The following is an 84,737-nucleotide window of genomic DNA, read 5'->3' as shown; positions in this document are numbered from 1 at the left end:
TATCAGCTCCCTCTCCCTGCGAGGGTTGGAGGTAAATCTGTTGAGATTATCTATTTACCTCCAACAGGGTACGGGCTATCAGCTCCCTCTCCCTGCGAGGGTTGGAGGTAAATCTGTTGAGATTATCTATTTACCTCCAACAGGGTACGGGCTATCAGCTCCCTCTCCCTGTGGGAGAGGGTTGGGGTGAGGGTTCAGCAGCTCATCCGCCGCCGCCACAATATGCGCCGCCGTCAAACCATATTCCTGCTGCAAGAACTCCTGCGTACCCACTTGCCCATAGCGGCCATTTACCCCTACCCGCCGCATCGGTACCGGGCACTCTTCCACCAGCACTTCCGCCACCGCCGAGCCAAGTCCGTTATGAATGCTGTGGTTCTCGCAGGTAACGATCCGGCCGGTTTTCGCCGCAAAGGTTTTGATGATTTCACGATCGATAGGCTTGAGCGTAAACATATCGATTACCGCCGCACTGATGCCACGCTGTTGCAGTTCCTGCGCCGCCTGCAACGCTTCAGCCACCATAATGCCGTTGGCGATCAGCGTAATATCGCTGCCGTCACGCAGCAGATTAGCCTTGCCGATGGTGAAACGATAGCCTGCGGGATAAATGCGTGTCGCCTGCTTACGGATGGTTCGCACCCAGTAGAAGCCTTGCAACTTAACCAACTGCTGCAAAATAGCCTGGAACATGGTGGCGTCGGTCACTTCCAGCACCACCGAATGCGCCAGACCACGCACGATCCCCATGTCTTCAAACGACATATGCGTGCCCCCGTTATGGCAGGCGCTGACCCCGGCATCGGAAGCGATCACCTTGACGTTGTTGCGCTGATAGTCCAGCGACATAAACAGCTGATCGAAACAGCGGCGGCTGGCAAAGGCGGTGAAAGTGTGGACAAAAGGCACCCGCCCGGTCAGCGACAAACCGGCGGCGACGCCAATCACATTGGCCTCCATGATGCCGCAGTTAATAACCCACTCTGGGTGATCCTTATGTACGCCATCCATCGCCATCGAACTCATCAGATCGGCTTCCAGTGCGATCACCGGCGTATCGGCTTCGGCCTGTTGGCGGATCACGCTGGCGTATACCTTGCGCATTTCTACGGCGTCTTTTTCCAACGGCATTTCCAGATTAAACATAGGCGGCCTCCAGTTCGGCAATGGCCTTTTCGATTTCGCGACGAACATCTGGTGTTAAACGCAGATGGTGTGAGTTTTTCAGGTTCTCCAGATACGCTACGCCCTGCCCCTTGAGGCTATCGAGGATCACCACCAATGGTCGCTGCTCGCCACTGCGTTCCGGCAACACGGCATCAAGGATCGCCGCAATGTCATCCCCACGAACGGTTTGCACCTCAAAACCGAAGGCGCGGAATTTAGCGGCCAGATCGAAGGGCTTGATCACCTCATCCAGCGTGCCGTCCAGCTGCTGTTTGTTGTAATCAATAAACAGCGTCAGATTATGCAGGTTGTGGTGGGCGATAAACTGCAAGGCTTCCCAGCATTGGCCTTCGTTCAGTTCCCCATCCCCCAGGATGCAGAATACCCGGTTGCTGCGCTTTGCCAGTTGGTGTGAAAGCGCCATACCGGCAGCGATAGAGACCCCTTGCCCGAGCGATCCGGTAGTGGCATCCACCCCACGGGTCAGCAGGCGATCAGGATGGCTCGGCAACCGGGTGCCATTCTGGTTAAGCGTTTGCAGCTGTTCCAACGGGAAGTAGCCTTTGAGCGCCAGCACGCTGTACAGCGCCGGGCCAGCATGGCCCTTCGACAGCACGAAATAATCACGCTCTGGCCAATCCGGATCACCCGGATCGATACGCATCACTTCGCCGTACAGCACTGCCAGCGTTTCAACCACCGACATACAGCCGCCGTAATGGCCAAACCCCAGCCCAGTTAACGCCTTCAGCGTTTCCAGCCGGATCGCCCCGGCCAATTGCGTCAAATCAGTCACGGTGTTGCTCATGAACTTTCCTCCTTGTTTCTGGCTGGGGCATCTTTGCGTTTCCCCAGGAAGTTATGCGCGACCAGCAGGCCAAAGATGGCGACAATCGCGACCATGATCATTTCTTTGGTCAGGAAGCGCGCCATATTGCCCAACACGATCCCCACCACGCCGAAGTCCGCATCGGAGAAAGTGGTATTGGCAAAACCCAGCGCGCCCAGCACCGGTAACAACAGCACCGGCAGGAAGGTAATCAACAGGCCGTTGGCAAATGCCCCCAGCATGGCACCGCGCCGCCCGCCGGTCGCATTGCCGAACACCCCGGCAGTGGCTCCGGTGAAGAAGTGCGGCACCACGCCCGGCAGGATCAGCACCATCTTCATTTGGCCGAGCAGGAACAGACCTGCCAGGCCACCCAGGAAGCTGAACAGGAAGCCAATCAACACCGCATTGGGGGCGTAGGGATAGACCACCGGGCAGTCCAGTGCCGGGCGGGCATTTGGCACCAGTTTTTCCGAAAAACCGGTAAAGGCCGGGACGATCTCGGCCAGGATCAGGCGTACCCCTTGCAGAATGATAAATACCCCGGCGGCAAAGGTGATCGCCTGAATAATCGAGTACACCAGATAGTTTTGCCCGCCGCTCAATTGGCTTTCGACGTAGTCCTGACCCGCACAGATAGCCAGGATCAGGTAGATCACGATCATGGTCATCGAGATGGAAATCGAACTGTCACGCAGGAAGCTGAGGTTTTTCGGTAAGTTCATCTCCTCGGTAGAACGCGAGTTTTTCCCCACCTTGGAACCGAGCCAACCGGAAAGGACATAGCCCAGGGTGCCGAAATGGCCAAAGGCAATGTCGTCGTTGCCGGTAATGCGACGCATATAGCGCTGGGCGATCGCCGGGAAGAACGCCATCACCAACCCCAGCGTCAGCGCTCCGGTGAACACCAGCTGTACGCCCTCAAAACCGGCCACGGTAAGGATGATGCCGATCATACAGGCCATGTAGAAGGTGTGGTGCCCGGTCAGGAAGATGTATTTCAAGCGGGTAAAGCGAGCCACGACGATGTTGGCCACCATACCAAACGCCATGATCAGCGCAGTGGAGGCACCGTATTTCTCTAGTGCAATAGAGACAATGGCTTCATTATTGGGAATGATCCCCTGAATATTGAACGCATGCTCAAACATGCCGCCTAATGGATTCAGCGAGCCGACTAATACCGTCGCCCCACCGCCCAACACAATAAAGCCCAGAATGGTTTTAACCGTACCTTTGACCACGTCGGAAAAAGATTTCTTTTGTGCCAGCAAACCAATCAAGGCAATCACCCCAACCAATACCGCCGGGACCTTTAATATATCAACCACAAACTTGAGCGTTTCCTGGATAAACATATCCACCTCGCCAACGGGTCAGATTAAATAATGGAGTGGGCTGCGAAGTAAGCACGCAGCTTGGCTTCAAGCTCATTAATATCAATGATATTGCTGATCACTACCAACTGGTCAGCCGGCACGCTGGCGCTAGCGGCAATATCTTTCGCCATCACGAAGATGTCTGCCGCACCCGGCGTTGCCGAGGAAAGATCGGAGTGTTCAACCTCCGCCTCAATATTCATTTTCTTCAGCACTTTCTTGATGTTCATTTCCACCATAAAGCTGCTGCCCAATCCTGAGCCACAAATAGCCATGATTTTCATTATGCGTACCTGTTAAATTTTATTTGTAGGGAAGCCTCACCCGATATTCATCGGATGCTGAGTATTAAAATAAACTGTGGGTATTACCTATCAGGAATTAATAATTGGCGATAACGTCCTCAATTTGCCGTTTGGTTTTTGCCCGGAAAATCTTGTCCATAGCCTCGCTATCAGAAAATAACTCGGCCAGTTGCGAGATCATTGCAATATGGCTACTGCTATCCGGAGCGGAAAGCATCACCACGACGAAGACCGGGTCGTTATCTGCGGATTGAAAATGCACGCCCTGATTGATCTTCAACAGTGAAAGACCGAGCGCGGTGGCCCCCTCTTCCGGCCTGGCATGGGGCATGGCGATACCGGGTGCCAACACGAAATAGGGCCCCAGCGCCTGATGTTGGCGAAATATCGCCGTCAGGTAGTCGGCGGTGATCACACCGCGCTGCAGCAGCGGCTGGGCGCTCAGCGTGACCGCCTCTTGCCAGTCGGTAACCTGGTCACACAGTTGAATGTGATCGGCGTTCAGCCAGTCGTTGAGCACATCTCCTCCTTATGGGTTTTCGCCCTTAAGCCACCAGTATTTCCGAACCCTAGCGGGGCGAAATCTGTTGGCTATGGAACGCTTGATGGCGCGTGGCCGTCATGGAATAGCCCGGCGACGGTAAAACTTTAATCAACGAGCTGGGGTTAAACCGTGACCAACCGCACAAAGATAGCGCTACCAAAAATCGAGCATGCAGATCTGTGATAGCGCTATCAAAACCATGGCGGCTGAAACCCGACGGCTCAGTTTTTTTATCGATCACCCAAGGAACGGGGTAGAATGAGCACAGAAGCGGGAACGTTGAACCCCAATAATGGGTTTCACCCCATGAGCTCATTTATGCGTTATGCGCGCATTTCAGTCAGGATCAGCAATGTCGATCGGTAAAAAACGACGCAGTACCGGCCGGGTTACCCTGGCCGACGTAGCCCAATTGGCAGGCGTGGGCACCATGACCGTCTCGCGGGCGCTACGCACGCCGGAACAGGTTTCAGATAAGCTGAGAGAAAAAATTGAGGCGGCGGTCAGTGAGTTGGGTTACCTCCCCAACCTGGCGGCCAGTTCGTTAGCTTCGGCGTCTTCTTATACCATCGCCATGGTGGTGCCGAGTTTTTCCGAGTCCGGCTGTGCGGATATGTTTGCCGGGCTACAGCGGGTACTGCAACCGGCGGGTTATCAGATCATGTTGGCCGAGTCCCAACATCATATCGAGCGTGAAGAAACGTTGCTGGAAACCCTGCTCTCTTACAACCTGGCTGCGGCCGTGCTGTTAAGCATTGAGCATTCTGAAAGTACCCGTCAGGCATTAACCGCAGCCAATATTCCGGTGGTGGAAATTGGGGCAATCCGCACCGACCCAATCGACATAAATATCGGCATCGATTACGTCGCCGCGATGTATCAGCTCACTCAAACCGTGATCGCCAGCGGGTATCAGAATGTTGGCCTGTTGTGCGCCAATCAGGAACAGTGGATTTTCCAACAGCATCTGCAAGGCTGGCACAAAGCGCTACTGCAAAACCACATGTCCCCCCATCGGGTGATTAATGCCGCACAACCCGCCAGCTTCAGCCTCGGCGCCCAGCAATTGCCGGAGTTTTTACTGGCCTGGCCGGAGTTGGATGCCTTGGTCTGTGCGTCTGATGAACTGGCCTGCGGTGCGCTGTATGAATGCCAGCGGCGGCGGATCAAGGTGCCGGAGCAGTTGGCTATCGTGGGGTTTGGCAACAGCGAGGTCAGCCAGGTCTGTCAGCCACCGCTGACGACCATGACCGTGCCGCATAAGGAGATTGGTATCCAGGCAGGTAAGGCATTGTTGGCACGCTTGAACGATCAGCCCTGGCAGCCCGAAGGTTCGATCCCTTCGACCCTGTGCCGTCGTAGCAGCTGTTAACGATGACGATACCGGGAACCCGCCGATAAGTCGGTATTCCCGGTATCTTAACAACGCTTACCAGCTGTAGTTTATCCCGACACGGTAGCGCGTCTGGCGGTTATCGTGTTGGCTATCTTGCTTCACGTTCCCCACCTCAACATAAGGCTTCCAGTTTTTATCCCATTTGTAAGCCAGCTTGACGTTATGTTCGTAATCGGTTTTGCCATCGTCAAAAATAACCTTGTTGCTGCTCTTATACACGTAGTTATATTCGGCCGACCAGTCCTTGTAGAAGTTATAACCTAACCAAAAATCGCCACGGTTGGTTTTCTCATCCCCCTCTGAACCTTTTGAGGTGGTGCGCTTATATTCGTAGCGATATCTGCCTGCCACATAAATGTCTTTGGTAAAGTTATACTGCGCACGCAGATAAGGACGATAACCGTTATTATTACTGTTGGACTCTAACGAGAACCCAGGTTGCAGAGTGATCGCATCAAATTTGTGCTGATAGCTGACGACGGCTTCTGTCCCATTACTGACCTGCTCGTGGAAAGGTTTATCAGGCGTCGAGTCTGAAGAGTCCTGACGCCATTTTGCTTCCAGAGAGAATCCCAGACCGTTATCGAAACGATGCGAGACCAGCATACGATCCTTATGGTCGCCCTTGGCGGTATCCTGCCACTCATGGCGCAAATCAAGCGACATGGCCATTGCACTAAAGTTGGCTACGGAGGCTAACACCAGAGTCAATAATTTAAATTTCATTATTACTAGCCTTATTATTTAATTATAAGAAGATGGCTCCCTTGTTATCAAGGGAGGCTATATAACCATTGAAAATAATCACCACTCAGAAATCGGCAAAGTAATAGCGCTCACTTTTAGAGTGTTGAGGCTGTCATTAATATTATTTAATACCCAGGTTCCCTATCATTTTAAACAAGAAAAATATAGCGCTGCTATTATTTTTCATATCCCCACCGAGATGGGGATTAGTGTTATCTCATTGCGCGTTTCAGAATACGGTCGCCTTGGCGCTGGAAATCTGTCGCCACTTCCTGAACCGTTTTTTTACCGTAATCGAGAGACTGAATGGCATCCTGGAACAGCACCACGATCTGCGGATCGTCAAAGTAAGGTGAAGCGCTGATGGCATGCGGCAACGACAGGGCCAGCTTCAACCCGGAAACCGCCGGATCGCTATCCTGGATTGCGCCGCTTTCGCGCAACTGGCTGACGGCAACGTTACTCAGCGGTACGCCACGCTCCAGCTTCAGCACCTCAACGCCTTCCTTGCTGTTTAACAGGAAGTTAATCAACATTGCCGCTTCTTTTGGATGCTTGCTGCTTTTACCAATCGAGAACATTTGCGACGGTTTGAAGAACAATCCGGCATCCTTGGCCCCGGGCAACAGCGGGTATGGGCCCAGTTCAAGCTTGGCCGGTGCCTTCAGGTTGTCGGAATATTTGTTGATGGTGGAGTTCCACATATAGGTTCCGCCCCACTCCCCCGCAATCCAGGGTTTCATCTCATACATATTGCTTTTGCCGAACGAGGCATAGTATTTCGATGACGGCATGACGTGGCTATCCACCATGTCTTTATACATCTGGAAGAAATCGACCCATTGCGCTTCGGTGTAGGCAAATTTCTTCTGCGACTCGTCGATAATATCGACGTTATGTTTCTGGATCATATACGAGCGTAACAGCGCAAAGGTATCCTGGTGCTCCAACACCACCGGATAATATTTCTCGCCCAGTTTTTCTTTGAAGGTTTTACCGGTGGCGAGCAATTCATCCCAGTTATTGGGATATTGCACACCCGCGTCTTTCCAGGTGACATCGTTATAATAGAAAACGCGCGCGGTCACGGAAATCGGGATGCCGTTCAGCTTGCCGTCAATCGTGGTGGTTTGCAGCTCTTTGGCATCAAATTGGGTCAGATCCAGATACTCACTCACCTTGTTCAGGTCATAGAACCCGGTGCCGGTTTTTGAAAAGATCGGCAGCCAGTTCCAGTTGGTTTGCATCACATCCGGCTCGGTGCCCCCGGCGATTTGGGTGGTCAGGCGTGAAAGGTGACCGTCCCAGCCGGTATATTCCGATTTCACCTTGATATTCGGGTTCTGCTTCTCGAACGCTTCGATCGCTTTCAACGTAACCTGATGGCGGCCATTACCTCCCCACCAGGACATACGTAAGTCAACCTGTTCAGCAGCAAAGGCCTGATGGGCAAATATCGCCATGGATGAGGCTACCAGGGTACGTAAGACTATTTTTTTCATTATTGACCACTCCTGTTAAAGAGAAATATTCTTTTCTGTTTTCGCATCAAAAATGTGGCATTTATCCATATCGAATTTGAAGTAAACCGGACGATGCAGCCCATTTTTCAGGATCGGTTTGACGTCATCGGAAGGAATACGGCAGGTCAGTTCAAAATCATTCACCTTCAGGTAAACAAAGAACTCATGGCCCATATTCTCGACGCGGACCAATTCCCCTTCGGAGTGGTTGCCCTCAAACGGCGACTCTGAAATCGACACAAACTCGGGCCGCACGCCAAAGAACACGTCCTGCCCGACAAAGCTGGCGACCTTATCCTGCTGATGCTGGCTGAGGGTCAAGGTGTAATTACCGACGGTGAGGCCGATTTTGCCGTCCTGCTCGACCAGTTTACTCGGCTTGATATTCATTTCTGGCGCACCGATAAAGCCGGCAACGAACATGTTTTTCGGGAAGTGGTACAGATTGTCTGGCGTATCCACCTGCATGATATGGCCCAGCTTCATCACGCAGATACGGTCGCCCATGGTCATGGCTTCGGTCTGATCGTGGGTGACGTAGACGGTGGTCGCCGGTTTGCCGCTCTTTTTCAGCTGCTTGTGCAAATCGGAAATACGGATACGCATGGAGGCACGCAGCTTGGCATCCAGGTTAGACAACGGTTCATCGAACAGGAACACGTCGGGCTTTTTCACAATCGCGCGGCCCACGGCAACACGCTGCGCCTGCCCACCGGAGAGTTGGCGTGGCAAACGATCCAATAGCTCTTCCAGCTCCAGGATCTTGGCGGCTTCGTTGACCTGCTCTTCAATCTGCTCTTTAGGCAGCTTGCTCAGCTTCAAACCAAACGCCAGGTTATCTTTTACCGTCATATGCGGATACAGCGCATAGTTCTGAAACACCATGGCAATGCCACGGGATTTAGGGGCCAGGTTATTCACCACGCGATCGCCAATGCGCACTTCGCCGCCGCTAATGGTTTCCAGCCCCGCCAACATCCGCAGCGTGGTCGATTTGGCGCAGCCGGAAGGGCCGACAATCACCATAAACTCGCCATCGGCAATGGTCAGATTGATGCCATGTACCGCCTTATAACCGTTGCTGTACACTTTCTGCAGATTGTTAAAAATGACTTCAGCCATGATAGATCCTCAATTAACCTTTAATGCCGCTGCTGGTAACGCCCTGCACAAAGTAGCGTTGGGCCAGGAAGAACACGATGATGGACGGCAGAATAGAGATGCTTGCCATAGCCAGGATTTCGTTCCACGGCGCACCTTCTGTCACGTCGATAGACATTTTCAACGCCAGCGCAATCGGGTATTTATCGACGCTGTAGACGTAGATCAACGGGCCAATAAAGTCATTCATCGACCACATAAACTGGAACAGGGCGACGGAGATAATCGCCGGTTTCAGGATCGGCACCACCACATACCACAGCACCTGGAACGAGTTGCAGCCATCAATCTGGGCCGCCTCTTCCATATCCCGTGGCACACCACGCAGGAACTGGATCAACATAAAGACGAAGAACCCTTGGGTCGCAAATGCCAGCGGCAAATAGAGCGGTAGGTAGCTGTCCAGCATGCCCATTTCACGGAACATGATGTATTGCGGGATCAGTAACACCGTGCTTGGCAGCAACATGGTGGTGATCAGCGTGGCAAACCAGAATTTCTTCCACGGGATCTCAAAACGGGCAAAGCCGTAGGCCACAATGGTCGAAGAGATAATGGTGAGTAACACCTTGGGGATCACAAACTTGAAAGTATTAAGCATGTAATGACCAAAGTTATATTCCGTGCCGGTTTTCCAACCGTTGACGAAACCGTCCGAGGTCGCATTTTCTGGCCACAGTCCCAGGGTAGTGAAGATCTCCTGGTTGGGTTTAAATGATGCTGAGAACATCCACACCAGCGGATAAAGCATCAACAACCCCACCAGCAGCAGCACGACGTAACGAATAGCGGCGCTGATCTTTTCCCGGCGCAAGGTGCGCTGAACTTCACGTTCGGCCATTTCCTGCGCACTGGACATGGGTAATTGGTTCTGTTGCATGTCAGTCATTTTTGCCACCCTTGTCTGCCGAGTAGAAGACCCAATACTTCGATGATTTAAAGGCGATTGAGGCGAACAGAGCCACCACCAGGAACAGGATCCACGCCAATGCGGCACCGTAACCCATATCAAAATATTTAAAGGCGGTATCGTAGATATACAGTGAGAACAGATAGGTATAATGGGTTGGCCCGCCACCGGTAATCACATACGGAGCCGTAAACTCCTGAAACGCCTGCGTGGTCTGCATAATAAAGTTGAAGAAAATCACCGGCGTGATCAGTGGTACCGTGACCTTCATAAACATCTGCCACTTGGAAGCGCCATCAATCATGGCCGCTTCATATTGTGACTGTGGCACGTTTTGCAACGCCGCCAGGAAGATCACCATCGCGGAGCCGAACTGCCATACACGCAGCAACGTGACCGACATTAATGCCAGTGAAGGCTCTCCCAACCAGTTGATCGGATCCATACCAAAGACACCGATAAAGCTGTTTAGCAGCCCGTCGATGGCAAACAGAGCGCGCCACAGCACGGCGATAGCCACGCTGCTGCCCAGAATAGAAGGAACGTAATACGCCGTACGGAAAAAACCGATGCCACGCAGTTTAAAATTAAGGACAAAAGCGATACCTAACGCAAATGCCAATTTTAACGGGATAGTCAGAAACACATATGCAAAGGTGACACCCATCGATTTCCAAAAAAGATGGTCTTCCATCAGCATATAACGATAGTTTTCCACCCCGTTAAATACCGGGGGATTCATCAGGTCATATTCCGTAAAGCTCAGCAAGAATGATGACACAAAGGGGAACGCCGTAAATATGATCAACCCTATTATATAAGGTGATATATAGGCTAACCCCAGCATTCTGTTTTCATTCATGGTTGTTACCCATAGCCATTTAAATAGAAAAAGAAAGGAAATTAGTTAAGTAAAATTTAAGCAAAATAAAACCATAGAAATGACAAGCCAGGCAGTCTGCCCAGGTTCAGCATCCCTCCCATAGTGATAAATCAATAAATTTTTTCAGACGATCGCCAGCCAATCTCAGCCAGTAATCGGCGACCAATGCTCGCATTGCCACTATGCCGTCGGGTTGCTTACTACAGCAGGCTAAGTCCATTTTTCGGTCTCCCAGATGATCCCGGCATCTACCACCCAACAAAATGAAACGCTATTTCAAATTATTATATCTGAAATTTTTCCAACGTCATTCAGCGGATGGCAAAAGTGTGACCAAAGTAGAAACGTTGTTTTGATTTTTTATTTAAAAATAAAAATTATCAAAACAAAGTATCAAGCAAAACCTAATACAATGAAAAATAAGGATATTTATTCTTGATGAATTTGTAACGCCAAGGATAGCAATGTTGATGAAATCGGTTAGTCAAATGTAGATAGGTAAATTCAGCGGAGTTGGGCCGAGAGGGGAGGTATGCATGTCATCATTGATGGTTACATTTGTCATTTCAGGTGATTGGCAAGGGGGAAGGTCTGGCTGAGGAGAAGAACAGACGGCCTGGCTGCTCTATGGGGCAGCAAGGCCGTGCGTTAAATCAGGCGTTTTCCTCGCCAGAGTTGGTTCTGCTTTCACGCGGCAATGGCTTACCGTAGTCCTGCCCGTTATTACGCGTCAGCCACAGCGATAATGCCTTCAGCGAGTCGGGTGTGAACTCGTCGCAGCGGGCGGTGATCTCCTCTGGCGTCAGCCAGGTCACTTCGGCCACTTCTTCTTCCTGCAGGGCAAACGGGCCATTGGCGACGCAGCTAAACAACGCCCCCCAGATACGGCACTGTTGCTCTTCAAAGTAGAACAGACCATGTTCAGCAAACGGGATCCCTGCGATCCCCAACTCTTCTTCTGCCTCACGGCGGGCAGAGTCCAGCACGTTTTCGCCGCTTTGTACCACGCCCCCTGCGGTGGCATCCATCCAACCTGGGTAAAAATCTTTGCTATCAGTGCGTCGCTGCACCAGAATTCTCCCCATGCCATCATGCACCACAATATAGGTCGCACGATGACGCAGCCGCTGGGCACGCATCTGTTGACGACTGGACTGAGCAATCACTTCGTTTTGCTCGTTGACGATATCAACCCACTCGGTATCTGCAGCCTGATCCTGTTCCGCCATCCTGTAAAACCTTCTATTTTGGGCGCGATGCATGCCGCGCACGGGTTATGCTTCAATTATTCTTGGTATATGCCCCTGCTCTGTCAAGCCACAGCCATGGCTGCCACTTTCGAGCTACCGGGTCTATAAAATTAGTGCGTTAACGCCACCTCTGCAACAACCTTGCCGTTGTGCAACTCGAGCACGCTCAAGACGTCGTCTGCCAGTATGCCATAGCTGGCCGGAAAACCCCCTTTCGGGATGCTGACCGAACCTGGATTAAAGCAGTAGATCTCCCCTTGCCTTTGTGCCTGGGGCAAATGCGTATGACCATACACCAGCACGTCCCCACCCGTTAAAGGCGGTAATGTATTGGGATGATAAAGGTGCCCATGGGTTAAAAACAATCGTCTTTTGGCCAATAGCACCTGTTGGTAAGGGGCCATCATCGGGAAGGAGAGCAGCATCTGATCGACTTCACTGTCACAATTACCGCGAACGGCAACGATCTTGTGACTAACTTGATTCAATCGTTCGGCTACTTGCGCGGGCTGATAGTTATCCGGCAGGGCATTGCGCGGACCGTGATTGAGCAAATCGCCCAACAGTATCAACCAATCGGCCTGGCTTCGGGTAAACAGTTCGAGGATTTTGTCGGTGGCGGAGAGCGAACCATGCAGATCCGAGGCGAACATCAGCTTCATAGTCTTTCCTTCGATGCGGAATATGAAACCATTTTAACGTAGCTGGGTTAGACAACAAGCGGTGGGGAAAACAGGTGGCCGACATTCGGCCACCTGAAGAACATCAGGCGCGGGCCAGCAGTTCTTTGACAAACGCCACAATCTCCGGCTTTTTACCGTTGGAGAACAGGCATTCCTGGAAGCGGGGGCCGCTAACGGCGGTCTTCACCAGTTCCGGATCGATGGCACGCAGCGTATCAAGGTAGTTGTCTTTGATCACCGCCTGCTTAACCTGATTGAGAATACCGGCGTTACGAACCTGAGGTTCCTTACGCTCTACCGGATAACCTTCACCTTTACGCCCGGTAAAGGCTTTCTCAAAGATATAGCGCACGTTCAGCTCTGCGCCCCAGCCAAAGCCTTTGGCAAACGGCAGGGACAGGGCATTACCGTTGTTGATCTGCGCGAACAGGAAGGCATCCGCAGGATCGATACAGTAGCCGCACACTACGCCAGGATGGATGTTCAGAGACATCAAGGCACCCTGCCCGGTACCGCAGCCGGTGACCACAAAGTCGACCGCCCCTGCGTTCAACAGAATGCTGGCCATAATCCCTAAATGGATATAGGTCAGATGGTGATCCTGCTCATCGCTCATACCCACGTTGAACACCGCATCATGGTTGCCAACCGCAACCGCCTGCAATTGTTCGAGAACCAGCGCATTTTTACCCGCCTGACTGTTTTCCATCATCAGTGCAATATTCATCTTTCGCTCTCCGCAAATAAAATCAATCGGTTATTCTTGGTCGAATTAGCGAGCCAGCCAGCCACCATCTACCGCTACGGTGTAGCCATTGATGTAATCGGAAGCCGGTGAAGCCAGGAATACCACCGGCCCCATCAAATCTTCTGGCAGGCCCCAACGGCCAGCCGGGATACGCTCGAGGATTTCCTCACTGCGAGCCTGATCGTCGCGCAGTTGGCGAGTATTGTTCGTCGCCATATAGCCTGGAGCCAACGCGTTCACGTTGATACCGTGGCTGGCCCATTCGTTGGCCAGCAGACGGGTGACACCCATCACGGCGCTCTTGGACGCGGTGTAAGACGGCACACGGATGCCCCCTTGATAAGACAGCATGGAGGCGATATTGATGATCTTGCCGCCGCTGCCTTGGGCAATAAACTGGCGGGCCACCGCCTGAGACATGAAGAACACCGTCTTGATGTTCAGGTTCATGACGTCATCCCAATCTTTTTCACTAAATTGCAGCGCATCCTGGCGGCGAATGATGCCCGCATTATTGACCAGAATGTCGATATGGCCGAATTCCGCCACCGCGCGCTCCAGCAGCTCAGGCAGCACTTCCAGCTTGCTCAGATCGGCTTTCAGGCTCAGGAAACGACGCCCCAGGGCGGTGACTTTAGCGATGGTTTCTTCCGGTTCAACCACGTTAACGCCAACAATATCACAGCCCGCTTGAGCCAGCCCGAGGGCCATCCCCTGTCCCAACCCGGTGTCACAACCGGTCACAATCGCCACTTTACCCTGTAATGAAAAATTATCGAGAATCATGCTCTTGTCCTTAGTACTCAGGGCATCAGCGGCCCTTGTCAAAAGTGGGGATAGCGTTGCGATCCCGCCAGTGTCCGCAGCTTGCTGCCATACAGGGGGAACGATATTGCCCCCCTGTCATCATGATGGCGCAAGTCTAACGCTTATTCCTGACGCAATCAATAAAATTGAAACAATGTTTTATTTTAAATGAAAATAATTTTTGATTGTGTGATGTATGCCGTTTTCACCAGGGCAAAAACGACGCCGCAGGTTCATCACATGCGGCGCCCCTACGAAGGGTCATTTCCCTGCTGACAACATAAAGGCATTGTTGTCGGCGATGTTCCCCACCACCGCATCGGCATATTCTCCCGGCTTGCTACGCAGCGAGACGTTGCCGCCGAATACGCCCTGCTTATCCTGCGTGGTATAAGGGCCCGGTCGGAAAATGTAGTTAAACCTCTGGTTATCAATCGCCGTATTGTTGGTGACTTGCAGTGCGCCAGGGTTGAAGTTGTCGGTAAACCCATCCATACCGTTTTCAATGGCGAGGCTGCTAGTCACCTGATGGGCCACTGGCAAGCCTTCTCCTCCCAGTTTGAAACCGTTATTGACGTTGCACAGCGCGACGCTGTTCTCAATGATCACCTTGCCGTTCGGGCCATCCTCGATCTTGTTAAACAGATCAAAACCGTCATCTACGTTGTCATGCGAGAAGCAGGCAACTAGCCGATTCCCCTCACCCACACGCATTTTGACGGCAAAGCCATCCGCATTGATCAGACCTGGATCCTTGTTGGCGTATGATTCGGAATGGGTGATCAGGTTGTGGCTGGCCCACAGTGGCCGATCGGCGTTGGCCGGGGAAGAAATGACAATTCCGGTATCATCCGCATGGTGTGCCACCACCCGGTCAAGGTGGTTATGGCTGCCCGTAATACGCAGGCTTTTTTCCGTTACCGTGATGCCCTGAATATCCCAATAGCTGGCTTTCAGCTCCATTCCGTGCAGCACCACGCCATCCCCAAGAGGCCGGAGTTTTTTGGCATGCGTGGCGGTGCCGCTGGCTACCGCAGGTATGACGGCCAGGGGGTAATCCCCCGCCGCCAACCAAAGTGTGCCGCCCGGCGTTAAAAGTTGCACTGCGCTGGCTAAATCCAGCGGATGCTGCTGGCTACCGTCATTTTCGGCTTTGCCCTGTGGCGCAGCATACAGATTAGCGGCGTCGGCATAACGCGCTTTGCGCACCAGCAGTTTGTCGCTCTGAGCGTTGCCTTTTGCCGCGGTGAAATGGTGAACCAGCGCGGTTTCCGCCTTCTTCAGCGCAACCTTCACCGCCAGCATCTCTCCGGCCTGGACCTTACGCTCTGCGGCAATGACCACGCCGTCCTGGCTCAGCGACAGAGTGCCACTCTCATTGCTGCGTAGCTGGAAGACGTAATCATCCGTGGCGGATATTGGCGCAGAACCGATCTCGATTTGCAGCGGCATCGCTTTGACCGCAAACTCTTGCGCCGCCGGAAGCTGGCTTTCGCTGAGCGTCAGGCTGGCCTGGTTGACGGTAATGCGTGCGTTACGGGAAGCAAAGAAGCCCACGTAGTAACCTTCAGGATCCAGCTTGGTAACACGGTGCGGATCGTTGGTGGTTTTACTGACCCAGTTGTCGCTGCCCAGCGGGGCATAGGCCGCGGTAAACCCCTGATCCGTGCGAGCCAAACGCAGGCGGAAGCTTGGCGTTTTCTGCAGATCGATTTCAGGCTGATAGCCTTCACGTTTGATCTCAACGCCCGCATTGCCCCAGGAGTTGAGCACGCCGTTGCGGGAAATCAGCGTCATTTTGACCCGCTGATGATCTTTTTTATCCTGCGTCATGATGGCATTCATCACCATGTTGGATGCCGCCGGAAACTCCTCATAACCCTGCTGGACCTTCTCCAATCTTGGTTTGCCGAGGATATCGCGGATCAGCAATCCCGCCCCCTCCTGCCCGGCGGGCAGAGCCATATTTTCCGGGCCAAACTGATCGACCGTCACCTCCGCCTCCAAAACCACATTGGCATTGGCGGGAACGCGCGTGTAGTAGAAGGTCAGGCCATCATGACTATTGCCGATTTTGCCCCCCCGGCTTTCGACGTGGAACGGCATTTTCAGCGGCCCGGCCTGCATCGGTTTACCATTGGCCCTCGTCACCTGATTGGTGCCCACTTTTTCCGGCAGCACGTTGGTAGCAAAGTTGACATCCGTTGACTGGCCGAAAGCGATGGCCTGCCAAACCAGTTCATTAGCGGCAGGCAGCGGTGCGGCGACACCGTTATGACACACGCTAGCCAAAGCAATTAATAACGACAGAGGTACGATCTTCATTTCCCTTTCCTTGTTTTTAATAGGTAGGGATCCCCCCGCCGTGTTGGCGAGAAGATCCAGTCATTGGGTTTTGGGGGAGATCAGGCCCGTTAGGCCGGTTTAAACACAGGGGTAGAGATTTCGGGAGTGAGATTCATCTTCTGGCAGATCTTGCTGTTACCCCAGCACTGCTCGTAGGGCAGCCCCACCAGTTTCTCAATCACTAGGCGAACTTCGGGTTTGATATCGCCGATCTTGCCGCCAGCCTTGATGCGGGCCACTTCGTATAGCACCACCTGGTGAGTCTGGCGGTTAAGCGTCATCTGGCTGCTGAAGACAATCGCCATCAGCGCCAACAAGATCACGCCAGCAAAGAACACCCAGGAGATCGCGGTAATGGCGGTTTCCGGCTGAGTGTGGGACTTGGACTGGAAGCCGTAGTAACTGAGGATCGCCCCCATGGTGAAGACGATAATCGAACGCATAATCTTGCCGGAGAAGGTCATCGCCCCCGCATAGATCCCTTCGCGACGGCGGCCGGTAAAGACTTCGTCCACGTCCGCCAGGAAGGTATACACCGTCCAGGGAATGTAATACACCCCACCAGTGCCCAGGCCAAAGATCACGGTGATGCCGATGATGGCAGCAGTGGCAATATGCGCAGGCAGGTTAAAGAAGTGCAGCAGGGAGTAGCAACAGACCGCAAACATCACGATACCGAGCGCCCAGCAATAAGGTTTACTGAAGCCTTTTTTCACGCACAGGCCAATAAAGATAGCGGTCGATATCAACTGTAGGATGGCATTCAGGCTGTTCAATCCGGCCAGAATGGCGGGATCGTATTGCAGCACAAAGATCACGAAATAGGTGAATACCGAGGCAAACAGCCATTCCGCACCGAAGCCGAACAGGTACATGCCCAGATGTTTGCGAAATACCCGCAGGTAGAAGGTCGATTGCATATCCCTGACCAATGAAGCCAACGTTTTGAGCAGCGATTTCTTATGCTTAACCTCCGCTATTGCTTCATCCTTGCGCTCCCAGGAGAACAGATACAACACGGTGATGGCAATAAACAGGATCACGCCGTAGGTGATGCCGGTATACAGAAAAGGCTGGGCCGACTCTTTGCCGTAGAGCAGAATAAATTGTCCAGGAATAAACGCCGCCAGGAAGTTGGCCATCTTGCCAAAAATCGCTTTATAGCCGGTCAGCTTGGAGCGCATGGCGAAATCATCGGTCATTTCGGTCGCCAGCGTCTCGTAAGGCACCATCACCGAGGTATAAATCAGTTCGAAAATCACGTAGGTGGCGAGGTAGTACCAAAAACCGAAGCCTTCCACCCACAGCAGTGGGTAAAAGACCATCAGTGGCGCACCAATCAGCAAGAAGAAACGCCGCCGACCAAAGCGCTTGCCGAGCCAGGTATTACCAAAATTATCGGTCAGATAACCCATGACCGGGTTACTGATAGCATCGATGACGCTCGCAACCGAGAAGATGAATGACGCTTCCAGCAGCGTCAGCCCACAAAACGTGGTGTAAAAATAGAGCAGCCAGGCACCGCTGATTGCCAGCGCACCACTGCCCAGCAGGTTACCCCCGCCATAAGCCAACTGATGCCCTAGCCTGACCGTTCTTCCCTTACCCAGAGCGTTAATACCGTTAGTTGTCATCGTTTTTTCTCGCAAACAAAATAATGAACCGCAATTTCATTTTTACAGGAATAATGTTTTATACTTTTGAGCGAGTTATAATGTTGTGATGAAAGTCACATAAAAAATAAGGATATTTTATTTGATCACCTTTAAAACGCGGGCAGCATCTGGCCGCTGTCCCAGCTTCAGGGATGGTTCGGGCGTTACCTTTCTATAATGGCGAGCATGCAACGGCGGCACGCGGATTGGCTATGAGCAAAACCGCTATCCGGCATCAATCGGGAAAAGAACAACGATTTATGCGATGTAGCTCCCATAAATCACCCGTTCGGGTTGGCCTGGTTCGTCACTTTGATATTATTTTTCTAAATTTATGAAACAATGTTTTATTTAATTAAAGGGTCGCCTGAACAGCGGCGGTTTATCGATAAGGCTAAGGGAGGCCATCGTGGCTAAAGGTTCAATCCACCAGTTCAATTTCCATCGTACAACCGATGCCGGTACCGGCGCGCAACTCACCCGCCTGACACCGCCCGAAGTGCTGTGCCACCGCAACTACTTCTACCAGAAATGTTTCACCAACGACGGCAGTAAGCTGTTGTTTGCGGGCGAATTTGACGGTAACCGCAACTACTACCTGCTGGATCTGCAACTGCAGCAAGCGGTGCAGTTGACCGAAGGCCCGGGCGACAATACCTTCGGCGGTTTTTTATCCCCAGACGATCGTTTCCTGTATTACGTGAAGAATGAGCGTGAGTTGCGACGGGTAGAGTTAAGCAACTGCCAAGAACAAACCGTGTATCGAGTTCCTGACGAGTGGGTTGGCTACGGCACCTGGGTTGCCAACAGCGAATGCACCAGCCTGGTGGGCATTGAGATCGATCGTGAGGATTGGCAACCTCTGACCGACTGGAAAATTTTCCACAGCTTCTTCACCAAAAACCCGCATTGCCGCCTGCTGCGCGTCGATCTGGCCAGCGGTGGATCACGCGTGATCTATGAAGACCGCCTCTGGTTAGGCCACCCAATCTATCGCCCATACCATAGCGACTGTGTCGCCTTCTGCCACGAAGGGCCGCACGATCTGGTAGATGCCCGCATGTGGCTGATCAACGAAGACGGTAGCAATATGCGTAAGGTAAAAGATCACGCGCCAGGCGAGAGCTGCACCCACGAATTCTGGGTACCGGACGGTTCGGCCCTGATGTACGTCTCTTATATGAAAGGACAGCAGCAGCGCAATATCTGCCGTTACGATCCGCAAACCGGCCAGGACGAGGTGGTAATGAGTATGCCTGCCTGTTCCCATCTGATGAGTAACTATGATGGCAGCCTGCTGGTTGGCGACGGCTCGGCTACCCCGGTCGATATCAAGGATGCACAAGGCTACACCATTGAGAACGACCCGTGGCTTTACGTGTTCGATACCAAACAGCAGCGTCAGGCACGCCTGGCTGCGCATAACAGCTCATGGCGCGTACTGAATGGCGACCGTCAGGTAACGCATCCGCATCCATCCTTTACCCCGGACAACCGGCAAGTGCTATTTACCTCAGATTTTGAGGGTGAACCTGCGCTGTATCTTGCCCGCTTGCCGGAAGATCTCTTTGCTTGATGCCACTATTTGATTGAGGAACAACCATGTTTATCTACAAACAGGATTGTGCGCCAGAAGATTTAGGGAACGGCGTGACACGCCGCATTCTCGCCCATGGCGGCACCATGATGGCGGTGGAGGTCAACTTTAGCCAAGGTGCTGTCGGCCCGTTGCACAGCCACCCGCACGAGCAACTGACCTACGTACTTTCCGGCCGCTTCAGCTTCACCATCGATGGCGTTACCAAAGAAGTAGCTGCCGGAGATACCTTGTACAAAAAGCCCGACGTGGTACATGGCTGCGTATGCCTGGAGGAAGGAACCTTACTGGATACCTTCACTCCACAGCGTGAAGATTTCCTGAAGTAATCTCAAGTGCTCCCAGCCATCATGCCGGGAGCGTTTGGCACCTGATAAGCTGTACCCCTCATCTTGCAGAAAATTACCCTGTCCACCTTGCCCATCCCCCTCAATATATCTGCCGCCAAACGGATCGCAGACGAGAAACAGATAAAATTCACACGCAAAATATTAAAACAAAATACATTATTAACGTGAATACATAAAAGTAATTGGGTACTGATAGGATCCAAACCCCATACAAATTTGATGCAGAATGCAAGAAGTGGTTACTGCTGTGGGGAAATAATTAAGATAATTTTGATACGTAGCACAGTATTGCATTTTTTCAAGAATTAAATGATTAGCACATTGAAAGTATAAGGACAATATTCTAGTATCATAACTCAACCTAAACAGGAAAGACTATGAGGCATTTATACTTTAGGTGCTATTTCTCAGCATGAAAAACAATCATTATATGGATGTATTATGGATATTGAGAGTTTAGTTAAAATTTCGGTTATTTGTTCTGCACTTAGTGCTATTGGAACATTAATCACAGCATGTTTATCTTATAAGTCCACAAATAAAAATTCTGAAGCACAGAGACAGTTAAGTCAGAGACAAATCATCTTACCCATTTGGGATTACATTTCTCAGTTGAGCAAAGTGGACTCAGTTAACCCTACATCTGTTGATGTTATAAAAAACATCAATGCATTAGAGTTGGTTGCTTTATGTTGCGAGGGTGGGATAGTTGATGAAGCTGTAATTATAAGAACATTTTCAGAGCAGTTCATTCAGCATTTTGAAGATATAAAAAATTGCAGAGATATTGGTGATGGACGAAGTGGTTCAAGTATAATTAAAGAAAATCGAGCTGCCGAGCAATTCTATGAACGTCTAGAACAAGAGCGTAAAAAACGAGGGAGTTTAAATAATGTCTAAGATTAATTTTGAAATAAGCAGTCACACCAATGAGTTACTGAGAGAATTCCTTAAGTCGTTGGCTCATGACAGTCCAAATGGATTTGAAGGTTTCTTCCAAATACATGTCAACACCGATTCATATTTATCAGTGACGGTGTCCAATTCTAGAACAGTGAGCATGGAGAAACTCGCCGAGTCAATTGGCTTTGAGTCTTTCAATATATCGGCTTTAGGACCTGGCAACCGTTGTCAAGCCTGTAATGGAACAGGTAAAGCTTAACTGGTTAACGACCTCTGAGAGATGAAAATCTCGTAGAGGTCGTTGATGTTATTTTTCAATAATCAATCAATTTTTTGCCTATTTTAAGCTAATTACATATAAAAAATGTAAATAAATACTCACATAAAAAAACAATTGTTTGATTCGCTGGCAGCTTAGCGCTGCGCTTCAAGTTTATAAGTCGTCATGGGAATTTGGCAGCGCCCCCTATTCTTCGTTTGCCTGGATAAATCTTTGCAGCGGTGATAGTTTCAAACGAGAAAAAGCATTGCAAACTCTATCAGGAGCCGCGCCAAATAGTTTTTTCTTTGGGTCCGGGGAGATAACATTGCGGATCACCAATTGTTGACTCTTTATACACATCCCTCCATCTGTAGTACTCCGCATGACCAAAGCCTGGATCGAACATCACGCTATCGTATAAGCTGTATCAGTACCCTCTGCATCCGCGATAGGGCCACCGATAGAGCCCATGCGGATGCTCGCATAGCCTCAAGCGTACCACCTGATCCATGCTCATCTTATCTTGATGTTTTATAAGGAGTATTATTATATGATTGATCTGTATTACGCACCGACTCCCAATGGGCACAAAATTACCCTTTTTTTGGAGGAGGTTGGTTTACCTTATCGTATCCATCGCGTAAATATCAGTGCTGGCGATCAATTCACACCAGCGTTTCTGGCCATCTCCCCCAACAACAAAATCCCGGCCATCGTCGATCGACAACCCGTTGACGGTGGTGCTCCCATCAGCCTGTTTGAATCAGGTGAGATCCTGCTCTATCTGGCAGAGAAAACCGGTAAACTGCTCAGCAAAGGGGTGCGCGAACGGGCAGCAACGCTACAATGGCTATTTTGGCAGGTCGCCGGATTTGGGCCGATGCTCGGGCAAAATCATCACTTCAATCACTATGCTCCACAGCCCGTTCCTTACGCGATAGAACGCTACCAGCAGGAAACCAAACGCCTGTATGGCGTGCTGGAAACCGAGTTGCAACGGCACCCTTATCTGGGTGGCGACAACTACAACATTGCCGATATTGCCACCTATCCCTGGGTAGTGTCTCATCCACGCCAGCGCATCGATCTGGCGGATTATCCTGCGGTGCGCAACTGGTTTGAACGCATCCGCAACCGCCCGGCGACGGAACGCGCCTACAAACTGGCAGATCAAGCCTAACGTTGCCTTCCTCCCCTCTCTCTTGCATCGTGTACATATCGGAGAGGGGAAACCGGTGTGATCTCCCCCACTTTGCTCTCTTTAAGCATCTGGCTACATTATCTTTTCTTCACTTTCCGTGTATTCTGAGTACAAACAATCAGACCTCCGGAGAATCTCTGATGCCATGCCAGCAACCCGATGCCATTATCCGTATTAAAAACCTGCGGTTACGCACCTTCATCGGTATCAAGGAAGAAGAAATCAACAACCGTCAGGACGTCCTGATCAACGTGGCAATTCACTACCCGGCAGACAAGGCGCGTAACAGTGAAGACCTTAGCGACGCCCTCAACTATCGCACCATCACCAAGGCGATCATTCGCCATATCGAAGACAACCGCTTCGCGCTGCTGGAAAAATTAACTCAGGATGTGCTCGACATAGTGAAACAACATCCATGGGTAACCTATGCTGAAGTAGAGATAGATAAATTGCTGGCCCTACGTTATGCCGACTCGGTTTCCATGACCATGAGTTACCGACGGGAAACCGCTTAGCACTCACCCCCTACCAGGGAGGCCGACCATGAAGATCCTGATTACCGGCGCAACTGGGTTGATCGGCAGTAGCCTGACCAGGCAACTGCTGCACCTTTCGCATGAACTCACCCTGTTGACGCGCAACGTCGCCAAGGCACGGGATAAGTTCGGCGATCGGCTCAGCTACTGGGCTTCGCTTGATGAGCAACGTTCTCTGGACGGCTTTGATGCCGTGATCAACCTGGCGGGTGAGCCCATTGCGGACAAGCGCTGGAACAAGGCGCAGAAAGAACTGCTGTGCCGCAGCCGTTGGGATTTGACCGAGCGGTTGGCCACGCTGATCGCCGCCAGCAATACGCCACCTTCGGTGCTGATTTCCGGCTCGGCGGTCGGTTATTATGGCGATCAGGGCCAGGCGGTGGTAACCGAAGAAGAACCCCCGCACGATGAATTTACCCATCAGCTGTGTCAACGCTGGGAGGCTCTGGCCCTACGGGCGCAAAGTAGCTACACGCGCGTCTGCCTGCTGCGTACCGGCGTTGTCTTGTCGCCCAAAGGGGGGGCGCTGGCGAAGATGCTGCCGCCATTCCGTATGGGGTTAGGTGGGCCGATCGGTAATGGTCGTCAGTATCTGCCCTGGATCCATATTGACGATATGGTCAATGCCATCATCTACCTATTGGATAATTCTCCGCTGCGTGGGCCATTCAATATGGTGGCACCTTATCCGGTGCATAATGAACAGTTTACCGCCACCCTGGCCAAGGTGCTGGATCGCCCGGCATTTTTGCGTGCGCCAGCCTTTGCCATGCGGCTACTGATGGGGGAAGCGGCGGTGTTGGTGCTGGGGGGGCAACGGGCGGTGCCGCGACGGTTGGAAGAGGCGGGGTTTGTTTTCCGTTTCTTTGAGCTGGAACAGGCGCTGGATGATGTGATCAATCAGCAGGCTTGAGACCACCCCTCACCCCAACCCTCTCCCACAGGGAGAGGGAGCTGTCAGCCCCTGCATTGTTGGAAGTAAAGAGGTCATCACAGCATACTCGATCGACCCCTTGTCCAAAATACATCTACCTTTTGACACCTCTTTTGTAGAGGGAAAATTTATCACCCTAAGTTGGTGCCCAAGATCATTAAGCCAAATCAATCACGGCATTTGCAGCCCACTCGATCGATCCCCTCTCCCTGTGGGAGAGGGTTAGGGTGAGGGGAAAAAGCTACTTAAGCGCCCCAGAAAGGAACTGCTGCAAACGCGGGCTCTTAGGATTGCCAAACAACTCCGCAGGTGGCCCCTGCTCTTCAATCAACCCCTGATGCAGGAAAATGACGTGGCTGGAGACATGGCGCGCAAACTCCATTTCGTGCGTCACCACCACCATGGTTTTCCCCTCTTCCGCCAATTTCTGCATAATGCGCAGCACTTCGCCCACCAGTTCAGGATCCAGCGCCGAAGTCGGTTCGTCAAACAGCAGCACTTCCGGCTCCATTGCCAACGCCCGGGCAATAGAAACGCGTTGCTGTTGCCCACCGGAGAGGTGCACCGGGTATTTGATTTGCGCCCGTGCATCAATGCCGACCTTATCCAGATAGCGCACCGCACGTTCGCGCGCCTCGGTCTTGCTCAGCCCCAATACCTGGATAGGGGCTTCCATCACGTTCTCCAACACCGTCATGTGGCTCCACAGGTTGAAATGCTGGAACACCATGGTCAGGCGGGTACGCAGCAGCTGCAGCTGTTTCTTGTCAAAGACTCTTAGCTGGCCATCCTTGTCGCGTACCATGCGAATATTTTCATTATTCAGGCTGATGGAGCCTTCGCTGGGCTTTTCCAGGAAGTTGATGCAACGCAGAAAGGTACTTTTACCGGAGCCGGAAGACCCGATAATGCTAATCACATCGCCCGCATTGGCCGCCAGGGAGACCCCTTTCAGTACTTCATGGTCACCATAACGCTTGTGCAGTTCGGTGACGGCTAATTTTTGTTCAGGCATGGTGGATCCCCGTCATTCATCGATGAGTTACGTGTGCCATCCAGCGTTTTTCCGCCCTGCGGAACAGGCTGATCAACGTATAGGAGATAATCAGGTACAGCACGGCCGCAATGCCAAAGGCATAAAACGGCTGGTAGGTCGCCGCGTTGATGTCGCGAGCCACCTTCAACAGGTCCGGCACCGTGGCGGTAAAGGCCAGCGCGGTCGAATGCAGCATCAGAATAACTTCATTGCTGTACGCCGGTAATGCCGAACGCAACGCCGAAGGCAAAATAATGCAGCGATACAGTTTAAAGCTGGAAAACCCATAGGCTCTGGCCGCTTCAATTTCCCCATGCGGCACCGAACGAATGGCCCCGGCGAAAATCTCTGTGGTATATGCACAAGTATTCAACGTTAGTGCCAAAATGGTGCAGTTTAAACCGCTGCGGAAAAACGCATTGAGCAGTTCGGTTCCCCGCACGATTTCCAGGCTGTACATCCCGGAATAAAACACCAACAGTTGAACATACAGCGGCGTACCGCGGAAAACATAGGTATACAGCCACACCGGGTAGCGTACCCATCGGGTGGAAGAAACCCGAGCGACCGCCATCGGGATGGCCAGCAGCCCGCCCATGACCACCGAGGAGATCAGCAGCCACAGCGTCACCGCCACACCGGTATAGCGATAGCCATCGCTCCACAGCAGTTGCTGCCAATACTGATGCAGGATATCGATCATAGTTCGGCCCTTTTGACGCCCAGTGAATAACGCCGCTCAAGCCACAGCAACACGCCGTTGGAAAGCGTGGTGAAAAGCAGATAGACCAAGCCTGCGACAATGGCGTAGAAGAAAGGCTGATAGGTGCCCTTTCCTGCCAGCTGCGTGGCCTTTACCAGATCGTTGAGTCCAAGAATGGAGACCAAGGCCGTCGCCTTGAGGATCACCTGCCAGTTGTTGCCGATGCCGGGTAACGCAAAACGCATCATGGCCGGGAACAGAATGCGGCGGAAAATCTGCCCGTTGGAAAAACCGAAGGCGGTAGCCGCCTCGATCTGACCACGAGGCACCGCCAGGTAGGCTCCCCGGAAGGTTTCGGTAAAATAGGCTCCGTAGATAAAGCCCAGGGTAATGATGCCAGCCCCCAGCGGATCGATATCAATCTGTGAGAAGCCAATAAACTCCGTCACATGGTTGAGGGCGATTTGCAGACCGTAGAAGATCAGCAGCATCAACACCAGGTCCGGCACGCCACGGATCAAGGTGGTATAGGCACCAAAGATCGTCGAAATAACAGGGTTTTGTGACAGTTTACCGCCAGCGCCGATCAAACCAATCACCACCGCCAGCAATACGGAGCTGAGAGCCAGCTCCAGCGTCACCAGAGCCCCCTCAAATATCAGTTGGGAGTAACCTTGTAGCATTTACGTCACCCTGTCGTCATTGAGCACGCCGTGAGACTCCAGCCAGAACAGGCCCGGAAACCGGGCCTGTAGCCATAGCGAGTAACCGACAGGAATTAGCCGCCGTAGACGTCAAAGTCGAAGTATTTTTTCGCGAACTTGTCGTAGGTGCCGTCTTTGCGCATTTCGGCAAAGGCTTTGTCCAGCGCCGCTTTCAGCTCGGTTTCATCCTTGCGCAGGCCCATACCGGTGCCGACACCAAAGAATTTATCGTCCTTCACCGACTCACCGGCAAACGCATACTCCTTGCCTGGAGGCTGTTTCAGGAACCCCTCGCTCGCGGCGACTTCATCCTGAAACGCTGCATCAATACGCCCAGAAGCCAGATCCGCATACACCAGATCCTGATTCTGGTAAGGCACCACGGTCACGCCTTTTGGCTGCCAGTTGGCGTTAGCAAAGGCTTCCTGGGTAGTCCCCTGCAATACGCCGATACTTTTGCCCTTCAGCGCATCGACGGTAGGCAGGATCTTGGAGCCTTTTGGTGCGATCAGGCGTGAGTTGGCCGCAAACAGCTTGTCGGTAAAGGCTATTTCCTGCTGACGTTTTTCGGTAATGGACAGAGAAGAGATGATAGCGTCGATTTTCTTCGCTTTCAGGGAAGGGATCAGCGCGTCAAAATCGCTTTCCACAAAGGTACACTGGGTATTTATGCGTTTGCACAGCTCGGTAGCCAGATCGATATCGAAGCCAACCAGTTGACCCTGCGCATTTTTCGACTCAAACGGCGCATAGGTGGGGTCGGTACCGATTTTAAGCGTGGAAGGTAATGCGGCAAATGCACTGCTAACCGCGCTCAAAGCCAAAACTAAAGGGAGAACTTTAACAAGCTTTTTCATAATTACCCTCAAATGGATATTTTTGCCGATGCCACTACGGGCATTACTTTCATCACACACAGGATCTGCAGTAATCATGCCACTTTGTCGTTAGCGAGCGCGGGGAACGGCCACGCTCTGTTCAAACCTCTTCCCAGAGACAATGAACCACAAAATGAACGGCAAACTAGGGCTTCGCCATGGAAAACCTACAAGATACTGAAACAGAGTGCATGGGGAAGCAGGATCATTATGATGCATCAATCGCACTAAATCAGTGCGATGTTGCACAAATGTATAAATTTGAGGGTGAATTAGTTAATTACCGCCTTGCCAACGCGTGAAGAGATCTTGCGGCAGTTCGACGTCAAACTGGTCGATAACCCGATTAACGGTCTGATCGATAATATCGTCAACGGTTTGCGGACGATGGTAGAAGGCCGGTACCGGCGGCATAATCACCGCCCCCATCTCCGCCGCCTGGGTCATCAGCCGCAGATGGCCCAGGTGCAACGGCGTTTCACGCACACAGAGCACCAGTGGCCGACGCTCTTTGAGCACCACATCGGCGGCGCGAGTCAGCAGCCCATCGCTGTAACTGTTGACGATGCCAGATAACGTTTTGATTGAGCACGGCAAAATCACCATCCCCATGGTTTTGAACGATCCGGAGGAAATGCTGGCGGCAATATCACGCGCATCGTGTACCACATCGGCCAGGGCCTGAACGTCACGCAGGTTCAGCGAGGTTTCCAACGCCAGCGTCTGGCGTGCCGCGTTGCTCATTACCAGATGGGTTTCCACCTCTTCTACGCCACGAAGTACCTGCAATAAGCGTACGCCGTAGATAGCGCCGCTGGCGCCTGAAATACCAATAATGAGTCTTTTCATCAAGTTGGCCTTTGTCGGGAAATATGCCGTAATGATAGCCGAAGAGGGGCAGGTTTGGCAGCAACCTTCGTAGATTGAATGCGGGAATAGGACAATGCACCGTAACCAACGCTACGGTGCACCGTTTTGGTGAGGCACGCGAGGGGGTCAGCCTTCGTTATGCATTTCCAGATTTTCTGCTTCCGTCTGGCCGCGCAACGCTTTGGCATCGTCATTACGCAGCGTTTCCAGATACTCCAGATAGCTCTGGTCAACATCTTTGGTCACGTAGATGCCGTTAAACACCGAGCATTCGAACTGGACGATGTCCGGGTTCTCTTCGCGTACTGCGGCGATCAGGTCGTCCAGATCCTGGAAAATCAGGCCGTCGGCGCCAATAATCTGACGGATTTCGTCCACTTCACGCCCATGGGCAATCAGCTCCGTCGCGCTCGGCATATCAATGCCGTACACGTTAGGGAAGCGGATCTCCGGGGCAGCAGAAGCCAGATAAACCCGTTTGGCCCCGGCGTCACGCGCCATCTCCACAATCTGCTCTGAAGTGGTACCACGGACGATGGAGTCATCAACCAGCAGCACGTTCTTATCGCGGAATTCGGCACGATTGGCGTTCAGCTTGCGGCGTACCGACTTACGGCGAGCCTGCTGGCCCGGCATGATAAAGGTGCGGCCAACATAGCGATTCTTGACAAAGCCCTGGCGATACGGCTTATCCAGAATACGGGCAATCTCCAGCGCGATATCGCAAGAGGTTTCCGGGATCGGGATCACCACGTCGATATCCAGATCTTCCCATTCGCGCGCAATCTTCTCACCCAATTTCTGCCCCATACGCACACGGGCGCTGTAGACGGAGATCTTGTCCATAAAGGAGTCAGGACGGGCAAAATAGACATACTCAAACAGGCAGGGATTGGTTTTAGGGTTCTCCGCGCACTGGCGAGTGAACAACTGGCCTTTTTCGGTGATATACACCGCTTCGCCCGGTGCCACATCGCGCAGGAAGTCAAAGCCCAAGGTATCCAGCGCCACGCTCTCAGAGGCTACCATGTACTCACAGCGGCCATCTTCCAGCTCACGTTTGCCGATCACCAGTGGGCGAATGCCATTGGGATCGCGGAACGCCACCAGACCGTGGCCGATGATCATGGCCACGCAGGCATAAGCGCCACGCAGCTGCTGATGCATCGCGGCAACGGCGGTAAAAATGTTGTCAGACTCCAGTGGATAATGCGGGAAACGGTCAAGCTCGGTGGCCAGCACGTTCAGCAGGATCTCGGAATCGGAGGTGGTATTGACATGACGGCGACCACGTTCAAACAGCTGTTGGCGCAGTTCGTGGGCGTTGGTCAGATTGCCGTTGTGTGCCAGCGTAATGCCGAACGGCGAGTTGACATAGAAAGGTTGAGCTTCTGAAGCGCTGGAGCTGCCAGCCGTTGGGTAACGCACATGGCCGATGCCCATGTTGCCCTGCAAACGCAGCATATGGCGGGCTTCAAATACATCTTTCACCAGACCATTTGCCTTGCGCAGGCGGAACCCATTATGAGCATCAATAGTGACGATGCCAGCGGCATCCTGTCCACGATGCTGGAGCACCATCAATGCATCATAAATCGACTGGTTTACCGGCATAAAACCGGCGATACCGACAATACCGCACATGTTGTCTTTTCCTCTAAGCCGCTACCGCCCCGGTAATTGGGTTGGTAAGAAACTCGACGTGCTTTGCAGATAGTCAAAGAACCATCTGATGATGTAACTGAACTGGGGGACCAGCTGTGACTGTTTCCAGTCCGCACTTTGCGACAGGCTGGTAAAGGTATCCAGGAAGAACAGTATCGCTGCCACGATCAACACGCCGCGCAGTGCGCCGAAACACACGCCCAGCACCCGATCGGTGCCCGATAATCCGGTTTTCTCTACCAGTGACCCAATCACATAGTTAACGATAGCGCCCACAATCAGCGTTGCGATAAACAAAATGGCAATCGCAATGCCGTTACGTACCAGCTCATCTTCAAAACGGGTGAAGTAGGCTGCAAGGTATGGGTAGAAATGGCTGGCGACAAAGAACGCACATCCCCATGTCACAAGTGACAATGCTTCGCGAACAAAACCTCGGATCAGGCTCACCAGAGCCGAAAATCCAATCAACGCTATAATGACGTAATCAATCCAGACCATGAACTATTCCAATGATGAATCGCCCCTGCATCCAATCGCGGCGAATTCTAACAGAAAAAGAAAACGTTTGCGTAGCGGATTTCCCACCACGTAACAAATAAAAAACGGCGATGTTAAAATTGCCAATCGCCGCACCTACATAGGATATCCGGCCCCTGAAAGGCACAATTTTAGTGGTGATTTGGCAATTCTCCTCCTTGAGCACAGTGACCCCTCACCCTAACCCTCTCCCACAGGGAGAGGGGATCGTCCGAGTCGCGGTTAGCTGCTGTGACACAATTCCAACTTCCCCGACCCTTGGATTAAGTGAGCAAGAATATTAGAATCCCTGCCCCTCTAAACACAGTGCCTGAGGGAACGCCCCCTCTCCCTGTGGGCTGAGGAATCCCCACTAATTTTTTGTTAGTGGTTTCAGAGAATTAGAACGAGTGTTTTACGAACAATCTGTTCCATTTTGTTCGTAAATTGGCAGTGAGAGAATGACGAACGACTTCTTCTCGTCTGCTTAAGGCTGTTTTTCACCCCACTTTTGTTTGAAAAACAGCCTATTTCTCGCCTCAATTTTTCTGGGGATTCCTCAGCCCACAGGGAGAGGGGATCGTCCGAGTCGCGGTTAGCTACTGTGACACAATTCCAACTTCCCCGACCCTTGGATTAAGTGAGCAAGAATATTAGAATCCCTGCCCCTCTAAACACAGTGCCTGAGGGAACGCCCCCTCTCCCTGTGGGAGAGGGTCGGGGTGAGGGGCATACGGCAGACCCAATGGATCAACGCGCGCTATACGCCTTCACCTGCCCGCTCAGCCCACTGATCCCATTCAGCTCCGCCAGCGAAGCCTGTAGCTTCTGCTTCGAGGCATCTGGGCCAACATAGATGCGGGTGATCTCACCCTGAACCGGTTTGGATGGCACAGTATAGGCCCGGTGCCCAGACAGACGCAGAGATGCGACGATCTCATTGACCTTGGCAGCATTCTTCAACGCCCCCAACTGCACCACGTAAGCCTGGCCAGCCGGTGCCTTTTCTGCAACCGCAGGCTTGGTTTCAGGCTTCGGCTCTGGTTTCACTTCCGGCTTTGGCTCTACCTTTGGCGGTGGTGGCACCGGCTTAGGTTTCACTTCCACTGGCTTCACCTCTACCGGTTTAGGTTCCACGGGCTTAGGTTTAGCTGGCTGAACCGGTTTGGTTTCGATTGGCGGCGGAGCAACGACCGCAGGCTGCTGCTGCGGTTGGGTAGTTTGATTAGCCGCCTGCTGGGCGGCGGCCTGCTGCTGTTCAACCAAAGCACCAGCCCCTTCCGGTGGAACCGAAGGTAGCGCCTGATTGGCCGGCGGGATCACGTCGATTTCATGAGCATCACCCGGTTTGGGCACCAACGGGATCGCCGCAAACTCATCCTCATAATGCTTTTTTTTGCCGTCAAGCAGCCCCGGTAGGACAATCACCCCCAGGGCAACCAAAATCACGGTACCAACCAGTCGATTCTGAAATTTACTTGCCACTCACACTCCCCGCCTCTCGTCTAACGCCGCCATCACGTGGGCAACAGTGTGGAAAGACCCACAGACGATCACAATATCCTGAATACCCGCGTCCTGCATAGCCTGACGCCAGGCAGTTTCGACATCGGCAAACTTGCGTGGTTCCGTTAAATGCTGTGCCAATAGTTCAACGCTAGCCCCGCGCGGGCCTTCCAGCGGCGCGCAGTACCACACGTCCACCTGTTCATTCAGGCAGGCCAGCGTACCGGCAATGTCTTTGTCCGACAGCATTCCCACCACCGCGCGTACCACACCGCCATTGCGGGGTAGCTTCGCCAGTTGCCGAGCTAGATAAGCTGCCGCATGCGGGTTATGGGCAACGTCCAGGATCAGCTGCGGGTTCTGCTGCACGGTCTGAAAACGCCCTGGCAAAGCGGCCTGCTGCAGACCGGCAAAAATCGCCTTCTCGTCGATTTCCAGCGCCGAATAGTGCAGCGCAGCCAATGCCGTCGCCGCGTTCGCCAAGGGGACGTTAGGCATAGGGAGATCGGTCAGGCGTGTACCGCCCCCTTCCCATTGCCAGCGTTCACCCTGTTCGCTGAACGACCAGGCTTCATCACGGCGGTACAGTTGAGCGTTGAGATCTTCCGCTACCTGCCGGATACTGTGTGGCATATCCGGCTCACCGACCACGGCAGGCTTGCCGCCACGGAATATCCCCGCCTTCTCGCGGCCAATGCTTCCACGATCGTGGCCTAGCCAGTCGGTGTGATCCAACGCAATGCTGGTTACCACGGCGACGCTTGGCTCAACGATATTGGTCGCGTCCAGACGCCCACCCAGGCCCACTTCCAGGATCACTACGTCGAGCCTGGCCTGTTTAAACAGCTGTAACGCCGACAGGGTGCCAAATTCGAAATAAGTCAGCGAAGTTTCCCCCCGGCCAGCTTCAATCGCGGCAAAGGAGCGGCTGTGTTCAGCCTCACTCAGCTCTTCGCCCTGAATGCGTACCCGTTCGGTATAACGCACCAGATGCGGTGAACTGTAAACTCCGACCCGCAGCCCGGCAGCCAGCAAAATGGCCTCTAACGTGCGGCAGGTGGTACCTTTGCCGTTAGTACCGGCAACGGTAAATACCGTAGGAGCAGGAGTGAGAAGGTCAAGATGCGCCGCAACGTGTTGCACACGCTCCAGGCCGAGTTCGATCGCCTGGCTATGCAGACGTTCCAGATAGTAAAGCCACGAGCTCAATGGCGACGTGGCTTGGGGAATTTGGTGGTTTTGCATGAGTCCCATCACTGACTTTGGGTTCATAAATCCGTAAGACACATCGCCCTGACGGCGTCAAAAGCGATGCTCTTCGTTTCCCGCCGTAACTTAGCCACAAAATGACGACGGAACCCGGCACGGGCTTGCACCTATACCGGGTCTCGGGCTGATCCTCAGGCGTTGGCCTGATTTTCCTGAGCGATGACCGACGCGGCCTCATCGAAATGCGGCTGCGGCTGGTTGGTCAGCTTGGAGAGAATGCTGGCCAGGGTCTGACGCATCATCGGACGGCGCACAATCATGTCGATGGCGCCCTTTTCAATCAGGAACTCACTGCGCTGGAAACCCGGCGGCAGTTTTTCACGTACGGTTTGCTCGATAACCCGTGGCCCGGCAAAGCCGATCAGCGCTTTTGGCTCGGCAATGTTGATATCGCCCAGCATCGCCAGGCTGGCGGATACACCACCCATGGTCGGATCGGTCAGAACCGAAATATACGGCAGGCCACGCTCTTGCAGCTTGGCCAAAGCGGCACTGGTTTTCGCCATCTGCATCAGCGACATCAGCGCTTCCTGCATACGCGCACCGCCACTGGCAGAGAAGCACACCAGCGGGCAGTTATCTTCCAGCGCCTGCTCAACCGCACGCACAAAGCGCGCGCCGACCACGGAAGACATCGAACCACCGATAAAGGCGAATTCGAAGGAGGCCGCGACGATCGGCATGCCATACAGCGTGCCCTTCATCACCACCAGCGCGTCTTTCTCGCCGGTCGCTTTCTGTGCGGCAACCAGGCGATCTTTGTACTTTTTGGAATCCTTGAACTTCAGAACGTCTTTCGGCTCCAGTTCGCTGCCCAGTTCCACTTCACTGCCTTCATCCAGCAAGGTATGCAGACGCATACGGGCTGACATGCGCATGTGGTGGTCGCACTTCGGGCATACCTCAAGGTTACGCTCCAGTTCGGCACGGTAAAGGACCTGACCACAGCTATCGCATTTGGTCCAGACCCCTTCAGGAATGCTCACCTTGCGGGTTTGCGTAACATTGCTTTTGTTGAGAATTCGTTCAATCCAGCTCATCGATGACCTTTCTGTTTGAACCTGGCAGACACCCGTCCGCTGTTCATGCCTTAACAATCCTCCCGAAACACACCCCATGCAAAAATGCCGAGCCAGGCGCAGCGAGTGCGCTACCAGGGCATTGGCTTCAGGGTCGTTCGCGGGAACAGACCATAAATGTCGCTCATTAAACCATATCGGCCCGATTGTGTGGACAAAAAACTGGTCGAACCGACGGGTTAAGCGGTGTTTTTACTGTTTTTGTTGGCGGGCAGCCGCGCGTTTATGGCGCCAGATTTCAATAATGCCCGGCAGAATTGAAACCAGGATGATGCCAACAATCAACAACTTCAAGTTTTCCTGCACGATCGGCAAGTCGCCAAACAGGTAGCCAGCATAAGTGAACAGCAGCACCCAAAGTAGCGCACCAATCACGTTATAGGCAGCAAAGTGGCGATAGGACATATGCCCCATACCAGCGACGAACGGCGCAAAGGTACGCACGATCGGCACAAATCGTGCCAGAATAATGGTTTTTCCGCCGTGTTTCTCGTAGAACTGGTGGGTTTTGTCCAGATAGCTACGACGGAAAATTTTCGACTCCGGGTTGCTGAACAGCTTTTCGCCGAACAGCCGACCAATAGTGTAGTTGACGGCATCGCCAATCACCGCCGCAATCACCATCAACGCCACCATGGTATGCACGTTGAGATCGTTGGAAGGTAACGCGGCCAGCGCACCGGCGACAAACAGCAGAGAATCCCCCGGCAGGAACGGCGTAACCACCAGCCCGGTTTCACAAAACAGGATCAGAAACAGAATACCGTAAACCCACATACCGTATTGCGCGACCAGTTCTGCCAGGTGCACATCAATATGCAAAATAAAATCAATCAGAAACTTGATGATGTCCATAAACTCTCTCAATTGACCGGGTGTCTCTCTCACCCAGCGTTGGCACCCATAAATAACGTATTAATCTGCCTGCCTGCCAGTTAATCGTCGGCTAAAAACAGCGGCCCCATCGGCGGCCGGGGCAAAGCAAACGATTCTGGATAATCAACCGCGACCAGATACAGGCCTTCGGCCCGTGCGGTAGCGGCCGCCAGGCTGCGATCTTTGAGCGCCAACAGCTCGCCCATCCAGTTTTCATCCTGATTGCCACAGCCAATCTCCATCAGGCTGCCAACAATGTTGCGCACCATATGATGGACAAAGGCGTTGGCCTTTATATCTACCACGATATATTCGCCATAGCGCGAAACCTTAACGTGTTTTACGTTTCGCCACGGCGTACGTGACTGGCATTGCACCGCCCGGAATGAGGTAAAGTCGTTTTCCCCCAGCAAGGCCTGCGCGGCACGATGCATGCGCTCGGCATCCAGCGGATGATAAAAGTGCGTCACTCCCTGCTGCAAAACCGCCGGGCGATAGCGGTGATTATAAATAATGTAGCGATAACGCCGCGCGGTGGCGCTGAAACGAGCATGAAAATCGCTGCTGACCTCTTTGACCCAGCGTACCGCGATATCCGGCGGCAAATGGCTATTCACCCCCATCGTCCAGGCGGCGTCTTTGCGCTGTGCGACGGTTTCGAAATGCACCACTTGCCCGGTAGCATGCACCCCGGCATCGGTTCGCCCGGCACAGAATACGCCGATAGGCGCATCCGCCACCTTGCTTAACGCTTTTTCCAGGCAAGCCTGGACGCTGGTGACCTCTTGCTGACGCTGCCAGCCGTAATAACGGCTGCCGTCATACTCGATCCCCAGCGCAATTTTCAGCATTGGCTGGGTTGGCAACTCCACCTCGGACATCAGTACATCTGCTCCTGCAACAGCCGTTCAGCGGTTTCGATCGCCATCAACGCGCCGCCAAAGCGCACGTTATCGGCCACCGACCAGAACTGCAGCATCTCGGGGATGCCGTAATCATTGCGCAGACAGCCAATGCTCAGCATATCGCTGCCGGAGGCTTCGGTAACCTGAGTCGGGTAATCGTCTTCTTCGCTCAGTTGGATATCTTCAGCCTGCTCCAGCTCGTGGCGAGCTTCTTCTGCCGCGATTGGGCGCAGCGCTTCCAGATGCACCACTTGCGCGTGGCCGTAGAAGACCGGCGACTGAACGCAGCTTACCGAGATCGGCAGCCCTTCGTCCTGTAGTACCTTACGCACCTGATCGACGATCAGACGCTCTTCACGCACGCTGCCCTGCTCATCGGTCATCAATGGCAGCAGGTTAAACGCCAACTGCTTGGCGAACACGCCCGGCTCCGCAGGGATACCGTTCAGCAGACGCGCACTCTGGCCAGCCAGATCGTCCACCGCGACCTTGCCGCGTGCCGAAACCGACATCAGCGTGGTGACGTGCAAGCGGGAAAGCCCGGCCTGTTCGGTCAGCGGCTTAATCGCCGTCAACAGCTGGCTCACCATGCTGTCGGCCACCGCCACGATATTGCGGTTGCGGTAATCCGCCAGCACCTGAGGGTTAACGCCTGGCACCACCAACGGCACGTCCGGTTCCAGGGCAAAATAGCCGCTGGTGTCGATCACCAGGCAGCCCATGTTGCCCGCATCATCGGCGTAACGGGCAGCGGCTTCGCTACCGGCAACAAAGAACGCCAATTGCGCCTGCGACCAGTCGAATTCTTCTACGTTTTCTACCAACAGGGATTTACCGTTGAAACGCACCGTGGCACCAGCGCTACGTTCGCTGGCTAAAGGAAAGAGTTCACCCACCGGGAACTGGCGTTCCTGTAATAATTCCAGCAACGCTTCACCTACTGCGCCAGTGGCACCGAGCAGAGCGATATTCCAGCCGTCAGACATTGGGTTTCTCCAGAGTATTTGATTCAAATGCAAACGGGCGATGCAGTCACCGCCCGATAAACTTTACCGCTTATTGCTTAAGGCAACCTTACGCGTTGTCCTTTACAGAACGCCGAAACCCAGTTTGTGCAGCAGTTCCGCACTGGCGCTGTCATCGCACTGCACCCGCAGTGAAGACCATTCCCGGCGTTCCTGATAATGCTTGCGCAGGCGATCAAATTCACCCGGCAGCCCGGCAACTTGCCGCAGCGGTGCATCATCGCGGCGCACATCATACACCAAGTGCATCAATCGTTTTAACTTGCCTTCATCCAGCGGCCCATTGAGGCGGATTTCGCTGAACTCTGGCACCGGCAGCAACGAGGCCAGCTCGATAGCTTGCGGCTGCCCCAGATGCTGGGCAAAGGCTTCAAACACCTGCGTGGTGCCGCGTGCCTTGCCTTCCAGCGTGTAACCGGCGATATGGGCGGTGCCAATATCCACCCGATCCAGCAATGGCACGCTGAGATCCGGCTCCGGCTCCCACACGTCCAGTACCGTACTCAATCGCTTACCCCGCTCCAACACGTTAAGCAGCGCGGCGTTATGTACCACGGCACCCCGGCAGGCGTTGATCAGAATGCAATCGTCGGGCAAAGCATCCAGCAGATCCGCGTTGGCCAGATGCAACGATTTATACGGGCCAGTCTTGTTCAACGGGGTATGGAACGTCAGCACATCGGCCTCTGCCACCAGCTTTTCCAACGGCCAGAATTCGCCGCTGTCCCCACGATCGGCGCGTGGTGGATCGCACAACAGAGTACGCACGCCCAAGGCTTTCAGGCGAGCATCCAGCCGAGAGCCAACGTTACCCACCCCCACGATCCCAACGGTTTTATCACGCAAAGAGAAGCCATCACGCTCCGCCAGCAACATTAATGACGAAAGCACATACTCCACCACCGCAATGGCGTTGCAGCCAGGGGCAGCCGAGAAACCAATCCCCGCCTGCTGCAACCACGCCTCGTCAACATGGTCAGTACCCGCCGTAGCGGTGCCAACGAAACCGATCTTGGTGCCAGCCAACAGCTCCTGATTCACTTTGGTCACCGAGCGCACCATCAAGGCGTCGGCTCCGGCCAGCGCATCGGTTGGGATCGGGCGACCAGGCACCGCCTGCACTTCCCCCAAGCGGCTAAACAAATCCACCGCATAGGGCATATTTTCATCAACCAGTATCTTCACGTCACTCTCCGAAGGTATACCCGTCGCCTTTCAAACCGCAGCTTGAAATTCATAGGGTATAGGTAAGCTGTAGCTACAAAATAGTGTGCCACCGAATGGCCTGGAAACCCAAGCTTGTTATGCCCGGTGAAATAGCGATGATTTTCTTCTAAGCTTTATTGAGTGTTTTCCGATAATCATCACGCAGGGAGGCGAACCTTCGCGTTAGCTACCGGCTAACAGACGGAAACAAATCGAAAATCAAGGCGTTAACCATGAAAAAAGCGACACTTGTTCTGGCGATCGTTGCAACACTCACCGCCGTTGGTACCGCTCAGGCTGAAAACGTGACTCCCCAAGCAGTGGCCACCTGGCCTGCGATAGCGGTGAAAGATACCGCCAGCCAATTGGTCGTTACGCCCATTGGCAACCTGTATTTCCAATATGCTGAAGGCGCCAAGCGCTTCAACAGCCAGCAAGGTCTGTTCGACGTGGCTCTCAAAGGCGAAGGAACCGCAATTAAACTGACCGCCAAACTGGTTTCCAATACCCTGACTCAGTTGGGCACCTCCGGTTCTACCCTGGAAGTGGGGGTTAAACACCACGGCGCTGCGATAACAAAAACCGCTCAAACCACCCTGATTGATACCTCTGCCGGTTTGTCAGGCGGTAATCTGAGTAAACTTGCCAACGCTGACAAGCAGCCAGGCCGCCACAGTGCGCAAGACTACTTCGATTTCAATATCATCGCTGCGACGGCTGATGGCACGACCCCAGTGACCGACTTCAGCACCTTGCCAGCAGGTACCTGGAGTGGGGATGTGAACGTTCGGTTCGACGTAACCTGGGCCAGTTGATGTCATGCCCGGCGGAAACGTTCTGGCGTGGTGCCGGCGATCTGCTGGAACATCACAATAAACGCGGAAGCCGAGCTATAGCCGACATCGAGCGCCACCTCCTGTACGGTTTTCCCCTGTTCGAGCAGTGAGAGCGCATGTAAAAAACGCAGGCGCTGCCGCCACTCGCTAAACGACATGCCCAGTTCCTGCTGGCAACGGCGCGAAAGCGTCCGTTCGGTGGTATACACCTTGCTGGCCCACACCGCCAATGAGGTATTGTCCGCAGGGCAACGCTCCAGCGCCTGTAATACTGGCCCCAAAAACTTGTCTTGCGAGGTCGGCAGATAGGTCTGTTGAACCGGGGAAATCCGCAGTTGATCGATCAGCACTCGGCACAGACGCAGATCCTCTTCGCTAATGGGCTCCAGCATTTTGCGCCCCAGGCAATCCTCGACAATGGCGCTGAAAACCGGCGATACGTTGATCAGACAGGCCTCTTCTGGCAACCCGGCGCACAAGGATTTGGCGATATTGATGGTGCGGAACAGCACCGGTTTGCGGTTATGGCTGGAATGCTCCATTCCCGGCGGCAACCAGACGGCAAACTCCGGCGGCGCCAAAAAGCGCTGCCCGGCAATATTCAGCGCGATCACCCCGGTTTTGACGCAAATCAGCTGCCCCCAGTCGTGACTGTGCGGCAGATATTCGGTATCCGCATTGGTTTCTTCGCAGCGGAAAAACAGCGTGCGCGGTGCCGCAACGTCTGCGGTGGGATAATTACGGGTTTCGGCCATGGTGAAGTTGTCTTGATTTCGCGAAATGCTGTCTGATTTTGACTATATATAATAAACCGGACACCGGTAGACTAGCCAGCATGTTATTCGTTGTTGAGAATTATTATCATGAACGTGCTATTTCCCCTGCTGGCGGTGCTGATCTGGTCGATTAACGCCGTGGTCAGTAAAGTATCGGCAACCGCCATCGATCCGGCGGCCATCTCCTTCTATCGCTGGGCATTGGCACTGATCGTGCTCACCCCTTTCGCACTGCCGGGAGCGCTCCGTAATTGGCCAGCCATTCGCGCCAACTGGTGGAAACTCATGATCCTGGGGTTGCTGGGGATGGTGCTCTATCAAAGCCTGGCCTATTACGCCGCGCATAGCGTCAGCGCGCTGTTTATGGGCATCCTCAACTCCCTGATCCCGCTGCTGACGGTGTTAATCGGCATTTTTGTCCTGCGCGTAGCCCCCACCGTGGGTATCGCACTGGGTAGCATCCTGTCTCTGGGCGGGCTGGTGTGGCTGGTTAGCGCGGGGCAACCGGGGTTGCTGCTGCAACACGGCATCGGCAAAGGCGAGCTGATGATGTTCGCCGCTTCGGCTTCCTACGCCCTGTACGGCGTATTGACCAAACGCTGGGCGATCCCGTTGCCCAACTGGCAGTCGTTGTATGTGCAGATCGTGTTTGGTGTGGTACTGCTGTTGCCGAATTTCCTGATGGCGCATGACGTGCAGCTTACCAGCCAGAACATCCCACTGGTGCTGTTTGCCGGTATCCCTGCGTCGATTGCCGCGCCGTTCCTGTGGATCCAAGGGGTGATGCGCCTGGGAGCCAATAAGGCGTCGATCTTTATGAACCTGGCACCAGTGTTCACCGCGATAATTGCGGTTCTGTTCCTGCATGAACAGTTGCATAGCTACCATCTGATTGGCGGCGGTGTCGCTCTGCTGGGGGTGATCTTGTCACAGCGCCTGCGCACGCCGTTAGGGCGCAGAAAAACTGCCGAATAATCCATCGATCTCTGAATGGGCGCAGCATGCAGCGCCCCTACATTGGGTTCCGGTTAATGATCGAATACCTAGGGTAAGACTTAAAGAGCAGAGGATCCATCCTGAGCCAGGTGAGCAGCGGCCAGACGAATTTTTTCTTTCACCATTGCGATGCTCTGTTCTTCGATGAAAGCTAATGTATTCTCGCGGTCATAAGGTAAGTGGATATTAAACTGCATATCTTCCCGACAATCATCAGCGTCATCGCGACTATGCACCGTCACTCCAACATAAAGCATATGCCCATCTTCCATGTCATATATGCCCATATGAGTTACCCTATATTCCATTATATTCATCTCCATTTTTGACATTTTAGGTGCAGACTAGACGGTTATATCACCACCTACCCCATTAGAAAAAGTGGGCGGGGTTAACCCGCCCGACTTATTATTGGCGTATAATCTCAACAGCCTGTTCCAAGGCCGTAATATCATCGCTGGCCAACAAAGGCTGGATGCTGGCAAACGCCTCGGCGGGCAAATCGTAAATCTGCAACGCGAGTAAACGCTCGATTGTCTCCGCAGAGAACCGCCGTTTAATCATCCGGGCCGGATTGCCACCAACGATAGCGTAGGGCTCGACATCCGCAGTCACCACGCTACCGGCAGCAACTATCGCCCCTTCGCCAATCGTCACGCCAGGCATCAGCATGGCCCGCATCCCAATCCAGCAGCCGTCGCCAAGGCTGGTATCACCTTTAGGCAAATAAGACGCCTGGATGGTTTCCATAAAGGGATACAGGCTCAGCCAATCAATACGATGGGTATGATTCCCGCCCATCAGGATCACCGCTTCGGCACCGATACAGACATAATCGCCAATGTGCAACCTGTCTAGCTTCCCCAGGGGCTCCCACTGTTGGCTGACCGCATCGCCGTGCAAATAGCGCACCACGGAACGTTCAAAGCTGTCATCCCAGCAATGGCTGTAATAACTGTGGGTTCCCTTGATCAGGATATTAGGGTTGGTTACCGTCTGGTGGAGTAATTCTACTTGTGACCAGTGTTTCTCAGTCATGGCTTCTTCTCTTAATTTAATGCAAGAGCCACGGAACGTAATGTCAGTGGCAGCGTTTTCCGTTCATAAAACACTGCCCAATCAAGCGATAAGCGCTCGTTTTAACCTTGGATTAATGATCATTTGCTGTGTGCACCCTGTTGTTTCGCGGCCAATGGTAACAAACTGGCGCAGAAAACCAAGCCTACTTGGCTTTTCTCAGCATCAACACCCCGCCCATCACCAACGCGCTACCCAGTAGCTGTAACTGGTTCATGTTTTCCCCCAACAGGAAATAGGCAATGACCGCGGTAAACACCAGCTCCAGCGACAGGATCAGGTTGGCCACCGCCAGCGGCAGGGTTTTCAGGCTGATATTGTACAGGCCAAACCCCAGCAGCGTTGGCCCGGCGGCCAGCGTGAGCAGCAACAACCAGCCACTCCACTGAATGCCTTGCACTCCCTGGGACAGAAACCACAGGTCCCCTGCCATGCCGTGAAATGCCGCCAAGGGGAAAAACGTCAGCAAAGTGTTGAACAACCACTGGTATACGGCGGAAAAACCGAATACGTACAGGATGGTATTCCACACCGGGTAGCGCCGCTCGCTGGCGATACGCCCGCCGAGGGTATACAAGGTATAACCAATGCCGGACAGCATGCCGACCATAAGCCCCAACAGATCAAACCGGCTGTTGCCCATGCTGTCGCCGTTGCTAACCAGGAAGCAGCCGCCCAGGCTGACCACAATCACCAACAACTCGCGCAGACTGAGGCGTTCGTTGTACATCATCCAGCCCAGGAATACGGTAAAACCGACCGAGCAGTAGGTCAAAATAGTTGCCACCGAGGCGCCATTGAGCGCCACCGATAACGTCCATAAGCTGTTAAACAGCGCCAACAGCAAACCGTAGCCAGCGTAGAACGGCACCTGTTCACGGCGCAGATAGGCCCATTGCGGTTTGAACAGCAGCAATAACGGTAACAACACCAGGGCCACCAGGGCCGCACGCCAGAAAGCCAGCACCAACGTCGGTAGACGGTAATACTCGGTCAACGCACGGATGATGATGGCGGTGAAGGCCAGCAGCATGGCGCTGATAATGGCGATCACGTAACCCTGGTGGGTTCCCCGCAGGATCCCTCCACTGACCACAACTGGTTCTGCTACAACACCCGTCGGTAATGACATAACACCCTCAAAATTCCACCGCTTAATCATCTGGTGGAGATTTTAACGCGGCCAGATTTTGCCACCATAGCCACTTTACTACGATGTTGTACAGGCCACTTTTGTCGGTGCCAAGCCTTGTTACTCTGGGATATAGTGAAAACAGACTTTTTTGACCGGGCCAATTTCATGCATATTCCACTGGATCGTCAGCAGGACATTCCGCTGTATCTACAGATCGAAGAAGCGCTGCGCCGCGCCATTCTTGGCGGCACCTTTGCCGATGGCGATAAATTGCCGTCAACGCGCAGCCTGGCCGCCGAGCTTTCGGTCAGCCGCCTGACGGTGGAAAGTGCCTACGCCGAACTGACGGCCAAAGGATTGTTACAACAGCGGCGCGGCAGCGGAGCCTATGTCCGCCACCTGCAACCGGCCCCCGTGCAGCAACGGCCAGCATCCAGCAAGGAGCTATTCCCTGCGGATCGTTTCACCACCACGACGTCGCGGCTGGACGGTTATCCGGATATTCCTTTGCCGGAGCACATCATCAACTTTGCCGCTGGCGTCGGCAGCCCCAAGGTGTTCCCGCTTGAGGCGTTCCGCAAGATCCTGCTGTCGATCCTCAGCCGTCATGCGGAAGAGGCTTTCAGCTATGGTGATTATTGTGGTTACTACCCGCTGCGCGACACGCTGAGCCGGATCCTGACGGCACAAGGTATCCCCACCCGTGCCGAACAGGTGCTGATCACCAACGGCTCGCAACATGCCATCAGTCTGATTTTCCAGACGCTATTGCGCCCAGGGGATACGGTGATTGTCGAAGAGCCCACCTATGCCGAAGCTCTGGGGTTGCTGCGCCTGCACCAGATCAACATTGTTCCAGTACCCAGCGATCGTCACGGCATGCGCGTTGAACAACTACCGGAGCTGATCGCCCGGCATCAGCCCAAAATGATTTACACCATTCCCAATTTCAATAACCCCACCGGGCGCTGTATGAGCGAAACCCGCCGCAGCCGCTTGCTGGCGTTGGCGCAACAGGCCGGCATAGTGATCCTGGAGGACGATTTTGTCGGCGATCTGCGTTACAACGGTAAAAGCCTGCCGTCACTGCGCGCCATGGCTCCCGCAGGCACGGTGATCTATGTCAGTACCTTCTCCAAGATGCTGCTGCCCAGTATGCGCATCGGTTATCTGGTGGCGGACAGCGAACAGTATCTGCAATTCTCACGGCTCAAGCACGTCGACAGCTTTACCAGCTCCAACCTGATCCAGCGCGCGCTCGACGCCTTTGTCACCGTTGGCAGCTACGACAAGCAGCTGCGCCGCGCGGGAAGGATGTACCGCCAGCACCGTGATGCGATGGTGGCTGCATTAAGCGAGCACCTGCCGCCGGGCTGCCGGTTTGAAATCCCTGCGGGAGGGCTGTTTATCTGGCTGGAATTACCCCCCACCGTCAGTACCACAACGTTGATGCCAATAGCCTGGCAACGGGGCGTCACCTTTGCCCGTGGCGAATGCTTTTATGTTGAGGAACAGCACGGCGCACATGGCTTGCGGTTGAATTTTGCCGCCAATACGCCGGAGCTGATTACCGAAGGGATAGCCCGGCTTTGCCGGGCGATTGTTAAGGTTATGGGGAATTAAACGCTGGCCCACCAGAGCCGCAGTTTCATGCCCCAATAGCTGGTCCAGCCGGTCGTGCTCTGCACTACCTTGCCCTGAGAGATCACCACGAGGGTTGGCGTTACGCCAATCTGCCATTGCGCGGATAGCTTGCCCTGCTCATCGTTAACTACCGGCAGTTGCAGCTTCTTGGCCGCCAGCCACTGCTCAACCTGCTGGTCATTGCCCGAACGCAGCGCCACGGTCATCACGTTACCGCCGTTTGCCACCAGCTTGGCCACGTAAGGCGTGGTAAAGCGGCAAACCCCGCACCAACTGGCCCAGAAATAGACCAACAAAGGTTTATCCTGGCTGAGTTGCGCCAACGACACCGGCTCTCCGTCCAAGGTTTCCAGCATGTGTTGGTCAAAGGCAAACGGAGCCTGTGGAGCTCGCCACCAGTCCATGGCAAACATCACGCCCAGCACGAGCAACAGCAAAATCAGCAGTTCGCGCGTCCAGCGCCGCAACCTAGCCATTTTTTACCTTCGCCAGTTGTTGCTTCACTAACGCTTCCAGATCCTGATAAGACACCGCGCCCGGCAGCATCTGATCGCCAATCAGGGTGGCCGGAGTTCCCTGCACGCCAAACTGTTCCGCCAACTGCATATTAGTGCGCAGCGTGGTCATGCTCTGCTCGCTGGGGGCAACCTGCTTAACGCCGGTTTTCTCTTGCGCTGCGGCGATGCTGGCGTTGTCATGAAAGCCTTTTTTCGCCATCAGGCGTTGATGCAACGGCCAGAACTGTTCGGGATGCTGTTCCCAGGCCGTCAGCGCCACCCGTGATGAGGCGATCGAGCTTTCCCCTTTGAACGGCAGCAGTTTCACCACCAGCGCCACATCGGGATATTTGTTGACGATCTTCTCCAACATCGGATCAAACTGCTTACAGTACGGGCAGTTGTAATCGGTGAAAGCCACCAGCGTCAACTTGGCATTCTTGGCCCCCAACCTTGGGCTGGCAGGATCGTCGAACAGGATTTTGCTATTTTTCTCAATTGCCTGGCCGATTTGCTGGTCGTTGGTTTGCTGCTGCCAGGCGTTAACCGCTTCCGCCAGAATATCCGGGTTAGAGACCAGCGTTTCGCGGATCAGCTCTTTGATCCGCACTTCCTGTTCGGCGGTGAAAGGAGCCGCAGCCCAGACCGGGGTGACAATCAGCAGCAGTAACATTAGTACCTTGTTCATTATTGGTTTCCTTTGGCAGTAGACAGAGCTTGCAGAACGGCTTCGCGAGTGAGCAGCGGTGACAACACTTCGCCGTCTGGCGTGCCGGGGCCATAGATTTGGTTAAAGGGAACGGCAACGCTGCCGCGCTGTTGCAGGAAGGTCGAGATGGTTTCCGACGGGCGGCTCCAGTCACCGCGCAGCGCCACTACATCCTCGGCGCTGAGTGCTTTTTGCACCTCGTCGCGCAGCAATACGTTGTATTTATTAGCTTTGCAGGTTACACACCAGTCGGCGGTCACGTCGACAAACACCCGTTTGTTTGCGGCCAACGCCTGCACAATCGCCTGCTCAGAAAGCGGTTGCCAGGCAATATTGTCGTGTAACGGCTGTCGCCACTGGCTGGCCGTCAGCGATCCCACCAGCAATGCCAAACCACCGACCACCAACACGCTGGCCGCCGCGATCCCCGCTGAACGGGCACCTAACCGTTGCCACACCGCCAGCAATAAACCGAGCAGCAAGATGGCACCGACAATCAGAGTCGGCCTGACGCCGATATGGTTGGTCATCAGGCTAAGCAACCAGAGCGAAGACACCAGCATTAGCAGGCCCAGCGCCAACCTCATCCCGTTCATCCAGCGGCCAGGACGCGGCAAGCGTAACGCCAGCGCAGGCCAGGCGGCAATCAGCAACCAAGGCAGACTCATGCCAATTCCCAGGGCCACAAACATGCCCCAGAGCACCGGCAACGAGGCCGCCAACGCAAAGGCCACCGCCGTTCCCAGGAAAGGTGCCGAGCAAGGCGTTGCCAGTAATGTGGCAAACGCTCCCTGCCAGAAATGGCCGCTCAAGCCACGCCCGTTATGGGTGGCCAGCCTGGTATTCAACGAGGAGGAGAGTTGCAGGTGGAACAGGCCGAACAGATTGGCGCTGAACAGCAGCGTCACCAGCACCATAAAGCCGATAAACCACGGGTTTTGGAATTGGATACCCCAGCCCAGCGCGTGATTGCTCAGGCGTAGTAGCGTCATCAGCAGGGCCAGCGCCATGAAAGACACCACGATCCCCAAGGATGAGGCCAGAAATTGCCAACGCACACTACGCCGATCCCGCTGTTCAACCTGCAAGATGGAGCCTAGCTTCATCCCCAGCACTGGCAGCACGCAAGGCATCAGGTTAAGAATGAAACCGCCCGCTAACGCCATCAACACCGCTTGCCACAAGGGGAAAGCCGCGGTGGAGGGCAAAGCAAGCGGCCCGCCAATGGTCAGCGTAGCCTCCTGAGCGATCCCTCCATCGCTGATGACCAGCCGCAGCGCTTTACCACGCAGATCTGGTGCGGCATCCCCCCAGCCATCACTCACGGGAACTCGCGCTTGCAGGCTCTCGCCATCACTGCTGACCGTTGGTTTGCCCAGATCGGCCCCCGCCAAAGTATCAAAGAACAGCTCAGGCTGCTGCCAGCCCGCACTACGCTGTGCGCTAATCTGCAACTCACCGTGGTGATAACCGGCACGCAGGCTGTCCACCAGCCCGCTGGCAATCGGCACCTGTCCCATCGCCTGAGCAAAGTCGTGATTGAACTTCGGGTCAGCCGGGGTGGTGAGATCCAGTTTGAACGGATAGTCGGTCAGGATACAGACGTTGCTACAGGTGGATAAGGTAAGCGTCCCCGCCAGTTGCTGCGGCACAGCTCCCTTTAACACGATGGGCAGCGTTACCCGCTGCTGATAGCCCTGCGTCGAAATCCCCGCCACGTCAAAGCGCTGCGGCGTTGGCCAGAACCAGGTTGCCGGTGGCGGGTTGCCCTGCCAGGTGATAGCTGGCGCAATACCCCCTTCCCCTGGCGAGCGCCAGTAGGTTTTCCACCCTTTTTCCAGCTCAACGGAGAGCAGCACACGGGTTTCTTCCCCGTTGCTGGTGTCGGCACGCAGCCTGACTTGCGCATGATCGTTCTGCGGGCTTTGCAGCCAGCCGCTATCCGCCGCCTGTGTCGCAGGTAGCCAAAGCACTAACAGGCAAGCCAATGCCAGCCTGATGATATTCCACATAGTTGTTCTCCATAAATAAATTAGTCACTCGGTTTGGCGAGGGATTAACTCATTCACGGAACACGCATAATCGCAGATGGACCCTGAGGGTGGTGGGGGAAATAACGCGTACAGGAGGGTACGGCAGGCGTGGAGCAATGATCGGAGCCAGCAGGACCAGCAACATCCCCAGGCCAAACAGCACGTTTTCAAACATCACCGGGGGAGAGGCCAACAGCGATTTGGCACTCAGCTCACAGGGAGTCGTGGTGGTGGCCTCTTCATCACCGCTGGCCGAGGACTGGCTGACGCTGACAGTGGGCAGGCCAAGGGCCAGTTGCAAGGTATGCAGACCTGCCATGCGCTGGGTGAGGCACGTCAGTACCACCAGGCAAGCCAGGGTTAAAAACCATTTTGCAATCCGCTGTCGATTAATCATCACGCCCTCAATACCATATCTGCGCCTATCTTAGCGGCGCAAATGGGATAAGCAACGTTTGGCCTGTAAAGAAATGTCTGGCGAGCAGTATTGATAGCACGAAATTACAGGTATCATAAGCGATTAAGCCTGTGCTTTTCGCCGGGTATGTCGACTTTATACACTGCGAAGGACTGGTGATATGCAACCATTAAGTGGACCTGGCGCTCCTGGAGCAGCCGATCACCCTCCGACCGCCGGCATTGCCCCACCTGCCGACGATCAACCACTCTCCCCGGTCCAACGCACCCAGTTGGAAAAACTGATCGTGAAAATCATGGCCCTCAGCCCGGCCAAATCCGCTGAGATCTGGGCAACGCTGCGTCATGAATTAGGGGCGGATAATCACAGCGAACTGTTGGCGCGCCATTTCCAACCGGCGGAGCAGCTACTGCAAAACCGCCTTGGCGTGGCACAACAGAACCATGCCAGCCGCCAACTGCTGCAACAGCTCACCGAACTGCTGCCACAAGGCAATAACCGCCAGGCGGTCAGCGACTTTATCCGCCAGCAGTTTGGCCATACGGTGTTAAGCCAGTTAAGCCACCCACAGCTCCAGCAAGTGTTGAACCTGCTGCAAACCGGCGAACTGACTATCCCTCACCCGCAACAAACGGCCACCAGCGATCGCCCGCTGCAGCCTGCGGAACATCAGCACTTGCAACAGCAGGTGACCAAACTCAGTGCGGCTACCGGCGAAACTCCGGCCAAACTCTGGCAGACACTGTTCGATCTGGTCGGGGTAAAAATCAACGATCCGTTGCCCGCACGCCACTTCCAACTGCTCAGTCAGTTTATGCAGGTGAAATTGGCACTCAGTCCGCAAACGGCACCGACGCTACATAACCTGCTGGCGGTATTGAAACAGCCAGCAGACCAGCAGGAGCAGCAACAGCTAAATGACTATTGCCAGAGCCGCTTTAACGGCAACCTCGATACGCCGTTGACTCACGCACAGCTGAACGACGTGATCCAGCAGCTGTTTACCCGCCGTCTGGACAAGGCTGGCCATGTCTCGTCGTTACACAGTGACGCCCAACAGCCACAGCCATTGCTCAACCCGCTGATCGCTGTTCTGCCGCAGCCTTTACAGTCGGTGTTCAGTAAGCCTTTGGCGCTGGTTGTCGGCATTATCGTATTGGCATTGATACTGTGGACGCTGTTCTAACAGCCGCACTCCGCCGCTTTATCTCGCCCCTGCATCGTCCCCTGCTCAACACCGATGGCCACAGGATGGCCATCGCGTAGCCAGAAATCCAGTCCGCCAATCAGCTCTTTGACCCGAAAACCGAGCTTGGCCAACTTGTATGCCCCCTGGGTGGAACCGTTACAGCCGATACCGTCGCAGTAGGTGACATAGACCTTGTCACGCTCGAGAGATGAGGTGCTGCTTTCATCCATTAAGCGGTGGGGAAAGCTCAGCGCTCCAGGAATATGCCCGGCGGAGTAAAGCGCGCTGGCACGGGTATCGATCACCACAATCTCGCTGACGCCATTGCGCAAATCTTCCGCCACATCCGCCGAGTCGGCGTAAAAGCTGAGCTTAGCCGCCAGATAATCCAGGCTTTGTGCTACCGCTGCCGGGGGAAAAGCCAATACCAGTGAAGAGACGTTCATAGTGCAACTCCAGTGCCTTAAGGTTGATGACAATAGTGCCTGATTTTGGTCTTATGGTTGAGACCCATTTTACCAAGGTAATAAGACCGATTATGTCTCAGGTATTGCTGACGCTATTTCAACAGGCGGATAACGCTAAGGGCACGCTACGTGAGCGAGTGTGTAATACGCTACGCACGGCGATCCATAGCGGCACGTTAAGCGCGGGCCAGCGGCTACCCTCCTCGCGGGTTCTGGCGGCCGATCTGGGCGTCTCACGGGTTACCGCCGAAGCCGCCTATGCACAGCTGGAAGCCGAGGGATATCTACATCGTCGGGTGGGCCAAGGCACCTTTGTCGCTATCCAGATCGCCAAGCCTGCGCCAATACGCAAATCCAGCGGCCAACTGCGGCTTTCACAGCGCGGTTTGGCGATTGTGCAAACCGGGGGCTGCCGCGATCCACAGCAGCCACTGCCGTTTGCTGCCGGTTCACCGGATCTGCGCGCCTTCCCACTGAAGCTGTGGCAACAGCTCACGGCCCAACGGTTACGGCTACAGGGGGAAAAACTGCTGCGTTATGGCGATCCCCAAGGCTACTTGCCGCTGCGTGAAGCCATTGCCGGTTACGTCGGCCAAACCCGCGGCGTGAACTGCGACGCGGAACAGGTGATCGTACTGACCAGTTCCCAACAGGCATTGCAGCTGATTGCCACCTTGCTGATCGATAACGGAGATGTGGTGTGGGTCGAGGAGCCTAGTTACAACGGGGCCAAGAACGCATTTACCAGCGCGGGAGCTAATTTGGTACCGGTGGCAGTGGATGAGGCCGGGCTGCGGCCAGACGGTTCGCTACCTCCCCCTCGCCTGATCTATCTGACGCCTTCGCATCAGTACCCCACCGGCGTGGCACTCAGCCTGGAACGGCGATTGTCCCTATTGGAACAGGCGCGGCAATCGCAAAGTTGGATTATTGAGGATGACTACGACAGCGAGTTTCACTATGACGGCCAACCAATGCCCGCCATGCAGGGTCTGGATCGCCACGGCACGGTGCTGTATGTCGGCACTTTCTCCAAAGCGCTGTTCCCTTCGCTACGGCTAGCCTATCTGATTGTGCCCCCCGCGCTGGTGACGGCGTTTACCACCGCACGTTCGGTCTATGACGGCCATTGCGCTCAGTTGGCGCAGGCCGTCACGGCAGAGTTTATTCTGCAAGGGCATTTTGCTGCCCACATCCGCTACATGCGCCAACTCTATCGCAGCCGCCGTGATTGGCTACTGACACAGCTAGCACAGCACCTGTGGCATTTTGCCACGCCACAGCACGCGGGCGGCGGGCTACAGCTCGGCGTTTGGCTACCGGGGGGCCAAGAGGCAGAACTGACCCGACAGGCGCAACAGCTAGGCGTCATTACCCCCGGCCTGTCCACGCAGTATCAGAACGCCAGCGCCAGACGCGACGGCTGGTTATTGGGGTTCTCTGCCCTCACACCAGGGGAGATAACCTTGGCCGTGGAACGGTTGCGGCGAATTAACCCAGTAACAGCCAACCCACCAGAGTAGCCCAGGCCAGGAAGGGGATCGAATAGTAATGGAACCGCAGCCAGATCTGGCGTTCCCCCGCCATCCGCAGGGCGATCAGGTTCGCCAGAGATCCGATCGCCAGGCCAAATCCCCCGGCGTTTACCGCATAGGCCACCAGGGCGCTGGACGGCACATAGTTCAGCAACAAAATGGTCGCCGGAACGTTGCTGATCACTTGGGATAAAGCGATCCCCAACGCATACACGCTGCCATCCGCCAGCGAGGCAATCTGGTCAAACTGCGGCTGCAGCGCTGGCAGTTGGGTCAGCAAGCCAATATTGATAAACATGGCGAGAAATACGAAGATCAGGCTCCAGTCGATCTGCAGCAGCACCTGGCGAGCCAACAGCAGAAAACCGGCAAACACCAGTAACATGCCATACAACGGCACGTCCAAATCCAGGCAGATCAGAAAGGCCACATATAGCGCGACACTGGCCAGTAACAGGCGCATTTGATAAGGATAGGGTTGGGTGTTCGGGGCCTTAACAATTTTCCGCGCCGGGAAACTGAACCAGGTGACCACCAGCAGGCTCAGCATCATGATAATGCCGAAAGGTGCCATACGCCCGATAAACTCCATAAAGGTCAGCGAAGACTTGCTCCACAGCAAAATATTTTGCGGATTGCCAATCGGCGTCAGCAACGACCCGGCGTTAACCGCCAGTGCCTGGAAGATGATCAGGCGGCTTATCGGCAGTGAAGAGAGCTTTTTCAGCGTAATGGTCAACGGGATCACGATAAACAGCGCCACATCGTTGGTGAGAAACGACGACAGCACCGCAGCGGCACACACCAGAAACAGTGCCAGTGAGCGTTCACTTTGCAGGGTGTTCACGATCTGGCGGCCGATAAAATCGAAATAGCCGCTAACCTCAACGCCTTTGGTCAGCAGCATCAACCCCAGCAGGGTCATAATGGTGCGCCAATCGATAAAGCCAGAGAGTGCCCTCAGCGGCTGTGGCCCAATGGCGTACAGCAGCATCCCCATCAGCAGCAACGCATGCAGGAAGCGGTCATGCAAAAATGGCCTCAACAAACTGGTCACCGCATTTGAACTCATGGATTTACTCTTATTTTTCAAGCGAAGACTGGAAAACGACGTTAGCCGAAGCTCTTGAATTACGCCAGTAAAAAAGCACGTTGCCCTTTCCATTTATCGTATTTTGTTTTATACCCGTCGTCTTTCCCTGCTTTTAGGATTTTCTATGGCCAATTCCATTGCCAAAAGGCTGCTGCTCAGCGCGGCGCTGATGCTGCTAGCCGCCTGTAACGATGCCAACACCCGTCCCCAGATCGACATCGAAGGCAAAACCATGGGGACGTTCTATAGCGTGAAGGTCAGCGGCACTGTCACCGAGAGCAAACAACAATTGCAGCAGGAGATCGATGCGCTGTTGGAGCAGGCCAACGACGATATTTCCACTTACCGCCCCGATTCGGTGTTATCCCGCTTCAACCAGAACACCACTGCCGAGCCGCAGCCCATCCCCCGTGGAATGGCCGATATCATCCTCACCGCTCAGCGCATTGGCCGTGATACCGGGGGAGCTATGGATATCACCGTCGGCCCGTTGGTTAACCTGTGGGGTTTCGGCCCGGATAAGCGGGCCGTCAAAGTCCCCAGCCAGCAGCAGATCGATGCAGCCCGCCAGCATATTGGCCTGCAGCATCTGAAATTACTCAGCGACAGCCGGGGTGAATGGCTACAAAAAGATCTGCCGGAGATGTATGTCGATCTCTCCACGCTAGGCGAAGGTTACGGCGTGGATCAGTTGGTCCAGTTGATGGCGCGCAAAGGCATCACCAACTATCTGGTCTCGGTGGGCGGAGCCGTTTCATCACGCGGCGTGAATGGCCAGAACAAGCCTTGGAGGGTGGCAATCCAAAAGCCCACCGACCGGGAAAATGCGGTACAGGCGCTGGTGGATTTGCAAGGCTACGGCATCAGCACTGCAGGGAGTTACCGTAACTATTTCGAGCAGGACGGTCAGCGCTATTCCCATGTGATCGATCCCGTCACTGGGCGGCCTATCACCCATAAGCTGGTTTCCGTCACGGTGATTGCCCCTACGGCGTTGGAAGCCGATGGTTGGGATACCGGGTTGATGGTGCTGGGCACGGAAAAAGCGCTGAAACTGGCCGAAGAGAAAGGACTGGCGGTGTATCTGATCAGCAAAACCGATGACGGTTTCAACGCGGTGATGACGCCGCAGTTTAAGGCGTTTTTGGTGCAGTAAAGAGTTTTGGCTCACGTGTTGTCCCCTCACCCTAACCCTCTCCCACAGGGAGAGGGAACCGTTCGAGTTCGCTTTTCGTTACAGCAACTTACCTGACCATGGCACGAAATCAACTGCCTTTTACCCAGCTAATAGATGATCACGGCACCTTGCCACAACACCGTGCCAGCTCCCTCTCACAGGGAAAGGGGACCGTTCGAGTTCGCTATTCGTTACAGCAACTTACCTGACCATGGCACTGATCAACGGCCTTTTACCCAGCTAACAGATTGATCACGGCATCTTGCCACAACACCGTGCCAGCTCCCTCTCCCTGTGGGAGAGGGCTGGGTGAGGGGAACAAACGGCTGGGTACTACTCCATTATTCGTTACAGAAACTTACCCGCCCATGGCACTAATCAATTGCCTTTTACCCAGCTGACAGATTGATCACGGCACCTTGCCACAACACCGTGCCAGCTCCCTCTCCCTGTGGGAGAGGGTTGGGGTGAGGGGCCAATTACTCCACTTTCTCACCGGGTTTTTCATCCTTGCGGTGCAGCAGCGAATACACCGCCGGGATCACCAGCATCGATAGCAATGGCGCACTCACCATGCCGCCAATCATCGGTGCGGCAATCCGCTGCATCACCTCTGAACCTGCACCACCGCCCCACATAATCGGCAGTAAACCGGCCATAATGGTCGCCACCGTCATCACCTTCGGCCTGACGCGCAACACCGCCCCTTCGCTAATCGCCGCCATCAGTTGCTGATGACTCAACGGCTGGCCCAGTTGACGATGTTTCGCCAGCGCCTGATTCAGGTACAGCACCATAATCACGCCAAATTCCGCCGCCACCCCGGCAAGGGCAATAAAGCCCACCGCCCCCGCCACCGACAGGTTGTAATCTAGCAGGTACAGCAGCCAGACCCCGCCAATCAGCGCAAACGGCAGCGTCGCCATGATCAGCAGCGCATCGCTCACGCTGTTGAAGGTGACAAACAGCAGCACGAAGATGATCGCCAGCGTTACCGGTAGCACAATCTTCAACTGGGCGCTGGCGCGTTCCAGATACTCGAACTGCCCGGACCAACTGATGGAAACCCCGGCAGGCAGCTTCACCTGCTGTTCTACCACCCGCTGCATCTCCTCTACCGCCGATTTCAAATCGCGCCCACGCAGATCGACATAGATCCAATCGGAAAGCCGGGCGTTCTCGCTTTTCAGCATCGGCGGCCCTTCGGTGATGCGAATATCCGCCAGTTCTGCCAACGGTACTTGCCCACCGGTCGCCGTCACTACCGGTAATTCACGCAGCTTTTGCAGCGAATCACGGATCTCCCTTGGGTAACGGACGTTGATCGGATAACGCGCGCGCCCTTCAATGGTTTCAGCGATGTTTTCACCTCCTACCAACGTGGCAACCACCGATTGCAGCTCTTTCACCGAAACGCCGTAACGCGCCGCACGCTGGCGATCGATGTCGATATCCACATAGCGCCCTCCAGCCAAGCGCTCCGCCAGCGCGGAAGTCACACCCGGAACCTGCTTCACCACCTGCTCAATCTGGCTGGCCGCCTGCTCGATATCGGCAATATTGCTGCCGTTGACCTTGATGCCTACCGGGCTTTTGATGCCGGTCGCCAGCATATCCAGACGGTTACGGATCGGCGGCACCCAGACGTTGGCAATGCCGGGCACCTTGACCACGCTGTCCAGTTCGGACACCAGCTTGTCCATCGTCATGCCGGGCCGCCACTGGTCGCGGGGCTTAAAGCGAATGGTGGTTTCCAACATGGTTAGTGGAGCCGGATCGGTTGCCGTCTCCGCCCGCCCGGCCTTGCCAAATACCGTGTCCACTTCCGGCACGGTTTTGATCAACCGGTCGGTCAGTTGCAGCAGCCGCGCCGCCTCGCGGGCCGATATCCCCGGCAGAGTCGAAGGCATATACAGCAGATCCCCTTCGTCCAATGGTGGCATAAACTCGCTGCCCAGGCGGCTGAGAGGGAATAAGGTCAGCACCAGTAGCAGAGCGGAAATCCCCAGGGTGGTTTTAGGCCGTGCCAGCACCGCCGCCAGCAACGGCTGATACAGGCGGATCAAGGCGCGATTGATCGGATTGGCATGTTCGTCCGGAATGCGGCCCCGGATAAAATAGCCCATCAGCACCGGCACCAGCGTGATGCCCAACCCGGCAGATACCGCCATCGCATAGGTTTTGGTGAACGCCAGCGGCGCAAACATCCGCCCCTCCTGCGCCTGTAACGTAAACACCGGGATAAACGACAGGGTGATGATCAACAGACTACAGAACAGCGCCGGGCCAACCTCAACCGCCGCCTGCTCGGAGATGTGCCAATAATCTTTTGAGGTGGGCTGCTGGCCTGGATGGCGTTGCCGCCACTGTTCCAGCACCTTGTGCATGTTTTCGATCATCACGATCGCCGCATCCACCATTGCGCCGATGGCAATGGCAATCCCCCCCAACGACATGATGTTGGCATTAACGCCCTGGTAATGCATCACCACAAAAGCACCGAGGATCCCCAGCGGCAGAGTCACCATCGCCACCAGTGCCGAGCGGAAGTGGGACAGGAACAAGGCGCACACCACCGCGACCACCAGGAACTCTTCCAACAGCTTGAATGACAGCGTATCGATCGCATGCTCGATCAGTTGCGATCGGTCGTAAACCGGCACGATCTCCACGCCCGGCGGCAGGGTGTGCTGAAGCTGTTGTAGCTTGGTCTTCAGCGCATTAATGGTTTCCAGCGCATTCTTACCGTAGCGCATCACCACGATGCCGCCCGCCACCTCACCTTCACCGTTGAGCTCTGCCATGCCACGGCGGATTTCCGGCCCCTCTCGCAGTTCTGCGACCTGTGACAGCAGGATCGGCACCCCGTCGCGGGCGGTGATCACTACGTTATTAAAGTCGGCGAGTTTTTTCAGGTAGCCGGAGGTGCGTACCATATACTCAGCCTCCCCCATTTCCAGCAGCGCACCGCCGCCTTCCTGGTTGGCATCCTGAATGGCGCTCACCACCTGCTGATGGGTAATATTCAGCGCCCGCATACTTTGCGGATTTAATATCACCTGATATTGCCGCACCATGCCGCCAACGCTGGCCACCTCCGCCACGTTAGGCACGGTTTTCAGCTCGAACTTGAGCGTCCAGTCCTGCAAGGCGCGCAAATCCGCCAGGCTGTGTTTGCCAGTGCGATCGACCAGCGCATACTCATAAACCCAGCCGACGCCGGTAGCATCCGGCCCCAGTGCCACTTTGACCTGCGGCGGCAGCGAGGACTGCACCTGGCTGAGTGACTCCAACACCCGCGAACGCGCCCAGTAAGGATCGGTACCGTCTTCAAACAGAATGTAGACGTAGGCATCGCCAAACATCGAGAAGCCCCGCACCGTACTGGCTCCCGGTACCGTCAGCATGGTGGTGGTCAGCGGGTAAGTGACCTGATCCTCGATCACCTGTGGCGCTTTGCCCGGATAGGTCGCCCGGACGATCACCTGCACGTCAGAGAGATCGGGCAGCGCATCCAGCGGTGCCTTCTGCAACGCCCATACGCCCCACCCGGCCAGCAGTATCGAAGCCAGTAATACCAACAGGCGATTGCGTATCGACCAGCGGATCACGGAGGCGATCATTGGTGGCCTCCTTGCGCCATGATCTGGCTGATGTGCGAGCCGTTTTCATCCACGCTAAAGTGAAACATCACCTTACTGCCGATGCCAATCCCTGCGGGTAAGCCGCCCGCAGGCAAGGTGAAATCCATGGTCATCGCGGGCCATTGCAACTCTGCGACCGGATCGTGCGACAGCGTAACGGTACTGCCATCCACCGCCTCTACCACGCCCAGCGTCTGATACTGTTTTCCCCCCTCCTGCGCGCCCATCTGTGGCAAGGCGCTGCGCATGCTGGCTTCGGAATCAATCAGGAACTGGCCCGAGGTGACCACCTGTTGCCCGGCTTGCAGACCCTGTTTGATTTCTATCCAGCCGTCCTGTGCCAGACCGGCGACCACGTCAACCGGAGCAAAGTGGCCGTTCCCTTCCGCCACCAGCACCCGGTTGCGATCGCCACTGCCGATCAGGGCCTCCTGCGGGATAGCCAGCACCGGCTTGGCCCCGGCGTTTTGCGCCAGTTGCACCTGCAAGTACATGCCCGGCTTCAGGCGCTGTTGAGGGTTTTTCAGTACGATACGCGCTTTAAAGGTGCGGGTAAGCGGATCGACGTTAGGCAGCAGCTCGCTAACCTCCCCGGTAAAGCGTTCACCCGGCCAACTGGCGGAACTGGCTGCCACCGCATCGCCAACCTGTAACAGCCCTGCCTGCGCCTGCGGGTAATCAATCACCATCCACACCGGATCGAGACTGGCCAGTTCAAACAGGCCCTGCGTCGCGGTGACCTGCATCCCTTCCCGCGCATCCAGTTTGTTGATAAACCCACTCTCCGGTGCGGTAATGGTAATGCGGGTCTGGGGTTGGCCACTGCGTTCAACCTGGCGAATGATGGCTTCAGGCATAAACTGCAATGCCAGACGCTGGCGGGCGGCAGAGGTCAGTGCGCTATCGCCCAGCTTGCGGATCGCCAGGTATTCCTGCTGTGCGGCGCTCCAGTCCGGGATCCACAGCTGTGCCAGCGCTTGCCCTTTCTTTACCTGCTGCTGGCTGGCACGCACATAGAGTTTGTCTATCAGACCGTTGGCCCGAGCGGCAATGACCTGCACGCCGCGTTCATCGGTGGCAACGCTGCCATAGGCATCAAGCTGCAAATTCAGTTCACGCAGTTGTGCAGCCGTTGTACGCACACCCAGATTCTGCTGCTGACGGGCGCTGATGGTGACACCACCGTCATCCTGCTGCTCATCGGCATAGCGTGGCACCAGTTGCATATCCATAAACGGCGATTTGCCCGGCTTGTCAAAACGCTGGCCTGGCACCATCGGATCGTACCAATACAGCACCTGCCGTTCATCACCGCCGCTAGCGGGTTGCGCCGCGGTTTTTTCCCCGGCAAACCAGTAACCGCCCATAGCACCGCCCAATAGGGCGGCTAACAGCGTCAGGCTAAAACGCATTTTCATGACTTTGCCTCCTGCACGGTGAGATAACGGATGGCGGCCCACAGCTGAGCCAATTCACGCGCGGCCTTACCGGCGCTAAGGCGGCTGTCGAGCAAGGCCCGGCGTGCTTCCAATACTGAGGAGAGATCGCTTTTACCACTGCGGTATTGCGCCAGTTGCAACGCCACACGCTGTTGCTGCAGCGGGATCGCTTGCTGCTGTTGACGCTGCCATTGCGCCTGCGCGGCCTGATACTGCGCCAGCAGGGTATCTAGCTGGGCCTGATGATCGCGGATCAATAACGTCAGTTGGTCGTTGGCCTCCATCGAACGGGAAACGTCGGCGGCATAGTCCTTATCCTGCCGCTGGGAGCGGAACAGGGGCAGATCGACGGTAAACATCACGCCCGCCATATCCTCATAGCCATCGGCCCGTTTGCCATATGACACCTCTATACCCACGTCCGGAATGGCGGCCACCTCTGACTGTGCCGATCGCGCCTTGGCCACATCGGCCTCACGGCTGGCCTGCACCACCTCCGGATGCTGTTTGATGGATTGTCGTAACAGATTGCTCTCGGCGGGCAGGCGTTCGAAGCGCGGCAACGGACCACCGATCCCCTCAACCTGCTGCCCGGTCAACTGGGTCAAGCGCGCCTGGGCGATGGTGACGTCACGCTGCGCCTCGCTGAGCCGGTCCTGCATCGCCAACAGCGTTAAGCGAGCATCGATGACATTAGCGGCGGGTGAACTGCCGCTGGCCACTCCGGCATGTTGGGCGGCGATTTGCTTTTCACTTTCTTTGAGCAAGGCTGTGGCATCCTTCAGCGTCTGCAGGCTCAGCGCCAGTTCCAACCAGGCTTGTGCCGTCTGCTGCTGCAAGCGGGCGCGGATCGTCGCACTGCTGGCTTCGGTTTTATTGGCCTCGGCCCGTAGGGTGTCCGCCTTACGTTGACGCTTGGTGCTGCTGACGTAATCCTGCATGATGCCAACCCGCTCCATGGTCATCCCGTCACGGGTCAAACGCCGGGCGTTACCGCCTTGTACCGGCACGTTTTCAATACCGAACTTGAGCTTGGGATCGGGCAGCTCCATCGCCGAATCCGCCATGTTTTGCAACGCATTCACCTGATGCTGATTGGCCGAAAGCTCGGCGGAATAACGCTCTGCCGCCGCCAGCGATTGCGCTAACGTCAGGTCGGTTGCCTGCGCACTCGCCGTCCAACAGGCGAGCAGCAGCCAGCCCACCCGCAATGGGTGAGAAAGTAGTCTGGACATGGTGCCCCCGTTAGTCTTGGCTGGCGCTGATGGCGGTCAGCTGATAGCCGCCGTCCACCTGACGGAAGCTGAACTCCACCGTAGTCCCGGCAGCCAAGGCAGGCAATGGCGGCCGGGGCTGAAGGAAATTCATGGTCATCGGCGGCCAGTTCAAGGCAGGGATGGCTGGATGGGCGAGCGACACTTTCTGCTCACCCCAGACCTTAACGGTCCCTTTAGAGTGATAGACGGTGGCGTCTTGGCTGGCATGTTGATGATGTTGCATCTCTGCGGCAGAGACGAATGAAGAGAACAACCCAAAGATGAAAACAGCAGTGATCAGATTACGCATAACGATAGCTCCATAAAATAGACAAAAACAACTCAGATCGCCGTGCTGGACGGCAAAGCGGTTGGTTTGGCTATTCACGGAAGCGGCAGAAGACGATCTCTGCCGGCGGGCCTGCTATCGGAGGGGTTTGCCAATCGAGGTGTGAGAACTGTTCCTGGGGCTGAGGATCGGCAACCAGCAGTTCACTGCTGGCGGGTATTACTGCCGCCAGGGCAAGATTACCGTGGTCTTGCTGTGCCGAATCTGGAACGCAGTGCTTTTCACACAGCGGCCCTTCGGCCTGCATCATCTCATTTGCTAGCGGATCGGCGGCCTGCATATGCATCGTATGCTGCGCGGCTGGCGCAACGGTGGTGAGTTGCAGGTCACAGTGATGGCTGGCGATCGCCAGTTGGCTGTTGAGCAGTAGCCAGCAGACGGCCAATAGCCACACGCCAGCCTGCTTCTTGGCGAAGCGCAACCGATGCATGGATAATGAAATGGACGCCGAAGCCGACATGCAAAAATTCCAGAGTAAGAAACTGCGTCGAGTATATCGGCAGAAAACCGTCACAGGAACGGAATTTACACCCGCTGACAAAGCAGCCTGAGAACGATCCTGTAAACTGGAAATGCTTTGATTTCAGTCAACTACATATCTTAAAAATCCCGTTCATCATAGCAAAAACCGGCTTTCGCCGGTTTCCATATTAATTCAGTCCCAAGGTCCACTGGGCTATTTTGAAGTAGATGATCAAGCCGGTGCCGTCTATCAGCGTGGTGATAAACGGGGCGGAGACTACCGCTGGATCCACACCGAAGCGTTTCAGAGCCATTGGGATCACGGAAGAGACAATCGCGGCCCACAGCGTAATACAAACCAGAGTCAAGCTCACAATGAGCGTAATCTCATAGCCGATCCCCATCATCCAACCACGGAACGCGCCAGCACAGGCCAGCGTTAACGCGATCATGACCGAGGTCGTCATTTCCTTACGCAGCACGCGCCCCACATCACGCATGCGGACCTCCCCCAAGGCCATGGCCCGCACAATGGTGGAGGTGATTTGCGTGCCGCTGTTACCACCTGTACCCACCAGTAACGGGATAAAGAAGGCCAGGGCAATCGCCGCTTCCAATGACTCCTCAAAATGCTGAATAACCGTGCTGGTATAAGCTTCGGCGACGAACAGCAACAGCAGCCACACGCTACGTTTTTTCCACAGCTCGAAGGAGGTCATTTCAAGGTAAGGCTTATCAAGCGGCAGACTTGCCCCTTGCATATGGGCATCCTCGGTATTTTCATCCTCGATAATCTGCGCTATTTCGCGCTCGGTTAAGCACCCGACCAAACGGCCATTTTCGACCACCGCCACAATATCTAAATTATTATTGTCCACCAGTTCGGCGATATGTTCACGTTCGTCCGTGGGTTTGACATGGAAGAAGGTAGTCTCCATCATATCCTTGATACGCTCGCCATTATGTTCTTCCTGCAATAAACGTTTAACCGAAAGTACGCCCACCAGTTTGGTGCCGTCTTCAATAAAAATTTGTGCGGGTATATCGTCGTTGGAAAGTTGATTAACGAATATTTTCCTGGCTTCGCCAACGTAAAGATCTTGATGCAGAACAAAAACATTTTTGTTCATATAACGCGCGATGGCGTCGTCTTCAAAGTTGGCATTTTGGTAAAGGTCTTGCAATACAACATGTGACATTCTAGATACTCCCGATTGAAAGATGGAGTCTCATAGAGGCGACAAGACAGGACAGCGCAAGCCGATCCCCACGTCTTGGGTTTAGCACTATACAACGTATCCCCAGGGGGAAGTTACCTTAGCAATGCCTTGATTCGGCTAATGCTTGTTTTACCCTTGGTGGCCTCTCTCGATGCCATTAGAGCGGTAACTTGTGTTCGTATAGGAGCCTCGCCATAACGAGATCGTAAAGCTAGATAAAGCGTGGGCATTATGACTGGTTTGGTTATTCGTATCGGGAAAAGGGGTATTTTGTTGAGGTGTTATTTATTATTCGGGCCAAAAAATAACCGGATTAATTTATTATCCTTTCAGGCGATGGCTAAATTAAACAAAAAACCACCCGCTGTTTAAGTTATCTGCTGTCATTTTTTTGATCTGCGAAATCTTAATTCGTACTGATGTAGGGTATCGCTGTAAAAACGCAAAAAAAATCGGGCACCTATTACGGTGCCCGATTGATAATATGACGCCCTGCGCTTACTTCTGCAGTTTACGCATTACCAGCGTGGCGTTGGTGCCGCCGAAACCGAAGCTGTTGGACATGACCGTGGTCAGCTCACGCTTGGTTGGCTCGGTCACGATGTTCATGCCAGCCGCCTTCTCATCGAGGTTATCGATGTTGATGCTTGGCGCAATGAAACCGTGCTCGACCATCAGCAGGCTATAAATCGCTTCCTGCACGCCCGCCGCACCCAGTGAGTGGCCGGTCATGGCTTTGGTTGAAGAGATAGCCGGGGTGTTATCGCCAAAGACTTCACGGATCGCGCCCAGTTCTTTCACGTCGCCGACCGGCGTGGAGGTGCCGTGTACGTTCATGTAGTCGATTGGTGTGTCTACGCCCTGCATCGCCATCTTCATGCAACGCACCGCGCCTTCACCCGATGGAGCCACCATGTCGGCACCGTCTGAAGTGGCACCGTAACCGATGATTTCCGCATAGATATGTGCGCCGCGAGCCAGAGCATGCTCCAACTCCTCAACCACTACCATGCCGCCGCCGCCTGCGATAACGAAACCGTCACGCGCTGCGTCATAGGTACGGGAGGCTTTTTCTGGCGTGTCGTTATAGCTGGTAGACAGCGCGCCCATGGCGTCGAATTCGCAGGCCATTTCCCAGCACAGCTCTTCACCACCGCCAGCAAAGACGACGTCTTGTTTACCCAGTTGGATCAGCTCAACGGCGTGGCCGATGCAGTGGGCTGACGTTGCGCAGGCAGAACTGATGGAATAGTTCACACCGCGAATTTTGAATGGGGTAGCCAGGCAGGCAGAAACGCCTGATGCCATCGCCTTGGTCACCATGTATGGGCCAACGCCACGCAGGCCTTTGGCGCGCATACCGTCAGAACCCGCAACCTGGTTACGTGGAGAACCACCACCGGAACCGACCACCAGACCGGTGCGATCGTTGGAAACCTGATCGGCTGCCAGGCCGGAATCTTGAATCGCTTGTTCCATGGAGAGATAGGCGTAAACCGACGCGTCGCTCATAAAGCGCATCACTTTACGGTCAATCAGACCGGTAGTGTCGAGTTTAACATCACCCCATACGTGACTACGCATGCCGGAATCTTTCAGCTCCTGAGAGAAGGTGATCCCAGAGCGGCCTTCCTGCAGACTTGCCAGGACCTCCTGCTGGTTGTTACCAATGCTGGAGACGATTCCCAGGCCAGTAATCACTGCACGTTTCATTCAAGTACCTCTTCCACAATTTACATTCGGGATTTTGCATCGCACTTTAGCGTACAGATGTACGCCGAACAAGTCCGATCAGAATAATTTTGCATTATCTTTACCCAGTTTGCACCTCGGGGCTACCCCCGTTAAAATCGCCCTATCCCTTGAATGACGAGCAACCTACCGTGAGCAATACCCCCATCCAAACCGCAGCACTAAGCTGGAATGAACAAGGTACACCTGTTTCGAAACAGTTTGATGACGTCTATTTTTCCAACCAGGATGGGCTGGAGGAAACCCGCTACGTCTTTCTGGGGGGCAACCGGTTGCCGCAACGCTTCAGCGACCACCCACGCCCACTGTTTATTGTGGCAGAAACCGGCTTCGGTACCGGACTGAATTTTCTGACCCTGTGGCAGGCCTTTGCCTGTTTTCGGCAGGCGACACCGGCGGCGAGTTTGCAGCGTCTGCATTTTATCAGCTTTGAGAAATACCCGTTGCAGCTGGACGATCTGGCGGCAGCCCATGCCCAATGGCCAGAACTGGCCCCCTTTGCCGATGAGCTTCGTACCCAGTGGCCTTTGCCGCTGCCAGGGTGCCACCGCCTGCTGCTTGCCGAAGGGCAGATCACGCTCGATTTATGGTTCGGTGACGTCAATACCCTGTTGCCACACTTTGACGCCAGCATGAACGATCAAATTGACGCCTGGTTCCTGGATGGCTTTGCGCCGTCCAAAAACCCCGATATGTGGAGCGAACCGCTGTTTGCCACCATGGCACGCTTTGCCCGCCCAGGCGGCAGCTTTGCCACCTTCACCGCCGCAGGATTTGTCCGTCGTGGCTTGCAGCAGGCCGGGTTTGAAGTCAGCAAATGCAAAGGCTTTGGCCAGAAACGCGAGATGCTCACCGGCCAACTCCCCGCCGGCACCCCGGCAAGCCTCAATCCAAGCCCGTGGTTCCTGCGCCCGGCAGCGGAGAATACCGACGATGTCGCCATTATTGGCGGCGGCGTAGCTAGTGCGCTCACCGCGTTGGCCTTATTGCGCCGTGGGGCCAGGGTTACCTTGTATTGCGCCGATGCACAGCCCGCAGAAGGCGCATCCGGCAATCGTCAGGGGGCGCTGTACCCATTACTGAATGGCCGGGGCGATGCGCTGGAAAACTTCTTCAGCGCCGCCTTCCCCTTTGCCCGCCGCCAGTATGACGCCCTGCTGCAACAGCAGGTTGAGTTCGATCACCAGTGGTGTGGAGTCAGCCAATTGGCCTATGACGAGAAAAGCGCGGGGAAGATCGCCAAAATCCTGGCCGTTGCCTGGCCACATACTCTGGCACAACAGGCCGATCGCGCTACGCTTAGCGCCCTGTGTGGGATCGATACGGGGTTTGGTGGCATTCACTATTCGCTCGGGGGCTGGCTGTGCCCTGCTGACCTGACGCGTGCCGCGATTGCCCAGGGCGAACGGCAGGGATTGGTTTGCCACTATCTGCATACGCTTTCCGATCTGAACCGCAATGATGAGGGTTGGCAGCTGCATTTTGCTGAGGGTGAAACTCACCAACATGCGACGGTGATCCTGGCTAACGGGCACCAAGTTACCGCTCTGGCACCTAGCGCCGCACTACCTGCATATGCGGTGCGCGGCCAGGTTTCACATATTCCCACCACCCCAATCTTAAGTGAGTTAAAGCAGGTGCTGTGTTACGACGGTTATCTGACGCCGGTGGATCCTGACAATCAGCAGCACTGCATTGGTGCCAGCTACCAGCGCGGTGAATCAAACACTGAATATAGCCAGGCAGAGCAAGAAGAGAACCGCGATCGTCTGCTGCGCTGTCTGCCAGAACAGAGTTGGCCGCAAGAGGTGGATATCAGCAGCCAGCAGGCACGCTGTGGCGTACGCAGCGCTACGCGAGACCACATGCCGATGGTTGGTGCCGTGCCAGACTGTCACGCCACTCTGGCGCTGTATGGCGATTTACAGCAGCAACGCCAGCGGGGCGAAGCGATTGCAGATGCGCCAATGTATCCGGGGTTGTTTATGATCGGAGCCTTGGGCTCACGCGGCCTGTGCTCGGCGCCGTTGGCCGCGGAGATTTTAGCGGCGCAGCTGTTTGGTGAACCCTTACCGGGGGATAGCGAGATGTTGGCTGCGTTAAATCCAAACCGCATGTGGGTCAGGAAACTGCTGAAAGGACGTGACCCCTCACCCCAACCCTCTCCCACAGGGAGAGGGAGCTGTTAGCCCCTGCTCTTTTGGAAGTAAAGAGGTCATTTCAGCAAACTGGAGCGTCCCTTCATTCAAGGTGCGTCACGAATTTTTCAGACCCGCTTGATCGGCCCCCACAGGGAAAGGGCGTTGATTCGGTGTCGTGTTCAGGTATAGAAGGTAATCTGGTAACAGGGGCGATATAGAGGTCGAATGCCGTAATTAAATCGTGGCACGATCGGTCCCCTCTCTCCCACAGGGAGAGGGAGCTGTTAGCCCCTGCTCTTTTGGAAGTAAAGAGGTCATTTCAGCAAACTGGATCGTCCCTTCATTCAAGGTGCGTCACGAATTTTTCAGACCCGCTTGATCGCTCCCCACAGGGAAAGGGCGTTGATTCTGTGTCGTGTTCAGGTATAGAAGGTAATCTGTAACAGGGGCGATATAGAGGTCGAATGCCGTAATTAAATCGTGGCACGATCGGTCCCCTCTCCCTGCGGGAGAGGGTTAGGGTGAGGGGTAGTTTTACTCAGTCGGCAACGCTGTCTGATACAGGTTTTCCCACATGCCCAGCACCAGCATCTGATCCGGCGGGGAAAGTTCCCCGGCCTTGATGGCCTTGTCCAGGCTGCTCTGCACCCGCACCTTGAGCTGCTCGGCGCTGTGTTCGGCATGTTCTTCCGATTCCGCCACCGCCAAAGTCAGATGACCACGCAGGTAGCCACCGGCAAACAGTTCATCATCGCTGGCGTGCTCTACCATGTCATCAATCAGCGCCAGAATGCGCGCTTCAAATTCTGCGATCATCAAATTTCCTCGTTAACAAACAGACTCTGGCCTCAGAGATCTTCCGGGTAGGGAAAATGCTCGGCCGCCAGCGGAGGCGTATTGTAAAACGATTGCAGCGCCTGAATAAAGCGCGCAGGTCGTGTGGGTATTCCCCGCTCCAGCAATTCCAGCACCCGGGTACGGACTTTACGCTGGAAACCAATGCGATCCGGCTCGCAATCTCCACTGAGATTGTCGCAGCTGACGTTGAACGGGAAACCGGCCGCCACGCAGAACATCCACTCCAGTGCCTGCGGGTTAATCTCGACCGCCTCGAATTCACTCTGTGTCTGGGCATCGCGCCCATCCGGGCAATACCAGTAACCGAAGTCCACCAGCTTGCGGCGTTCGGCACCGGCGATACACCAGTGCGAAATTTCATGCATGCCGCTGGCATAGTAACCGTGGGCAAAAACGATGCGGTTATAAGGCAGCTCATCATCGGCAGGCAAATAGATCGGCTCATCGTCGCCTTTAACCAGGCGGGTATTGAATTCATCGCTAAAGCACTGATTAAAGATTTCAATCAGTTGCGGATACTGGTGTGTGTTTGGCATAAAAAACTCAAATAACCACAAAATTAAGGAGGCCATTATAGCCGATATCTCTCGGCTTGCCGCCCCTTTGAAATGTTAAAAATGCAACGCCAGCCACTGCTGGATTTCCGCCCCGTGATTGTCGTACAGCAATTTGCAGCTCATGATCAAAGAAACCACCACAATCATTGGCCGGATCAGCTTCTGGCCCTTGGTCAGCACCATGTGTGCTCCAAGACGGGCACCGAACACCTGCCCTACCAGCATCACCAAGCCAATGCTCCAGATCACTTGGCCGCCGATAATAAACAGCACCAGACTGCCCAGATTGGAGGTAAAGTTCAACACCTTGGCATGGGCGGTCGCCTTGGCCAGGTTAAAACCGCACAGCGTCACAAAGGCCAGGGCATAGAACGAACCTGCACCGGGGCCAAAGAAACCGTCGTAGAACCCGACGCAGCCCCCGGCAACCAGGCCAAAGGGTAACGCCCCCAGCCGACGCTGGCGATCGCTTTCCCCCAGCCGTGGCGTCAGCAGGAAATAGACGCCGATGCCGATCACCAACAGTGGCAACATCTGGCGCAGTATATCGGCACGCATATGCTGCACCAGAACCGCCCCGATCACCGACCCCACCAGCGTCAGGAAGATGGTCAGCTTCTGGGTATTAAGATCGACAGCGCGACGGCGAACAAAGTACAGGCTGGCGGAAAACGATCCGCCAACCGACTGCAATTTATTGGTTGCCAGCGCCTGCGTGGGCGGTACGCCAACGGCCAGCAGCGCCGGTACGGTCAATAGCCCGCCACCACCGGCGATCGAATCGATAAACCCGGCGAACATAGCTACCAAAAACAGTATCCCGAGCAATTCGGGACCTAACACCAGCCCATCCATAAGTCGTCTGCCTGCAAAAGTGGAGCCACTTTGTTTGCCGCACACACTACGCCTTAAAACTCAAAAAATAAACGCCCCATTCGAGGCGTTTTTTCCAGGCTATCAGCGATTGGCGAAGTGGCTATCCAACAGCGCCTGACAGGTTGGCGGCGGTGGTGGCGGCTCCTTCTTGACCGGATTGGCGTTCGGCTGATGCGGTTTGAACCAGCTGGCCAACTCGGCACCACAGCCATCGCCCACCGGCGGCGCATCCTGATCCAGACACTCCAGGCTACCCGCTGGGCAACGCAAGCGTACGTGCATATGCGCACGATGCCCAAACCAAGGGCGGACCTTATGCAACCAAGCGCGATCGGCACCGGCATCCTGGCACAGACGCTGTTTGATCGCCGGGTTAACGAAGATCCTCGTCACCTCGCTGTCCTGCGCCGCCATCTTGATCAAGGATTCGATCTGCGGCTGCCATTGGCGATCCACTACCTGCTTACCGTCGCCAGAGACCAGATCGATCGGCTGCGGTTTCAACAGTTGCTGAGCGCTCCAACGTTGGCGTGGCAGCTGCAACCAGATGTCCACGTCCAAACCGGATTGGTGGCTGGCATGGCCGCTACTGAAGCGCCCACCGGCCGGCATGGCCATATCCCCGATCAACACCGTGCCCAATGCTTTCTGGTTGGCCTGGCTGCTCAGGCGTTGAATAAACGCCAGCAGGTCAGGATGGCCAAAGTAGCGCCGCTGGTCGGTACGCATCACCTGATAATCCGGTGAGTTCAGTGGCAACGGGTGCGCCCCGATGATACAACCGTTGGCAAAACCGCCAACGGCCTGCGCAGTGCCACTGACCGGGTGGTCAATCTTTTGCCACGGCGTTAACGCCAAGGCGGAGCTGGAAGCGATCAACGCAGCGAAGCCCAGCAGCCATTTCTTCATCGTAGTCCCTTACCAGCGTGGTACGTCGGAAATCACATCACCGTTTTGCGCACGCTGGCGCAGCAGGTGATCCATCAGCACGATCGCCATCATCGCTTCGGCGATCGGCACCGCACGGATCCCGACGCACGGATCGTGGCGGCCACGGGTGACCATTTCCACCGCTTCACCCTGACGGTTGATCGTACGGCCCGGCACCATGATGCTGGAGGTCGGCTTCAGCGCCAGATGGGCAATCACCGGCTGGCCGCTGCTGATACCACCAAGAATGCCGCCAGCGTGGTTGCTCTGGAATCCTTCAGGGGTAATTTCATCACGGTTTTCACTGCCACGCTTGGTGACTACGGCAAAACCGTCGCCGATTTCTACACCTTTGACCGCATTGATGCTCATCAGCGCATGCGCCAAGTCGGCATCAAGACGATCAAACACCGGCTCGCCCAACCCAACCGGGACGTTTTCCGCCACTACGGTCACTTTGGCACCGATGGAGTCGCCCTCTTTTTTCAGCGCGCGCATCAGTTCGTCCAAAGCCTCCAGTTTGTCCGGATCCGGGCAGAAGAACGGGTTCTGTTCAACCTGATCCCAATCTTTCAGCTCGCAGCTCACATCGCCAATCTGCGCCAGATAACCGCGCACCTGTACGCCAAACTTCTGCGCCAGATATTTTTTGGCGATGGCACCGGCGGCAACGCGCATCGCGGTTTCACGCGCCGAAGAACGACCACCACCGCGATAATCACGCACGCCGTATTTCTGTTCGTAGGTGTAATCGGCATGGCCAGGGCGGAACACATCTTTGATCGCGCCGTAGTCTTGCGAGCGCTGATCGGTGTTTTCGATCATCAGGCCGATGCTGGTGCCGGTAGTGACACCTTCGAATACCCCAGAGAGAATACGCACCTGATCCGGCTCGCGGCGCTGGGTGGTATAGCGCGAAGTGCCGGGGCGGCGGCGATCGAGATCGTGCTGCAAATCAGCTTCTGTCAGCGGAATGCCGGGCGGCACACCGTCTACGATACATCCCAGCGCCACACCATGAGATTCACCAAATGTGGTGACGCGGAAAAACTGCCCAATACTGTTCCCTGCCATCACGGCTCCTTACCGTTGGTTGTCATCCCGTTCAGCGTAAAAACGGGGCACACAGGCCCGCACTATGGCGGGCCCAGGTCGTTGGTTAGCTGCGGTAGAGGCTGAAATGATCCTTGCAGTCAATCAGCTGCTGTTTCGTCAGCATGAATACGCCGTCCCCGCCGTTATCAAACTCCAGCCAGGTGAACGGAATATCCGGATATTGTTCCATCAGATGTACCATGCTGTTGCCCACTTCACAAATCAGCACGCCGTCGTCGCTCAGGAAGTCTGGTGCACAGGCCAGAATGCGGCGCACCAGCTTCAGGCCGTCGCTGCCTGCGGCCAGCCCCAGCTCCGGCTCGAAGCGGAACTCTTGCGGCAGGTCGGACATATCTTCCGCATCGACATAAGGCGGGTTGGTGACGATCAGATCGTATTGGATCGCGGGCACATCACGGAACAGATCGGAGCGGATCGGGATCACCTGATGTTCCACGCCGTGCGCCTGAATATTACGCTCGGTCACGGCCAGCACGTCGGTGGAGATATCTACCGCGTCCACTTCCGCTTCCGGGAAAGCATAGCCACAGGCGATAGCGATACAGCCACTGCCGGTACACATATCCAGGATATGGCGTGGCGGATGCGGGATCAGCGCGCTGAAGCGGTCGTTGATCAGTTCACCAATCGGTGAACGCGGTACCAGCACGCGCTCATCGACATAGAACTCCATGTCGCAGAACCAGGCTTTATTGGTCAGGTAAGCAACCGGGATGCGCTCGTTGACACGGCGGATCACTCGCTCAACGATGCGATGACGCTCGCTGGAGGTCAAACGCGCAGTGCGCATATCTTCAGGAATATCCAACGGCAGGAACAGGCTGGGCAAAACCAATTGCACGGCTTCGTCCCACGGGTTATCGGTTCCGTGGCCATAGTAGATATTGGCGGCGTTGAAACGGCTTACGGCCCAGCGCAGCATATCCTGAATGGTGTGCAGTTCATTCACTGCTTCTTCGACGAAAATTTTGTCCAATTTGCCCTCCGGCAGGCACGATGATTCATGATTTAGCCCCGTAGTTTGCCATGAAGCCTGCGACAAATCAGCAGCAATAGCAGCGTAGCAGCATTCTGGTTGGCATTCAGTGCCAGTTTTGCGTCGACAGAAACCTTCGAGCAGGTAAACTAGCGCGATAAATGATAGGCGACGAGCGAATAATGAAGAATAAGCCCCCTCTGAGCAAAGATGAATTATTGCTCTTTAGAGAGTCGGTAGCTGGAGCAAAGAAGCTACAGCAGGACACTATCGTCCACCCAAAACCTAAAATGAAAACCAAGCAGATCGCGCCTCAGCGCCTGTTGCAAGAGCAAGTGGATGCCAGCTTTTACTTTTCCGATGAGTTTCAGCCGCAGTTGGAGGATGAAGGCCCAACGCGCTATGTGCGTCCCGGCTACAGCCACTATGAGTTGAAGAAACTGCGCCGCGGGGATTACGTGCCGGATCTGTTCCTGGATTTGCATGGCTTGACACAGATGCAGGCCAAGCAGGAACTCGGGGCGATGATCGCCGCCTGCAAGCGTGAGCACGTGCATTGTGCCTGCGTGATGCACGGCCACGGCAAACACATCCTCAAGCAGCAAACACCGCTTTGGTTAGCGCAACACCCGGACGTGCTGGCGTTCCACCAGGCTCCCAAAGAATGGGGTGGTAGCGCAGCAATACTGCTGTTGATCGAACTGGCAGAATAGCGATATAGAATGGCACTTAGCGGTGCCAAATAATCCGCAGTGACGGTTCCAAGAAGGGGCCATGAGTTGAGAACAACCTTGACGAAATAGCCCCTACCCATCCTGGCAAAAACTTAAGCTCTCCCCCCCCAGTATCATACCCACTTAAATACACCAAGCGCTTTTAAGCTGGAATTTCAAATAAAGACTTTTATTTAAAATCCATTTGCAACAAAAACCATTGATATGACTTAGAAAATAACAAGAATAATCCTGTATTAACACTCAAAAGTAGACAGGGAGAATATTGTAAGTAGAATGCGGGAAGCTCGAGTTGAGATTGGCAATATCCACTTGGAAGGTCGTCATCATACAGCGCATAAGCCAACTGCCGTGTGGCTCTGGATGCGGTAGAAGTAAACAATAACTACGCTACCATCAACACCCATGATGACGTCGTTATTAATGTATCGTATGCGTTGGATAATACCCAGGATGCTATTATGGCCAGGGAAACATCGACCTTTAAGAGTAAAACCATTAATAACAACTCAGGTAACATCATGGCTCAGGATGCATTGGATATCAATGCTTCTCATCGAGTGAATTATAGCTATAACAACCCTACTAACGAATACGGCGTATTCAGCGGTGGTGGCACGAATCTAAACCTGAGTTCCACACTCAATAATGACCACAGTAGAATTGTTTCCAGCGGCAATATCAACATTACTCCTGGTTACTGGCATAGCCAATAAATTCGGGCATATTGAAAGTGCTGAAAACACCACGATAGCTGCGACCATTATTGGTAATCAGAACGGTAATGTCATTGTCGGTGAACATGCAGTGATTAATGCATCGCGTTCAGATAATGGTTTATCGATTCGCACCGCAAAATATTGAGGCGGGTGATAGGCAATAAATAGGCTGATGGCCTCTCAAAAAGGCCATCAACTGCCTTTCATTTCCTACCGACTATTCACGCAGCACCTGACTAAAGAAAAATCATATTAATAAGGAAGTTAACATGCGTTTTCGTTTTCCCAATGCTTGGCTATTGCTTATTCTCACCCCACTGGTTCAGGCAGCTGAAAATGGCCAATTTATTGAGCAGCAAATGAGCCACCAGCAGGAGCAGGAAAAAGCACGCTATAACCAATTGGAAACCGTAGGTAAAGACGTGCGCTCCGCGGGTAACGATGGACCAAGCACCCACATTGACTTTCCCGAAGAACAGCCCTGCTTCACCATACAACGGGTTGAACTGAATAAGGGCGACAAGATCCCTCATTGGTTACCATTACGCAAACTGACAGACCAGGCGCAAGGGCGTTGCCTGGGGATCCAAGGAGTCAAAACGCTTGCGACCGCCCTACAAAATAACCTGATTAGACATGGCTATATCACTACCAGGGTAATGATCCCTCAGCAAAATTTGTCCGAAGGGCTACTCACTCTGGATATCCTGCCCGGCACCATTGGCAACGTCAGGCTAACCGATGACAGCGATAAGTACGTCAACTTGCACACCACCTTCCCTGGCAGCCAAGGGGATCTGCTGGATCTGCGTGCTATTGAACAAGGGTTGGAAAACATGCAGCGCATTCCTGATGTCGTTGCCAATATTTCACTCCACCCAGGCAGTAAGGAGGGTGAATCCGACCTGGAAATAACGCGTGAACAACCCTCATTCTGGCGTTTGGGCGGTTGGCTGGATGATTCAGGCAGTAAACAAACCGGGCGTTATCAAAGCGGCCTGGCTTTATATATTGATAACCCGACCTCGATGAACGATCTGTTCTACGTTTCTGCAGGCCGTGATTTGCAGTTCCAATCGACCCGTCATTCTAATAACGGCTCTTTGTACTACTCGGTGCCCTACGGCTTCTGGTCATTGGATTTATATGCTAGCCGCAGCGAATATTTACAAAATATCCATGGTATCTATACCGATTTTTCCTACCGAGGCAAGTATCGCAACCTTAGTTTAAAAGTAAATCGCCTCTTGTATCGCAATGCGAGCCAAAAAAACACGCTCAGTTTTCAAGTACTCAAGCGTAACTCGCATTTTTATCTGAACGATACGGAACTGCAGTTACAAAAGCGTAATATGACCAACTGGAGCATTGAGTTCAATCACCGCCACTACGTCGGCCAGTCTATTGTCGATGCCATGTTGAGCTACCAGCGTGATACCGCCTGGCTTGGTGCCGAAAGACCGGTAGACAGCGCTCCATCAAGCCGCATCGTCAACCTGGATATCAGTACCTATACGCCATTTACCGTGCAAGATCTCTCAATGAGTTATCAATCCCGCTTTCGCCAGCAATATAGTCCGGACCGACTGACCACCCAGGATCAATTCAGTATCGGCAACCGCTGGAGCGTACGTGGCTTTGACGGTGAAATGAATATGATGGCCAACAAGGGCTACTTCCTGCGCAATGACCTGAACCTAAACCTGCCAAAACTGGGGCAGCAATTATACCTGGGTATGGATTATGGCCAGGTGAAAGGAGACAGTAGCAACGATTTTGCCAATGGTCACCTGCTCGGTAGCGTTGCCGGTATTCGAGGGAGGGTAAAAGCGGTCGGTTATGACGCCTTCGTTGGGGTGCCGCTGTCCAAGCCCGATAATTTTACCACCAGCCCGGTCAATCTCGGCTTTACGTTACAGTGGCAATTTTGATGACGCTAATGACAAAGGGCGATGTTTATCATCGCCCTTTGATGGTGAGAACCCTGAGCTCAGACCTTGGCCATCACCTGTGATGGGCTGACCTGCCATTCAAACTTGCCGATGCTGCCATCCTCGGACAGATCGACATTAGCGATGGCGGAGGTAGCAAACATTGGCGGGCATTCCCCAGGGCACAGCTCGGCCACCAGATAACCCACCAGCGGTAGATGGGAAACCACTAACACCGCACCTACGCCCTCTTTCGCCAGCGCCTGCAGATAGCAGCTCACCAGCCCAGCATCGCCCCCTGGAGTCAGCTCCGGCAGCACTTCTTCACCTTCCGGCAGCGTTAACGCTTCGCGTACCGTTTCCAGCGTCTGCTCGGCCCGCAAATAGGGGCTGACCAGCACTCGTTCAATATCCACAGACTTGGTGTTCAACCAGGCCGCCATCTGACGTGACTCATCACGGCCACAAACGGTAAGAGGTCTTACCGAATCGCTGGCTGCATCAAGTGCCGCCTCTCCGTGACGCATAATCAAAACTTGCATATTGCACCGCTGTTGTTGACAAAATAACGCTATACAGAAACGCCGAGCGTGCTGTATTGCCGAGTTGCACTCAAGAACACAGGCCAGCTTCAAACGATAACGCGCCGTCTCTCTATGGCGGCCGGGCATTTTGCCTGAAAGTTCGCGTAAAGAAAACGCTGTTTTTTACAACATTTGCGCCTTTACACTCATTCATCGCTGACATAACAACCAATTCAACGGGTTAAATTTTAACCTTGTTGCTATGAAATTTTTGGTAGCGCTGAGTTGGTCACCAACCAAAACGCTACGTTACCCCTCCCCAATCTCCCTGTACAGCCTCCGGGATTGTCCTAATTGCAAGGAGTGATGGCGATCACAGTGCGGCCCTGATCAAACTGTAGCGCAAACCGGGCCGCTATGCTGATTAACTGCCTTGCGGGTAGAAGCGTTCCCCCTGCTCAGCCATGCGCTGCAGGCGATCACAAGGAGCAAAATATTCACCGTATTGCTGTTGCAGATAGCGCAGGGTTTTTACCACTTTCTCCGCGCCTAGCTCATCCATATAGCGGAACGGGCCGCCAAGGAACGGCGGGAAGCCAATGCCAAACACCGCACCGATATCGCCGTCGCGTGCGCTGCGGATCACGCCCTCATCCAGGCAACGCGCCGCCTCGTTGAGCATCATCATCACACAGCGTTGGGCGATCTCCGCATGCTGAATATGCGCCTTGGCGGTGATACCCAGCAGTGGATAGATGCTGCTGTCTGCGCTCTTGCGCTTCTGGCGTGACCTGCTGCCCTCGGCCGGGTACAGATAAAAACCACGGCCATTCTTGCGCCCTTTGCGACCGTCTTTCAGCACCGCGTCGAACGCCGCAGGAGCGGCAAAGCGTGGCCCCAGTTCCGCCGTCAGGATCGGGATAATCTTGGTGCCGACGTCGATACCCACTTCATCCAACAGCATGATGGGGCCCACCGGGAAGCCAAAATCGACCAAAGCCTTATCCACCGATTCGATCGGCTCGCCTGCCAGCAGACAGCGCGCCGCCTCATTAATATAAGGGGCAAGAATACGGTTGACGTAAAAACCAGCACGATCGGCGACCACTATTGCCGTTTTCCCCTGCCTGTGGGCCAAAGCAACGGTGGTGGCAATGGTTTGTTCGCTGGTCGTGGCATGCGGGATCACTTCCACCAACGGCATTTTATCCACCGGGCTAAAGTAGTGCAGACCAATAACCTGCTGCGGCCTGGCCGCCTGCGCCGCGATTTGGCCGATCGGCAATGATGAGGTGTTGGAAGCAAATACGGTATGCGGCGCGGCATAACGTTCAATATCGGCCACCATCTGCTGCTTGAGCGCGATATCTTCAAATACCGCCTCCACCACAATGTCGACCCGTTCAAAACCGCTGTAATCGGTGCTGCCGGAAATCAACATCATCTGTTTCTGACGCTCTGCCGGACGCATGCGTTTGCTACGTACCCGCTTTCCCAGCAGATCCCAGGTGTATTTCAACGCATGGTTGATCCCCTGCTCATTCACGTCTTTAATGCGCACCGGTAGTCCACCTCGAGTCGCCGTGACGCAGGCGATACCGCCGCCCATCAGACCGCCGCCAAGTACGCCGACACGCTGTAATTCATGGGGTTGAGCATCCCCGCCGCGCTCTTTTTTCAGCGCCGTAGAGGCAAAGAACAGGCTGCGTAATGCGGCAGACTGTGGCGACATCGCCAGCTCACCAAAGGCGCGGGCCTCCGCTTCATAGCCGCTGGCACTACCCTGGTCCAGACCGGTGCGCACCACTTGAATAATACGCTCCGCTGCCGGGTAGTTACCGTGGGTTTTCTCCAGGGTCTTCTTACGCACGATGCTGAACAGCAGGCTTCTGCCCAACGGACCGTTCAGCAGGCGCTCCTGCCACGGTAACGCACGACGCGACTTCCAACCCTGTTTTACACGCTCAATAGCGGTCTGCAGCAAAATGGATTGCGGTACGGCCTCGTCCACCAGGCCCATACGTAGTGCCTGACGCGCGCGAACGTGTCTGCCCGTCAGCATTATATCCAACGCTTTGCTGGCACCAATCAGGCGGGGTAAGCGCTGGGTGCCACCAGAGCCAGGCAGCAAGCCCAACTGTACTTCCGGCAGGCCGAGCGCCGTTTTGTCATCCAGTGAGCAGACGCGGCTATGGCAGGCCAAAGCCAACTCCAGCCCGCCCCCAAGGCAAGCACCGTGAATGGCGGCAACCACCGGCACCGGGAACGCGGCAATCTGTGCCAGCGTGCTCTGCCCCTTCTTCGCCAGCGTTTGTGCCTCTTGGGCCGTATGGCACGCGGCAATCATGGTGATATCAGCACCGGCAATAAAGGAATCTGGCTTGCCGGACAGGATCACCAAGCCTTCCAGGGTGGCAAGCTGCTGTGCCTTGAGCAGCACGTCGTTGATCTGCTCAACAAACTCCGCCTTCAGCGTATTGACCTTCTCCCCCGGCACATCGATGGTGATCACGCCAATATTGTCCGGGCGCAAGGTCAGATGAAATGCCGAAGGCTTGGCACGCTGTTCGTGCAATGCGTTTTCGAAACTCATTTGTCCACCTCCACGATCATCGCCGCACCTAATCCCCCAGCCGCACAAGCGGTGGCCAGCCCCAGACCGCCACCGCGCCGTTTAAGCTCGTGCAGCGTCTGGGTGATCATGCGTGCGCCAGTAGCGGCAAACGGGTGACCATAGGCGATGGAGCCACCCAACACGTTGAATTTTTCCATATCCACCTCACCGATCGCCTGCTCACGCCCCAGCTTCTGTTGGGCAAACTCGGTGCTGGCGAACATTTTCAGGTTGGCCAGCGTTTGCGCCGCAAAGGCTTCGTGCATATCGATCAGGGTCAGGTCGGCCAGGGTAATACCGGCACGATCCAGCGCCAACGGGGTGGCATAGGAAGGGCCGAGCAACATATCCTCCCAGACATCAATGGCGGCAAAGGCGAAGCTGCGAAGGTAGCCTAGAGGCTCCAGGCCAAGTTCTTTCGCACGGGACTCGCTCATCATCAGCACCGCTGCCGCACCATCGGTCAGTGGCGTACTGTTGGCGGCCGTGACGGTACCGTGGCGGCGATCGAATGCCGGTTTCAAGCGAGCATAAGACTCCAGGCTGGAATCTTTACGGACGTTGTTATCTTCGGCCAGCGGGGTTTTATACGGTGGCACATAGGCGGTCATCACTTCATCGCGCAACAGCCCCTGCTGCCAGGCTTTGGCAGCCAGTTGATGCGAGCGGTGTGCCAAAGCATCCTGCTGCTCGCGAGTAATGCCGTGGGTTTTCGCCATTTGCTCGGCGGTATCCCCCATGCGCAGGCCGGTAGAGTATTCCGCTACGGCGGGCGGCACCGGTATCAGATCGCGGAACTTAAGCTTACTGAACAGCTTCAGGCGCTGTGACAGCGTGCGGGCCTTGTTGACGTCCACCAAGGTACGAGCCAGCGCCTTGCTAACGCCAATCGGCAGCACGGAGGAAGAATCCGCCCCACCGGCAATGCCGATACGGATACTGCCGGCCATGATACTTTCCGCCACGTTGGCAATCGCCTGGAAGCTGGTGGCACAGGCACGTGAAACGCTATAGGCATCGGTGTGCACGCTCATGCCGGTGCCAAGCACAATTTCCCGCGCAATGTTCGGCGCTTCAGGCATTTGCACCACCTGGCCAAATACCAGTTGCTCAATCAGGGCGGGATCGATGCCGCTACGCGCCAGCAGCTCGCTCACCGCAGTCTTGCCAAGATCGACCGCAGGTATACCGTGATAAGCGGTAGCCTGCTTGGCGAAAGGGGTACGCAGCCCTTGAACAATGGCGATACGGTCGCCGAGACGGGTAACCAGCGGCAATGCCTTACTCATAAACGCTCCTGAAGAGTAGCCGTCAACACAACGGACAAAAAGAGGTCTGACCTGATGAGATCATTGTTAACTAAATGTTTACATTTGGCAAACCGGCAGAAGTGAAAACTGAGAGCGGGAGCAACTTTCTGGTAGGGGGTAAAGCGGTGCGGATACCAGCAGGGGCGCATATTACGCCCCTACGGGATCGGGTCAGGATTAACGCAGGCCGAGCTGGAAGATCATGGTTTCTGCCTGGCAGGAGAAGGTGAAATCCACATCCAGTTGCACGCCGCCGTCAACCGGTTTAATGCTACTGCTGATGTCACAAGGATCGGACTCCACGCCGCGCGCCTTTTCAGTCAGTGCTGCCAGGGTTTGCTCTGCATCTTGCTGATTGGCAAACACTCGGCTGTAGGAAGCGGTGCAATCGGTGTTATCCATCACGGTTCCGACATCGACACAGCAGCAGGCCGCAGTTTCCTGAGCGTTACATTTATTGATTGCATCTGACATAGTTGAAATCTCCTCACGGGCCGCGGTTAAGCTCGCCCAAATAGCCATTTATGATCTGGCGCAAATAAACAAAATTCTGTGCTTATTTTACTCCTCGGGCTTGCCAATCACTAGCCTTACTTTTTGTAAGCATTTTAAGTGACGGAAATCACATAACTAAATCGCCCTGCGGTAAAAAAATATAAGAGTTTTGTTATGTACCGGTCATTTTTTGTTACGTAGATCTCTTTTCTGATATCAACTTGGAAATAATTCAAAAACAAAGTTGCAACATCTTAACAGGTCGGACCTATAATTCAGCCACTGGTCTGATTTGTCAGATTGATAACGGACCCTACAATCGCGCGCTCCATGTTACTTTGTGTAACATTGTTTAAATAATAAACACATAAAATGAGGTTTTGGTCATGAGCCAGAAAAACCTATTCACTAAATCAGCTCTCGCAGCTGCAGTGGCAATTATTTCTTCGAACGTGTATGCCGCAGGATTCCAGCTGAACGAGTTTTCGGCAGTTGGTTTAGGGCGAGCCTATTCTGGCGAAGGCGCAGTGGCGGATACCGCAGCCTCGGCAAGTCGTAACCCGGCGACCATGATGATGTTTGACCGCCCCTCGTTCTCCACAGGTGTGGTATTTATCGATCCTGATGTAGACATCTCAGGCACCTCCCCTTCAGGCCAGAGCCTGGACGCGAAGAATATCGCGCCAACCGCCTGGGTACCGGATCTGCACTATATCCAACCACTGAACGAACAGTGGGCTATCGGTGGCTCCGTAACCAGCAACTATGGCCTGGCTACCGAATTTAATGACAGCTACACCGCTGGCCCTTACGCCGGGAAAACCGACCTCACCACCATTAACCTGAACCTCAGCGCTGCTTACCGTTTGAATAAACATTTCAGCTTCGGTTTAGGTTTTGACGCGGTCAACGCTGATGCCAAACTTGAGCGTTATGCCGGTGAAAGTGGTAAACGCTTGGGGCTTCCAGCCGATACACAAATTTCCAAGCTGGATGGAAACGAGTGGGGCTACGGCTGGAATGCCGGTATTCTGTACGAAGTGGATGAGAACAACCGCTACGGTTTTACTTATCGCTCAAAAGTGAAAATCAAGTTCGATGGCGATTATAGCAGCCAACTGCCTTCGGCCCTGAACCCAATGCAGCCCATTACAGGTTTACCATGGGGTACTAACGGCAACACGATCCCAGGCTCTCTGGATCTCAACTTGCCAGAAATGTGGGAAATCTCAGGGTATAACAAAGTGGCGCCTCAGTGGGCTGTCCACTACAGCATGACTTATACCAGTTGGAGCCAGTTCCAGGAGTTGAGAGCGACGGGCAACAATGGTCAAGAGCTGTTCCAGAAGCATGAAGGCTTCCGTGATGCTTACCGTATCGCGTTAGGTACCACTTACTTCTACGACGATAACTGGACCTTCCGTGGCGGTATCGCCTTCGATGACAGCCCGGTACCGGCACAAAATCGTTCCATCTCGATCCCGGATCAGGACCGTACATGGTTGAGCGCCGGGGCGAGCTACGCCTTCAACAAAGATGCCTCCGTTGACGTCGGTATTTCGTATATGCATGGTCAACGAGTGACGATTAATGAAGGCCCATACACCTTCCGCTCCGAAGGTAAAGCCTGGTTGTACGGTGCTGGCTTCAACTACCGTTTCTAATCTGTCTTCCTAAACAGAGACGTAAAAACGGCGGGATTATCCCGCCGTTTGTTTTTCTGTTAATCCCCTGACCAGCCGTAACTCAGGACAAGCTTACTGTCGTAATGCTGTGCTCATCGGACGGTATACAGGACTCCACTTTTTGTTCCGCTATTTCTTCCTGCACCCGTGGAGCTTCAGGCTGAACCGCTGGGGCTTCGGGCTGTGCCTGCGGTAAAGCCGCGGTCAACGCCTGCAATGAACCGCCGCTGATACCGATTTCCTGTAGCAGGGAGTCGATAACCGGGGCGTGCGTGCGATAGGCGAGAGCGGCAGACATCGCCTGCTCGGCCAGGTTGCCACCACCGACCGAAGCCGCCGTAGCACCTGCGGCACCGCCAGAACGGTTCAACCCATCAACCTGCAGGATCTTGATGCCGTCGATGGCCTTCATCGGCTCAACGGACTTCTCAATGATCGCTGGCAGTGCTTGCAACAGCGCCAGTTTGAACTTCAGGCTGGTCTGATCGCTGGAAAGCATGTTGACCGCTTCGTTCAAGGCACGCTGGGTTTCCGCCTCTGCCAAGCCTTTCTTACGCGCGGCTTCGGCCAGTTCGATGATGGCAGCGGCCTGCAGTTCAGCGGCCTCTTTCTCCGCACGGGCTTTCAGCGTCAGTTGCATCGCTTCGGTTTCCGCCCCTTGACGGGCTTCGATCAGGGCGACCTGTTTGGCACGATCGGCTTCGGCGGTTTGGCGCGTGGTTTCCACGTTTTGCTCCGCTTTCACCGCTTCGGTCAACGCGTCATTGGCACGCGCCTGGGCCTGGGACTGCTGCTCAGACTTGGCAGCAATGGCGATGGCCTTATCCTGTTCGGCGATTTCCGTCACTTTTTTCTGCTCGATGGCGGCCATTTCGGTGACTTTGCTCTGCTCAATCTCTTTGACGCGGATTTCACGGTCCGCCTCTACCTTACGGGTACGTACCGCCTGCTCGCGCTCGATTTCCGACTCCTGGATCTGGCGATCGGCGGAAATGCGGCTCTGTTCGGCCTCGCGGCGGCGTTCTGCTTCGAAGGTGGCGATCCGTGAGCTTTGCTCGGCGCTGCGGGTTTTGACCTGCTGCTCCTGCTCAAGCGACATGAAGGCTTCCTGCTGCTCGATCTCCAGCTTGCGCGCCATGGCATCGCGGTTTTTTTCGCGTACCGCGACCTCCACATCCTGCTCTACTTCGTTACGTTCGCGGCGACGGCGTTCGGTTTCCTGCGTCAGCTTGGTCAGACCTTCAGCATCAAAGGCGTTGTTAGGATCGAAATACTCTTTCGAGGTCTGGTTAAAGTTGGTCAGCGATACGCTTTCCAGTTCCAGACCGTTTTTCGCCAGATCCTCAGATACCGTGCTCTGCACACCCTGCACGAAATTTTCGCGCGTATCTTGCAGGTCTTGCATGGTCATCTGCGCTGCGGTGGAACGTAAGGCATCGACAAACTTGTCTTCCACCAGTTGGCGCAGATCTTCCGGTGACAGCGTACGCTGGCCCAAGGTCTGCGCTGCGGTGGAGATCCCTTCAATGGTCGGTTGCACTCGGACGAAAAATGCCACCACCACGTCCACGCGCATTCTGTCCTTGGTGATCAGGCTGTCGTGCATGGCACGGCTGACTTCCAGCTTCAGGGTCTTCATGTTGATTTCAACAATCTCATGAAACACCGGCAGGGAGATGGCACCACCGCTCAGCACCACCTTGAGCCCGCCCAGACCGGTACGTACCAGCGACTGTTCCGCCGAAGCGCGGCGATACAGTCGTGAAAAAATCAGTCCGATAATCAGCAGGACAACAAAGATGCCACCCGCAATCGACCCCCAAAACGTAAGACCATCACTAATTATCACTAGGGTTACCTCTCCATAAGCATTATCAGAATAATTCCGTTAAACACCTTGTTCACAGCAGGTCCGGCCAAGGGTTGGCAGTGCCGCTGAAGCGGGACCCGGAAATGCGGGCCGTCACCAGCACCTTGGCTCCACGCACAAAGGCGACGTCCTCCTCATCCGGCTCGATCAAAATGTAATGGGTACGCCCATGCTCGTCAGTCAACCTGGCTTCTGCCGGGGTGCCCGCCGTGGCCGTGGCACCGGTCATAATTGCCATGCGGCCGACAAAGCTGTCTGTGGAAACGGCGCTGCTTTCGTCACGTGGCAAGTAGCGAGCAATGCCGCGGCCACACCAGCGCACGCTGAATACGGCGACGATAAGGGCGACGATCACTGCCAGCCACACCGGTAGCTCACCGACTGCCAACCATTGCAGTACCAGGCCACTCAGTGAAAAACCGCCGAGAAACAGCACGATGATGACCAGCAGCGGCAAGCGCCCGATATGCAGCCAGCTCAGAGCATGGGCGAAAACGTTCTCACCCAGGGTAATATCCGGATGGGAGTCTATAGCCGCGTCGAAATGGCTGGAAAGGGAAGCACCGAGAAACACCGCCAGCGTTTCCAGCACGCCGATAAACAACAGCAGGAGCAGAGCGATCAAGAAAGGGGCATTGCCTGAAGAAAGTAGGTCCATATTGGCGTTCTCCGTGCGCATCACAGCGAAAATATCGCGACAGCAGAAAACCGGCAGGAAAGAGGGTACAAAACGCGGTAAAAGGTGACGTGCTGCAATCCGCTATAAACGATCCTTGTTCCACACAAGCCGGTTCCCAAGCCACGGGCTCTGCCTTCCATGTCACCAGCGGCAGTCGCCTGGCGCAGATTTTAGCATTTACTGTCCCGGCATCCCAGAAAATCCTTGGTAAAAATGATTATCATTTGCATAAAAAAAGGATCCCTAGACTTCCGGGATCCTTCTTCAAACGGTATTCACTTCGGGATAGGTTGAAAAAACCTCATCCTTAGTTGGCGGAGTCGATCTCGTCCAGATCGCCCTGGATCGCCTTGGCATTCGGGTTTTCCTGCGGCTTGAGCACCCCGCCCTGCGCCAGGAAATCATGGCGTTGGAAGTAGGCGTCACGCATCATCGCATAAGGATCGGAAGAGTTGCGCAGCAATCCATCGGAATCGAGCAGTTGAGCACGGGTTTCGACCCCTTCCACTACCCATTTACCCGCCGACATCCAAAAAGTGAGATAGCTCAGCACCGGATAAACGCTATCTGCCCAGTCACCACCATCTTCACGGATAGTGAAGCTGCCGTAGACCGGTAAGTGGACATACGGGCCATAACCTACGCCGTAGCTCCCCAA

At 54.6% G+C, this 84,737-nt stretch carries 78 protein-coding genes, 1 pseudogene and 1 riboswitch (1 of these 80 only partly in view); of the genes and pseudogenes, 19 read left to right on the top strand and 60 right to left on the bottom strand.

Annotation, left to right across the window (positions count from 1 at the left end; all coding sequences use genetic code 11):
• Positions 1–195: 195 nt before the first annotated feature.
• From ABIE29_RS19430 to ABIE29_RS19410, 5 genes and pseudogenes are all read right to left on the bottom strand, one after another.
• Positions 196–1,146: pseudogene (locus tag ABIE29_RS19430) on the bottom strand (transketolase family protein); the annotation flags it as partial.
• Positions 1,139–1,975: a transketolase gene (locus ABIE29_RS19425; RefSeq protein WP_429620423.1), complete on the bottom strand. Its 837-nt coding sequence runs from the start codon at positions 1,973–1,975 to the stop codon at positions 1,139–1,141. The pseudogene ABIE29_RS19430 and the gene ABIE29_RS19425, both read right to left, overlap by 8 nt.
• Positions 1,972–3,354: a PTS ascorbate transporter subunit IIC gene (locus ABIE29_RS19420; RefSeq protein ID WP_429620421.1), complete on the bottom strand. Its 1,383-nt coding sequence runs from the start codon at positions 3,352–3,354 to the stop codon at positions 1,972–1,974. Before ABIE29_RS19420 ends, ABIE29_RS19425 begins: the two co-directional genes overlap by 4 nt.
• Before the next feature lie 23 nt (positions 3,355–3,377).
• Positions 3,378–3,659: a PTS sugar transporter subunit IIB gene (locus ABIE29_RS19415; RefSeq protein ID WP_024530682.1), complete on the bottom strand. Its 282-nt coding sequence runs from the start codon at positions 3,657–3,659 to the stop codon at positions 3,378–3,380.
• A 97-nt stretch (positions 3,660–3,756) separates the two neighbouring features.
• Positions 3,757–4,200, bottom strand: a complete 444-nt coding sequence (locus tag ABIE29_RS19410) for a PTS sugar transporter subunit IIA (RefSeq protein WP_429620419.1) — start codon at positions 4,198–4,200, stop codon at positions 3,757–3,759.
• A gap of 376 nt (positions 4,201–4,576) precedes the next feature.
• Between ABIE29_RS19410 and ABIE29_RS19405 the strand changes: the two genes are divergently transcribed.
• Complete coding sequence (locus tag ABIE29_RS19405; protein ID WP_429620417.1) at positions 4,577–5,596, top strand: LacI family DNA-binding transcriptional regulator; 1,020 nt, start codon at positions 4,577–4,579, stop codon at positions 5,594–5,596.
• Positions 5,597–5,653: 57 nt separating this feature from the next.
• Here ABIE29_RS19405 and ABIE29_RS19400 read toward each other — a convergent pair whose 3' ends face one another.
• The 11 genes from ABIE29_RS19400 to ABIE29_RS19350 all read right to left on the bottom strand — a co-directional run bounded on the left by ABIE29_RS19400 (position 5,654) and on the right by ABIE29_RS19350 (position 18,312).
• Positions 5,654–6,346 carry an oligogalacturonate-specific porin KdgM family protein gene (locus ABIE29_RS19400; RefSeq protein WP_429620414.1) on the bottom strand — a complete coding sequence of 231 codons (693 nt, stop codon included), beginning with the start codon at positions 6,344–6,346 and terminating at the stop codon, positions 5,654–5,656.
• A gap of 233 nt (positions 6,347–6,579) precedes the next feature.
• Positions 6,580–7,869 carry an ABC transporter substrate-binding protein gene (locus ABIE29_RS19395; protein ID WP_429620412.1) on the bottom strand — a complete coding sequence of 430 codons (1,290 nt, stop codon included), beginning with the start codon at positions 7,867–7,869 and terminating at the stop codon, positions 6,580–6,582.
• 15 nt (positions 7,870–7,884) lie between these two features.
• Positions 7,885–9,012, bottom strand: a complete 1,128-nt coding sequence (locus ABIE29_RS19390; protein ID WP_429620410.1) for an ABC transporter ATP-binding protein — start codon at positions 9,010–9,012, stop codon at positions 7,885–7,887.
• A gap of 13 nt (positions 9,013–9,025) precedes the next feature.
• Positions 9,026–9,940: a carbohydrate ABC transporter permease gene (locus tag ABIE29_RS19385; protein ID WP_429620408.1), complete on the bottom strand. Its 915-nt coding sequence runs from the start codon at positions 9,938–9,940 to the stop codon at positions 9,026–9,028.
• Complete coding sequence (locus ABIE29_RS19380) at positions 9,933–10,823, bottom strand: carbohydrate ABC transporter permease (protein ID WP_429620406.1); 891 nt, start codon at positions 10,821–10,823, stop codon at positions 9,933–9,935. Before ABIE29_RS19380 ends, ABIE29_RS19385 begins: the two co-directional genes overlap by 8 nt.
• A 674-nt stretch (positions 10,824–11,497) precedes the next feature.
• Positions 11,498–12,073 carry an NUDIX hydrolase YfcD gene (gene yfcD / locus ABIE29_RS19375; protein ID WP_429620404.1) on the bottom strand — a complete coding sequence of 192 codons (576 nt, stop codon included), beginning with the start codon at positions 12,071–12,073 and terminating at the stop codon, positions 11,498–11,500.
• Positions 12,074–12,204: 131 nt separating this feature from the next.
• Positions 12,205–12,756, bottom strand: a complete 552-nt coding sequence (gene yfcE, locus ABIE29_RS19370) for a phosphodiesterase (protein WP_429620402.1) — start codon at positions 12,754–12,756, stop codon at positions 12,205–12,207.
• A gap of 103 nt (positions 12,757–12,859) precedes the next feature.
• Positions 12,860–13,504: an RpiB/LacA/LacB family sugar-phosphate isomerase gene (locus tag ABIE29_RS19365; RefSeq protein WP_429620400.1), complete on the bottom strand. Its 645-nt coding sequence runs from the start codon at positions 13,502–13,504 to the stop codon at positions 12,860–12,862.
• A gap of 45 nt (positions 13,505–13,549) precedes the next feature.
• A complete protein-coding gene (gene kduD / locus ABIE29_RS19360; protein WP_429620398.1) occupies positions 13,550–14,311 on the bottom strand; it encodes a 2-dehydro-3-deoxy-D-gluconate 5-dehydrogenase KduD in 762 nt (253 codons plus the stop codon).
• A 282-nt stretch (positions 14,312–14,593) separates the two neighbouring features.
• Positions 14,594–16,657 (bottom strand): right-handed parallel beta-helix repeat-containing protein, encoded by a 2,064-nt coding sequence (locus ABIE29_RS19355; RefSeq protein ID WP_429620396.1) that lies wholly within the window; start codon positions 16,655–16,657, stop codon positions 14,594–14,596.
• An 89-nt stretch (positions 16,658–16,746) separates the two neighbouring features.
• The gene (locus ABIE29_RS19350; protein ID WP_429620394.1) at positions 16,747–18,312 is read right to left on the bottom strand and encodes an MFS transporter; all 1,566 of its coding nucleotides are present in this window, start codon (positions 18,310–18,312) and stop codon (positions 16,747–16,749) included.
• Between the two features lie 430 nt (positions 18,313–18,742).
• Between ABIE29_RS19350 and ABIE29_RS19345 the strand changes: the two genes are divergently transcribed.
• The 7 genes from ABIE29_RS19345 (at position 18,743) to ABIE29_RS19315 (ending at position 24,098) form a co-directional block, all read left to right on the top strand.
• On the top strand, positions 18,743–19,909 hold the full coding sequence (locus ABIE29_RS19345; protein ID WP_429620392.1) for an oligogalacturonate lyase family protein: 1,167 nt from the start codon (positions 18,743–18,745) through the stop codon (positions 19,907–19,909).
• 26 nt (positions 19,910–19,935) lie between these two features.
• A complete protein-coding gene (locus tag ABIE29_RS19340; RefSeq protein ID WP_429620390.1) occupies positions 19,936–20,259 on the top strand; it encodes a cupin domain-containing protein in 324 nt (107 codons plus the stop codon).
• 462 nt (positions 20,260–20,721) lie between these two features.
• Positions 20,722–21,180, top strand: a complete 459-nt coding sequence (locus ABIE29_RS19335; RefSeq protein ID WP_429620388.1) for a hypothetical protein — start codon at positions 20,722–20,724, stop codon at positions 21,178–21,180.
• Positions 21,173–21,442, top strand: coding sequence for a hypothetical protein (locus ABIE29_RS19330; RefSeq protein WP_429620386.1), 270 nt, complete (start codon positions 21,173–21,175; stop codon positions 21,440–21,442). Before ABIE29_RS19335 ends, ABIE29_RS19330 begins: the two co-directional genes overlap by 8 nt.
• A 553-nt stretch (positions 21,443–21,995) precedes the next feature.
• Positions 21,996–22,625 carry a GSH-dependent disulfide bond oxidoreductase gene (yfcG, locus tag ABIE29_RS19325; protein ID WP_429620384.1) on the top strand — a complete coding sequence of 210 codons (630 nt, stop codon included), beginning with the start codon at positions 21,996–21,998 and terminating at the stop codon, positions 22,623–22,625.
• Between the two features lie 161 nt (positions 22,626–22,786).
• Positions 22,787–23,164, top strand: a complete 378-nt coding sequence (gene folX, locus ABIE29_RS19320) for a dihydroneopterin triphosphate 2'-epimerase (protein ID WP_429620382.1) — start codon at positions 22,787–22,789, stop codon at positions 23,162–23,164.
• A 28-nt stretch (positions 23,165–23,192) separates the two neighbouring features.
• Positions 23,193–24,098: a TIGR01777 family oxidoreductase gene (locus ABIE29_RS19315; RefSeq protein WP_429620380.1), complete on the top strand. Its 906-nt coding sequence runs from the start codon at positions 23,193–23,195 to the stop codon at positions 24,096–24,098.
• A gap of 262 nt (positions 24,099–24,360) precedes the next feature.
• On the opposite strand, the gene hisP is transcribed toward ABIE29_RS19315, so the two are convergent.
• The 14 genes from hisP to pdxB form a co-directional block, all read right to left on the bottom strand.
• Complete coding sequence (gene hisP, locus ABIE29_RS19310; protein WP_429620378.1) at positions 24,361–25,134, bottom strand: histidine ABC transporter ATP-binding protein HisP; 774 nt, start codon at positions 25,132–25,134, stop codon at positions 24,361–24,363.
• A gap of 16 nt (positions 25,135–25,150) precedes the next feature.
• Positions 25,151–25,858 carry an ABC transporter permease gene (locus ABIE29_RS19305; RefSeq protein ID WP_429620376.1) on the bottom strand — a complete coding sequence of 236 codons (708 nt, stop codon included), beginning with the start codon at positions 25,856–25,858 and terminating at the stop codon, positions 25,151–25,153.
• Entirely contained in the window at positions 25,855–26,541 is a 687-nt protein-coding gene (locus ABIE29_RS19300; RefSeq protein WP_429620374.1) for a histidine ABC transporter permease HisQ, read from the bottom strand. Before ABIE29_RS19300 ends, ABIE29_RS19305 begins: the two co-directional genes overlap by 4 nt.
• Positions 26,542–26,636: 95 nt before the next feature.
• Positions 26,637–27,419, bottom strand: a complete 783-nt coding sequence (hisJ, locus tag ABIE29_RS19295; RefSeq protein WP_248944232.1) for a histidine ABC transporter substrate-binding protein HisJ — start codon at positions 27,417–27,419, stop codon at positions 26,637–26,639.
• Positions 27,420–27,716: 297 nt separating this feature from the next.
• Positions 27,717–28,289: a UbiX family flavin prenyltransferase gene (locus tag ABIE29_RS19290; RefSeq protein ID WP_429620372.1), complete on the bottom strand. Its 573-nt coding sequence runs from the start codon at positions 28,287–28,289 to the stop codon at positions 27,717–27,719.
• A gap of 147 nt (positions 28,290–28,436) precedes the next feature.
• The gene (gene purF / locus ABIE29_RS19285) at positions 28,437–29,954 is read right to left on the bottom strand and encodes an amidophosphoribosyltransferase (RefSeq protein WP_429620370.1); all 1,518 of its coding nucleotides are present in this window, start codon (positions 29,952–29,954) and stop codon (positions 28,437–28,439) included.
• Between the two features lie 21 nt (positions 29,955–29,975).
• Positions 29,976–30,476 (bottom strand): colicin V production protein, encoded by a 501-nt coding sequence (cvpA, locus tag ABIE29_RS19280; protein ID WP_025120694.1) that lies wholly within the window; start codon positions 30,474–30,476, stop codon positions 29,976–29,978.
• Between the two features lie 768 nt (positions 30,477–31,244).
• On the bottom strand, positions 31,245–31,979 hold the full coding sequence (gene dedD / locus ABIE29_RS19275) for a cell division protein DedD (RefSeq protein ID WP_429620367.1): 735 nt from the start codon (positions 31,977–31,979) through the stop codon (positions 31,245–31,247).
• The gene (folC, locus tag ABIE29_RS19270) at positions 31,980–33,245 is read right to left on the bottom strand and encodes a bifunctional tetrahydrofolate synthase/dihydrofolate synthase (RefSeq protein WP_429620365.1); all 1,266 of its coding nucleotides are present in this window, start codon (positions 33,243–33,245) and stop codon (positions 31,980–31,982) included.
• Between the two features lie 155 nt (positions 33,246–33,400).
• Complete coding sequence (gene accD / locus ABIE29_RS19265; RefSeq protein WP_429620363.1) at positions 33,401–34,309, bottom strand: acetyl-CoA carboxylase, carboxyltransferase subunit beta; 909 nt, start codon at positions 34,307–34,309, stop codon at positions 33,401–33,403.
• 231 nt (positions 34,310–34,540) lie between these two features.
• The gene (locus ABIE29_RS19260) at positions 34,541–35,203 is read right to left on the bottom strand and encodes a DedA family protein (protein ID WP_429620361.1); all 663 of its coding nucleotides are present in this window, start codon (positions 35,201–35,203) and stop codon (positions 34,541–34,543) included.
• Between the two features lie 80 nt (positions 35,204–35,283).
• Positions 35,284–36,105: a tRNA pseudouridine(38-40) synthase TruA gene (gene truA, locus ABIE29_RS19255; RefSeq protein WP_429620359.1), complete on the bottom strand. Its 822-nt coding sequence runs from the start codon at positions 36,103–36,105 to the stop codon at positions 35,284–35,286.
• Positions 36,105–37,115 carry an aspartate-semialdehyde dehydrogenase gene (locus ABIE29_RS19250; RefSeq protein ID WP_429620357.1) on the bottom strand — a complete coding sequence of 337 codons (1,011 nt, stop codon included), beginning with the start codon at positions 37,113–37,115 and terminating at the stop codon, positions 36,105–36,107. The genes truA and ABIE29_RS19250 overlap by 1 nt, the downstream gene beginning before the upstream one ends.
• A gap of 102 nt (positions 37,116–37,217) precedes the next feature.
• Positions 37,218–38,339 (bottom strand): 4-phosphoerythronate dehydrogenase PdxB, encoded by a 1,122-nt coding sequence (pdxB, locus tag ABIE29_RS19245; protein ID WP_429620355.1) that lies wholly within the window; start codon positions 38,337–38,339, stop codon positions 37,218–37,220.
• Between the two features lie 254 nt (positions 38,340–38,593).
• Between pdxB and ecpA the strand changes: the two genes are divergently transcribed.
• Entirely contained in the window at positions 38,594–39,175 is a 582-nt protein-coding gene (ecpA, locus tag ABIE29_RS19240; protein WP_429620353.1) for a common pilus major fimbrillin subunit EcpA, read from the top strand.
• A 2-nt stretch (positions 39,176–39,177) separates the two neighbouring features.
• Here ecpA and ABIE29_RS19235 read toward each other — a convergent pair whose 3' ends face one another.
• The gene (locus ABIE29_RS19235; RefSeq protein WP_429620351.1) at positions 39,178–39,951 is read right to left on the bottom strand and encodes an AraC family transcriptional regulator; all 774 of its coding nucleotides are present in this window, start codon (positions 39,949–39,951) and stop codon (positions 39,178–39,180) included.
• Between the two features lie 108 nt (positions 39,952–40,059).
• On the opposite strand from ABIE29_RS19235, the gene ABIE29_RS19230 reads away from it, so the two are divergent.
• Complete coding sequence (locus ABIE29_RS19230; RefSeq protein WP_429620349.1) at positions 40,060–40,947, top strand: DMT family transporter; 888 nt, start codon at positions 40,060–40,062, stop codon at positions 40,945–40,947.
• A gap of 80 nt (positions 40,948–41,027) precedes the next feature.
• Here ABIE29_RS19230 and ABIE29_RS19225 read toward each other — a convergent pair whose 3' ends face one another.
• The 3 genes from ABIE29_RS19225 to ABIE29_RS19215 all read right to left on the bottom strand — a co-directional run bounded on the left by ABIE29_RS19225 (position 41,028) and on the right by ABIE29_RS19215 (position 43,177).
• Complete coding sequence (locus ABIE29_RS19225; RefSeq protein WP_143182176.1) at positions 41,028–41,276, bottom strand: hypothetical protein; 249 nt, start codon at positions 41,274–41,276, stop codon at positions 41,028–41,030.
• Between the two features lie 100 nt (positions 41,277–41,376).
• Positions 41,377–42,006: a CatB-related O-acetyltransferase gene (locus tag ABIE29_RS19220; protein ID WP_211136284.1), complete on the bottom strand. Its 630-nt coding sequence runs from the start codon at positions 42,004–42,006 to the stop codon at positions 41,377–41,379.
• A 184-nt stretch (positions 42,007–42,190) separates the two neighbouring features.
• Complete coding sequence (locus tag ABIE29_RS19215; protein WP_429620347.1) at positions 42,191–43,177, bottom strand: DMT family transporter; 987 nt, start codon at positions 43,175–43,177, stop codon at positions 42,191–42,193.
• A gap of 168 nt (positions 43,178–43,345) precedes the next feature.
• On the opposite strand from ABIE29_RS19215, the gene ABIE29_RS19210 reads away from it, so the two are divergent.
• A complete protein-coding gene (locus ABIE29_RS19210) occupies positions 43,346–44,803 on the top strand; it encodes a PLP-dependent aminotransferase family protein (RefSeq protein WP_429620438.1) in 1,458 nt (485 codons plus the stop codon).
• On the opposite strand, the gene ABIE29_RS19205 is transcribed toward ABIE29_RS19210, so the two are convergent.
• The 4 genes from ABIE29_RS19205 to ABIE29_RS19190 are packed head-to-tail and all read right to left on the bottom strand — an operon-like array spanning position 44,800 to position 48,460.
• Positions 44,800–45,300: a protein disulfide oxidoreductase gene (locus tag ABIE29_RS19205; RefSeq protein WP_429620345.1), complete on the bottom strand. Its 501-nt coding sequence runs from the start codon at positions 45,298–45,300 to the stop codon at positions 44,800–44,802. The genes ABIE29_RS19210 and ABIE29_RS19205 overlap by 4 nt on opposite strands.
• Positions 45,293–46,009, bottom strand: coding sequence for a DsbA family protein (locus tag ABIE29_RS19200; protein WP_429620343.1), 717 nt, complete (start codon positions 46,007–46,009; stop codon positions 45,293–45,295). Before ABIE29_RS19200 ends, ABIE29_RS19205 begins: the two co-directional genes overlap by 8 nt.
• The gene (locus tag ABIE29_RS19195) at positions 46,009–48,042 is read right to left on the bottom strand and encodes a protein-disulfide reductase DsbD family protein (RefSeq protein WP_429620341.1); all 2,034 of its coding nucleotides are present in this window, start codon (positions 48,040–48,042) and stop codon (positions 46,009–46,011) included. Before ABIE29_RS19195 ends, ABIE29_RS19200 begins: the two co-directional genes overlap by 1 nt.
• Positions 48,043–48,091: 49 nt before the next feature.
• Complete coding sequence (locus tag ABIE29_RS19190; RefSeq protein ID WP_429620339.1) at positions 48,092–48,460, bottom strand: copper resistance protein; 369 nt, start codon at positions 48,458–48,460, stop codon at positions 48,092–48,094.
• 181 nt (positions 48,461–48,641) lie between these two features.
• On the opposite strand from ABIE29_RS19190, the gene flk reads away from it, so the two are divergent.
• Positions 48,642–49,667, top strand: coding sequence for a flagella biosynthesis regulator Flk (gene flk, locus ABIE29_RS19185; RefSeq protein WP_429620337.1), 1,026 nt, complete (start codon positions 48,642–48,644; stop codon positions 49,665–49,667).
• On the opposite strand, the gene ABIE29_RS19180 is transcribed toward flk, so the two are convergent.
• Complete coding sequence (locus ABIE29_RS19180) at positions 49,664–50,116, bottom strand: rhodanese-like domain-containing protein (RefSeq protein ID WP_429620335.1); 453 nt, start codon at positions 50,114–50,116, stop codon at positions 49,664–49,666. The two genes, flk and ABIE29_RS19180, sit on opposite strands and share 4 nt — an antisense overlap.
• Positions 50,117–50,208: 92 nt before the next feature.
• On the opposite strand from ABIE29_RS19180, the gene ABIE29_RS19175 reads away from it, so the two are divergent.
• Positions 50,209–51,660 carry a PLP-dependent aminotransferase family protein gene (locus ABIE29_RS19175; protein ID WP_429620333.1) on the top strand — a complete coding sequence of 484 codons (1,452 nt, stop codon included), beginning with the start codon at positions 50,209–50,211 and terminating at the stop codon, positions 51,658–51,660.
• Here ABIE29_RS19175 and ABIE29_RS19170 read toward each other — a convergent pair.
• Positions 51,629–52,744 carry an SLC13 family permease gene (locus tag ABIE29_RS19170; RefSeq protein ID WP_065683058.1) on the bottom strand — a complete coding sequence of 372 codons (1,116 nt, stop codon included), beginning with the start codon at positions 52,742–52,744 and terminating at the stop codon, positions 51,629–51,631. The genes ABIE29_RS19175 and ABIE29_RS19170 overlap by 32 nt on opposite strands.
• 145 nt (positions 52,745–52,889) lie before the next feature.
• Between ABIE29_RS19170 and apbE the strand changes: the two genes are divergently transcribed.
• A complete protein-coding gene (gene apbE, locus ABIE29_RS19165; protein WP_429620331.1) occupies positions 52,890–53,921 on the top strand; it encodes an FAD:protein FMN transferase ApbE in 1,032 nt (343 codons plus the stop codon).
• A 500-nt stretch (positions 53,922–54,421) separates the two neighbouring features.
• On the opposite strand, the gene ABIE29_RS19160 is transcribed toward apbE, so the two are convergent.
• From ABIE29_RS19160 to fabB, 7 genes are all read right to left on the bottom strand, one after another.
• A complete protein-coding gene (locus ABIE29_RS19160; protein ID WP_429620329.1) occupies positions 54,422–57,565 on the bottom strand; it encodes an efflux RND transporter permease subunit in 3,144 nt (1,047 codons plus the stop codon).
• Positions 57,562–59,004: an efflux RND transporter periplasmic adaptor subunit gene (locus tag ABIE29_RS19155; protein WP_429620327.1), complete on the bottom strand. Its 1,443-nt coding sequence runs from the start codon at positions 59,002–59,004 to the stop codon at positions 57,562–57,564. Before ABIE29_RS19155 ends, ABIE29_RS19160 begins: the two co-directional genes overlap by 4 nt.
• The gene (locus ABIE29_RS19150) at positions 59,001–60,260 is read right to left on the bottom strand and encodes a TolC family protein (RefSeq protein WP_429620325.1); all 1,260 of its coding nucleotides are present in this window, start codon (positions 60,258–60,260) and stop codon (positions 59,001–59,003) included. The genes ABIE29_RS19155 and ABIE29_RS19150 overlap by 4 nt, the downstream gene beginning before the upstream one ends.
• 10 nt (positions 60,261–60,270) lie before the next feature.
• The gene (locus tag ABIE29_RS19145) at positions 60,271–60,591 is read right to left on the bottom strand and encodes a copper-binding protein (protein ID WP_429620323.1); all 321 of its coding nucleotides are present in this window, start codon (positions 60,589–60,591) and stop codon (positions 60,271–60,273) included.
• A gap of 70 nt (positions 60,592–60,661) precedes the next feature.
• Entirely contained in the window at positions 60,662–61,090 is a 429-nt protein-coding gene (locus ABIE29_RS19140; protein WP_429620321.1) for a hypothetical protein, read from the bottom strand.
• Positions 61,091–61,280: 190 nt separating this feature from the next.
• Positions 61,281–62,291: a magnesium transporter gene (locus ABIE29_RS19135; protein ID WP_429620319.1), complete on the bottom strand. Its 1,011-nt coding sequence runs from the start codon at positions 62,289–62,291 to the stop codon at positions 61,281–61,283.
• A 59-nt stretch (positions 62,292–62,350) separates the two neighbouring features.
• Positions 62,351–62,521: riboswitch (M-box (ykoK) riboswitch) on the bottom strand.
• Positions 62,522–62,810: 289 nt separating this feature from the next.
• A complete protein-coding gene (gene fabB / locus ABIE29_RS19130; RefSeq protein ID WP_021806051.1) occupies positions 62,811–64,025 on the bottom strand; it encodes a beta-ketoacyl-ACP synthase I in 1,215 nt (404 codons plus the stop codon).
• Between the two features lie 170 nt (positions 64,026–64,195).
• On the opposite strand from fabB, the gene mnmC reads away from it, so the two are divergent.
• A complete protein-coding gene (gene mnmC / locus ABIE29_RS19125; RefSeq protein ID WP_429620317.1) occupies positions 64,196–66,253 on the top strand; it encodes a bifunctional tRNA (5-methylaminomethyl-2-thiouridine)(34)-methyltransferase MnmD/FAD-dependent 5-carboxymethylaminomethyl-2-thiouridine(34) oxidoreductase MnmC in 2,058 nt (685 codons plus the stop codon).
• A 486-nt stretch (positions 66,254–66,739) separates the two neighbouring features.
• On the opposite strand, the gene ABIE29_RS19120 is transcribed toward mnmC, so the two are convergent.
• The 6 genes from ABIE29_RS19120 to prmB all read right to left on the bottom strand — a co-directional run bounded on the left by ABIE29_RS19120 (position 66,740) and on the right by prmB (position 71,518).
• A complete protein-coding gene (locus ABIE29_RS19120) occupies positions 66,740–67,021 on the bottom strand; it encodes a YfcL family protein (RefSeq protein ID WP_429620315.1) in 282 nt (93 codons plus the stop codon).
• A 32-nt stretch (positions 67,022–67,053) separates the two neighbouring features.
• Positions 67,054–67,599 carry an elongation factor P hydroxylase gene (locus tag ABIE29_RS19115; protein WP_024529154.1) on the bottom strand — a complete coding sequence of 182 codons (546 nt, stop codon included), beginning with the start codon at positions 67,597–67,599 and terminating at the stop codon, positions 67,054–67,056.
• 75 nt (positions 67,600–67,674) lie between these two features.
• Entirely contained in the window at positions 67,675–68,475 is an 801-nt protein-coding gene (locus tag ABIE29_RS19110) for a sulfite exporter TauE/SafE family protein (RefSeq protein WP_429620313.1), read from the bottom strand.
• Positions 68,476–68,577: 102 nt separating this feature from the next.
• Positions 68,578–69,405, bottom strand: a complete 828-nt coding sequence (mepA, locus tag ABIE29_RS19105) for a penicillin-insensitive murein endopeptidase (protein ID WP_429620311.1) — start codon at positions 69,403–69,405, stop codon at positions 68,578–68,580.
• A 9-nt stretch (positions 69,406–69,414) separates the two neighbouring features.
• Positions 69,415–70,500, bottom strand: coding sequence for a chorismate synthase (gene aroC / locus ABIE29_RS19100; RefSeq protein WP_021806057.1), 1,086 nt, complete (start codon positions 70,498–70,500; stop codon positions 69,415–69,417).
• Positions 70,501–70,585: 85 nt separating this feature from the next.
• Positions 70,586–71,518: a 50S ribosomal protein L3 N(5)-glutamine methyltransferase gene (gene prmB, locus ABIE29_RS19095; RefSeq protein WP_429620308.1), complete on the bottom strand. Its 933-nt coding sequence runs from the start codon at positions 71,516–71,518 to the stop codon at positions 70,586–70,588.
• A 182-nt stretch (positions 71,519–71,700) separates the two neighbouring features.
• Here prmB and smrB point away from each other — a divergent pair, with 182 nt between their 5' ends.
• From smrB to ABIE29_RS19080, 3 genes are all read left to right on the top strand, one after another.
• Positions 71,701–72,231, top strand: a complete 531-nt coding sequence (smrB, locus tag ABIE29_RS19090; RefSeq protein ID WP_429620306.1) for an endonuclease SmrB — start codon at positions 71,701–71,703, stop codon at positions 72,229–72,231.
• A gap of 374 nt (positions 72,232–72,605) precedes the next feature.
• Positions 72,606–72,968 carry a hypothetical protein gene (locus ABIE29_RS19085; protein ID WP_429620304.1) on the top strand — a complete coding sequence of 121 codons (363 nt, stop codon included), beginning with the start codon at positions 72,606–72,608 and terminating at the stop codon, positions 72,966–72,968.
• A 272-nt stretch (positions 72,969–73,240) separates the two neighbouring features.
• Positions 73,241–74,902, top strand: a complete 1,662-nt coding sequence (locus tag ABIE29_RS19080) for a ShlB/FhaC/HecB family hemolysin secretion/activation protein (RefSeq protein ID WP_429620302.1) — start codon at positions 73,241–73,243, stop codon at positions 74,900–74,902.
• 59 nt (positions 74,903–74,961) lie between these two features.
• Here ABIE29_RS19080 and sixA read toward each other — a convergent pair whose 3' ends face one another.
• The 4 genes from sixA to ABIE29_RS19060 all read right to left on the bottom strand — a co-directional run bounded on the left by sixA (position 74,962) and on the right by ABIE29_RS19060 (position 79,824).
• Positions 74,962–75,444: a phosphohistidine phosphatase SixA gene (gene sixA / locus ABIE29_RS19075; RefSeq protein WP_429620300.1), complete on the bottom strand. Its 483-nt coding sequence runs from the start codon at positions 75,442–75,444 to the stop codon at positions 74,962–74,964.
• Between the two features lie 406 nt (positions 75,445–75,850).
• Entirely contained in the window at positions 75,851–78,019 is a 2,169-nt protein-coding gene (gene fadJ / locus ABIE29_RS19070) for a fatty acid oxidation complex subunit alpha FadJ (protein ID WP_429620298.1), read from the bottom strand.
• A complete protein-coding gene (fadI, locus tag ABIE29_RS19065; protein ID WP_429620296.1) occupies positions 78,016–79,329 on the bottom strand; it encodes an acetyl-CoA C-acyltransferase FadI in 1,314 nt (437 codons plus the stop codon). Before fadI ends, fadJ begins: the two co-directional genes overlap by 4 nt.
• A 198-nt stretch (positions 79,330–79,527) precedes the next feature.
• Positions 79,528–79,824: a YfcZ/YiiS family protein gene (locus ABIE29_RS19060; RefSeq protein ID WP_021806065.1), complete on the bottom strand. Its 297-nt coding sequence runs from the start codon at positions 79,822–79,824 to the stop codon at positions 79,528–79,530.
• Between the two features lie 407 nt (positions 79,825–80,231).
• On the opposite strand from ABIE29_RS19060, the gene fadL reads away from it, so the two are divergent.
• Complete coding sequence (gene fadL, locus ABIE29_RS19055) at positions 80,232–81,509, top strand: long-chain fatty acid transporter FadL (protein WP_429620294.1); 1,278 nt, start codon at positions 80,232–80,234, stop codon at positions 81,507–81,509.
• 82 nt (positions 81,510–81,591) lie between these two features.
• Here fadL and ABIE29_RS19050 read toward each other — a convergent pair whose 3' ends face one another.
• The 3 genes from ABIE29_RS19050 to mlaA all read right to left on the bottom strand — a co-directional run.
• On the bottom strand, positions 81,592–83,379 hold the full coding sequence (locus tag ABIE29_RS19050) for a flotillin family protein (protein ID WP_429620292.1): 1,788 nt from the start codon (positions 83,377–83,379) through the stop codon (positions 81,592–81,594).
• 52 nt (positions 83,380–83,431) lie between these two features.
• A complete protein-coding gene (locus ABIE29_RS19045; protein WP_429620436.1) occupies positions 83,432–84,058 on the bottom strand; it encodes an OB-fold-containig protein in 627 nt (208 codons plus the stop codon).
• 328 nt (positions 84,059–84,386) lie between these two features.
• On the bottom strand, positions 84,387–84,737 hold the end of the coding sequence (mlaA, locus tag ABIE29_RS19040) for a phospholipid-binding lipoprotein MlaA (RefSeq protein WP_429620290.1). It continues 411 nt past the right edge of the window; the window shows 351 of its 762 coding nt (coding positions 412–762); its start codon lies beyond the right edge, outside the window — the gene reads right to left on this strand; the stop codon is at positions 84,387–84,389.

The sequence above is a fragment of the Serratia sp. 2723 genome (genome assembly GCF_050434425.1).
Taxonomy (GTDB): Bacteria; Pseudomonadota; Gammaproteobacteria; order Enterobacterales; family Enterobacteriaceae; genus Chania.
The sequence above is the reverse complement of the archived record's forward strand: the minus strand, read 5'-3'. Positions and strand labels throughout refer to the sequence as shown.

Bases quoted from the DNA above. Each gene is read 5' to 3' on its own strand.
- hisP (WP_429620378.1), bottom strand. From the start codon at position 25,134: ATGCCTGAACAAAAATTAGCCGTCACCGAACTGCACAAGCGTTATGGT.
- ABIE29_RS19115 (WP_024529154.1), bottom strand. From the start codon at position 67,599: ATGCCAAACACACACCAGTATCCGCAACTGATTGAAATCTTTAATCAG.
- ABIE29_RS19135 (WP_429620319.1), bottom strand. From the start codon at position 62,291: ATGTCACATGTTGTATTGCAAGACCTTTACCAAAATGCCAACTTTGAA.
- ABIE29_RS19190 (WP_429620339.1), bottom strand. From the start codon at position 48,460: ATGATTAATCGACAGCGGATTGCAAAATGGTTTTTAACCCTGGCTTGC.
- ABIE29_RS19230 (WP_429620349.1), top strand. From the start codon at position 40,060: ATGAACGTGCTATTTCCCCTGCTGGCGGTGCTGATCTGGTCGATTAAC.
- ABIE29_RS19385 (WP_429620408.1), bottom strand. From the start codon at position 9,940: ATGACTGACATGCAACAGAACCAATTACCCATGTCCAGTGCGCAGGAA.
- folX (WP_429620382.1), top strand. From the start codon at position 22,787: ATGCCATGCCAGCAACCCGATGCCATTATCCGTATTAAAAACCTGCGG.
- ABIE29_RS19415 (WP_024530682.1), bottom strand. From the start codon at position 3,659: ATGAAAATCATGGCTATTTGTGGCTCAGGATTGGGCAGCAGCTTTATG.
- mepA (WP_429620311.1), bottom strand. From the start codon at position 69,405: ATGAAGAAATGGCTGCTGGGCTTCGCTGCGTTGATCGCTTCCAGCTCC.
- flk (WP_429620337.1), top strand. From the start codon at position 48,642: ATGCAACCATTAAGTGGACCTGGCGCTCCTGGAGCAGCCGATCACCCT.
- ABIE29_RS19120 (WP_429620315.1), bottom strand. From the start codon at position 67,021: ATGATCGCAGAATTTGAAGCGCGCATTCTGGCGCTGATTGATGACATG.
- kduD (WP_429620398.1), bottom strand. From the start codon at position 14,311: ATGATTCTCGATAATTTTTCATTACAGGGTAAAGTGGCGATTGTGACC.
- ABIE29_RS19425 (WP_429620423.1), bottom strand. From the start codon at position 1,975: ATGAGCAACACCGTGACTGATTTGACGCAATTGGCCGGGGCGATCCGG.
- ABIE29_RS19200 (WP_429620343.1), bottom strand. From the start codon at position 46,009: ATGAACAAGGTACTAATGTTACTGCTGCTGATTGTCACCCCGGTCTGG.
- ABIE29_RS19235 (WP_429620351.1), bottom strand. From the start codon at position 39,951: ATGGCCGAAACCCGTAATTATCCCACCGCAGACGTTGCGGCACCGCGC.
- ABIE29_RS19250 (WP_429620357.1), bottom strand. From the start codon at position 37,115: ATGTCTGACGGCTGGAATATCGCTCTGCTCGGTGCCACTGGCGCAGTA.
- apbE (WP_429620331.1), top strand. From the start codon at position 52,890: ATGGCCAATTCCATTGCCAAAAGGCTGCTGCTCAGCGCGGCGCTGATG.
- ABIE29_RS19080 (WP_429620302.1), top strand. From the start codon at position 73,241: ATGCGTTTTCGTTTTCCCAATGCTTGGCTATTGCTTATTCTCACCCCA.
- ABIE29_RS19380 (WP_429620406.1), bottom strand. From the start codon at position 10,823: ATGAATGAAAACAGAATGCTGGGGTTAGCCTATATATCACCTTATATA.
- ABIE29_RS19045 (WP_429620436.1), bottom strand. From the start codon at position 84,058: ATGGACCTACTTTCTTCAGGCAATGCCCCTTTCTTGATCGCTCTGCTC.
- truA (WP_429620359.1), bottom strand. From the start codon at position 36,105: ATGTCCGAGGTGGAGTTGCCAACCCAGCCAATGCTGAAAATTGCGCTG.
- yfcD (WP_429620404.1), bottom strand. From the start codon at position 12,073: ATGGCGGAACAGGATCAGGCTGCAGATACCGAGTGGGTTGATATCGTC.
- ABIE29_RS19140 (WP_429620321.1), bottom strand. From the start codon at position 61,090: ATGTCGGCTTCGGCGTCCATTTCATTATCCATGCATCGGTTGCGCTTC.
- ABIE29_RS19400 (WP_429620414.1), bottom strand. From the start codon at position 6,346: ATGAAATTTAAATTATTGACTCTGGTGTTAGCCTCCGTAGCCAACTTT.
- ABIE29_RS19060 (WP_021806065.1), bottom strand. From the start codon at position 79,824: ATGTCAGATGCAATCAATAAATGTAACGCTCAGGAAACTGCGGCCTGC.
- folC (WP_429620365.1), bottom strand. From the start codon at position 33,245: ATGCAAAACCACCAAATTCCCCAAGCCACGTCGCCATTGAGCTCGTGG.
- fadI (WP_429620296.1), bottom strand. From the start codon at position 79,329: ATGAGTAAGGCATTGCCGCTGGTTACCCGTCTCGGCGACCGTATCGCC.
- ABIE29_RS19305 (WP_429620376.1), bottom strand. From the start codon at position 25,858: ATGATCGATATCCTGCATCAGTATTGGCAGCAACTGCTGTGGAGCGAT.
- ABIE29_RS19180 (WP_429620335.1), bottom strand. From the start codon at position 50,116: ATGAACGTCTCTTCACTGGTATTGGCTTTTCCCCCGGCAGCGGTAGCA.
- ABIE29_RS19395 (WP_429620412.1), bottom strand. From the start codon at position 7,869: ATGAAAAAAATAGTCTTACGTACCCTGGTAGCCTCATCCATGGCGATA.
- ABIE29_RS19160 (WP_429620329.1), bottom strand. From the start codon at position 57,565: ATGATCGCCTCCGTGATCCGCTGGTCGATACGCAATCGCCTGTTGGTA.
- yfcE (WP_429620402.1), bottom strand. From the start codon at position 12,756: ATGAAGCTGATGTTCGCCTCGGATCTGCATGGTTCGCTCTCCGCCACC.
- ABIE29_RS19260 (WP_429620361.1), bottom strand. From the start codon at position 35,203: ATGGACATCATCAAGTTTCTGATTGATTTTATTTTGCATATTGATGTG.
- yfcG (WP_429620384.1), top strand. From the start codon at position 21,996: ATGATTGATCTGTATTACGCACCGACTCCCAATGGGCACAAAATTACC.
- aroC (WP_021806057.1), bottom strand. From the start codon at position 70,500: ATGGCAGGGAACAGTATTGGGCAGTTTTTCCGCGTCACCACATTTGGT.
- ABIE29_RS19390 (WP_429620410.1), bottom strand. From the start codon at position 9,012: ATGGCTGAAGTCATTTTTAACAATCTGCAGAAAGTGTACAGCAACGGT.
- sixA (WP_429620300.1), bottom strand. From the start codon at position 75,444: ATGCAAGTTTTGATTATGCGTCACGGAGAGGCGGCACTTGATGCAGCC.
- ecpA (WP_429620353.1), top strand. From the start codon at position 38,594: ATGAAAAAAGCGACACTTGTTCTGGCGATCGTTGCAACACTCACCGCC.
- fabB (WP_021806051.1), bottom strand. From the start codon at position 64,025: ATGAAACGTGCAGTGATTACTGGCCTGGGAATCGTCTCCAGCATTGGT.
- ABIE29_RS19315 (WP_429620380.1), top strand. From the start codon at position 23,193: ATGAAGATCCTGATTACCGGCGCAACTGGGTTGATCGGCAGTAGCCTG.
- ABIE29_RS19340 (WP_429620390.1), top strand. From the start codon at position 19,936: ATGTTTATCTACAAACAGGATTGTGCGCCAGAAGATTTAGGGAACGGC.
- ABIE29_RS19365 (WP_429620400.1), bottom strand. From the start codon at position 13,504: ATGAATATTGCACTGATGATGGAAAACAGTCAGGCGGGTAAAAATGCG.
- ABIE29_RS19155 (WP_429620327.1), bottom strand. From the start codon at position 59,004: ATGAAAATGCGTTTTAGCCTGACGCTGTTAGCCGCCCTATTGGGCGGT.
- accD (WP_429620363.1), bottom strand. From the start codon at position 34,309: ATGAGCTGGATTGAACGAATTCTCAACAAAAGCAATGTTACGCAAACC.
- ABIE29_RS19330 (WP_429620386.1), top strand. From the start codon at position 21,173: ATGTCTAAGATTAATTTTGAAATAAGCAGTCACACCAATGAGTTACTG.
- purF (WP_429620370.1), bottom strand. From the start codon at position 29,954: ATGTGCGGTATTGTCGGTATCGCCGGTTTTATGCCGGTAAACCAGTCG.
- ABIE29_RS19290 (WP_429620372.1), bottom strand. From the start codon at position 28,289: ATGAAAAGACTCATTATTGGTATTTCAGGCGCCAGCGGCGCTATCTAC.
- ABIE29_RS19405 (WP_429620417.1), top strand. From the start codon at position 4,577: ATGTCGATCGGTAAAAAACGACGCAGTACCGGCCGGGTTACCCTGGCC.
- fadL (WP_429620294.1), top strand. From the start codon at position 80,232: ATGAGCCAGAAAAACCTATTCACTAAATCAGCTCTCGCAGCTGCAGTG.
- hisJ (WP_248944232.1), bottom strand. From the start codon at position 27,419: ATGAAAAAGCTTGTTAAAGTTCTCCCTTTAGTTTTGGCTTTGAGCGCG.
- ABIE29_RS19210 (WP_429620438.1), top strand. From the start codon at position 43,346: ATGCATATTCCACTGGATCGTCAGCAGGACATTCCGCTGTATCTACAG.
- ABIE29_RS19175 (WP_429620333.1), top strand. From the start codon at position 50,209: ATGTCTCAGGTATTGCTGACGCTATTTCAACAGGCGGATAACGCTAAG.
- ABIE29_RS19225 (WP_143182176.1), bottom strand. From the start codon at position 41,276: ATGGAATATAGGGTAACTCATATGGGCATATATGACATGGAAGATGGG.
- ABIE29_RS19350 (WP_429620394.1), bottom strand. From the start codon at position 18,312: ATGACAACTAACGGTATTAACGCTCTGGGTAAGGGAAGAACGGTCAGG.
- ABIE29_RS19145 (WP_429620323.1), bottom strand. From the start codon at position 60,591: ATGCGTAATCTGATCACTGCTGTTTTCATCTTTGGGTTGTTCTCTTCA.
- ABIE29_RS19220 (WP_211136284.1), bottom strand. From the start codon at position 42,006: ATGACTGAGAAACACTGGTCACAAGTAGAATTACTCCACCAGACGGTA.
- ABIE29_RS19335 (WP_429620388.1), top strand. From the start codon at position 20,722: ATGGATATTGAGAGTTTAGTTAAAATTTCGGTTATTTGTTCTGCACTT.
- smrB (WP_429620306.1), top strand. From the start codon at position 71,701: ATGAAGAATAAGCCCCCTCTGAGCAAAGATGAATTATTGCTCTTTAGA.
- ABIE29_RS19110 (WP_429620313.1), bottom strand. From the start codon at position 68,475: ATGGATGGGCTGGTGTTAGGTCCCGAATTGCTCGGGATACTGTTTTTG.
- ABIE29_RS19150 (WP_429620325.1), bottom strand. From the start codon at position 60,260: ATGTCCAGACTACTTTCTCACCCATTGCGGGTGGGCTGGCTGCTGCTC.
- ABIE29_RS19170 (WP_065683058.1), bottom strand. From the start codon at position 52,744: ATGAGTTCAAATGCGGTGACCAGTTTGTTGAGGCCATTTTTGCATGAC.
- ABIE29_RS19195 (WP_429620341.1), bottom strand. From the start codon at position 48,042: ATGTGGAATATCATCAGGCTGGCATTGGCTTGCCTGTTAGTGCTTTGG.
- ABIE29_RS19300 (WP_429620374.1), bottom strand. From the start codon at position 26,541: ATGCTACAAGGTTACTCCCAACTGATATTTGAGGGGGCTCTGGTGACG.
- ABIE29_RS19205 (WP_429620345.1), bottom strand. From the start codon at position 45,300: ATGGCTAGGTTGCGGCGCTGGACGCGCGAACTGCTGATTTTGCTGTTG.
- cvpA (WP_025120694.1), bottom strand. From the start codon at position 30,476: ATGGTCTGGATTGATTACGTCATTATAGCGTTGATTGGATTTTCGGCT.
- ABIE29_RS19420 (WP_429620421.1), bottom strand. From the start codon at position 3,354: ATGTTTATCCAGGAAACGCTCAAGTTTGTGGTTGATATATTAAAGGTC.
- ABIE29_RS19215 (WP_429620347.1), bottom strand. From the start codon at position 43,177: ATGTCATTACCGACGGGTGTTGTAGCAGAACCAGTTGTGGTCAGTGGA.
- ABIE29_RS19355 (WP_429620396.1), bottom strand. From the start codon at position 16,657: ATGAAGATCGTACCTCTGTCGTTATTAATTGCTTTGGCTAGCGTGTGT.
- fadJ (WP_429620298.1), bottom strand. From the start codon at position 78,019: ATGAGTTTCGAAAACGCATTGCACGAACAGCGTGCCAAGCCTTCGGCA.